General features: G+C 68.1%; 115 protein-coding genes, 1 tRNA gene and 1 pseudogene (2 of these 117 only partly in view). 72 read left to right on the top strand and 45 right to left on the bottom strand.

Annotation, left to right across the window (positions count from 1 at the left end):
- The 9 genes from gcvPA to NO878_RS10325 all read left to right on the top strand — a co-directional run.
- Positions 1–877: the 3' portion of an aminomethyl-transferring glycine dehydrogenase subunit GcvPA gene (gene gcvPA / locus NO878_RS10365; RefSeq protein WP_256405911.1), read on the top strand. Its footprint begins 452 nt before the window's first position; the window shows 877 of its 1329 coding nt (coding positions 453–1329); its start codon lies off the left edge, out of view; the stop codon is at positions 875–877.
- Complete coding sequence (gcvPB, locus tag NO878_RS10360; RefSeq protein WP_256405910.1) at positions 874–2349, top strand: aminomethyl-transferring glycine dehydrogenase subunit GcvPB; 1476 nt, start codon at positions 874–876, stop codon at positions 2347–2349. Before gcvPA ends, gcvPB begins: the two co-directional genes overlap by 4 nt.
- A gap of 75 nt (positions 2350–2424) precedes the next feature.
- A complete protein-coding gene (gene glyA, locus NO878_RS10355; protein ID WP_256405945.1) occupies positions 2425–3672 on the top strand; it encodes a serine hydroxymethyltransferase in 1248 nt (415 codons plus the stop codon).
- An 81-nt stretch (positions 3673–3753) separates the two neighbouring features.
- On the top strand, positions 3754–4077 hold the full coding sequence (locus NO878_RS10350; RefSeq protein ID WP_256405909.1) for a hypothetical protein: 324 nt from the start codon (positions 3754–3756) through the stop codon (positions 4075–4077).
- 114 nt (positions 4078–4191) lie between these two features.
- Positions 4192–5616 (top strand): dihydrolipoyl dehydrogenase, encoded by a 1425-nt coding sequence (gene lpdA, locus NO878_RS10345; RefSeq protein WP_256405908.1) that lies wholly within the window; start codon positions 4192–4194, stop codon positions 5614–5616.
- Between the two features lie 167 nt (positions 5617–5783).
- A complete protein-coding gene (fer, locus tag NO878_RS10340) occupies positions 5784–6173 on the top strand; it encodes a ferredoxin Fer (RefSeq protein ID WP_157689913.1) in 390 nt (129 codons plus the stop codon).
- 90 nt (positions 6174–6263) lie between these two features.
- Complete coding sequence (locus NO878_RS10335; protein WP_256405907.1) at positions 6264–7262, top strand: A24 family peptidase; 999 nt, start codon at positions 6264–6266, stop codon at positions 7260–7262.
- 40 nt (positions 7263–7302) lie between these two features.
- Complete coding sequence (hisI, locus tag NO878_RS10330; RefSeq protein WP_256405906.1) at positions 7303–7695, top strand: phosphoribosyl-AMP cyclohydrolase; 393 nt, start codon at positions 7303–7305, stop codon at positions 7693–7695.
- Positions 7692–8810, top strand: a complete 1119-nt coding sequence (locus NO878_RS10325; protein WP_256405905.1) for a DUF7118 family protein — start codon at positions 7692–7694, stop codon at positions 8808–8810. Before hisI ends, NO878_RS10325 begins: the two co-directional genes overlap by 4 nt.
- On the opposite strand, the gene glmM is transcribed toward NO878_RS10325, so the two are convergent.
- Positions 8807–10168: a phosphoglucosamine mutase gene (gene glmM / locus NO878_RS10320; RefSeq protein WP_256405904.1), complete on the bottom strand. Its 1362-nt coding sequence runs from the start codon at positions 10166–10168 to the stop codon at positions 8807–8809. The genes NO878_RS10325 and glmM overlap by 4 nt on opposite strands.
- Positions 10169–10303: 135 nt before the next feature.
- Here glmM and hisA point away from each other — a divergent pair, with 135 nt between their 5' ends.
- From hisA to NO878_RS10305, 3 genes are all read left to right on the top strand, one after another.
- Positions 10304–11026, top strand: coding sequence for a 1-(5-phosphoribosyl)-5-[(5-phosphoribosylamino)methylideneamino]imidazole-4-carboxamide isomerase (gene hisA, locus NO878_RS10315; protein ID WP_256405944.1), 723 nt, complete (start codon positions 10304–10306; stop codon positions 11024–11026).
- 67 nt (positions 11027–11093) lie between these two features.
- A complete protein-coding gene (hisB, locus tag NO878_RS10310) occupies positions 11094–11678 on the top strand; it encodes an imidazoleglycerol-phosphate dehydratase HisB (protein WP_256405903.1) in 585 nt (194 codons plus the stop codon).
- A gap of 76 nt (positions 11679–11754) precedes the next feature.
- Positions 11755–11988 (top strand): phenylalanine--tRNA ligase subunit alpha, encoded by a 234-nt coding sequence (locus NO878_RS10305; RefSeq protein WP_256405902.1) that lies wholly within the window; start codon positions 11755–11757, stop codon positions 11986–11988.
- Positions 11989–12017: 29 nt separating this feature from the next.
- Here NO878_RS10305 and NO878_RS10300 read toward each other — a convergent pair whose 3' ends face one another.
- Together NO878_RS10300 and NO878_RS10295 are read right to left on the bottom strand one after the other, a co-directional pair.
- On the bottom strand, positions 12018–13634 hold the full coding sequence (locus NO878_RS10300; protein ID WP_256405901.1) for a methyl-accepting chemotaxis protein: 1617 nt from the start codon (positions 13632–13634) through the stop codon (positions 12018–12020).
- Between the two features lie 2 nt (positions 13635–13636).
- Complete coding sequence (locus NO878_RS10295; RefSeq protein WP_256405900.1) at positions 13637–13951, bottom strand: hypothetical protein; 315 nt, start codon at positions 13949–13951, stop codon at positions 13637–13639.
- Positions 13952–14094: 143 nt separating this feature from the next.
- On the opposite strand from NO878_RS10295, the gene trpY reads away from it, so the two are divergent.
- Both trpY and NO878_RS10285 read left to right on the top strand, forming a co-directional pair.
- Positions 14095–14595, top strand: a complete 501-nt coding sequence (gene trpY, locus NO878_RS10290; protein WP_256405899.1) for a TrpY family transcription regulator — start codon at positions 14095–14097, stop codon at positions 14593–14595.
- A complete protein-coding gene (locus tag NO878_RS10285; RefSeq protein WP_256405898.1) occupies positions 14595–15200 on the top strand; it encodes an IMPACT family protein in 606 nt (201 codons plus the stop codon). The genes trpY and NO878_RS10285 overlap by 1 nt, the downstream gene beginning before the upstream one ends.
- Positions 15201–15332: 132 nt before the next feature.
- Here NO878_RS10285 and upp read toward each other — a convergent pair whose 3' ends face one another.
- Both upp and NO878_RS10275 read right to left on the bottom strand, forming a co-directional pair.
- The gene (upp, locus tag NO878_RS10280) at positions 15333–16010 is read right to left on the bottom strand and encodes a uracil phosphoribosyltransferase (protein WP_256405897.1); all 678 of its coding nucleotides are present in this window, start codon (positions 16008–16010) and stop codon (positions 15333–15335) included.
- A 39-nt stretch (positions 16011–16049) separates the two neighbouring features.
- Positions 16050–16265 carry a DUF8107 family protein gene (locus tag NO878_RS10275; protein ID WP_256405896.1) on the bottom strand — a complete coding sequence of 72 codons (216 nt, stop codon included), beginning with the start codon at positions 16263–16265 and terminating at the stop codon, positions 16050–16052.
- 58 nt (positions 16266–16323) lie between these two features.
- Here NO878_RS10275 and NO878_RS10270 point away from each other — a divergent pair, with 58 nt between their 5' ends.
- From NO878_RS10270 to NO878_RS10260, 3 genes are all read left to right on the top strand, one after another.
- Positions 16324–16638 carry a hypothetical protein gene (locus tag NO878_RS10270; RefSeq protein WP_256405895.1) on the top strand — a complete coding sequence of 105 codons (315 nt, stop codon included), beginning with the start codon at positions 16324–16326 and terminating at the stop codon, positions 16636–16638.
- A 55-nt stretch (positions 16639–16693) separates the two neighbouring features.
- Positions 16694–17095, top strand: coding sequence for an SRPBCC family protein (locus NO878_RS10265; protein ID WP_256405894.1), 402 nt, complete (start codon positions 16694–16696; stop codon positions 17093–17095).
- A 64-nt stretch (positions 17096–17159) separates the two neighbouring features.
- On the top strand, positions 17160–17399 hold the full coding sequence (locus tag NO878_RS10260) for a hypothetical protein (protein ID WP_256405893.1): 240 nt from the start codon (positions 17160–17162) through the stop codon (positions 17397–17399).
- On the opposite strand, the gene NO878_RS10255 is transcribed toward NO878_RS10260, so the two are convergent.
- Positions 17400–18593 carry a CobW family GTP-binding protein gene (locus tag NO878_RS10255; RefSeq protein WP_256405892.1) on the bottom strand — a complete coding sequence of 398 codons (1194 nt, stop codon included), beginning with the start codon at positions 18591–18593 and terminating at the stop codon, positions 17400–17402.
- 102 nt (positions 18594–18695) lie between these two features.
- Here NO878_RS10255 and NO878_RS10250 point away from each other — a divergent pair, with 102 nt between their 5' ends.
- From NO878_RS10250 to NO878_RS10240, 3 genes are all read left to right on the top strand, one after another.
- Positions 18696–18992: a DUF7990 family protein gene (locus NO878_RS10250; RefSeq protein ID WP_256405891.1), complete on the top strand. Its 297-nt coding sequence runs from the start codon at positions 18696–18698 to the stop codon at positions 18990–18992.
- Position 18993: 1 nt separating this feature from the next.
- Positions 18994–19980: an ArsA family ATPase gene (locus NO878_RS10245; RefSeq protein WP_256405890.1), complete on the top strand. Its 987-nt coding sequence runs from the start codon at positions 18994–18996 to the stop codon at positions 19978–19980.
- Between the two features lie 68 nt (positions 19981–20048).
- Entirely contained in the window at positions 20049–21899 is a 1851-nt protein-coding gene (locus NO878_RS10240; RefSeq protein WP_256405889.1) for a carbon starvation CstA family protein, read from the top strand.
- A gap of 37 nt (positions 21900–21936) precedes the next feature.
- Here NO878_RS10240 and NO878_RS10235 read toward each other — a convergent pair whose 3' ends face one another.
- The gene (locus NO878_RS10235; protein WP_256405888.1) at positions 21937–22554 is read right to left on the bottom strand and encodes a DUF6517 family protein; all 618 of its coding nucleotides are present in this window, start codon (positions 22552–22554) and stop codon (positions 21937–21939) included.
- 1 nt (position 22555) lies between these two features.
- Positions 22556–23269: a DUF8052 family protein gene (locus NO878_RS10230; RefSeq protein ID WP_256405887.1), complete on the bottom strand. Its 714-nt coding sequence runs from the start codon at positions 23267–23269 to the stop codon at positions 22556–22558.
- Between the two features lie 123 nt (positions 23270–23392).
- On the opposite strand from NO878_RS10230, the gene NO878_RS10225 reads away from it, so the two are divergent.
- Entirely contained in the window at positions 23393–23596 is a 204-nt protein-coding gene (locus tag NO878_RS10225; protein WP_256405886.1) for a DUF8007 family protein, read from the top strand.
- Here NO878_RS10225 and NO878_RS10220 read toward each other — a convergent pair whose 3' ends face one another.
- Positions 23597–23968, bottom strand: coding sequence for a cupin domain-containing protein (locus tag NO878_RS10220; protein WP_256405885.1), 372 nt, complete (start codon positions 23966–23968; stop codon positions 23597–23599). It lies immediately after the preceding gene.
- Between the two features lie 105 nt (positions 23969–24073).
- Here NO878_RS10220 and NO878_RS10215 point away from each other — a divergent pair, with 105 nt between their 5' ends.
- The 3 genes from NO878_RS10215 to NO878_RS10205 all read left to right on the top strand — a co-directional run bounded on the left by NO878_RS10215 (position 24074) and on the right by NO878_RS10205 (position 27574).
- On the top strand, positions 24074–24760 hold the full coding sequence (locus NO878_RS10215; RefSeq protein WP_256405884.1) for a DUF5828 family protein: 687 nt from the start codon (positions 24074–24076) through the stop codon (positions 24758–24760).
- 64 nt (positions 24761–24824) lie between these two features.
- Complete coding sequence (locus NO878_RS10210; RefSeq protein ID WP_256405883.1) at positions 24825–25067, top strand: ferredoxin; 243 nt, start codon at positions 24825–24827, stop codon at positions 25065–25067.
- An 86-nt stretch (positions 25068–25153) separates the two neighbouring features.
- Positions 25154–27574 (top strand): DEAD/DEAH box helicase, encoded by a 2421-nt coding sequence (locus NO878_RS10205; protein WP_256405882.1) that lies wholly within the window; start codon positions 25154–25156, stop codon positions 27572–27574.
- Here the strand turns inward: NO878_RS10205 and NO878_RS10200 are convergent.
- Positions 27571–28209, bottom strand: coding sequence for an Sjogren's syndrome/scleroderma autoantigen 1 family protein (locus tag NO878_RS10200; RefSeq protein ID WP_256405881.1), 639 nt, complete (start codon positions 28207–28209; stop codon positions 27571–27573). The genes NO878_RS10205 and NO878_RS10200 overlap by 4 nt on opposite strands.
- 124 nt (positions 28210–28333) lie before the next feature.
- On the opposite strand from NO878_RS10200, the gene mdh reads away from it, so the two are divergent.
- Positions 28334–29248: a malate dehydrogenase gene (mdh, locus tag NO878_RS10195; RefSeq protein ID WP_256405880.1), complete on the top strand. Its 915-nt coding sequence runs from the start codon at positions 28334–28336 to the stop codon at positions 29246–29248.
- A gap of 97 nt (positions 29249–29345) precedes the next feature.
- On the opposite strand, the gene NO878_RS10190 is transcribed toward mdh, so the two are convergent.
- On the bottom strand, positions 29346–31082 hold the full coding sequence (locus tag NO878_RS10190) for an excinuclease ABC subunit C (protein WP_256405879.1): 1737 nt from the start codon (positions 31080–31082) through the stop codon (positions 29346–29348).
- A 109-nt stretch (positions 31083–31191) separates the two neighbouring features.
- On the opposite strand from NO878_RS10190, the gene NO878_RS10185 reads away from it, so the two are divergent.
- From NO878_RS10185 to NO878_RS10170, 4 genes are read left to right on the top strand one after another with little or no spacing between them, the layout of a single operon-like run.
- Positions 31192–32820: a methyl-accepting chemotaxis protein gene (locus tag NO878_RS10185; RefSeq protein WP_256405878.1), complete on the top strand. Its 1629-nt coding sequence runs from the start codon at positions 31192–31194 to the stop codon at positions 32818–32820.
- A 48-nt stretch (positions 32821–32868) separates the two neighbouring features.
- A complete protein-coding gene (locus tag NO878_RS10180) occupies positions 32869–33141 on the top strand; it encodes a DUF7967 family protein (RefSeq protein ID WP_256405877.1) in 273 nt (90 codons plus the stop codon).
- A 44-nt stretch (positions 33142–33185) separates the two neighbouring features.
- Positions 33186–34109 (top strand): ABC transporter ATP-binding protein, encoded by a 924-nt coding sequence (locus NO878_RS10175; protein WP_256405876.1) that lies wholly within the window; start codon positions 33186–33188, stop codon positions 34107–34109.
- Positions 34106–34930, top strand: coding sequence for an ABC transporter permease subunit (locus NO878_RS10170; protein ID WP_256405875.1), 825 nt, complete (start codon positions 34106–34108; stop codon positions 34928–34930). Before NO878_RS10175 ends, NO878_RS10170 begins: the two co-directional genes overlap by 4 nt.
- Here NO878_RS10170 and NO878_RS10165 read toward each other — a convergent pair.
- Entirely contained in the window at positions 34925–36034 is a 1110-nt protein-coding gene (locus tag NO878_RS10165) for a pyridoxal-phosphate-dependent aminotransferase family protein (protein WP_256405943.1), read from the bottom strand. The two genes, NO878_RS10170 and NO878_RS10165, sit on opposite strands and share 6 nt — an antisense overlap.
- A 132-nt stretch (positions 36035–36166) precedes the next feature.
- Here NO878_RS10165 and NO878_RS10160 point away from each other — a divergent pair, with 132 nt between their 5' ends.
- The 3 genes from NO878_RS10160 (at position 36167) to NO878_RS10150 (ending at position 40032) form a co-directional block, all read left to right on the top strand.
- Positions 36167–37432: an O-acetylhomoserine aminocarboxypropyltransferase/cysteine synthase family protein gene (locus tag NO878_RS10160; protein WP_256405874.1), complete on the top strand. Its 1266-nt coding sequence runs from the start codon at positions 36167–36169 to the stop codon at positions 37430–37432.
- Positions 37429–38655, top strand: a complete 1227-nt coding sequence (gene metX, locus NO878_RS10155; RefSeq protein ID WP_256405873.1) for a homoserine O-acetyltransferase MetX — start codon at positions 37429–37431, stop codon at positions 38653–38655. The genes NO878_RS10160 and metX overlap by 4 nt, the downstream gene beginning before the upstream one ends.
- Before the next feature lie 81 nt (positions 38656–38736).
- Positions 38737–40032: an O-acetylhomoserine aminocarboxypropyltransferase/cysteine synthase family protein gene (locus NO878_RS10150; protein WP_256405872.1), complete on the top strand. Its 1296-nt coding sequence runs from the start codon at positions 38737–38739 to the stop codon at positions 40030–40032.
- 6 nt (positions 40033–40038) lie between these two features.
- Here NO878_RS10150 and NO878_RS10145 read toward each other — a convergent pair whose 3' ends face one another.
- Both NO878_RS10145 and serB read right to left on the bottom strand, forming a co-directional pair.
- On the bottom strand, positions 40039–40998 hold the full coding sequence (locus NO878_RS10145) for an asparaginase (RefSeq protein WP_256405871.1): 960 nt from the start codon (positions 40996–40998) through the stop codon (positions 40039–40041).
- The gene (gene serB / locus NO878_RS10140) at positions 40995–41639 is read right to left on the bottom strand and encodes a phosphoserine phosphatase SerB (RefSeq protein ID WP_256405870.1); all 645 of its coding nucleotides are present in this window, start codon (positions 41637–41639) and stop codon (positions 40995–40997) included. The genes NO878_RS10145 and serB overlap by 4 nt, the downstream gene beginning before the upstream one ends.
- A gap of 95 nt (positions 41640–41734) precedes the next feature.
- Between serB and NO878_RS10135 the strand changes: the two genes are divergently transcribed.
- Entirely contained in the window at positions 41735–42769 is a 1035-nt protein-coding gene (locus NO878_RS10135) for an ATP-binding protein (protein WP_256405869.1), read from the top strand.
- A gap of 25 nt (positions 42770–42794) precedes the next feature.
- Positions 42795–44411 (top strand): phosphoglycerate dehydrogenase, encoded by a 1617-nt coding sequence (gene serA / locus NO878_RS10130; protein ID WP_256405868.1) that lies wholly within the window; start codon positions 42795–42797, stop codon positions 44409–44411.
- Here the strand turns inward: serA and NO878_RS10125 are convergent.
- Positions 44408–44716, bottom strand: coding sequence for a mediator of RNA polymerase II transcription subunit 21 (locus tag NO878_RS10125; protein WP_256405867.1), 309 nt, complete (start codon positions 44714–44716; stop codon positions 44408–44410). The genes serA and NO878_RS10125 overlap by 4 nt on opposite strands.
- A 101-nt stretch (positions 44717–44817) precedes the next feature.
- On the opposite strand from NO878_RS10125, the gene NO878_RS10120 reads away from it, so the two are divergent.
- Positions 44818–45129, top strand: coding sequence for a hypothetical protein (locus NO878_RS10120; RefSeq protein WP_256405866.1), 312 nt, complete (start codon positions 44818–44820; stop codon positions 45127–45129).
- A 33-nt stretch (positions 45130–45162) separates the two neighbouring features.
- On the opposite strand, the gene thrC is transcribed toward NO878_RS10120, so the two are convergent.
- Genes thrC through NO878_RS10100 form a run of 4 tightly spaced genes read right to left on the bottom strand, consistent with a single transcriptional unit; the run spans position 45163 to position 49039 of the window.
- Positions 45163–46422 (bottom strand): threonine synthase, encoded by a 1260-nt coding sequence (gene thrC, locus NO878_RS10115; RefSeq protein WP_256405865.1) that lies wholly within the window; start codon positions 46420–46422, stop codon positions 45163–45165.
- 40 nt (positions 46423–46462) lie between these two features.
- The gene (locus NO878_RS10110) at positions 46463–46840 is read right to left on the bottom strand and encodes a helix-turn-helix domain-containing protein (RefSeq protein WP_256405864.1); all 378 of its coding nucleotides are present in this window, start codon (positions 46838–46840) and stop codon (positions 46463–46465) included.
- Positions 46841–46900: 60 nt separating this feature from the next.
- Positions 46901–47134 (bottom strand): DUF8001 family protein, encoded by a 234-nt coding sequence (locus tag NO878_RS10105; protein WP_256405863.1) that lies wholly within the window; start codon positions 47132–47134, stop codon positions 46901–46903.
- A gap of 48 nt (positions 47135–47182) precedes the next feature.
- Positions 47183–49039 (bottom strand): hypothetical protein, encoded by a 1857-nt coding sequence (locus tag NO878_RS10100; protein WP_256405862.1) that lies wholly within the window; start codon positions 49037–49039, stop codon positions 47183–47185.
- A gap of 161 nt (positions 49040–49200) precedes the next feature.
- On the opposite strand from NO878_RS10100, the gene NO878_RS10095 reads away from it, so the two are divergent.
- From NO878_RS10095 to NO878_RS10075, 5 genes are all read left to right on the top strand, one after another.
- Positions 49201–49773: a halocyanin domain-containing protein gene (locus NO878_RS10095; RefSeq protein WP_256405861.1), complete on the top strand. Its 573-nt coding sequence runs from the start codon at positions 49201–49203 to the stop codon at positions 49771–49773.
- Positions 49774–49842: 69 nt separating this feature from the next.
- A complete protein-coding gene (locus NO878_RS10090; protein WP_256405860.1) occupies positions 49843–52101 on the top strand; it encodes an ATP-dependent DNA helicase in 2259 nt (752 codons plus the stop codon).
- Positions 52098–52613: a KEOPS complex subunit Cgi121 gene (gene cgi121 / locus NO878_RS10085; protein ID WP_256405859.1), complete on the top strand. Its 516-nt coding sequence runs from the start codon at positions 52098–52100 to the stop codon at positions 52611–52613. Before NO878_RS10090 ends, cgi121 begins: the two co-directional genes overlap by 4 nt.
- 89 nt (positions 52614–52702) lie before the next feature.
- Positions 52703–54418: a formate--tetrahydrofolate ligase gene (locus NO878_RS10080; RefSeq protein ID WP_256405858.1), complete on the top strand. Its 1716-nt coding sequence runs from the start codon at positions 52703–52705 to the stop codon at positions 54416–54418.
- 152 nt (positions 54419–54570) lie between these two features.
- Positions 54571–54894, top strand: a complete 324-nt coding sequence (locus NO878_RS10075) for a DUF8062 family protein (RefSeq protein WP_256405857.1) — start codon at positions 54571–54573, stop codon at positions 54892–54894.
- A 60-nt stretch (positions 54895–54954) separates the two neighbouring features.
- Here the strand turns inward: NO878_RS10075 and NO878_RS10070 are convergent, their stop codons facing one another.
- On the bottom strand, positions 54955–55311 hold the full coding sequence (locus NO878_RS10070; protein WP_256405856.1) for a hypothetical protein: 357 nt from the start codon (positions 55309–55311) through the stop codon (positions 54955–54957).
- A 79-nt stretch (positions 55312–55390) separates the two neighbouring features.
- On the opposite strand from NO878_RS10070, the gene NO878_RS10065 reads away from it, so the two are divergent.
- Positions 55391–56032: a precorrin-2 dehydrogenase/sirohydrochlorin ferrochelatase family protein gene (locus tag NO878_RS10065; RefSeq protein WP_256405855.1), complete on the top strand. Its 642-nt coding sequence runs from the start codon at positions 55391–55393 to the stop codon at positions 56030–56032.
- Here the strand turns inward: NO878_RS10065 and NO878_RS10060 are convergent, their stop codons facing one another.
- From NO878_RS10060 to NO878_RS10035, 6 genes are all read right to left on the bottom strand, one after another.
- Entirely contained in the window at positions 56033–56377 is a 345-nt protein-coding gene (locus NO878_RS10060; protein WP_256405854.1) for a ferredoxin, read from the bottom strand.
- 34 nt (positions 56378–56411) lie between these two features.
- Positions 56412–57428 carry an anthranilate phosphoribosyltransferase gene (locus tag NO878_RS10055; RefSeq protein WP_256405942.1) on the bottom strand — a complete coding sequence of 339 codons (1017 nt, stop codon included), beginning with the start codon at positions 57426–57428 and terminating at the stop codon, positions 56412–56414.
- Between the two features lie 31 nt (positions 57429–57459).
- The gene (cobA, locus tag NO878_RS10050) at positions 57460–58299 is read right to left on the bottom strand and encodes a uroporphyrinogen-III C-methyltransferase (protein ID WP_256405853.1); all 840 of its coding nucleotides are present in this window, start codon (positions 58297–58299) and stop codon (positions 57460–57462) included.
- A gap of 85 nt (positions 58300–58384) precedes the next feature.
- Positions 58385–58669, bottom strand: a complete 285-nt coding sequence (locus NO878_RS10045) for a DUF6360 family protein (protein ID WP_256405852.1) — start codon at positions 58667–58669, stop codon at positions 58385–58387.
- Position 58670: 1 nt separating this feature from the next.
- Complete coding sequence (locus tag NO878_RS10040) at positions 58671–60449, bottom strand: nitrite/sulfite reductase (RefSeq protein WP_256405851.1); 1779 nt, start codon at positions 60447–60449, stop codon at positions 58671–58673.
- Positions 60450–60564: 115 nt separating this feature from the next.
- Positions 60565–60900, bottom strand: coding sequence for a DUF8134 family protein (locus tag NO878_RS10035; RefSeq protein ID WP_256405850.1), 336 nt, complete (start codon positions 60898–60900; stop codon positions 60565–60567).
- A 217-nt stretch (positions 60901–61117) separates the two neighbouring features.
- Here NO878_RS10035 and NO878_RS10030 point away from each other — a divergent pair, with 217 nt between their 5' ends.
- Positions 61118–61282 carry a hypothetical protein gene (locus tag NO878_RS10030; protein ID WP_256405849.1) on the top strand — a complete coding sequence of 55 codons (165 nt, stop codon included), beginning with the start codon at positions 61118–61120 and terminating at the stop codon, positions 61280–61282.
- Positions 61283–61401: 119 nt separating this feature from the next.
- Here the strand turns inward: NO878_RS10030 and NO878_RS10025 are convergent, their stop codons facing one another.
- On the bottom strand, positions 61402–62505 hold the full coding sequence (locus NO878_RS10025) for a glycosyltransferase (protein WP_256405848.1): 1104 nt from the start codon (positions 62503–62505) through the stop codon (positions 61402–61404).
- 71 nt (positions 62506–62576) lie between these two features.
- Here NO878_RS10025 and NO878_RS10020 point away from each other — a divergent pair, with 71 nt between their 5' ends.
- From NO878_RS10020 to NO878_RS10000, 5 genes are read left to right on the top strand one after another with little or no spacing between them, the layout of a single operon-like run.
- A complete protein-coding gene (locus NO878_RS10020; protein WP_256405847.1) occupies positions 62577–64562 on the top strand; it encodes an aldo/keto reductase in 1986 nt (661 codons plus the stop codon).
- Entirely contained in the window at positions 64559–65401 is an 843-nt protein-coding gene (locus tag NO878_RS10015) for a CDP-alcohol phosphatidyltransferase family protein (protein WP_256405846.1), read from the top strand. The genes NO878_RS10020 and NO878_RS10015 overlap by 4 nt, the downstream gene beginning before the upstream one ends.
- Before the next feature lie 30 nt (positions 65402–65431).
- Positions 65432–66511, top strand: coding sequence for a zinc-dependent alcohol dehydrogenase (locus NO878_RS10010; RefSeq protein ID WP_256405845.1), 1080 nt, complete (start codon positions 65432–65434; stop codon positions 66509–66511).
- Between the two features lie 37 nt (positions 66512–66548).
- Complete coding sequence (locus NO878_RS10005; RefSeq protein ID WP_256405844.1) at positions 66549–66926, top strand: 6-pyruvoyl trahydropterin synthase family protein; 378 nt, start codon at positions 66549–66551, stop codon at positions 66924–66926.
- Positions 66926–67753, top strand: a complete 828-nt coding sequence (locus NO878_RS10000; RefSeq protein WP_256405843.1) for a methyltransferase domain-containing protein — start codon at positions 66926–66928, stop codon at positions 67751–67753. Before NO878_RS10005 ends, NO878_RS10000 begins: the two co-directional genes overlap by 1 nt.
- Position 67754: 1 nt before the next feature.
- On the opposite strand, the gene NO878_RS09995 is transcribed toward NO878_RS10000, so the two are convergent.
- Both NO878_RS09995 and NO878_RS09990 read right to left on the bottom strand, forming a co-directional pair.
- A complete protein-coding gene (locus NO878_RS09995) occupies positions 67755–68006 on the bottom strand; it encodes a hypothetical protein (protein ID WP_256405842.1) in 252 nt (83 codons plus the stop codon).
- A gap of 128 nt (positions 68007–68134) precedes the next feature.
- Positions 68135–68344 carry a hypothetical protein gene (locus NO878_RS09990; protein ID WP_256405841.1) on the bottom strand — a complete coding sequence of 70 codons (210 nt, stop codon included), beginning with the start codon at positions 68342–68344 and terminating at the stop codon, positions 68135–68137.
- 119 nt (positions 68345–68463) lie between these two features.
- Between NO878_RS09990 and NO878_RS09985 the strand changes: the two genes are divergently transcribed.
- From NO878_RS09985 to NO878_RS09960, 6 genes and pseudogenes are all read left to right on the top strand, one after another.
- Positions 68464–69456: a type II glyceraldehyde-3-phosphate dehydrogenase gene (locus NO878_RS09985; RefSeq protein ID WP_256405840.1), complete on the top strand. Its 993-nt coding sequence runs from the start codon at positions 68464–68466 to the stop codon at positions 69454–69456.
- A 39-nt stretch (positions 69457–69495) separates the two neighbouring features.
- Positions 69496–70830 (top strand): annotated as a pseudogene (locus NO878_RS09980) (putative PEP-binding protein); the annotation flags it as partial.
- A gap of 82 nt (positions 70831–70912) precedes the next feature.
- Positions 70913–73075 (top strand): ATP-dependent DNA helicase, encoded by a 2163-nt coding sequence (locus tag NO878_RS09975; protein ID WP_343218058.1) that lies wholly within the window; start codon positions 70913–70915, stop codon positions 73073–73075.
- A 42-nt stretch (positions 73076–73117) separates the two neighbouring features.
- On the top strand, positions 73118–73732 hold the full coding sequence (locus tag NO878_RS09970; RefSeq protein WP_256405839.1) for a hypothetical protein: 615 nt from the start codon (positions 73118–73120) through the stop codon (positions 73730–73732).
- Positions 73733–73770: 38 nt separating this feature from the next.
- Positions 73771–75129: a cytochrome P450 gene (locus NO878_RS09965; RefSeq protein WP_256405838.1), complete on the top strand. Its 1359-nt coding sequence runs from the start codon at positions 73771–73773 to the stop codon at positions 75127–75129.
- 76 nt (positions 75130–75205) lie between these two features.
- A complete protein-coding gene (locus NO878_RS09960) occupies positions 75206–75562 on the top strand; it encodes a hypothetical protein (protein WP_256405837.1) in 357 nt (118 codons plus the stop codon).
- A gap of 46 nt (positions 75563–75608) precedes the next feature.
- On the opposite strand, the gene NO878_RS09955 is transcribed toward NO878_RS09960, so the two are convergent.
- The 3 genes from NO878_RS09955 to uvrB form a co-directional block, all read right to left on the bottom strand.
- Positions 75609–76118, bottom strand: a complete 510-nt coding sequence (locus tag NO878_RS09955) for a 2'-5' RNA ligase family protein (RefSeq protein ID WP_256405836.1) — start codon at positions 76116–76118, stop codon at positions 75609–75611.
- 1 nt (position 76119) lies between these two features.
- On the bottom strand, positions 76120–76308 hold the full coding sequence (locus NO878_RS09950) for a DUF7554 family protein (RefSeq protein ID WP_256405835.1): 189 nt from the start codon (positions 76306–76308) through the stop codon (positions 76120–76122).
- Positions 76309–76400: 92 nt separating this feature from the next.
- Complete coding sequence (uvrB, locus tag NO878_RS09945; RefSeq protein ID WP_256405834.1) at positions 76401–78461, bottom strand: excinuclease ABC subunit UvrB; 2061 nt, start codon at positions 78459–78461, stop codon at positions 76401–76403.
- 263 nt (positions 78462–78724) lie between these two features.
- Between uvrB and NO878_RS09940 the strand changes: the two genes are divergently transcribed.
- Positions 78725–79366, top strand: a complete 642-nt coding sequence (locus NO878_RS09940; protein ID WP_256405833.1) for a hypothetical protein — start codon at positions 78725–78727, stop codon at positions 79364–79366.
- Here NO878_RS09940 and NO878_RS09935 read toward each other — a convergent pair whose 3' ends face one another.
- Positions 79367–79633, bottom strand: a complete 267-nt coding sequence (locus tag NO878_RS09935) for a hypothetical protein (RefSeq protein WP_256405832.1) — start codon at positions 79631–79633, stop codon at positions 79367–79369.
- A gap of 176 nt (positions 79634–79809) precedes the next feature.
- On the opposite strand from NO878_RS09935, the gene NO878_RS09930 reads away from it, so the two are divergent.
- Positions 79810–80073: a DUF7553 family protein gene (locus NO878_RS09930; protein ID WP_256405831.1), complete on the top strand. Its 264-nt coding sequence runs from the start codon at positions 79810–79812 to the stop codon at positions 80071–80073.
- Between the two features lie 74 nt (positions 80074–80147).
- On the opposite strand, the gene NO878_RS09925 is transcribed toward NO878_RS09930, so the two are convergent.
- Complete coding sequence (locus NO878_RS09925; protein ID WP_256405830.1) at positions 80148–80753, bottom strand: transcription antitermination protein; 606 nt, start codon at positions 80751–80753, stop codon at positions 80148–80150.
- Between the two features lie 206 nt (positions 80754–80959).
- The gene (locus tag NO878_RS09920) at positions 80960–81829 is read right to left on the bottom strand and encodes a sulfurtransferase (RefSeq protein WP_256405829.1); all 870 of its coding nucleotides are present in this window, start codon (positions 81827–81829) and stop codon (positions 80960–80962) included.
- 230 nt (positions 81830–82059) lie between these two features.
- On the opposite strand from NO878_RS09920, the gene NO878_RS09915 reads away from it, so the two are divergent.
- Positions 82060–82842, top strand: a complete 783-nt coding sequence (locus NO878_RS09915; protein ID WP_256405828.1) for a sulfurtransferase — start codon at positions 82060–82062, stop codon at positions 82840–82842.
- A gap of 69 nt (positions 82843–82911) precedes the next feature.
- Here NO878_RS09915 and NO878_RS09910 read toward each other — a convergent pair whose 3' ends face one another.
- Positions 82912–83913: an AI-2E family transporter gene (locus NO878_RS09910; protein ID WP_256405827.1), complete on the bottom strand. Its 1002-nt coding sequence runs from the start codon at positions 83911–83913 to the stop codon at positions 82912–82914.
- 140 nt (positions 83914–84053) lie between these two features.
- Here NO878_RS09910 and NO878_RS09905 point away from each other — a divergent pair, with 140 nt between their 5' ends.
- Positions 84054–84509 (top strand): DUF2391 family protein, encoded by a 456-nt coding sequence (locus NO878_RS09905; RefSeq protein WP_256405826.1) that lies wholly within the window; start codon positions 84054–84056, stop codon positions 84507–84509.
- A gap of 52 nt (positions 84510–84561) precedes the next feature.
- Complete coding sequence (locus NO878_RS09900; protein WP_256405825.1) at positions 84562–85146, top strand: DUF7090 family protein; 585 nt, start codon at positions 84562–84564, stop codon at positions 85144–85146.
- A gap of 4 nt (positions 85147–85150) precedes the next feature.
- On the opposite strand, the gene NO878_RS09895 is transcribed toward NO878_RS09900, so the two are convergent.
- From NO878_RS09895 to NO878_RS09880, 4 genes are all read right to left on the bottom strand, one after another.
- Positions 85151–85951 carry a DUF7089 family protein gene (locus NO878_RS09895; protein WP_256405824.1) on the bottom strand — a complete coding sequence of 267 codons (801 nt, stop codon included), beginning with the start codon at positions 85949–85951 and terminating at the stop codon, positions 85151–85153.
- A gap of 371 nt (positions 85952–86322) precedes the next feature.
- Positions 86323–86985, bottom strand: a complete 663-nt coding sequence (locus tag NO878_RS09890) for an OapC/ArvC family zinc-ribbon domain-containing protein (protein ID WP_256405823.1) — start codon at positions 86983–86985, stop codon at positions 86323–86325.
- A complete protein-coding gene (locus tag NO878_RS09885; protein WP_256405822.1) occupies positions 86985–87371 on the bottom strand; it encodes a DUF2073 domain-containing protein in 387 nt (128 codons plus the stop codon). The genes NO878_RS09890 and NO878_RS09885 overlap by 1 nt, the downstream gene beginning before the upstream one ends.
- Positions 87372–87377: 6 nt before the next feature.
- On the bottom strand, positions 87378–88019 hold the full coding sequence (locus tag NO878_RS09880; RefSeq protein ID WP_256405821.1) for an Era-like GTP-binding protein: 642 nt from the start codon (positions 88017–88019) through the stop codon (positions 87378–87380).
- Between the two features lie 697 nt (positions 88020–88716).
- On the opposite strand from NO878_RS09880, the gene NO878_RS09875 reads away from it, so the two are divergent.
- Positions 88717–90276, top strand: a complete 1560-nt coding sequence (locus NO878_RS09875) for a Cdc6/Cdc18 family protein (RefSeq protein ID WP_379823462.1) — start codon at positions 88717–88719, stop codon at positions 90274–90276.
- Positions 90277–90477: 201 nt separating this feature from the next.
- On the opposite strand, the gene NO878_RS09870 is transcribed toward NO878_RS09875, so the two are convergent.
- Positions 90478–91350, bottom strand: coding sequence for a S26 family signal peptidase (locus NO878_RS09870; protein WP_256405819.1), 873 nt, complete (start codon positions 91348–91350; stop codon positions 90478–90480).
- 88 nt (positions 91351–91438) lie between these two features.
- Here NO878_RS09870 and NO878_RS09865 point away from each other — a divergent pair, with 88 nt between their 5' ends.
- The gene (locus NO878_RS09865) at positions 91439–93094 is read left to right on the top strand and encodes a DNA-directed DNA polymerase II small subunit (protein ID WP_256405818.1); all 1656 of its coding nucleotides are present in this window, start codon (positions 91439–91441) and stop codon (positions 93092–93094) included.
- A 16-nt stretch (positions 93095–93110) separates the two neighbouring features.
- On the opposite strand, the gene NO878_RS09860 is transcribed toward NO878_RS09865, so the two are convergent.
- Entirely contained in the window at positions 93111–93542 is a 432-nt protein-coding gene (locus tag NO878_RS09860) for a hypothetical protein (RefSeq protein ID WP_256405817.1), read from the bottom strand.
- A gap of 203 nt (positions 93543–93745) precedes the next feature.
- Here NO878_RS09860 and NO878_RS09855 point away from each other — a divergent pair, with 203 nt between their 5' ends.
- Complete coding sequence (locus NO878_RS09855; RefSeq protein ID WP_256405816.1) at positions 93746–94927, top strand: aspartate kinase; 1182 nt, start codon at positions 93746–93748, stop codon at positions 94925–94927.
- A gap of 9 nt (positions 94928–94936) precedes the next feature.
- Here the strand turns inward: NO878_RS09855 and NO878_RS09850 are convergent, their stop codons facing one another.
- Positions 94937–95614, bottom strand: coding sequence for a metallophosphoesterase family protein (locus tag NO878_RS09850; RefSeq protein WP_256405815.1), 678 nt, complete (start codon positions 95612–95614; stop codon positions 94937–94939).
- A 254-nt stretch (positions 95615–95868) separates the two neighbouring features.
- Between NO878_RS09850 and NO878_RS09845 the strand changes: the two genes are divergently transcribed.
- Positions 95869–96117 carry a hypothetical protein gene (locus NO878_RS09845; protein ID WP_256405814.1) on the top strand — a complete coding sequence of 83 codons (249 nt, stop codon included), beginning with the start codon at positions 95869–95871 and terminating at the stop codon, positions 96115–96117.
- A gap of 222 nt (positions 96118–96339) precedes the next feature.
- Positions 96340–98016 carry a thiamine pyrophosphate-binding protein gene (locus tag NO878_RS09840; RefSeq protein WP_256405813.1) on the top strand — a complete coding sequence of 559 codons (1677 nt, stop codon included), beginning with the start codon at positions 96340–96342 and terminating at the stop codon, positions 98014–98016.
- Here the strand turns inward: NO878_RS09840 and NO878_RS09835 are convergent.
- Positions 98003–98575, bottom strand: coding sequence for an IMP cyclohydrolase (locus NO878_RS09835; protein WP_256405812.1), 573 nt, complete (start codon positions 98573–98575; stop codon positions 98003–98005). The two genes, NO878_RS09840 and NO878_RS09835, sit on opposite strands and share 14 nt — an antisense overlap.
- Before the next feature lie 148 nt (positions 98576–98723).
- On the opposite strand from NO878_RS09835, the gene NO878_RS09830 reads away from it, so the two are divergent.
- From NO878_RS09830 to katG, 9 genes are all read left to right on the top strand, one after another.
- The gene (locus NO878_RS09830; protein WP_256405811.1) at positions 98724–99173 is read left to right on the top strand and encodes a pyridoxamine 5'-phosphate oxidase family protein; all 450 of its coding nucleotides are present in this window, start codon (positions 98724–98726) and stop codon (positions 99171–99173) included.
- Between the two features lie 80 nt (positions 99174–99253).
- On the top strand, positions 99254–100969 hold the full coding sequence (locus NO878_RS09825) for a sensor histidine kinase (RefSeq protein ID WP_256405810.1): 1716 nt from the start codon (positions 99254–99256) through the stop codon (positions 100967–100969).
- Positions 100970–101061: 92 nt separating this feature from the next.
- Positions 101062–101529, top strand: a complete 468-nt coding sequence (locus tag NO878_RS09820; protein WP_256405809.1) for a FlaD/FlaE family flagellar protein — start codon at positions 101062–101064, stop codon at positions 101527–101529.
- A gap of 164 nt (positions 101530–101693) precedes the next feature.
- Positions 101694–101766: transfer RNA gene (locus NO878_RS09815), tRNA-Gln, on the top strand.
- 180 nt (positions 101767–101946) lie between these two features.
- On the top strand, positions 101947–103608 hold the full coding sequence (locus NO878_RS09810; RefSeq protein WP_256405808.1) for a methyl-accepting chemotaxis protein: 1662 nt from the start codon (positions 101947–101949) through the stop codon (positions 103606–103608).
- 54 nt (positions 103609–103662) lie between these two features.
- Complete coding sequence (locus NO878_RS09805) at positions 103663–104907, top strand: outer membrane protein assembly factor BamB family protein (RefSeq protein WP_256405807.1); 1245 nt, start codon at positions 103663–103665, stop codon at positions 104905–104907.
- Between the two features lie 69 nt (positions 104908–104976).
- Positions 104977–105840 (top strand): CbiX/SirB N-terminal domain-containing protein, encoded by an 864-nt coding sequence (locus NO878_RS09800; RefSeq protein ID WP_256405806.1) that lies wholly within the window; start codon positions 104977–104979, stop codon positions 105838–105840.
- A gap of 1 nt (position 105841) precedes the next feature.
- A complete protein-coding gene (locus NO878_RS09795; RefSeq protein WP_256405805.1) occupies positions 105842–107011 on the top strand; it encodes a DR2241 family protein in 1170 nt (389 codons plus the stop codon).
- A gap of 87 nt (positions 107012–107098) precedes the next feature.
- Positions 107099–109378 (top strand): catalase/peroxidase HPI, encoded by a 2280-nt coding sequence (gene katG / locus NO878_RS09790; RefSeq protein ID WP_256405804.1) that lies wholly within the window; start codon positions 107099–107101, stop codon positions 109376–109378.
- A 145-nt stretch (positions 109379–109523) separates the two neighbouring features.
- Here the strand turns inward: katG and NO878_RS09785 are convergent, their stop codons facing one another.
- Positions 109524–111651, bottom strand: partial view of a hybrid sensor histidine kinase/response regulator gene (locus NO878_RS09785; protein WP_256405803.1) — the 3' portion only. It continues 11 nt past the right edge of the window; only the last 2128 of its 2139 coding nucleotides appear in the window; the start codon falls outside the window, past its right edge — the gene reads right to left on this strand; the stop codon is at positions 109524–109526.

The raw sequence follows: 111651 nt of genomic DNA, 5'->3' as shown, positions 1-111651 counted from the left end.
CACCGTATTGATCCCGGCGGACCTCCCCGACCGGGTTCGGTCGGTGCTCGATAACTACACCGACGGCCCGGAGATCACGGTCGAGACCTACCCGACGAGCGGGGGAACGGTCGACGTGGACGGCCTCGCCGATCAGATCGGCGCGGACACCTCGCTGGTGTACGCCGCGACGCCGAACGCGCGGGGCGTCCTCGAACCTGACCTGGCCGCGGTCGGTGACCTTGCCGACGACAACGACGCGCTGTTCTGTGTGGGGTCCGACGCCGTCGCCCTCGCACTGCTCGAATCGCCGGCGGCGTACGGCGCCGACGTGGTGGTGGGCGACGCGGGCGTCCTCGGCCTGCCGACCACCTACGGCATGGGACTGGGCCTGTTCGCGTGTCGTGAGGATTTCCTCCGGCAGGTACCGGGGCGACTCGTGGGCGCGGGCGAGGACGACGCGGGCAACCGAGCGTACACGCTGACCCTACAGACACGCGAACAGCACATCCGGCGGGAGCGGGCCACCTCGAACATCTGTACCAACCAGGCGTGGCTGGCGCTTCGAGCAGCCATCCACGCGGCGTGGCTGGGGCCGGACGGTCTCGTCGACCTGGCCGAGGAGTGCGTGACGGGAATCGCGGCGGCGTGTGAGCGGATCGACGCCCTCGACGGCTTCACGGCGCCGGTCTACGACGGCCACCACTTCCGGGAGGCGCTGATCGACACGGCGGCGCCCGCGGCGGACGTGGTCGACCACTGCCGGCACGCCGGCCTCGCCGTCCGGGCCGTCGAGGACGCTGGCGAGGAGCGACTCGCGGTCTGTGTGACCGACACCAATCAAGAGAGCGTGGACGACCTGGTCGACGCCCTCGCGGGCTACGGGGGTGGCGCATGAGCCAAAAACGGCACGAACGGCGGACTGAGGAAGCGGCCGAGGGCGACGACGAAGGCGATGCGCCACACCAGCAGGCGCGGTGGTACGACGGCGACCGGTACGAACCGCTGTTGGACGAGAAGAGCACGGACACCGTCACGGTGGAGTCGTCGCTGCCGGACGACCTGACGCGCGAGGAGTTGACCCTGCCGGATCTCTCCGAACCGGAGGTGACCCGCCACTACACCCGGCTCTCACAGATGAACTACGGCATCGACTCGGGGCCGATCCCGCTGGGATCGTGTACGATGAAGTACAATCCCGCGTTCACCGAGGACGTGGCGGCCCACCCGGGCAACCGGGTGCATCCCCTCCGGACGGACGAGGACAAACAGGGGATCTTGGGCCTGCTGTACGAACTGCAGGAGACGCTGGCGACGGTCGGCGGGATGGACGCGGTGACACTCCAGCCGCCAGCGGGCGCCGCAGGCGAGTTCACGGGTATCCAGGTGGCGAAAGCCTACCACGAGGCCAACGGCGAGGGTGAGCGAAGCGAGGTGATCGTCCCCGAGTCGGCCCACGGGACCAACTTCGCGAGCGCGGCGATGGCCGGCTACGACGTGGTGGAGTTGCCGTCCAACGAGGACGGGCGGGTCGCGGTCGACGCCTTGGAAGCGGCCGCGGGCGAGGACACGGCGTTGTTGATGCTCACCAACCCCAACACGCTGGGGCTGTTCGAGCGCGACATCACGGAGATTGCGGACATCGTCCACGAGGCCGGTGGCCTGCTCTACTACGACGGCGCGAATCTCAACTCCCTGCTCGGGAAGGCCCGGCCCGGTGACATGGGCTTCGACGTTATGCACTTCAACCTGCACAAGACGTTCGCGACGCCCCACGGCGGCGGCGGGCCGGGACAGGGCCCCATCGGCGTGAGCGCCGACCTCGCGCCCTTCCTCCCCACGCCGCAGGTACGAGAGGCCGACGGCGGCTACGAGACCTACGAACCCGACCACAGCATCGGGCGGGTCCACGAGTTCATGGGCAACTGGCTGGTGTTGGTGAAGGCGTACGCGTACATCCTCCGGCACGGCGACGTGGGACTGGAGCGGATCAGCGAGACGGCGGTCCTGAACGCCAACTACCTCGCCGAGCGGATCGAGTACGAGGTGCCCTACGGTCCCTTCCACCACGAGTTCGTCGCCAGCGCGGACGAGGACGCCGCCGACGTGGCGAAGGCGATGCTCGATCACGGCGTCCACCCGCCGACGACAAAGTGGCCCGAAATCGTCGACGAGGCGCTGATGACGGAGCCGACAGAGACCGAATCGAAGGCGCGGTTGGACGACCTCGCGGCGGCGTTCAACGCCGTCGCGGCGACCGACCCCGAGGACCTGGCGGCGGCGCCGAACGAGACGACCGCCCGTCGGATCGATCAGGCGGACGCGGCCCGGAACCCGCGACTGTCGTGGCACGCACTCGACGACACGTAGGCCGTCGGACGGTGTGAACGATTGGAGCGGACCACGCTACTTATTTTTCTGTTTTCCGTGCTCTAGCCCGTGACTGTGAACCACTCGCATCTTCGGGAGACCGACCCGGCAGTCGCGGAGGCCATCGCCGGCGAGGAGCGCAGACAGGAAGAGAACCTCGAAATGATCGCATCGGAGAACCACGTCTCCGAGGCGGTGATGGAGGCCCAGGGGAGCGTCATGACGAACAAGTACGCGGAGGGCTACCCAGGTGAGCGCTACTACGGCGGCTGCGAGCATATGGACACCGTCGAGAATCTCGCCATCGAGCGGGCGAAAGAGCTCTACGGCGCCGAACACGTCAACGTCCAGCCCCACAGCGGGACGCAGGCGAACATGGGCGTCTACTTCGCGGCCCTGGAGCCTGGCGACCGCATCCTCTCGCTGGACCTGAACCACGGGGGCCACCTCAGCCACGGTCACCACGTCAACTTCTCGGGACAGCTCTACGAGGTGGAACAGTACGGCGTCGACCCGGAGACGGGCTACATCGACTACGAGGCCGTCGCGGAACAGGCCGCCGAGTTCGATCCCGACATGATCGTCAGCGGCTCCTCGGCGTACCCCCGCGAGTTCGACTTCGAGCGATTGGGCGCCATCGCCGACGACGTCGGTGCCTACCACCTCGCGGACATCGCTCACATCACGGGGCTGGTGGCAGCGGGCGTCCACGTCAGTCCCGTCGGCGCCGCCGACTTCGTCACCGGCAGCACGCACAAGACCATCCGCGCCGGCCGCGGTGGGATGATCATGACGACCGAGGAACACGCCGAGGCGGTGGACAAGGCCATCTTCCCCGGTGGTCAGGGCGGGCCGCTGATGCACAACATCGCGGGCAAGGCCGTCGGCTTCGGCGAGGCACTCGAACCGGCGTTCACCGAGTACGCCGAGCAGGTGGTCGCGAACGCGAAGACGCTCGCAGACGTGTTCACCGACGCGGGGGTCCAACCCGTCTCGGGCGGCACGGACAAACACCTCCTGCTCCTCGATTTGCGGGAGTCACATCCGGATCTCACGGGCGAGGACGCGGAGGACGCCCTCGAGGACGTCGGCATCACGGTGAACAAGAACACCGTTCCGGGCGAGACGCGGTCACCCTTCGTCACCAGCGGGGTCCGGGTCGGCACGCCGGCGCTCACCTCCCGTGGCATGGGCACGGACGCGATGGAGACGGTTGGCGAACTCATCGTCGAGCGTCTGAACCACCCCGACGACGCGGGCGTGGCGAGCGAGGTGCGCGACGAGGTCGACCGACTCTGTGCGGAGTTCCCGGTGTACGAGTAGGCCATCCGTCACAGCGTCGTCTGGACCGATAGCTGGACGACCTGTGGGAGAATCACGCTGGCGAGGATCTGTGCCCACATCGTGAACGTCGTCGGATCGGTCCCCGTCGTCGCGCTGCCGTTCCCCGAGACGTCGGAGTCCCTCGGTCACTCCCTCGTTCATGTATCGGATGCCGACGGCCGCGAGAACGTGGCCGACCGGAATCGTCACCGCGAAGGGATTGCGGAGGAATCACAGCGCCGACCCCGTGAGCAACTGCCGAACGGTATTGCCGATCCCAAAGTTGGCGCAGAGAACGATTCCCACGAGGGGATACGGTGGATGCGAGCCGTTGCTGGGGAAGCGGCCGGCGAGCGCCTCGACCCCGAACCACGTGGCGAGCCGTTCGACCAGCAGTTGTCTTGATCCCACCCGGTCGGCTGATTCGAGCACGCCCCATGGAGCCGCCGCGGCCGTTTTCAACTTGCCTGTCGGCCGGCCCCGCCAGCTTTTATATTGCGGCCGTCGCGACGTTCACCAATGGTCGTCGGAGACGTGACTACCGGAACGGAGGTACTGGTCATCGGCGCGGGACCGGGCGGCTACGTCGCCGCCATCCGCGCCGCCCAGCGCGACCTGAACGTCACGCTGGTAGAACGCGACGCGTACGGCGGCGTCTGTCTCAACCGCGGCTGCATCCCCTCGAAGGCGTACATCACGGCGACCGACATCGCCCACGACGCCGCGACGGCCGAGGAGATGGGAATCCACGCCGACCCGGCGGTCGACCTCGGGGGAATGCACGAGTGGAAGGAGGGGGTCGTCGACCGCCTCACCGGTGGGGTCGAGAAGCTCTGTAAGGCAAACGGCGTGAACCTGCTGGAGGGGACGGCCACGTTCGTCGACGACGAGACTGTCCGCGTCGAACACGAGGGCGAGGGGCAGGGCTCGGAAACCGTCGCCTTCGACCACTGCATTGTCTCGACGGGGAGCCGACCCGTCTCGCTTCCGGGGTTCGACTTCGCGGACGAGCCGGTCCTCGATTCGGCCGGCCTGCTCTCGCTCACGACGGTGCCGGACCGGCTGGTGGTCGTCGGCGCCGGCTACATCGGGATGGAGCTCTCCACGGTGTTCGCCAAACTCGGGAGCGACGTGACCGTGGTGGAGATGCTCGATGACGCCCTCCCGGGGTACGAGGACGACATCGCGCGAATCGTCCGGAAGCGCGCCGAATCGCTGGGCGTCGACTTCCACTTCGGCGAGGGGGCGAGCGGGTGGCGCGACGCCGCCGACGGCGGTATCGTCGTCACCACCGAAACCGAGGACGGCGCGGAGTCGACCTACGGCGCCGACCGGGTGCTCGTCGCCGTCGGGCGAGAGCCGGTGCTCGACCCGCTCGATCCGGCGGCGGCGGGGCTGGAGCCGACCGCGGAGGGCTTTCTGCCGACCGACGAGCGGTGCGAGACGGGCGTGGAGGGAATCTACGCCGTCGGCGACGTGGCGGGAGAGCCGATGCTCGCCCACGCGGCCTCGGCGGAAGGGGTCGTCGCGGCGGAGGCTATCGCGGGCGAGTCGGCAGCCTTCGACGCGCGGGCGATTCCGGCGGCGGTGTTCACCGATCCCGAGATTGCGACAGTCGGCCTGACCGAGGCGGCGGCGGCAGAGGAGGGGTACGATCCGGTGGTCGGTGAGATGCCGTTCAACGCCAGCGGGCGGGCGCTGACGACCGGTGAGACCGAGGGGTTCGTCCGAGTGGTCGCGAGCGCCGACGGCTTCCTGCTCGGCGCACAGATCGTCGGCCCCGAGGCCTCGGAGTTGATCGCCGAACCGACGCTGGCCATCGAGATGGGCGCCCGTCTGGAGGACGTGGCGGCGACGGTACACACCCACCCGACGCTCTCGGAGGCGACGATGGAGGCCGTCGAGAACGCCCTCGGGCAGGCGATCCACACCCTAAATCGGTAGTCGGTTCGGCGACGGTGGGAATTCCGGCGCCCAATAACATACGTCACGTGTCACGAACGGAGAGAGGAGGGCGTCGCTCACCAATACGGACCCACTCGTCGGGGGCGACGCTGCGACGCTCTGCCGAACAGCAAGGTCTAATTGGGTGGCCACGCTAGTATCACCTGATGCCCACGGTAGAATACCTCAACTACGAAGTACTGGACGATCACGGCTGGGAAATGGACGACGACGACCTCTTCGAGAAGGCCGCTGACGCCGACCTCGAAGACGTCGACTACGGCAGCCTCGAAGTCAACGAGGGCGAGTACGTCCTCGAAGCCGCCGAGGCCCAGGGCTACGACTGGCCCTTCTCGTGCCGTGCCGGCGCCTGTGCGAACTGTGCGGCCATCGTGCAGGAGGGCGATCTGGACATGGACATGCAGCAGATCCTCTCCGACGAGGAAGTCGAGGAGAAGGACGTCCGGCTGACCTGCATCGGCAGCCCGGCGGCCGACGAAGTGAAACTGGTCTACAACGCCAAGCACCTCGACTACCTCCAGAACCGCGTCATCTGAGGCCACACGGTTCCGATCTTCCATTTTTTCACACCGGGTAGCGGCGGCGCCGTCGAAAATACTAATTCCTCCGCGCCTCGGGGTTGGGTAATGCTCGCGGCGAAAACGGACCTGCTGCGGTTGATCGCGGTGCCGGCGCTGGGATGGGCGGCGTGGCGCGACGTGCAGACCCGTCGCCTCCCGAACCGCCTCTGGTATCCGTTGCTGGCGGTCGGCCTCCTGACGCTCGTGTGGGACAGCCTCGGACACCTCCCCGTCGCGGGCGTCGAAGACCGACTCTTTCTCGTCCGGGTGGGGATCAGCCTCCTCGTCGTCGTCCCGCTGGCCTACGGGCTCTGGTGGATCGGGGGGTTCGGCGGCGCCGACGCAAAGGCGCTGATGACCCTCGCTATCCTCTTTCCGACCTATCCGGTCTTTTATCTCGCCAGCGGCGCCTATCCGCCGGTAGCCACGGACGTCGGCGTCTTCTCGATGACGATTCTGACGAACGCGGTGCTGGTCGGGCTGGCCTACCCGGTCTATCTCGGCGTCCGGAACGGTCTGCAGGGTGACCGATCTTCGGTCATGTTCCTCGGTCGCCGCACCGATGTGGCCGCGCTTCCGACGGAACACGGCCGCCTGTTCGAGACGACCGAGGGGTTCACCCGACACGGCCTCGATATCGACGCGTTGCGGATGTACCTGCGGTGGCGGGGCACCTCGCTCGAAGCGCTCCGGGCGGCGCCGGCGGCCCACCGCGACCCGTCGAGCGTGGGGGCGACCAACGATCCGACCGACGGGGCCGTCGGCGCGGGCGGGGAAAGCGCCGCCGACGCCAGCGGCGTCCCCGACACCGACACCGACACCGATCCGGACGCCGACCACGACGATCCCTGGGCCGCGGAGCGCTTCCTCGACGAGATCGAAGGGAGCGCCTACGGGACGACCCCGGAGACGCTCCGCGAGGGGCTGACGGTGGTGACGACCCGCGATGCGGTGTGGCTCTCACCTGGAGTCCCCTTCATTGTCCCCCTCTTTCTGGGGCTCTGCATCGCCCTGACCTACGGGGATGTCCTCTTTGGCCTGCTGGGTGCGCTCGGCGTCGTGTGACGACACAAGACCTATCGGGTGGAGGCGCCCAGAAACGGACATGACTGCCGACGCCGACGCGACTGCGGACGTGGACGTTGACTTCGGTGCCGACGGCCTCGTCCCCGCCGTCGCACAGGACGCCGACTCGGGCGAGGTGTTGATGCTCGCGTACGCCTCGCCGGCGGCGCTCGACCGCACCCGCGAGACGGGACGGGCACACTACTACTCGCGGAGCCGTGACGAACTCTGGGAGAAGGGTGCGACCAGCGGACACGTCCAGCGCGTCGAGGAGGTGCGGGTGGACTGTGACGCCGACGCCTTGCTCTATCTCGTCGACCAGGAGGGCGGCGCCTGTCACACCGGTCACCGCTCCTGTTTCCACCGGACCGTCGAGGGCGAGACGGTCGGCGAGCGAGTGTTCGACCCCGACGACGTCTACGACGACGGATGAGCGGGGACGACGACGTAGCCGCGGCGCTGCGGGCGGCGCGGGCGGACCGCGACGACGCCCGGGCGGCCGTCGCGGACCACGGTGAGACGCGACTGCGGGCGGTCCAAGAGGCTTACCGCGAGGCGACGGGGTTGCTGGAGCGATACGAAGGGCGAGCGACCGGCACCGGCGACTTCAAGGCGTTCGTCGAGTTTCAGGAGTCGTTCGTCGAGTTGACAGAGGGCCTCGACGACGACCTGCCGGCCCGGTCAGCCTTCGAGGCGGCGAACGACTTGCTCGATCAGCGACGCCTCGGCGAGGATGACTTCGAACAGGCACGCGAGGCGCTGGAGCCGGCAGCCGACCTGGCCGCCATGCTCGACGAGCGCGATGCCGCCGCGGAGACCTTCGAGGCAGCCCGCCGTGACGCGCGGCGACGCCTCCGAGACCTGGGCGAGCGCATCGAGTCGTTGGAGCGCCTGCAACGACTGGGCGAGGCGGACTTGGAGGCGCCGGTCGAGCGGTTGCGGGAGCCGATCACCGACTACAACGACGCGGTGTCGGAGGCCTGGAGCGAGTTCCGACGCGAGGCGAGCGCCCGCGAGGTGTTCCGCGTCGTCGAGGCGAGTCAGGCCTACCCGCTCGCGGCCTTCCCCGAGATTCCGCCGGACCTCCGTGAGTACGTGACGACGGCACCCGCGGGCGAGGAGTCGGTCCCGACGCTTCTGGAGTACGCGGACTACTCGAGCTCGAAGCTCTCACACTACGTGGACAACCCGACGGCCCTGCGGACGCGGGTCGGCACCCACCGGACTTACCTCGAACGGCTCGATGCCGCGCCGCTGACGGTATCGTGGCCGCCGCCGGACGCCGAGTCGCTCCGCTACCGGGCGTCGGAACTCGTCTCGGTCGTCGCTCGCTTTGCCCCCGAGGCGGTCGTCGCCGCGGCGCGACGGCTTCGCGAACTGCCCAACCGGGCGGAGTACGACCGTCTCCGGGAGTCGGCGCTCGCGCGCGACGAACTGGACGAACGGGAGCGCGACCGGCTAGAGCGGGGGGCCGTCGCGGAGGAGTTGGCGGCCGCCCGCGAGGAGCGCGACCGGATCGAGGCGGCGCTCGCGGAGACGGCGGACTAACGCGTCGCGTCGAGGTGTCGGCGCAGGTCGGCCACGAGCGTCGACGCTCGGTCGGTGTCGCCGGCCTCGGCGTAGATACGGATCTTCGGTTCGGTGCCGCTGGGGCGGACGAGCACCCACGCGTCGCCGTAATCGAGGCGGTAACCGTCGGTCGTATCGAGGTCGACGTCGGCCTCACGGGCGTAGCGCTCGGCGGCGTCGAGCAACGCCGCTCGCTCGGCGGCGTCGTCGTAGGTGAGGCCCTCGCGGACGAGATGGTAGTCGGTGAAGGGCGCGACGACGTCGCTCGCGGAGGTGTCGGCGCGAGCGAGGAGTTCGAGGAACTTCGCGGCGACGTAGGCGCCGTCGCGGGTGAGGCGGTACTCCGGGTAGAAGACGCCGCCGTTGCCCTCGCCGGCGATGGGGACGTGATCACCCGCGCGGCGGCGTTCGCGCACCCGCGTGACGATATGTGTCGCGCCGATGGGGGTCACGTCGAGTTCGGCGTCGGCGTCGGCCACGACGTCGACGAGTCGCTGGGAGACGTTGACCGCGGAGACGACCACATCGTCGGGGGTGAGTTCCGCGGCCGCGAGCGCCGCGAAGGAGGCGTCGCCGTCGACGAAGGTTCCCGTCTCGTCGACGAAGATGGCCCGGTCGGCGTCGCCGTCGTGAGCGATTCCCACGTCGGCGTCGGTCGTGCGGACGAGTCGCCGGAGGGCAGAGAGATTCGCGGCGACGGGTTCGGCGTCGCGCCCGGGGAAGTGGCCGTCCGGGTCGGCGTTGACGGTGCGGACGGCACAGCCGAGTTCGCGGAGGAAGGGCGGCGAGACAAGCGCCCCGGCACCGTGACCGGGGTCGACGGCGACGGTGAGGTCCGCCGCGGCAATAGCCTCGCGGTCGACGCTGCGGAGCAGATCCGCGCGGTAGTCGTCGTTCACGCCGTCGACCCGTCGGGCGTGGCCCACGCCGTCCCACGAGGCGAGGGTGGCGTCGTCGGCGTCGACCCGGTTTTCGACCGCGTCGTAGCCGTCGACGGAGAGTTCCGTCCCGTCGGCCCCGAGGAGTTTGATGCCGTTGTACGCCGGCGGGTTGTGGGAGGCGGTGAGGTGGACGGCCGGGACGCCCTCGCGGGCGCAGTAGTAGGCGGCCCCGGGCGTGGGGACGACGCCCAGACGGTCGACGTCGGCACCGGCGGCCGCGAGGGTGCCGGCGGCCACGTCCGCGAGTGGCCCCCCGGAGAGGCGGGTGTCGCGGGCGACGGCGACGCGGTCGGCGTCCCAGACGGCGGCCGCGGCGCTCGCGACCCGTCGGACTAGGTCGGGCGTGAACTCCTCGCCGACCACCCCGCGCGTGCCGCTGGAGCCGAACAGTTGCATTCAGAGAGAGGTGGACGCCCGGTCCACAAATCCGTTGCGACCGCTCGCCGAGAACGACCCGGGATGACGTCCGACCCGGCCGCCTGCCCCCACCGACCGGTCGGCATTTACGCCGCCGCCCCGTCCGGTGCCGACATGACGGAGTTCCCAGCGTTCGAGGTGATCCCGGCGGTGGACATGCAGGACGGCGAAGTGGTCCAGTTGGTCCAGGGAGAGCGCGGCACCGAGACGCAGTACGGCGATCCCGTCGCGGCAGCGCAGCGGTGGGTCGACGCCGGCGCGCGGACGCTCCACCTCGTCGACCTAGACGGTGCGTTCGAGGGCGACCGCGCGAACGCGGCGGCGGTCGAAGCGGTCGTCGACGCGGTGGACGTGCCGATCCAACTGGGCGGCGGTATCCGCACCGTCGCGGACGCGACGACCCTGCTCGACCGGGGCGTCGACCGCGTGATCCTCGGGACGGCGGCCGTCGAGGATCCGGACATCGTCGCCGAGATCAGCGAGCACTACCCCGGGAGCGTGGTAGTGAGTCTCGACGCGAAAGGCGACGAGGTGGTCGTCTCGGGGTGGACCGAGGGGACGGGCCTCGACCCGGTCGAGGCCGCGGGCCGGTACGAGGCGCTGGGTGCGGGTGCGATCCTCTACACCGACGTGGACGTCGAGGGGAAGCTGTCGGGGGTTCGGGCCGAGCGAATCGAGCGGCTGACCGACGCAGTAGACATCCCGGTGATCGCCAGCGGAGGCGTCGCCTCCCTCGATGACGTGCGGGCGTGTCGGGCGGCGGGTGCCGCGGCGGTGGTCGTCGGCACCGCGCTCTACGAGGGGGCGTTCACGCTCGACGCGGCGATGGACGCGTGAGAGACGGCGACGACGCCGGGCCGGACGCGCCCAAAACCGACTTACGCACGCCCCGAGAGGGGCGTGTATGGACCGCACCGCCGCTCGAAGCCGCGAAACCGCCGAGACGACGGTCGAGGTGACACTCGACGTGGACGGCGACGGCGACGCCCGCGTCGACACCGGGATCGGCTTTTTCGATCACATGCTCGAATCGTTCGCCAAGCACGGCCTGTTCGACCTCACCGTCGACTGTGACGGCGACCTCGAAATCGACGACCACCACACCGTCGAGGACGTGGCACTCGTCCTCGGCGCCGCCTTCGCGGACGCACTCGGTGACAAGCGCGGAATCCGCCGGTTTGCCGACCGCCGCGTCCCGCTCGACGAGGCGGTGGCGAGTGTCGTCATCGACGTGAGCGGGCGCCCCCTCTTTCGCTTCGACGGCGCGTTCTCCGAAGAGCGGGTCGGAGAGTTCACGAGCGTCATGGCGCGCCACTTCGTCCGCTCGCTGTCGACGGCGGCCGACCTCACCTGCCACGCCGAGGTGACGGGCGAGAACGCGCACCACGAGGTCGAGGCGCTGTTCAAGGCACTCGCGCGCACCCTCGACGATGCGACCCGGATCGACGAGCGCCGGTCGGACACACCGAGTACGAAAGGCGAACTGTAAAGCGATACGACCGCTGTCGTACTCGGTTTCGACATGCGTCGTTAGTTATTTGTCGGTGGCCGCGAAGGAGTCGCGTATGCAGGCGTTGGAGAGGCTCGACAGCGACACCTCGAAACTCGTCGTGTTGTACCTGCAACGCGTCGGCGACGCGACGCCCGGGCGGATCGCAGAGCGACTGCGACTCCCGCTGTTGACCGTGCTAGCGACGATCAGTTACCTCGACGAGGCGGGGCTGATCCGCCGACTCGAGGGGTCGGATCGGATCGTCCTGACCGAACGGGACGAGCGTCGGACGCCGGAACCGGCGTAGTCGCCGCGTTCAGTTGGGTGTGGGTGGGGTCACCGCCCACCGCCCGACGAGTCGCGGTTCGTGGTCCGCTCTTTGGCCCCGCCATCTGCCGTCGCCGTTCGAGAGGCCGTCGTGGCCGCGCCAGCGGTGGCAGTCTCGTCGATGTCGAACTGTGAGAGCCGGTGCTGGAGTTCGTCGGCCTGGTCGGAGAGGGTCCGAGTGTTCTGTGCGACCTGCGTGAGCGACGACGTTTGCTCTTCGGCCGCGGCCGAGACGTTCTCGGACTCGGTGTTCACCTGGTCGGCCTTCTCGGCGACGTCGTCGATCATCCCGGCCACGGACTCGGTCGAGGTCGCCTGGTCGTCCGTGGCGGCGCTAATCTCCTGGATGCTCCGGTTGGACTCCTCGACCTTCGACGCGATTTCGTCGAGGGAGTCGAGGGCGACGTCGATTGTCTCGGTCCCCGAGGCGACGCGGTCGCCCATCTCACGGATGTCCGCGACCGCCGTATCCGTCGAGGTCTGGATCTCCGTGATGAGCGTTTCGACGTCGTCGGTTGCGTCCGCGACTTCCCCGGCGAGTTGTTTGATCTCGTCGGCGACGACGCCGAACCCGTCGCCGGCCTCGCCGGCACGAACCGCCTCAATCGAGGCGTTCAGCGCCAGCATGTTCGTCTGCTCCGCGATGTCGTTGATGACGTCGACGATCTCTCCGATCTCGTCGATCTCGTCGGCGAGCGATTCGATCTCGTCGATCGTCTCCTGAGATTTCGTTTCAATGGCAGTCATCTCGTCCATCGCCTCGGTGGCCGCGTCTTGCCCGTCCCGGCCGGTTTCGGCGGCCTGCCGTGACATCGTTGCCACCTCGTCGGCCGACGAGGCGACCTCCTCGACGGTCCCCGAGAGACTCTGCATCTCGGCGGCGACCTCGCGGAGTTGCTCCGATTGGGCCTCGGCATCGGCGGAGATTGTCTGGATGGAGTCACTCACCTGCTCGCTGGCACGCTGACTCTCCTCGGCTCCCGTGGTGACCTCCCGCGAGGAGTCGGCGACGCGGTCGGCGAACGAGCGAATCCGTGCGACCGTCGCTTCGATTTCGTCCATCATGCCGTTGAACGACTCGGCGATTTCGGTCATGGCGGCGTTGTGACTTTCGGGGTCCATCCGCTGGGTGAAATCCCCCTCTGCCGCCTGGTCCATCACCGCGCTGAACGACGTGGCCTTCGTCTCGATGTGGTCGTTGAGCGTTTCGGCCTCCTCGCGGGCCGTCTCTGCCTCCTCACGGGCCGTCTCTGCTTCCTCCTTCGAACGCTCGGCCTCGGTGCGTGCCTGTTCCGCTTCCGCCCGTCGCCGCTCCGTCTCGGCCTGTGACTCCTTGAGGTCCGCGACGACGGCCATGGTCCCAATCGACCCGACGGAGAACACGCCGAGAACGATGGCTTGGAGCGAGGTGCTGAGTGTGTCCATCAACTCGCCGCTGATACCGAGCCACTCGACGGTCACGAGCCCCATCCAGAGGGCCCCGGTGACCGAGACGAGCACGAAGCTCGCCCAAAACGTCCGCTCTAACTCGGTGTCTTGGTAGTTCCGGACCCCGATACCGGCAGCCGCGACGAATCCGAGGGTAGCAGTCGCGTCGACGAACGGGATGATCTGGTCACCCACCATCGTCAGGCCTCCCCTCCGGTTCCCTCGGTGTCGATGTGCTGCCGTCTGTACGTGTACGCAGCGACGGCGAAGGCAACCCCGGCCCCGAGGTTCCCAACGAAGTGTTCCGTCAGATTCAGCGCGGTTGGCAAAAGGACGTTCTCGAAGTTCGTCGCGAACGCGGCGACAAACAGGAAGCCGTATGCCAGAACGAACCAGCGCGGCGTCTTCTGACGGTACAGTATCACCGGGATGAGACCGATGAGTGCGACGATCAGAACGACGGTCGTCTGCGCACCGAACGTTTCGAATACGGTTGACAAGGTCTGTTCCTCCATCAGTTCGTGATAGGTGGGATATATACAGCGTTCCGGCCAAATTTTCATAAAGAATAATTATAGGGTCGAACCTGGAGGGCCAGCCACGAGGGCACCCCAATGGCCGCAGGTATATCAACCGCCCCGGACAAGTCGTCGGACGAATGTTCGACGAGATCATGGAAAAGTTCGAGGGCAGCCCGAGCCAACAGGAGGTGATCCGCCTCCTGCTCGAACGGGGCTTCTCCGTCAACGACGAGGGGCGGGTCGTCTCCGGCGGCATCGAGATTCCCAACACGGGGATCGCCCGCGAGATTGGCGTCGACCGACGGGTGGTCGACTCGACGACCGACGCCATCCTCGACGATCCGGAGCTTCGCCGTATCTTCCAGAACATCACGGCCATCCCCAGTCTGATGGATCTGGCGCCGGTACTCGATCTCTCGGTGCTGACAGTCTGGGTCGACGACGAGACCGAGTCGGGCATCGTCGCCGAGGTGACGACGGCCATCGCCGCCCACGAAATCTCCATCCGGCAGGTCATCAGCGAGGACCCGGAGTTCGTCGACGACGCAAAACTGTACGTCATCACCGACGCGGCGCTCCCCGGGGAGCTACTGGTCGAGATCCGTGAGTTGCCGTACGTTCGCCGGGTCGAGTTCTAATGTCCGAGCCCTATTGCACGGTGGCCGAGCGCGCGGACGCCGAGTTCGAGGTGAAAGGCTCGGAGTTTCTCGGCCACGTCGCCCCCGCGGAGTCGGTCGCCGAGGCCGAGGCGTTCGTCGACGAGGTGCGAGCCGCGTACGACGACGCCACACACAACGTGCCGGCCTACCGCGTGCCCGCCGAGGGTGGAGCGATGCTCCGCGAGTGGGCGAGCGACGACGGCGAGCCGACGGGATCGGCGGGCAAACCCGCGCTGAACGTCCTCGTCCAGCGTGACCTGCGGAACGTCGTCGCGGTGGTGACCCGCTACTACGGCGGCGTCAATCTCGGTGTCGGGGGGCTGGCTCGGGCGTATGCCCGCGGTGTGAGCGACGCGGTCGACGCCGCGGGCGTGGTCGAAGAGCGACCCCACGAACGCGTGTCGGCCGTCGTCGACTACGACGATTCGGGGACCGTCCGCGGAATCCTCGAAAGCGAGGGCGTCGACTTCGAGGCGGCCTACGAGGAACGGGTCGCCTTCGAGGTGCGAGTGCCCGTCGCCGAGGCCGAGAGCCTCCGGGACCGCCTGCGCTCCGCGACCGGCGGCCGGGTCGAACTGGGCTGAGTTTCAGAGTGCTCCGGAGCGGTAGGGAGCGCTCGACGGGTCCGTTTCGGTGGAGATTCGTTCGCGGTCGTCGGGCCGCCGTCTGGCGGTGTTCGACCTGAAGCGAAGGGGTTCGCTGGTGGGGCGGCAGTCTCAGGCCGTCCGGAACGCCCGGTCGCCGGCGTCGCCGAGGCCCGGGACGATGAAGCCGTTTTCGTCGAGGCGATCGTCGATGGCGACGGTCAGGAGGTCCGCCTCGGGGACGGCCTCGGAGACGCGAAGCAGGCCATCCGGGGCGCTGACCGCCGAGAGGACAAAGAGGTTCTCTGGGGTCGTCTGGCCGTCGAGGACGTAATCGAGGACGGCCGACATCGTCGAGCCGGTGGCGAGCATCGGGTCGGCGACGATGACGGTGTCGTCCTCGCTGATCTCGGGGAGTTTGACGTAGTCGACCGTGATGGGGAACTCGCCGTCCTCGTTCATGCCGGCTTCCTCGTCACGACCGGCGCTGATGACGCCCTGTTTGGCGCGCGGGAAGGCCTTCAACAGCCCTTCGACGAACGGCGTCGCCGCCCGCAGGACGTTGATGATGACCACGTCGTCGAGTCCTTTCACGCGCTCACCGGTCGTCTCCGCGAGCGGCGTCTCGATGGCGACGTACTCCGTCTCCATCGCGCCGTCGATGATCTCGTAGCCACAGATCCGCCCGAGTTTCACGAGGCCCTTGCGGAAGGCGACCTGTTCGGTGTCGGCGTCACGGATCTTCGAGAGCGTGTCCTTCGCGAGTGCGTGCGTGATGAGATACGCGTCGTCGCGGTCTTCGATGGTCATCGTCGGGGAACCGGCCGCAGCGGACTTAAAACGCCTGCCTTAGCGCTGCGTAATCAGATAGGTCACGCCGACGAGGACGGCCGCCAGAGTGACGACGTTGACGGCGCCGTAGGCGACGATATCGATCATCGAGAGTCCCCAGACGACGACCCACGCGAACAGCGAGGACAACACCAGGTTCAGGGCGAGGATGACCCGGGGGTCACCCTCGGTGTCTGCCACCGCGTCGTCGAACCCCTCGGCGTCGTCGGCCATGCGTGTGGAGCGGTGCGAGCGCCACTTACCTCTTGTCCCTGGCGTCCAACCGGCGAGCATGGACCGGCGCCCCCGAAACCGGGACGGCCGGCCGGTCGATCCCGTCCCGTTCGTCGTCGTCGCGGGCATCGGCGCGATGCTCGCGTTCTCGCTCGGCCCGCTCTACGGGTTGGCGTACGGCCTCTCCCTCCGGACGGCGTTGACGGTATCGGCCGCCGCCGCTGTCGCAATCGTCGGGGGCGCGTACCAACAGTTCGTCCGCCACGGGACGCCCGCGGCCGCCGACGTCCGGCGGGCCGACGCCGACCGCTTGTGCTATCTCGCGCTGGCACTTGGAGCCATCCTCCTCGGGCTATCGATCCCGTTGCTCTGATCGTTCCGGCGCGACTCCGGCGGCGCTTATAGGCTCCCGTCCCCCATGGGCGTTCGTGCGCGAAGTCGAACGCGACCGGTTCGTCGCCGCGAGCCCCCGTGAGATCGAACGACGGCTCTCGCCGCGGGCGTTGCTGGCGTGGGAGGGGAGCTTCGAGGTGGGGGACGTGACCGAAGACGGCGAGGCGACGCTCGTCACCGCCACCGGGCCGGGAATGTCCTTCCAGCTCCGGTTCGAGGAACTGCCGGACGGCTACCGATACGAGGGGACGGGCAACGGCCCCTTCGAGCAGATGGAGACGCGAATCACGGTGACCCCCGAGGACGAGGGGTCGCGAGTTCGGGTCCGGTCGCGGGTGTCGCTCTCTCTGTCCCTGCCGCTGGCCGACCGCCTCGGGGCCTGGAAGCGGGGCGGCGAACTCGACCGGTTGCTCGACGGATTAGCGGCGGCCGTCTGAACGGTCGTGCGTGTCTTTCACACGAACGCGGCGGATTTAGCCCGGTGGATAGGAAGTCTCAGGTATGGGACTCATCGACACGGTGTCGGCGGTGCTCTCGGCCTCGACGAGTCGCGCGCCCGACGACGCCGGCGACGACGGCTCCGCCGGTGCCTTCTGGTGTGACGACTGTGGCGTCCGCGTCCGCGACGTGGCCGTCGACGACGAGGGCCTCGACCGGACCGCGGACGGAACACCGCGGTGTCCCGACTGCGGCGATCCGATGCGCTTCGAGCGGGCGGCCGGGTCGGGGTGTGCCTGCTGATCAGGGTTCACGGAGGACGGCCGTCTCGCCGTCAGTCGTGGGAAACGGGGCGGCGTCGACGGCGACGTCTCCGCCGTCGCCCCACTCCTCGTCGGTGAGGAGCGCGTCGTCGAGTCGGGCACGAAGCGTCGCCTCGTCGAGGTCGGTGCCGATGACGACGAACTCCGTCCGGCGGTCGCCGTAGGTGTCGTGCCAGTCGAGGTCCGGCCGGTTCGCGCGGTAGGTTTTCTGTTCGATGTCGGGGAGCGACGCGATCCAGGGACCCTGTGCGGTCACCCGAATCGACGATCCGGCCTGACTCACGGACTGCCGGCGGTCGGTGCCGGCGACCCAGAGCGTGCCCTTCGAGCGGACGACAGCCGGGGGGAGGTTCCGAAGGACCGACGCGATCCGCTCGGGGTGAAACGGGCGGCGACGGCGGTAGGTGAACGAGGTGACGCCGTACACCTCGTCGGGGTGGGCGTGTGCGTGGTCAGCGTGGTCGTCGTCGGCCTCGATGGCTCGCTTCCAGCCAGGGAGGGTGGCGAGGGCATCGGCGTCGACGCCCCCGGCGTCGAGGAGACGGGCGGGGTCGACCGCCGAGAACTCCGTCCGGACCGTCTCGGCACCGGGGCGAAGGGCCGCGACCAACGACTCGGCCCGGTCGAGTTCGACGTCGGTACAGAGGTCGCCCTTGTTGAGCAAGACGCGTGTCGACACCTCGACCTGTTCGACGAGGAGGTCCGACAGAGGGCGGTCGTCCGCGCTTCCGCGGCGTTCGGGGACCGTGTCGTCGTCGAAGGTGTCGAGAAAGCGCCGGGTGTCGAGGACGGTCACGAGCGCGTTCAGGCGATAGCGGGCGGCGGCGGCGGAGTCGGTGGTGAACAGGCGCGCGACCGGCGCGGGTTCGGAGATGCCCGAAGACTCCACCACCAGCGCGTCGAAGTCGCGCTCGCGGGCGAGACGGACCACTGCGGTCTCCAAGTCGTCGCGGAGTTCACAACAGATACAGCCGTTCGAGAGTTCGGCAACCGCCCCGCCCAGATCCGACCCCTCGGCGAGGAGTTCGGCGTCGACGTTCACCTCGCCCATATCATTGACGAGGACCGCGACGTCGCGGTCGGCGTTGGCCAGCAGGTGGTTCAACAGCGTCGTCTTGCCCGCGCCGAGGCTCCCGGACAGGACGGTCACGGGGATGCGATCCGTGTCGGTCATGGGAGGAGGTGAGGCCTGCGGCGGCTTCAAGCCCGTCGTCTCGGCACCACCGTCGCGGACGGCACGGGGTTTATGTCTCGGCGAGCGGTTGGATGAGAAACGATGACAGTCGCCGACCGCATCGCGGCCTACCGCGAGATCCTGCGGGAGTGGCTCCAGGGGCTGTACCATGGCATTATTTCACATCCAGCCTACGAGAAAATCGAGAAGGAGGCCGAGGACAGCGAGGACGCGTTCTTGCTGGCTTGCTTCCCGGACGCGTTCGGCATCCCCTCACCGGTCTCCTATTACACCGCCGAACTGCTCCCCTACCTCGAAGACGAGTTCGAGGCGTGGGAGCGGCGCCTGTGGGATCGGGACTCGTATCTCGAACGCAAGGGCCAGCAGTACCACTTCTGAGATGGAACCGTTCGTCTTCTTCGGCGGGAAAGGTGGCGTCGGGAAAACCACCGTCTCCTGTGGGTACGCCCGGCGGTGTGCAACCGCGGGCGTGGAGACGCTGGTCGTCTCGACCGACCCCGCGCACTCGGTGTCGGACGTGTTCGATCAGTCGTTCGACGACACTCCGGGGTCGGTCGAGGGGATCGACGGGCTGTCGGCGATGGAGATCGACCCCGAACGGGAGGTGGCGAACCACCTCGACGGCATCCGGCGACAGCTCTCCGAACAGGTGTCGGCGTCGATGGTCAACGAGATCAACCGACAACTGGAGATGGCTCACCAGACGCCCGGCGCGTACGAGGCCGCACTGTTCGACCGGTTCGTCGAGGTGATGCGGGAGCGCGACGACTACGACCGGGTGGTGTTCGACACGGCGCCCACGGGGGCGACGCTCCGACTGCTCGGGCTCCCGGATTTCCTGCGCGACTGGATCGACCGGCTAACGCACAAGCGCCGGCAGAGCATCGACCTCTTCGAGAAGGCCGCCATCGGCAACAACGAACCCCGGCGGGTGATGGCGGGCGACCCAGTCCTCGAACGCCTGGAAGAGCGCCGGGACTTCTTCGAGTTCGCCGGCGGTGCGCTCCGGAACGACGCGGCCTTCTTTCTCGTACTCAACCCGGATCAGCTGTCGGTCAACGAAACCGGGCGGGCAATCGAGGGGATGGCAGAGCGAGAGCTATCGGTTCGCGGACTGGTCGCGAATCGGCTGACACCCTCACCGGACGAGGACGAGAACGGCCGCGGCGCCCGCTATCTTCGGGATCGAATCGAGACGGAGCGCGAGCGACTGGCGCAGGTCCGCGAGCGGTTCGACCCCCCGCTCGTCGCGGAAATCGAGTCCCGATCACGCGAGGTGCGGGGCGACCTGCTGGCCGCGGTAGCCGAGGAACTTGCCATCGACCCGAGCGCCGAGGCGCCGACGTTCGTCGACCGCGACGGCTAACCGGCACGCGCGCACGGGACGCCAACGCTTAAGTCCGACTTTCATCATCTTTGTGACCGAGGCGACACATGACACAAGTAATCTGGATCGTACTCGCGGTGCTGGTGACGTTCACCTTCGGCTACGTCGGATACTCGCGCTACCTCGCGCAGTTCGTGGGGCTGGAAGAGGACGCCGAGACACCAGCACACAAATACGAGGATGGACAGGAGTACGTGCCGTCGAAGAAACCGGTGCTGTTGGGGCATCACTACTCGAGCATCGCCGGCGGTGCACCCATCGTCGGTCCGATCACCGCCGGGGCCGTGTGGGGGTGGCTCCCGGCGCTTCTGTGGATCGCCGTCGGTAACCCCCTGATGGGCGCGGTCCACGACTTCGTCTCGCTGTCCGGGTCACTCCGGCACGAGGGGAAGTCGATTGGCTACATCATCGGCCAGTACGTCGGGCGGAAAGGCAAGAACATGCTACTGTGGTTTGCCTTTCTCACCATCGTCCTCGTCGTGGCGGTGTTCGCCCTCGTGGTGGCGATTGTGTTCAACGCGTTCCCGCAGGTAGCGACCGCGAGTTTCGTCTACGTCGCGCTCGCGCTCGTGTTCGGCGTCTATCTGTATCAACTCGACGGGCCGTTCATCCCGGGAACGATCCTGTTTGTCGCCGGCGTCTTCGCCGGCGTCTGGGTCGGACTGCAGTATCCGTTCGCACTGTTCTCGCTGGCGGAAGGCTCCCACCCCGCCGGGACGTTCGTGTTGCTCTCTGGAGCGGGCAACTGGGTGCCCGCCGCCGGATCGCTCGGTGCCAACACCGCGGCCTGGATCCCGGTCGTGCTGGTGTATGCCGGAATCGCCAGCGCGCTGCCGGTGTGGGTGTTGCTCCAGCCGCGTGACTACCTCTCGTCGTTCCTCCTGTATACTGGCGTCGGGGGTGCCTTGCTCGCCGTCATCGTCGGTACAATCTTCGGAACCAGTAGTCAGCCGCTCACCGTCGACCCTTCCATCGGGATGTTCAACGGCTTCTGGGGGGTCGAGGGGGTCTTCCTCCCGCTGTTCCCGTTGCTGTTTATCACCATCGCCTGCGGGACGATCAGCGGGTTCCACTCGCTGGTGTCCTCGGGAACGACCGCGAAACAACTGGACAAAGAGACCGACGCCCGCCTCATCGGCTACGGCGGGATGCTCGGTGAGGGGCTACTCGCAGCCGTCGCGCTCTCGACGCTCGCAGTCGCAGGGTTCGCGGGTGACGCTGCCGCCGGCGGCATCGGCGGCGCGCTCCCCAACTTCGCCTCCGGTGGTGGCATCATCCTCACCAGCTTCGGCCTGCCCGAGACGCCCGCCAGCGTCTTCATGGCGCTCGTACTGGTGAGTTTCCTCCTCACTTCGACGGACACCGCCGTCCGTCTCGGCCGATACATGATGGAGGAAATCGTCGGCATGCCTGCGGGACAGACCGCGACCGGGCTGGAGAGCTTCGGCCTCGGAAACCTCGCCCGCGGCCGCTACACCAACCCAGTCATCCAGACCCTCGCCGCCTACGCGCTCGTCGCGTCCGGCGAGTGGGTCGTGCTGTGGGGGCTGTTCGGTGGCGCGAACCAGTTGCTCGCCGCGCTCGCGCTCCTGACCGCGACCGTGTGGCTCGCCAACTGGGACGACTCCAAACAGCTCATCTCCACCGGCGTCCCGATGGCCGTCATGACGGTCATCACGATTCTGGGGCTGCTGTGGCTGGCCGTCTACGAGAACATCTACATCAACATCCTGCAAGGCGGCGCCGAGTCGACGTCCGCGATGATCTCCAGTGCCGTCCAAGCGGGACTCGCGTTCGTGCTCATCTACCTCGCGCTGTCGCTCGTCCGCATCGGCTACGCGAACATCCGGAGCGTCCGGAGCGAAGGCGGCGCGGCAGGCGCCCCGAGCGACGACTGACGCGCGGCGCGGACCTCTGTCGCAGTTTTTTCGGTCGCTACGGCTCGCGAGCGACGGCGTCGAAGGGCGCGCGAACGGCGTCGGCCGTCGGAGCGAGCGCGACGGCGGTGATGGCGTCGCCGCCAGCACGGACCCGTGCCCGGACGAGTGCGAGGTCGGCGCCCCCGTCACTCGCCGTCGCCGTCTCGCGGGGCGTCTCCGTCCCGAGGAGCGTGACCGACCCCGACGCGCCCGGATCACGCACGGCGTCGACCGACCGGTCGGTCGCGAGGGCGACGACGCGAGCGGGGTCGAGCGACGGGATGGGGTCGTAGCGTGACTCCGAGTTCTCGATGATCCGGACCGTCGGCGCAGTGGCCAGTCCGAACCGTCGCCCGCCGTCGCCGCGGTAGGCTCGTCGGAACAGCGTGATCACCGCGTCACGGCTAGCGCTCAGTTCGACGTCGCCGCTGAGGTCGGCGTCGAGCGTCGTCTCGACCGTGGCCGTCTCCGCGACGGTTCGCTCGTAGCCCGCGTCGGCGGCGGCGGCCGCGGGGAGCGTCGCGGGTGCCGTGGCGCTCGCCTCGACCGGATCGCTCTCCTCGGGGACCAGTCCACAGCCGGCCACACCGGTGAGGCCGGCCAGTCCGCCAGCGAGGAGGTCGCGTCGGCGCACGCTACGACCAGAACCGGCGGGCGATCCGGTCGAGCAGTCCGGGGTCGGGGTCGGCGAGGTCCTCCCAGAGGGCGAACGCTTGGACGGCGTCAGCGACCTCACTGGCGGCGGCGGTACGCCGCGCCGGCGCGACGACGATCAGGTTCACCTCGTAGTGGCCGTAGTAGCCGAACTTCAGCAGCGTGCGGTCCCGGAACCCGACGACGAACTCGCGAACGTCGTCGGGAATCTCGTCGGCGACGAGGACGAAGGTGACGTCGGTACGGTAATGTTCCTCGTGGCCGGTCACACGCTCGTCGGCCACGTCGTGTCCGAGGTCAACCAGCCGTTCGAGGTCGGCAACGGTCGGGCGACCAACCCGGCGGGCAAACAGATACTCCTCGGACTCGTGGTCGGCGTAGGAGAGCGCGGGGTGGACGAACTGTTTTTGATTCACCACCCGCAGTTCGCCGTAGAGGTCCCAGCGTTCGCCCGCGACGTGGGCGTCCTTGTCGAGGTCGTAGCTGTGCATCAGCCGGTCGCTCACGCGGTCGAGATACGGGTCGTCGGGCCAGTCGGGGACCGCCTCGACTACCTCCTCGGGCAGGTCGGCGGCCCGAACCTCCTCGGGTGCCCCCCAGTCGTCGTCGGGCGCCCGGTCGGCCGGTCCTTCGGGCGGGTCCGCCGCGCCGGACGCAGGCCCGGACTCCGTGGTCGCGGCCGGATCGTCGCTCATCGGCGTCGACGGCCGCGTGGCGGTATCGGCGTCGCGAGTCGATGCATGGGGTGGCGTACTCCGGCGACAGTAAAAAGCGCATCGCGGCCGGGATTTAAGCCGCTGGCGGCCCAACAGCGGGTGATGGCGAAGGATACGGAAGCGTGCGGCCGCTGTTCGATGAGCGTCGTCGTCGACGCCGCCGACGGAGACGACCGCGACCCGTTCGGCGACGAACGGATCGAGGTCGACCGCAAGTCCATGGAGCGGGCGTCGCCGGAGGCGTGGCTCGGACGAGTCTCGGCACGGATCGACGACGCGGTGACGCGGTTCGTCTGGAACCGCTAGCTACGGCTCGTAGGCGTGAACGTCGTCCGCGGACGGCGGCGCGCCGACAGCGACGACGTCGACGGCCTCGGTCGCGCTCTCGGGGTTGTACGCAAACTGGGGGCTGCCAGGCTCGACCGTGAGCAACGTGTCTGGCCCCGCCTCCAGAGTCCCCTCGGGCGTGTCGACGTGAAGCGTCCCCGAGAGGACGTAGAAGGCCTCCTCCTGATCGTCGTGGTAGTGGTAGGCGAGCGGCAGTTCCTCGCCGGGGTCGGCCGTGTAGCGGTTGATCGCCATCTCCGAGAGGCCGGCCGGGTCGGACAGCGACCGACGGGTACAGGGGCGGTCCGGATCGGGGTCGACTGCGTCCGTATCGACGACGTGATAGCCCATACCCCCACGGAGTCGGGGCGGGGCAAAAAGGCCGTCGTCGCGGGTCACGACCCGCCGTGGCACGGAACGGTTTTGTGCGCTGACGCCATGAGAGCCTGACGAGCGATGGAAGAGAGCGTGTCCGGATTCAAACGCCGGGGGACGTGGTCGGAGATCGTCGAACACGGCGAACGTATCACGCGTGCGCTCCGCGAGGCCGGCGCCGACGGGCCGGCGTTCGCGGAGTGGGACGAGTGGCGGCCCAAGTCTCACGAGCGTCTCGGCGAGGACGTCAACGAGAAGACGGCCGAGCAGGCAAGCGTCGCGGAAGGGGAAGGCGAGAAGGCCGGAAAAAACCCGGACGAGGACCTCCGTACGGCCGGCGAGAAGCTCTCCGAGTCCTACGAGCGCGTCGAGGAGGGCGACAACGAGGGCGCGGTCGAACAGTGGCAGGACTCGATCAACTACGTCGCCCGCGCCGCCGACTCGGCGGGTCGAAAGGCCCTCCGGGCGGTCGAGGACACCGTCTACCGGAAGGTGATGACACAGCTCGCCCCCTACTACTTCGACAACGAACTCGTAAGCGCCAACGTCCAGAAGACGGCTCGCGGCGGCGACGAAGACCAGTTCGTCTTCGAGGTGAACGTCAACGACGACGACCTCAAGACGGCGGTGAGCGAGCGGCTGGCGACCTACGAGGACAGCGTCGACCGCTGGCACGTCGACACGGAGAAGGAGACGGAGGTTGCGGAGGTCGTCGAGGGCGTCGAACCGCCGGAGAACGGCGGCGAGTCGAAGTCGACGACGAACTGACCGCGACCGGCGTGTGACACGGCGCGGGCACCACACCTATGCCCGGGAACGCACTAGGGGGCGTATGCACGTCGAGTTCGACCGTGACACCTGCATCGGGATGTTCCAGTGCGTCGAGGAGTGGGCGGCGTTCGAGGAGAACCGCGACGACGGGAAGGCAGACCTCGCGGAAAGCGAGGAGACGGAGTCGGACGTGTTCGTCCGCGAGGTGCCCGAAGCGGCCGAACTCGACGCGGAGTTCGCGGCGCGCACCTGCCCGGTCGACGCCATCGAACTGTACGACGACGACGGCGAGCAGGTCGTCTGAGACGGGCGACGCCGGCTGTCCGGCGACGCGATCACTTTCACCACGGTTCGCCAACGCTTAACCCCGCCGCCGACCACGTTCGGACGATGGCGGCCACCGACGACGGCGACCAGGCGTACGTCGACCACCCCCTGTTGGTCTCCGAGGTCATCGAGCGACGGGAGTACCAGCGGCAACTCGCGGACACCGCGAGCGAGGATCACACCCTCGTCTGTCTGCCGACGGGGCTGGGCAAGACGACGGTGAGTCTGCTCGTGACCGCCGACCGCCTCCACGAGAGTGGCGGGACGGCGCTCTTTCTCGCCCCGACCAAGCCCCTTGTTCAGCAACACGCCGCGTTCTACCGCGAGGCGCTCACGGTTCCGGACGACGAGATTACGGTCTTCACCGGGGAGGTACGCCCGGAGGACCGGGCCGACCTGTGGACCGAGAGCCGGATCGTCATCGCGACGCCACAGGTCGTCGAGAACGATCTGATCGGCGGCCGTATCTCGCTTGCCGACGTAACACATCTGACCTTCGACGAGTGTCACCGCGCGACCGGCGACTACGCCTACGTTTACATCGCGGAGCGGTACCACACGGACGCCGAGGCGCCGCTGGTGACGGGAATGAGCGCCTCGCCCGGCGGCGACGAGGAGGCGATCATGACCGTCTGTGAGAACCTCGGCCTGCACGAGGTGGCGGTGATGACCGAGGACGACGCCGACGTGGCCGAGTACACCCACGACACGGACGTGGAGTGGGAGCGGGTCACCCTCCCCGACCGGATCCTGACGATCAGGGACGCACTCAACGAGGTGATCGTCGACCGTCTGGAGACGCTGAAGGAACTCGGTGTCACGAACACGACGAGTCCGGACCTCTCACAGCGGGACCTCAACCGGATGCGCGGGGAGTTGCAGGACCTCATCGACGCCGACCAGTCCGAGGGGTACGAGGGGATGTCCGTCCACGCCGAGGTGATGAAGCTCCGACGGGCGGTCGAACTCGCGGAGACACAGTCGGTGGAGTCGCTTCGCAGGTACTTCGAGCGCCAGCGCAACGCCGCCCGCGCCTCCGGTGCGTCGAAGGCGAGCCAGCGGCTGGTCGCGGAGCCGAAGGTGCGAGAGGCGATGCGGACGGCCGAGGAGTTCGACGACCTCCACCCAAAGTTCCGGCAGACGCGAGTGTTGCTGGCACAGACACTCGGTATCGGCGGCGGGGAGCGAGTCATCGTCTTCACGGAGTCACGGGACACCGCCGAGGCGCTCACCGAGTTCCTGAGCGAGAGCTTCGACGTGCGGCGGTTCGTCGGCCAGGGCGACAAGGACGGCTCCGACGGCATGACACAGAAAGAGCAAGGCGAGACGCTCGATGCCTTCCGGGGCGGCGAGTTCGAGGTGCTGGTCTCCACCTCCGTCGCCGAGGAGGGCCTCGACGTCCCCGAGGTCGACCTCGTGCTCTTTTATGAACCCGTTCCGACGGCGATTCGGTCGATCCAGCGGAAGGGGCGAACCGGCCGCCAGGAGGAGGGCCGCGTCGTCGTCCTCATGGCCGAGGACACCCGCGACGAGGCGTTTTTCTGGATCTCCCGCCGGCGAGAACAGGAGATGGAAGACGAGTTGGCGAAGCTGAAAGGCGTCGCCGACGAGATGGCGGCGGAACTCGACGACGGCCAGACCGCACTCGACGCGTTCGACGACGGGACGGCGACCGACGACCCGGCCGGGGACGCCGACGGGAGCGCCACGGAGGCCGACGGCGGCGCGAGCACACAGCCAGGGCTGACCGAATTCGGAGCCGACGAGGACGGCGGCGACTCGGCGTCGGAGACAGCGGACGACGCCGTCGTCGCGACGGCCGAGGGCGACGAGGAAACGGTCGAAGTCGTCGTCGACCAGCGGGAACTCGACGCGACCATCGCGCGTGACCTCTCGACGCGCGAGGGAATCGAGACGCGACTGGAGACGCTGGCGGTCGGTGACTACGTCGTCTCGGACCGCGTGGCCGTCGAGCGCAAGACGGTCGCGGACTTCCTCGATACGCTCACCGGCGGCGACCGCTCGCTGTTCGATCAGGTGGGCGACCTCTCGCGTCACTACGCCCGCCCGGTCGTCCTACTAGAGGGCAAGGACCTCTACGAGGAGCGAAATGTCCACCCTGACGCCATCCGCGGGGCGCTGGCGTCGCTCTCGGTGGACTTCGGCGTGAGCGTCCTGCGGACCACGGGGGAGGCGGACACGGCCGATCTGCTGGCGGTGCTCGCGAAACGGGAGCAGACGACCCGCGACCGCGCTGTCAGCGTTCACGGCGAGAAAAGCGCGAAGACACTCGACGAGCAACAGGAGTACGTCGTGGGCGCCATCGCGGACATCGGCCCCGTGACCGCCCGCTCGCTCTTGGAACACTTCGGGAGTGTCGAGGCGGTGATGACCGCCCGCGAGGAGGATCTGCTGGAGGTCGACGGCGTGGGCGAGGTGACCGCCGACCGGGTTCGGACCGTCATCGGGAGCGACTACGACTAACGTCGACCGCGACTGTCGAGCGCCGCGAGCGTCTCGGCGGCCTCGCGGGCGGCGGCCAACAGGTCCCGGGCGCGACGCGGGTCGTCCGTCTCCTCGGCCGCCCGCGCGAACCGGTCGAGCGTCCGCGAGAGCGAGGCACGGGTGTCGTCGAGCGCCGGCGCGGACCGCGGGCTGGACACGCTCGCATCGTCGGCGCCGGCGTCACGGGAGTGGACGGGGGTCGACGGGTCGGCCCCGTCGGCGGGGGCCGGCTGGCGGTCCCGGGCGACGGCCGGCGTCCGGGGGCGTGCCGCGTCCGTCGTCTCGTCCGGGGCCGTCTCCGCGTCGGCGGTCGTGTCGGTCGCCGCCGCATCGGCGGGGTCGGCATCCGAGGGGTCCGCGGCGCTCGTCTCCGCTTCCGGGGGTGACGCCGCCTCGGCGTCCGGGTCCGCATCCGGCGCCTGACACGTCGGGCAGAACTCCTCGCCGTCGTAGCGGAAGATGGGGTCGCCACACGAATCGCAGTGGCTGTTTGTCATCGTCGCCCCCTTCAGGAGGAGTTCGCTCATGCGCTGTGTCGCCGCGCGCTTCTCCCGGTCACGTTCGTACTTCTCCCGGAGTCGCTCGCGCTCGGCCTCTTTGTCGAACTCGCTCATGGACGATGAGAGACGGCCAAGGTCGAAAAACCCCACGGGACGGCGGTCACGGGGCCGTCGTCGCGGTCGAACGGTCGGGTGTTCCGAAGCGTTTAATCTGGGTCCCGGGCCAAGAGTAGGTGACATGACGAAAGTGAGCGTCATCGGCGCGGCGGGCACCGTCGGGGCCGCGACGGCGTACAACATCGCGCTCCGCGATATCGCGGACGAACTCGTTTTGGTCGACATCCCGGACATGGAGGCGAAGACGGTTGGCCAGGCGGCCGACGTGAACCACGGCATCGCCTACGACTCGAACACGGTCGTCCGGCAGGGCGACTACGCGGCGACCGAGGGATCGGACGTGGTCGTCATCACGGCGGGCATCCCACGCAAGCCGGGACAGACCCGGATCGACCTCGCTGGCGATAACGCGCCCATCATGGAGGACATCGGTGCGTCCGTCGCCGAGTACAACGACGACTTCGTCTCGGTCACCACCTCGAACCCGGTCGACCTTCTCAACCGCCACCTCTACGAAACAGGCGACCGCGACCGGCACAAGGTGATCGGCTTCGGCGGCCGCCTCGACTCCGCTCGCTTTCGGTACGTCCTCGCCCAGCGGTTCGACACGCCCGTTCGGAACGTCGAGGGGACGATTCTCGGCGAACACGGCGACGCGCAGGTTCCCGTCTTCTCGAAGGTCCGGGTCGACGGCCGCGACCCCTCCTTTTCGCCCGACGAACGCGAGGAGATACTCGGCAACCTCCAAGAGTCCGCGATGGACGTCATCGAACGCAAGGGCGCCACCGAGTGGGGACCCGCGACGGGTGTCGCCCACACGGTCGAGTCGATCCTTCGGGACACCGGCGCGGTCCTCCCCGGGAGCATCGCCCTCGACGGCGAGTACGGCTACGAGGACACCGCGTTCGGCGTCCCCCTCAGACTCGGGTCGGACGGCGTCGAGGAGGTCGTCGAATGGGATCTGGCCGACTACGAGACCGACCTGATGGACGAGGCCGCCGAGAAACTCGCCGACCAGTACGAGAAGATCGCCTGAGTCGGGCCGCTCCCCCGTCCTAACGGGGGCCACGAAACGTTCACAGAAGTGTGACGCCGTGTCCCGCGCCGACGGCCGGCGGGGCGTCACCTGTACGCTACAGGCGTCGGACGAGCGCCTCCGCCGTCTTCTCCCCGACCCCCTCGACGTCCCGTAGATCCGCTGTCGATGCCGCCCGGACGTTCTCGACGCTCCCGAAGCGCCGGAGGAGGCGCCGGCGCGTCTCGGGGCCGACGCCCGGCACCTCGTCCAGTGCGGTCGACACCTCGTCGCGGACGGTGCCGTGATACTGGACGGCGAAGCGATGGGCCTCGTCGCGGACGCGCTGGAGAAGGTGGAGATGTGGCGCGTCGTCGTCCCAGTCGTGGACGCTGTCGGGCGTGATCACCCGTTCTTCGGCTTTCGCCAGCGCGACGGCGGGCACGTCCCACCCCGTCTCGGAGAGGGCATCGCGCGCGGCTGCCAGTTGTCCCTCGCCGCCGTCGATCAGGAGGAGGTCCGGATCGGGGCGGTCGTCGCGTCCGTCGACGGCGCGGCCGGCCCGCCAGCGGACGAGTTCGCGCATGTTCGCGTAGTCGTCGTTCCGGTCGGTGAGTTTCTTCCGGCGGTAGGCCGACTTCGCCGCGCTTCCGTCGACGAAACAGACGTCGCTGCCGACGGCGGCCCGGCCGCCCGTGTGACTTACGTCGAACCCCTCAACCCGCTCGACGCGGCTGCCGAGGCCGAGTGCCTCGGCGAGGCGGGCGCCACCGTCGTCGCGGCCGGCCCGACTACGGGCGTTCTTGAGCGCGAGGTCGACCAGTTTCGCCTCGCGGCCGGCGCCGGGGACCCGCAGGGCGACGCCCGCGGCGTCCAGCCACGCGCCCACCTCGTCGTCGTCGAGGCGTTCGGGGAGGAGGATGGCATCGGGGAGGTCGCGGTCGGCGTAATACTGTGGGATGAAGGCCGCGAGGAGGGCCGCGGTTCGGTCCTCGCCGTCGGGGGCGTCGAGGTGATGTCGCGAGCGGTCGACGAGTTGTCCCCGGTCGCTGTGGAGGCGAGCGACCGTCGCCCGGTCGCCCTCGACGGCCGCGCCCAGGACGTCGACCGTCCGCTCGTCGGCGGGGGCGGTCACCGCTTCGCCACCCGCGCCGTGGAAGGACTCGATGACGTCGAGGCGGTCCCGGAGGTTGGCGGCGCGCTCGAAGGACTGAGACTCCGCGGCGGCCGTCATCTGCCGGCGGAGGGGGTCGGCCAGCGCGCCCGTCTCACCCTCGAAAAATCGAACCGCGGCTTGCACGTCCTCGGCGTACGATGCCGGGTCGATCTCGTCGGTGCAAGGGGCGCTACACAGCCCCATCTCGTAGTCGAGACAGGGACGGTCCCGGCCGCGGTACTTGTGATCGGAGCACCCTCGGAGGCCGTATACCTCTCGGATCGACTTCAGCACCGTCTCGACGCGGCCCTTCTCGGTGAAGGGACCGAACACGGTCGCTCCCTCGTCGGGGTCTCGGGTCACCTCGATCCGGGGGATCGGGTGGTCGGTGAACTGGACCAGCGGGTAGGACTTGTCGTCCTTCAGGCGGACGTTGTACCGCGGCTGGTGGCGTTTGATGAGGTTCGCCTCCAGCAGGAGCGCCTGGGTCTCGGTGTCGGTGACGGCCACGTCGATCCGGTCGGCGCGGTCGACCATCCGCCGGATGCGGTCGCTCCGCGGATCGGCGTAGGCGCGGACGCGGTCCCGAAGATCGACCGCCTTGCCGACGTACTGGACGGCTTCGTCCGCGTAGAAGAGGTAGACGCCCGGGTCGGTCGGGAGGTCGGCGGCGTGTTCGCGAACCGCACTTGCGTCCATCACCGATTTTGTAGCGAGTCCGCACCCATGAGCCTGACGCGTCGGGCGCGAGTTTCAGCGCTGAGAATCGTCGGAAAATGTTAAGCAGTGCCCTGGTGTCGCCTGTCACATGAATCACGCTCCCGACTCACACGGATCGGAGCCGGCGGCGGCCGACACCCGTTCCGAACGGGGTCGGACCGACGGCGGTCGAGACGACGCCGTCACGATCGAATCGAGGGACGCCGAGGTCGAAGCGGACGAGACGGGAGCGACGAACGGAACCCACGAGGCAGAGGGGGCAGTCGAGGTCGAACTCAACGTCGACGACGACGTCCTGATCGACGGCGTGGGGATGCCGGTGTTCATCCTCGACCGTGACGGCGCTATCGCGGCGTGGAACCACAGCATCGAGGAGTTGACCGGCAACGGGGACGACGCCGCCATCGGATCGACGGCGCCGAGCACCGTGTTCTATCCGGACGGACGAACGCGGGAAATGCTGGCCGAGACCGTACTCGACAGCCCGGAGTCGGCCGACGAGCGCGAGGGCATCGAACTCGAAGACGAGACGCTGTCGCTGTACGCAACCGACGAGACGCTGACCGACCGCTGGGGGAACACCCGCCACGTCCGACACACCTCGATGCCGCTGTACGAGGATGGGGCGTTCGTGGCCGTCATCCAGGCGATTCGCGACCGGACACAGGAAGTGAAACGCCAGGAGGCGGTCGCGGACTTGGTCGATGAGGTGCGGGGCACACTCCACGACTTGGCCGACGGCCACCTCGATTCCCGGGCGGCCTTCGACGCCGACGGACGGGCGGTCGACGACCGCCTCGCGGATGTCATCACGGAGTTGAACCGGACGGCCGAGGAGTTCGAGAGCCTCGCCAGCGAAGTCGACGGCGAGACACGGTCGCTGGCCGACGCCATCGACCGGACGGCGACGGCGGCGGTCGACATCGCGGAGAACGTCGACGACCAGAACGGGCTACTCCAGGAGGGCGCCGAGGAGATGCAGTCGTTCAGCGCGAGCATCGAGGAGGTAGCGGCGACGACCGACGAGGTGGAGTCGGCGGCCGACGAGGCACGGGACGCCGCGACCGACGGACTGGACGCGAGCGAGGACGCCCGCGAGGCGACTGAGAGCGTCGTCGACGTGGGCGAGGAACTCGTCGGGGACGTGACGGCCCTCGGCGACCGGATGGACGAAATCGAGGAGGTCGTCGAGGTGATCTCGGAGGTCGCCGACCGGACGAACCTGCTGGCGCTCAACGCCAACATCGAGGCGGCGCGAGCGGGCGAGGACGGCGACGGGTTCGCTGTGGTCGCGGAGGAGGTAAAGAGCCTCGCCGAGCAGACCCACGACCACACCGAGGAGATCACCGACGACATTCGACTGCTCCAGACACAGACAGACGAGACGGTCGACGCCGCCACCCGGTCCGTCGAACGGATCGGGACGGCGAGCGAGCAGATCGACGAGGTACTGGAGACCTTCGAGGAGATTGCCGAAACCATCGACCGGGTCGCAGACGGCGTCGCGGAAGTCTCTCGGACGGCCGACGACCAAGCGGCGACCGGCGAGGAACTGACCGCGACCATCGAGACACTCCGGGATCGGGCGACGGAGACGGCCGAGGCCGCCGACCGGATCGTCGCGGCTGCCGACGAGGCCGACGCGGCGGTCGACGAACTCACGCGGAGCGTAAACGAACTGCGGGCAGGCGAGGCGCGAGGCGACGGCGGCTGGTAGGTCGGGGCGATCCGGACGACTATAACCCGCGGGCGACGATGCCGGACTATGAGCGACGACGCAACGACGCGGCTGTGGCTGGTCGAGCGAACCTACGACGACAAGGGGCTGATCGCGCTGGTGTACGCGACGACCGACGGCGAGGCGGTCCGGCGGATCGAGCGGGCACCGATCGCCGTCGAGCGGTCGGGCGGCGTCACCGCAGCCGTCGAGGCCGAACGGGACGGACTCGCCCCCGTCGAGGAGGCGTCGTTGCGGGAGCGGTACGCGGCGGAGGCCCGGCGGATGGCCGAGAATCACGACCCCGACGAGACGGTGTGAACGACACCTAAACTCTTTAACCGGGACTGGACCAAGGGGTTCCCATGGCCGCAATCGAACTCGACGGCGTGACCAAGCGCTTCGGCGACGTCACCGCCGTCTCGAACCTCGACCTCACGGTCCCCGAGGGCGAGGTGTTCGGCTTTCTCGGGCCGAATGGCGCGGGAAAGTCGACGACCATCAATATGTTGCTCGATTTCGTCCGCCCGACGGCCGGTGAGGTGCGCGTGCTAGGCCTCGATGCGGGTCGTGACAGCGTCGCGGTGCGCCGTCGGACGGGCGTCCTCCCCGAGGGATACGACGTGTACGAGCGTCTCACCGGGCGAAAACACATCGAGTTCGCCATGCGCTCGAAGGAGGTCGACGACGACGCCAGCGCGGTGCTCGAACGAGTGGGTATCGCCGACGCCGCCGACCGCAAGGCTGGCGGCTACTCCAAGGGGATGCGCCAGCGACTCGTCCTCGGGATGGCACTGGTCGGCGAACCCGACCTGCTGATCCTCGACGAACCCTCCTCCGGATTGGACCCGGGTGGCGCCCGCGAGATGCGCGAAATCGTCCGATCAGAGGCCGACCGCGGGACGACCGTTTTCTTCTCCAGTCACGTGCTGGGACAGGTCGAGGCGGTGTGTGACCGCGTGGGCATCATGCGCGGGGGCAACCTCGTCGCGGAGGACAGCATCGAGGGGCTACGCGGCGCCGTCGACGAGGGCGAGACGCTGACGGTTACCGTCGACGCCGCGAGCGAGGACGACCTGACGGCGGTGCGGGCGCTCGACGGTGTCAGCTCGGCGGCGACCGACGGTGGCACCGTCACCGTCTCCTGTGACGCCGACGCAAAGACGGGGGTCATCGGCGCGCTGGAAGAGGCCGGGGTGACGGTCAAGGACTTCCAGACCGAGGAAACGTCGCTGGAAGACCTGTTTCTCGCGTACACCGAGGGCGAGGAAGGGGAGGTGTCGGCATGACGTGGACCGCCGTGGCGCGCAAGGACTTCCAGGACGCCATCCGGTCGCGGTGGGTCGCGGGGCTGTCGGTACTGTTCATCCTGCTCGTGTCGGCGGCGGCGTATCTCGTCCGCCCGGCGCCGGGTGAGACGATCAGTTCGAACGCGGTGCTCAACTCGTTGGTCGTCCGTGACGCCCTGGTGACGACGCTGGTGCCGTTGCTCGCCCTCGTCGTCGCGTACAAGGCCGTCGTCGGCGAGCGGGAGTCCGGGTCGCTGAAACTCCTGCTTTCGCTTCCGCACTCGCGGGCGGACGTGGTGTTCGGGAAGGTAGCTGGACGGGCCGCGGCCATCGCCGCGCCAATCTCGGCCGGCTTTCTCCTGCCCGCGGTAGTGTTGCTCGTCGCACCGCCCGTGAATTTCGACGTCGTGTCCTACGTCGGCTACACGCTGTTGACGGCGATTCTCGCGGTGGCGTTCGTCGGCATCGCCGTGGGCTTTTCGGCGGCCGCGTCGTCGAGTCGGCGGGCAGTCGCCGGCGCTATCGGGATCTACTTCCTGTTCGTGCCGCTGTGGGGTGCGGTGCGGTTCCCGCTCCAACTCTACCTCGGCATGGGCGGTGGTCCGTCGTGGCTTCCGCTCACGGGTCAGCAGGTGTTGCGGATGCTCCGCTTGCTCAATCCCACCGGCTCGTTCAAAATCGTCTCGAACGCGTTCCTCCAAGGGTCGCTCTACACGGGCGGGCAGGTGAGCATGCAGGTGTCCGCGACGCTGATGTTGGTGTTGTGGATCCTCGTGCCGCCGCTGCTTGGCCTGCTGTGGTTCCGCGAAGCCGACTTATAGGTCGGCGACGTCCTCGATGGCGTCGGTGAGCGCCTCGATGCTCTCGACGGTGTGTTCACCCATGTGGCCGATTCGGAACGTCTCCTCGCCGAGGTCGCCGTAGCCGTTCGAGAAGACCATATCCTCCCGCTCGGAGACGGCGTCGATGGTCGCGGCGACGTCGATGTCCTGCGTGTTCTCGATACAACTCACCGTCAGCGACTCGTACCCCGACTCGGGGAAGAGATCGAAGTGGTCGCGGGCCCACTCGCGGGTGTACTCGGCCATCTCGCGGTGGCGGTGGGCTCGCGATGTGTGTCCCTCCTCGAGCATGTGTTTCATCTGTTCACGGTAGGCCAGCATGACCGGGATGGCGGGCGTGGAGTGGGTCTGTCCCTTTCGGTCGTAGTAGTCGAGACAGCGCTGGAAGCCGCCGTACCACGACGCGGAATCGGCGTCGAGTTCCCGCTCGTAGGCGTCGTCGCTGACGACACAGACGGCGAGGCCGGGGGGCATGGCGAAGGCCTTCTGTGTCGACGCGAAGATCACGTCGATGCCGTGGGCGTCGATGTCGACGTAGTCGCCGCCCAGTGCCGACACCGCGTCGACGACGAAGTAGGTGTCCGGGTAGTCGGCGACCACGTCGCCAATCTCCTCGATTGGATTCCGGACGCCGGTCGAACTCTCGTTCATCACGCAGGTGACGACGTCGTAGTCGGCGTCGCTCTGTTCGAGTCGTCGACGCACGTCACCGGGCTTGACGGCCTGTCCCCACTCGTACGCGAGGCGGTCGACCGTCTTCCCTACGCGCTCGGCCACGTTGGCGTGACGCTCGCCGAAGGCGCCACAGGTCGTACAGAGGATGTGTTCGTCGACGAGGTTGAGGGTCGACGCCTCCCAGAACTCGGTGCCCGACGCCGTGAGCACGATGACCTCCTTGTCCGTGCCGAGAAAGTCCTTCGTATCCTCGACGATGGTCGTATAGAGGTCGGTCATGCGGTCCATCCGGTGGCCGAACATCGGCTGGGCCATCGCATCGATGACCTCCTCGCGCACCTCGGTGGGACCGGGAATGTACAGCGTCTTGTCGGGGTAGTCGTCCGTGTATTCGCGTTGCTCGGTCATGCCACTACTGACCGAAATGGAGGCGCGCGGCGTCATGGTCCTTTTGATACCGCCCCCGTTGGCGGCCGCCGACCCCCCGTTCCGCACCGGATCTGACGGTTATAAGTTGCTCCGGAAATATGCACTGTACACATGACCGACGGCTTTCACACCCGAAGCCTCCACGCCGGGCAGGAACCGGACCCGGCGACGGGTGCCCGTGCCCCGCCCATCTACCAGACCACGTCGTACGTCTTCGACGACGCCGACGACGCGGCCGAGCGGTTCAGCCTGAACGTCGAGGACAACATCTACTCACGGTTCTCGAACCCGACGACCCGGACCCTCGAACGCCGACTGGCGGCGCTGTCGGGGGGAACCGACGCCGTCGCCACCGGCGCGGGCATGGCGGCACTCGACGCCGCCACGAGCATCCTCGCACAGGCCGGCGACAACGTCGTCGCCGCCTCCGATATGTACGGTGGGACCAGCACGTACTTCTCGAAGATGGCCTCGCGCCGGGGAATCGAATTTCGCACCGTCGACACCCTCGCGTACGACGCCTACGCCGACGCCATCGACGACGACACCGCCTTCGTTCACGTCGAGACGCTGTCGAACCCGTCGCTGCTGACGCCGGACTTCGAACGACTCGCCGCGGTGGCCCACGAGCGTGGGGTGCCGCTGTTCGTCGACAACACCTTCGCCACGCCGTATCTGTGTCGGCCACTCGAACACGGCGCGGACATCGTCTGGGAGTCGACGACCAAGTGGATCCACGGCTCCGGCACCACGCTCGGGGGCGTCCTCGTCGACGGCGGCACCTTCCCCTGGGACCACTCGGCGGTCGACTACCCCGAACTCGCCGGGGAGAATCCGGCCTACGGCTTCGATTTCACCGAGCGGTTCGGTGACCGCGCCTTCGCGGCCGCCGCGCGGTACCGCTCGCTCCGGAGTCTCGGCAGCGGCCAGTCGCCGTTCGACGCCTGGGTCACCCTCCAAGGCCTAGAGACGCTCCCGCTGCGGATGGAGCGCCACTGCGAGAACGCCGCCGCCGTCGCCGAGTTCCTGGCGGATCACCCGGCGGTCGGCTGGGTGACCTACCCCGGGCTGGAGTCCCACGAGAGCCACGAGACGGCGAGCGAGTACCTCGACGGCGGCGGCGGCATGGTCACCTTCGGCCTCGCGGACGGCTTCGACGCCGCCAAGGAGTTGTGTGAGACCGTCGAGATGGCGAGTTTCCTCGCCAACATCGGCGACGCCAAGACGCTGGTGATCCATCCCGCCTCCACCACCCACTCACAGTTGAGCGAGGCCGAACAGCGCGCCGCGGGCGTCACGCCCGATATGGTCCGCCTCTCGGTCGGACTGGAGGACGTCGAGGATATCGTCGCCGACCTGGAGCGTGGGTTGCGATGACCGCCGTCGAGAGCGGCACGCGGCGTCTGGGCGAGTTCACCTTCGAGTGTGGCGAGTCCATCGACGACCTGCAGGTGGCCTACGAATCCTACGGCGACTTCGAGGCCACGGAGGAGGGGAGCAACGCCGTCCTGGTCTGTCACGCGCTCACCGGGAGTCAGAACGTCGCCAGCGCCGGCCTCGCGGAGACGGCGGGGCAGGCGCGGGCGTGGTGGAACGACATCGTCGGCCCGGGGAAGGCCATCGACACCACCGAGTACTACGTCGTCTGTGCGAACGTCCCCGGGTCCTGTTACGGAAGCTCCGGCCCGCCCGCCGAGAATCCCGAGACAGGCGAGCCGTGGGGGACCGACTTCCCGCCGGTGACCGTCGGCGACTGGACGCGAGCCCAGCGACGCCTGCTCGACGATCTGGGCGTCGGCCGCCTCCACGCCGTCGTCGGCGGGAGCGCGGGCGGCATGAACGTGCTCGACTGGGCGGTCCAGTATCCCGACGACGTGGCGCGCATCGTCCCCGTCGCGGCCGCCGCACGCCTCGACGCACAGTGTCTCGCTCTCGATGCCATCGCCCGCCGCGCCATCACCACCGACGACGCCTGGCAGGGCGGGGACTACTACGGCGACGAGCGACCGACCGAGGGCCTCGCACTCGCCCGACAGATCGGCCACGTGATGTACCTCTCGAAGACGTCGATGGGCGAGAAGTTCGGCCGCCGGGCGGCCGGCCGGGACGCCGTGCGATCCTTCCCCGCCGACCGCGCCGCCGCCTACTTCCCCTACCGCGAGGTGGAGTCGTACCTCGACTACCAGGCCGAGAAGTTCGTCGACCGCTTCGATCCCAACACCTATCTCTACCTCACCCGCGCGATGGACGACTACGACCTCAGCGAGGGGTACGAGGGCGACGCCGACGCCCTGGCCGCCTTCGAGGGCGAGACCCTGCTCATGTCCTTTACCGGCGACTGGCATTTCACCGTCGAACAGTCCGAGTCGCTCGCCGACGCCTGCCGGACGGCGGGCGTCCCCGTCGCCCACCACGTCGTCGAGTCGGACCACGGTCACGACGCCTTCCTCGTCGAACCCGAGAAGGTGGGGCCGCCGCTGCGGGACTTCCTCGCCGACGGTCTCGACGGCCGCGCGATTCACGACACCGTGAGCGAGGACGACGAGGACGAGGGGGAGGCGGACTTCGCCCCCGTCCACAACTCGCTTTTCAGCGGGTGAGCGCCGCGTCGGTGGACCCGCCATCGGCCGTCGCGCCCGTTCGCCGGCGGTTTTACGAGGGTCGATTTCGAAGGTCACGCCATGGCAGACGAAGACGACGCACCCGGATTCCACACGCGAAGCCTGCACGCCGGCCAGTCATCCGACCCGTCGACGGGGGCGCGGGCGCCGCCCATCTACCAGACCACCTCCTATGTCTTCGACGACGCCGACGACGCCGCGGGGCAGTTCGCCCTCGAGAAGGAGGGCCACATCTACTCGCGGCTGATGAACCCCACCGTCGGCACCCTGCAGGAGCGTCTGGCCTCGCTGGAGGGGGGCGTCGGCGCCGCCGCTACCGCCTCGGGCATGGCCTCGCTGGACCTCGCGACGTTTCTCCTCGCGGAGGCAGGAGACAACATCGTCACCGCCTCGGCGCTGTACGGCGGGACCTACACCTACTTCACTCACACCGTCGAACGCCGGGGGATCAGTACCCGCTTCGTCGATACGCTCGATTACGACGCCTACGCCGAGGCCATCGACGACGACACCGCCTACGTCCACCTCGAAACCATCGGCAACCCCGCGCTCGTCACCCCCGACATCGAGCGGGTCGCCGACATCGCCCACGAGCACGGAGTGCCGCTGTTCGTCGACAACACCTTCGCGACGCCGTATCTCTGCCGGCCGCTGGAACACGGTGCGGACCTCGTCTGGGACTCGACGACCAAGTGGCTCCACGGATCGGGATCGACCGTCGGGGGCGTCCTCGTCGACGGCGGTACCTTCGACTGGGGCACGCACGCCGACGACTACCCCGAAATCGGCCAGGACAACCCCGCCTACCACGGCGTCAACTTCCACGAGACGTTCGCTCCCGCGGGGTTCACCTACGCCGCCATCGCCCGCGGCCTGCGTGACCTCGGCAACACCCAGTCGCCGTTCGACGCCTGGGTCACCCTCCAGAACCTCGAGTCGTTCCCGATGCGGATGGAGCGCCACTGCGAGAACGCGATGGCCGTCGCGGAACATCTGGCGGACCACCCCGAAGTCGCGTGGGTGAACTACCCCGGCCTCGACTCTCACGAGACCCACGAGATGGCGAGTGAGTATCTCGACGGCGGCTACGGCGGCATGATCACCTTCGGCCTCGCCGAGGGCTACGAGGCCGCGAAAGGGACCGTGAACAACGTCGAACTCGCCTCGCTGCTGGCGAACGTCGGCGACGCGAAGACGCTGGTGATCCACCCCGCCTCCACCACCCACCAGCAGTTGACCGACGAGGAGCAGGCGGCGGCCGGCGTCACGCCCGACATGGTCCGTCTCTCGGTCGGCCTAGAGGACATCGAGGATATCGTCGCCGACCTGGATCAGGCCATCGACGCGGCCACCTGATACGTCTCAGCCGCCGTCGAACGCCTCGTCCAGTCGACCGGCCGCGTGGGCGACCATCGCTCTGATCCGCGTCTTCTGGAGGTTCAAATCCGAGATCAAGCAGCCGGCCTCCCGTAGCGTCCGCTCACTCCCCCGGTATCCGTAGGTACTGCGCGCGAGGCGCCCTTCGGGACAGCGGGTGGTGGCGATCACCGGCACACCGGCCGCGCGGAGGTCGGTGAGCGGATCGACGAGTCGTTCGGTGACGTGTCCGGCGCCGGTCGTCGCGAGACAGACGGCGGTCGCGTCCGCGTGAGCGGCGAGATGGGAGGGCGGGGCGTCGACGGTGACGTACACCGCTGCGACGTCGTTCGTGAGACGGTCGGGGTCGGGATCGAACGTTTGGTCGGGGTTCTCCGCCTGCCGTCGCCACGTGACCGACCCTTCGTCGATGGCCCCCACGGGACCGAACTCGGGACACCGGAACGTATCGACCGCCTGGGAGTGGGTCTTGGTCGCCTCGCGTGCGGGCATGACGCGGCCGGCGAAGGCAACGAGGACCCCTCGGTCGCGTGCGCCCGGATCGAGCGCCGTTCGGACGGACGCAAGCAGGTTCGCGGGACCGTCGGGGCTGGGGAGCGACGGGTTTCGCATCGCCCCCGTCACGACCACGGGCGTCGACCCACCGTGACAGAGGTCCAAGAAGTACGCCGTCTCCTCGAGGACGTCCGTCCCCTGTGTGACGACCACGCCGTCCACGTCGGGGTCGGTGTCGAGCGTCTCGACAAGCGCCGCGAGGTCGAACAGTTGGTCGACGGTGAAATGTGGGCTGGGGACGGTCGAGAACTCCTCGACGCGTAAGTCGACGTCGTCGAGGGCAGGCACGGCGGACACGAGTTCCGCGCCGCCGAGGTCGGGCGCCGCGTCGCCGCCCGTGTCGTCGGTCGATGCGATGGTGCCGCCAGTAGAGACGACGGCGACGGTCATCGGGCGTCGAGCAGGCCGCGCTCCTCGAACACCCGTCCCAGCCGATCCATCGACGCCACCACGGTGTCACAGGCGGGCCGGACGGCGGGTTTGGGGAGAAAGCCGACGGCCAGTCCCGCCACCTCTAGCATCGGGAGGTCGTTTGCGCCGTCGCCGACGGCGACGGTTCGCGACAGCGGCAGGTCGTGCTCGGCGGTGAGCGACTCCAGGGCCTCGTCTTTGGTGCCCTCGATCAGCGGCCCCTCGACGGCGCCGGTCAGGTGGCCGTCGCTGGCGGGGAGGCGGTTGGCGACCACGGTGTCGACGGCGACCCCCTCGCGGTCGAGGGCGCGTTCGACGCCGCGCTCGAACCCGCCGGTGAGGACAGCCGTGTGGTGGCCGGCGTCGTTCAGACGGGCGATCAGGTCGGCCGCGCCCTCACGGAGTCGGACCCGGTCGAAGGCGTCGTCGGCGTCGTCGAGAGAGAGTCCCTCCAGTAACGCCGCGCGCTCGCGGAGGCTCTCGGCGTAGCTGAGTTCGTCGTTCATCGCCCGTTCCGTGATCGAAGCCATGCGGTCGGCGACGCCGCGCTGGCCCCCGAGCAGGACCGTCATCTCGGAGTCCGACAGCGTGCCGTCGAAGTCGAAGGCGACGAGTCGCATATCGGCCCCTCGCCGGCCGGGGGTTTGAATCCCTCGCCGCGGCAACGTTTATGTCGGTCCCGTGAGGGACGTGACGTGCACCTGGTCCCCGAGCGATGGTCGACGCTCCCCACCCGCTGAAACGCTGGTCGCTCGCGATCACGGGGGTGGCTCTCGCCACCGTCCCCGGGACGCGACTACTCGTCGATACGGACCGCGTAGCGGCGCTCCTCGAAGGCGTGGTGCCGCTCTTGCTGCTCGGTGGCGTGACCTACGCTGGGGTGGCGTACGCCCGCCGGCGGTCGCCGGGGTTCACCGCCGTCGTGACGGCGTGGACCCTCTCGGTCGTCGCCGGGATGGTCGTGGTCGCACTCTGGATCACGACCCTGAGCCGCCTCCTCGCCACGGGGCTTCCGTTCGCGGCACTCACCCCGGTCGTCACCTCGGTCGGGGCCGTCGCCGGGCTGTGGGTGGGGACGAACAACGCCCGCTGGCGGGAACGCAAGCGGGCGCTCCGCCGGGAACGCGAGCGAATCGACTTCCTGAACGAACTACTCAGACACTACGTGCTGAACGCCGCGCAGGTGATCGTCGGCCGGGCGGAACTGGTGGCCGAGCGCACCGACGAAACCGACGCGACGGTCGTCGCCGACACCGGCCGCCGGATGGCCCGACACGTCGAGCAGATGCGGGCGCTGGTGCCGAGCGACGGTGCGTGCTGGCCCGTCGACCTCGCGGCGTCGGTGACGGCGGCGAGCGAGGGGTTCGGCACCGAGGTCCGCGTCGTCGATCAGGTTCCCGAGCCGTGTTCGGTACTTGCCGACGACGCCCTCGACGTGTTGGTGGAGGCGCTCCTGAACCAGGCAGTCGACCGGGCGAGTGGGACGGTCACGGTCCGCATCAGCGCGACCCGGACGGGCGGGGACGTGGTCCTCACCGTCGACGACGACGCCGCGGATCCGGCCGTCGGAACGGTCGACCCCGAGGCCATCGACACCGACGGGGGCGTCCTTCAGTTCCAGCGGTATCTGGTGGTGACGCTGGTCGAACGGTACGATGGCGAGATGACGGTGACGAACCGCGAGACGGGCGCCCGGATCGAGATTTGCCTCCGGGCAGCCCCGACCGACGACGCGTTTGGAAACCCTTAACAGCCGTCCTCGGATCGATTCGGGTATGAAGGTACTCGTCACGGATCCCATCGCCGACGCAGGGTTGGACCGCCTTCGCGACGCGGGCCACGACGTCGAAACCGCGTACGATATCGAGGGGGCGGCGCTGCGCGACGCCGTCGCCGACGCCAACGCGCTCGTGGTGCGGTCGGGGACGAACGTGACCGAGGACGTGTTCGAAGCCGCGTCCGACCTGGTGATCGTCGGCCGGGCGGGGATCGGCGTCGACAACATCGACATCGACGCGGCGACCGATCACGGCGTCATCGTCGCCAACGCCCCCGAGGGGAACGTCCGCGCGGCGGCGGAACACACCGTTGCGATGTCGTTCGCGGCCGCTCGTTCCATCCCACAGGCCCATACCCGCCTGCGGGCCGGCGAGTGGGCGAAAAGCGACTACCTCGGGACGGAACTCAACGCCAAGACCCTCGGGGTCGTCGGCCTCGGCCGCGTCGGACAGGAGGTGGCGAAACGCCTCGGCTCACTCGGGATGGAGCTAGTCGCGTACGACCCCTACATCGGACAGGAACGGGCCGATCAACTCGGCGCCGAACTCGTCGACTTCGAGGCGTGTCTGGAGCGGGCCGACTTCCTGACGGTCCATACGCCACTGACCCCGGAGACGGAGGGCATGATCGCCGAGGACGAACTCGAACTGCTGGCAGGGGGGTATCTCATCAACTGTGCGCGCGGTGGCGTCGTCGACGAGACGGCCCTCGCGGCGGCCGTCGAGGACGGCACGCTCGCCGGCGCCGCCGTCGACGTGTTCGCTGACGAACCCGTCTCGCCGGACAGTCCACTGCTGGCCCTCGACGACGTCGTCGTCACGCCGCACCTCGGGGCGTCGACGGAGGCCGCACAGGAACACGTCGCGACGAGCATCGCCGACCAGATTCTCGCGGCGTTCGCGGACGAGCCGGTCGCGAACGCGCTGAACGCCCCCTCCATCGACGAGAGCGCGTTCCCCCGGGTCCAGCCGTACGTCGAACTCGCGGAGACGGCCGGGAAGGTCGCCGCCCAGATGTTCGATGGCCGGATCTCGGAGGTCCGCGTGCGCTACGAGGGCGACATCGCCGACGAGGACATCGAGTTCGTCACCGCGAGCGGCCTCAAGGGTGTCTTCGAGCCGCTGGAGTGGCAGGTAAACGCCGTCAACGCGCCGAAGATTGCCGAGGAGCGTGGCATCGAGGTGACCGAGGAAAAGACCCGACGGAGCGAGGACTTCCAGAGCCTCGTCACCGTCACCGTCGGCGACGGCGAGGACGAAGTCGGCGTCTGTGGCACGCTCTTTACCGGTGACGATCCCCGGATCGTCCGGATCGACGGCTACCGGGTCGACGCCGTCCCCCACGGCCAGATGCTCGTCGTACGCAACTACGACCGCCCCGGCGTCCTCGGCCTGATCGGGACCGTCCTCGGCGACAGCGACGTCAACATCGCGGGGATGTTCAACGGCCGCGAGACCCTCGGCGGCGAGGCGATGACCGTCTACAATCTCGACTCGTCGGTGCCCGAGGACGCCGCCGGAGAGATCCGAGCCGACGAGCGTATCATCGAGGTGAAACAGATCACGCTCGGGAACGGCGAGGACGAGGACACCGACGCGACGGCGGACGACTAGCGCCGAAGGAGGCCGGCGAGGCGTTCGAGGGGGCCGTCGTCGTCACCGGCGTCGTCGGCGTGGCTCTCGGCGGCCGGCCGTCCGTTCGACGCCGTCTGCTGTCGGTCGAGCAACTGCTCGTATCGCTCGACGATCCGCTCGTTCTCGCGGCGCTGTTTCTCGACTGCGGCACGGAGCGCCTCGTTTTCCCGCTCCAGTTCGGCGATACGTGCCCGAGCGTCGGGGGTGTCACCGCCGTCGCGCGTGGCGTCGGAGCCGTCGCGACCGCTACTGACCGTCCCCGTCGGGAGCCCGCTCGGAACCATGTGTCACACGTTGGCACACGCGATCAAAAAGCCCCGTCAGACGACCGTCCGACGGCGGCGAACTCGCAACGTATAGGTGGCGGGCGGTCCTGGCTTCGTCTATGAGTAAGGACGACGAGACGTTTCGATCCACGGTCGCAGCGGGCTTCCAGTCACAGTTCGACGCCGACGCCGAGACGGCCGACGCGGCGGCGTCGAAGGCGGCGGCGTTCCGGTCGGAGGTAGCCGAGGATCTGACCGCCGAGGAACTGCTCGACGCCGTCGCCGACGCGGACGACTACGAGGACGTCGCCCACCGGTACGATCTGGTGATCGGCACCCTGGCGGCCGAGCACGAGGACTGCACCGACTCGCGACCCTACCGACTCGCCGGGTTCGACGACCTGGCGGCCGACCCCGAGATCGGGGCGTAAAAACTGACCGCGGAGAGACACCGCGGACGGCAATTACTCCGCGATGTGCTCGAGGACAGCCTCGGCGTCGTTCGGGACGGGTTCGGGATCATTGCCCGCCTCGAAGGCGGCGTCAGGATCTTTCAGGAGGTGGCCGGTGGTGAGACAGACCACCTGCTCGTCGGCGTCGACGACGCCCTGGTCGCGGAGTTTCCGCAAGCCAGCGATAGAGGCCGCCGAGGCGGGTTCGACGCCGACACCCTCGCCGGCGAGCGCCCGTTGGGCGTCGGTGATCGCCTCGTCGGAGACCGCAACGGCGGTGCCGCCGGTCGCCCGGATTCCCGGGAGCGCCTTCGGTGCGTTCACCGGGTTGCCGATGCGGATGGCGGTCGCGACCGTCTCGACGTCGGGCCAGCGGCGGATTCCGTCGTTGCCTTCCTCGACCGCTTCGACCAGCGGCGCGGCGCCCTCAGCCTGGACACCGGTGAGTTTCGGCACGTCCGCGGGGTCGAGCGCCCCGCTCTGGACGAGTTCCCGGAAGCACTTGTACAGCGCCGAGGTGTTGCCCGCGTTGCCCACCGGGAGGACGATCCGGTCGGGGTAGGTGTCGTGGTCCGCGCGGAACTCCTCGAGGATCTCCAAGCCGATGGTCTTCTGTCCCTCCAAGCGGAAGGGGTTGAGCGAGTTGAGCAGGTACACCTCGCCGCGGGCCGCGAGTTCTTGGACGATGTCGAGACAGTCGTCGAAGTTGCCGTCGACTTCGAGGATCCGGGCGTCGTGGAGGGCGGCCTGTGCGATCTTGCCGGCGGCTACCTTGCCCGCCGGGAGGAGCACGAGCGTCGCCATCCCGCCACGGGCGCCGTAGGCGGCGAGCGCGGCGCTAGTGTTGCCCGTCGAGGCACAGGCCAGGCGGCCGACGCCGAGTTCCTTCGCGACGCGGACGCCGACGGTCATGCCTCGGTCCTTGAAGCTTCCCGTCGGGTTCATCCCCTCGTGTTTGACGCGGAGACGCTCGACGCCAACCTCCGATTCCAGCCGAGGGACGTGATGGAGGGGCGTCGACCCCTCGGGGAGTGAGACGCCCTCCTCGAAGGGGAGCGCGGCCGCGTAGCGCCAGACGCCGTCGCCCGCGAAGTCCTCGAAGGTTGGCGGGTCGGCGTAGCGCACCTCTAGCAGGCCGTCGCAGTGATCGCAGGTGTACCGGATCGACGAGAAGGGGGCGAAGGTCTCGCCACACTCGATGCAAGCGAGCCAGACGCCGTCGTCGGCGGTGGTCGGTGCCGCCGGGGCCGCCGCGGTCAGGTCGAGACTCATTGGCGGAAGGATGGGCCGCGGAGGCAAAAACAGGGCGGGTTCATTCCACGTCCGTGCCGAAGTCGTCGATGGCGACGTGGACCTGGTCGACCCACTCGTCGAGAGTGCGGTGCATCAGTTCCTTGGCCTCCGGAAGCGGCGTCGCGGTGTACTGATAGACGTACCCGCCCGGATCGAGCAGGCGTCGCTCCCGTTCGACCAACCCCTTCTCCAGGAGTGTCGTCAGCGACCGGTTGACGTTGCTCCGGTCGCGGTCGAGTTCCTCCGCGAGTTCCGCGACCGTACTACCGGGGTTGTCGAGCAGGGTCAGATACGTCCGGCTCTCGTGGGTCTGGACGCCGAAGACACAGGAGAGGACGTGCTGGAAGCTTGGCTCCTCGACGCCGACGAGTTCGTCGAGTTCAGGAGCATCGGACATACCCGCTGTTTGCCGCGCGCGACGTTAAAACTGCGGCAGGGTCGCATTGCTTGCCGCCGTTCAGTCTCGCCCGTAGCCCATCTTCTCGATGCAGGTCCGCATCTCGTCGGCCGAGTCGTGCTTGTGAAGCGTCGTCGGCGTATCACAGTAGTAGGTCGTGCCGTCGTGCCGGAGCGTCACCTCGTGGACGCCGCCGAGCATCTCGAGACGGACGACGACCCGTGTCCCCTCCTCCAAGGCGTCGATGATCTCGGCGACGGTCAGTTCGCCGGCGTCGACGGTGAGCGTTGACATGGGCGAGTGTGGGAGCGCGACGCGTAAAATTCCCGCCGAGAGTATCGGTCAGTACCCCGAGAGGTGGAACTCGCCAAGCGCCGTGAACGTCGAGATGCCGGATGGGTGGGGAACCTCGTGGATCGGCGCCTCGAAGATGAGCCACGCGATGACCGGTTGCTCTTGGATACGGTCGCCGTCGACGTACTGTGCTGGGTGATAGAAGTCGAGTTCGGCGTCGGCGTCGAGCACCCGGGTTGCCTCCCCGATCTCGTCTTCGTCCGGCCTGACGATCACCATCTCCGTGTAGTCATCGAGCGGGATGTCGATGCGCTGGGAGAACGTCCGGTGGGAGAACCGGACGATGGTGCGGTCGTCGCCCTCGATATACACCTCCTCTTCCGGCTGTCGCCACTCGTCGCCGTCGAAGACGTGCGTCTCGACGCCCCCACCCCCACCGGGCGTCGGCCGGAACGCCCAGAGCGAGAGGTAGTACTGGACGGGACCCTCGTTGTCGCGGCGGTCCGGATCGAAGAGATACTCCGTGATGTAGCCCGGCCCCTGGCGCTGCCAGGAGGGCATGAACACCCCATCCTCGTAGAAGTCGAAGTTGATGTAGTAGTTGTACGGCCCGAAGCGGTGCCCCGAGTGGAAGTCCCTGGCGTTGGGCAAGGCGCCGGTATGGAAGTGGGTCCGGAGCCGGAAGCCCGCCGGGTGGTCGCCGGTTTCGGGGTGGTCGGTGGTTCCCAGGACGCCCGGTCCGCCGAAGGTCGGACTGTGGATGTCCCAGTAGAGGAGGTTACCGCTGAAGACGGGCGAGTCGTCGGGGAAGAACCACTCCCGCGTGTTGCGCCCGTTACGTTCGGGGAGGTCGTAGCCGGTCGGAGTGGCCATCGCGCCGAGGTTCTCGAACACCGGCGTCCCGTCGTAGCTGGCGTCGACGACGGCACCCTCCGTCTCCGGAGGTTGCCAAGTGATCTCCCAACTCGACTGCTCGATGGTGTTTGGCGGCGTCTCGATGTTGTGAAAGCCCTGTGGCCCGGTGATCTGGGGCCGCTGGGTCATCGGCGGTACCGGCAGGGAGCCAAGCGCCGTCTCGCCCGTCGGCTCGACGGCTCGCGCCATCTCCATCGGTGACGTCCGAACGAACCGGTCGACCCGCGTCACATCGAGCAGTTCGAACTCCTCACCGGAGACGTCGACGAAGGTGCTCAAAAGTGAGAGGCCACTGTCCTCGTTTTTGAAGTAGTACGCAATGGGTGTCACCTCGCCATGGGGGTAGTCGTCGTAGGCCGTGATGACCTCCGCAACCTTCACGAAGGGGTACCACTCCCGCCCTTCGAGGTGTTGCCAGACCTCGTCGTGTCCGAGGACGAACTCGTGACGGCGGCGACGGGACGGGGCCGTATAGCCTCGCTCCCACTCGATGTTCATCGGGTCCGTGATCTCCAGTCCGACCAGTTCGTCGGTGGTCCGATCCACCAGCCCGTAGGCCACCTGCCGGTCAACCGCAGTGACGTCGAAGGCGCCGCCGTCCCGTGTCCCCTCGACCGAGAGGTCCGTCGTTCCCTGGACGCTGATGGCGTCAAGCCCGTTCGTCAGCGGGTCGTACGCCTCGAAGGAAGCGATCCAGTCGCTCGCGAGGTCGTTGACCGCCGGGTCCTGCAACAGCGTCTCGACCGACTGGCGCTTCCGGTAGGCCCACAGCGTGTGATACTGCTCCGCCCCCACGTCACGCGGTCCGATCCGGCGGGCGCTCGTGATCCGCTCACCGGGGTCCGGGGTACCTTCCTGGGCTGCAACACGGGTGACCGCCGACTCGGCCCCAAGGGTCGCACTCCCCGCGCCGAGCATGACGCCGCCCAGCGACGAGAGAAACCGCCGTCGCCCCTCGTCTATCAACCGTTCCGTACCGTTGTTCGACATGTGTGTGAAAGAACAGGTGCTCAGAGAGATAATATATCTTTGTATTAATATCCTCTTATTCGGCATTTAGACAATCATTCGTCCGCTTTTCCTAGTATTGTACCCGGATTAAGGAATTTTGACCGAACGACTTAACAGGGCGTCGCCGAAACGTCGGCCCGATGAGACGCGAACGACGGCGATTCGTGCGAGCGCTGGGTGCCGCCGTCGGTCTCGCCCTCGCCGGCTGTTCTGGGGGCGACACCGAAGCGAACAGCACATCGACGGCGACCGGGACGGCAACCGACACGCCAGCGCCGACCGGAACACCCAGCCCGACGGCGACGACGGCCGCGACCGACACGCCAACGCCGACCGAGAAAGGGTCGGCGACGGAGGGAGAGAGCGGGATCGACGACTACCTCTCGGGGACGAGCAACTACGACGGGACGGTTGTCGACCGCACCGGCCGGGACGAGGTGACCGTCGCCGTCGGCGCCGAGGGAAACGGCGGCGGGTTCGCCTTCGATCCGGCCGCCGTCCGCGTCGACCCGGGGACGACGGTCGTCTGGGAGTGGACCGGGAGCGGCGGCCTCCACAACATCGTCGCGGCAACCGGCGACTTCGACAGCGGAGAGCCGGTGTCGGGCGGCGCCGCGACGTTCGAGTACACTGTCCCGGAGGCGGGAACGTGGCGGTACTACTGTACGCCCCACCGGGCGTTAGGGATGAAAGGCGTCCTCGTGAGCCGCTGAGACGACCGTCGTGGGGCCGTCGCCGACCCGAAAGCGTAAACGCGGGGCCGCGCCAAGGGCCACCGACCGATGAACCCCACCGACGTGCCCGGCCTCCCGTCGGGCGTTCCCGAGTTTCTCCGCGACTCGGGGATCGAGGAACTCTACCCGCCACAGGCCGCGGCCGTCGAGGCCGGCGTCACCCGGGGCGATAGCCTCGTCGCGAGCGTCCCGACCGCGAGCGGCAAGACCCTGATCGCGGAACTCGCCATGCTGTCGAGCGTCGAACGAGGCGGCAAGGCGCTGTACGTCGTCCCGCTCCGCGCGCTCGCCAGCGAGAAGAAGGCCGAGTTCGAGCGCTGGGCCGACTTCGATGTCGAGGTGGGTATCTCGACGGGTAACTACGAGTCGAGCGAGGAGTGGCTCTCCTCCCGCGACATCGTCGTCGCGACGAGCGAGAAGGTGGACTCACTGGTGCGCAACGGCGCGCCGTGGATCGAGAACCTCACCTGCGTCGTCGCCGACGAGGTCCACCTCGTCGACGATCCGAACCGGGGGCCGACCCTGGAGGTGACGCTGGCGAAACTCCGGCGGATCAACCCGGACCTGCAGGTCGTCGCGCTCTCGGCGACCGTCGACAACGCCGACGAGGTGGCCGACTGGCTGGACGCCGAACTCGTCGCGTCGGACTGGCGGCCGGTCGACCTCCGGACCGGCGTCCACTACGGCGACGCCATCACCTTTGGCGACGACAGCAGGCGGAAGGTGCCCGTGGGCCGGGGCGAGCGGCCGACCGCCGCACTCGTCGACGACGCCCTCGGGGAGGGTGGCTCGTCGCTCGTGTTCGTCAACTCCCGGCGGAACGCCGAGGCGGCGGCCCGCCGACAGGCCGACGTGACCGAGAGACATCTCACCGACGACGAACGGGACGAACTGGCCGCCTTGGCCGACGAGGTGGCGGGCGTCTCGGACACCGAGACGAGCGACGACCTCGCCGCAGTGGTGCGAACGGGCGCCGCCTTCCACCACGCCGGCCTCTCGGCCGAACACCGGTCGCTCGTCGAGGACGCCTTCCGCGACCGCCTGCTGAAGGCCATCTGTGCGACGCCGACGCTGGCGGCGGGGGTCAACACCCCCAGTCGACGGGTGATCGTCCGCGACTGGCGGCGATACGACGGCGAATTCGGGGGCATGAAACCCCTCGACGTCCTCGAGGTCCACCAGATGTTCGGCCGCGCCGGGCGGCCGGGACTCGACCCCTACGGCGAGGCGATCTTGCTGGCGAAAGATCACGACACCATGGACGAGTTGTTCGAGCGATACGTCCACGCCGACCCGGAGCCGGTGCAGTCGAAACTGGCCCGGGAGCCGGCGATGCGGACCCACCTGCTGGCGACGGTCGCCTCCGGGTTCGCCCGGAGTCGCGACGGCCTCCTCGAGTTCCTCGACCGAACGCTGTACGCGGCCCAGAGCGACACGACCGAGCGCTTGGAGTCGGTCGTCGACAGCGTGATCGAGTATCTCGTCGCCAACGACTTCGTCGAGCGGTCGGACGGTGACCTCGCGGCGACAAACTTGGGCCACACCGTCTCCCGGCTCTACCTAGATCCGATGAGCGCAGCTGAAATCGTCGACGGCCTGCGGGCGAGCGAGGAGCCGACCGCTCTCGGCCTCTATCACCTCGTCTGTCGGACGCCCGATATGTACCAGCTCTACCTGAAGTCGGGGGACCGGGAGACCTACACCGAACTGTGTTACGAACGCGAGACGGAACTGCTCGGCCGCGTCCCCTCCGAGTTCGAGGACGTGCGCTTCGAGGAGTGGCTGTCGGCGCTGAAGACGGCCAAACTGCTGGAGGATTGGGCGAGCGAAGTCGACGAGGACCGGGTTACCGAGCGATACGGCGTCGGTCCCGGCGACGTTCGCGGCAAGGTCGACACCGCGGAGTGGTTGCTGGGCGCCGCCGAGCGTCTGGCGGTCGAACTCGAACTCGACTCGGCCGTCGCGGTGCGCGAGGCGAAAAAGCGGGTCGCCGACGGCGTCCGCGAGGAGTTGCTCGACCTCACGGGCGTCCGCGGGGTGGGCCGCAAGCGCGCGCGGCGGCTCTACGAGGCCGGTGTCGAGTCCCGGGCGGACCTCCGGGAGGCCGAGAAGTCAGTCGTCCTCGGGGCATTGCGGGGGCGTGAGCGCACCGCCGAGCGAGTCCTAGAGAACGCCGGCCGGCAGGACCCCTCGATGGACGGCGTGAGCGCCGCCGAGGGGACGGCCGTCGACGACGACACGAACGACTCGACGACCGACCGACCGGCCGACGCCGACGGCCAGGCCAACCTGGGTGATTTCGGATGATCGTCGTCGAGGGGGTCGCCGACATCGACGACCTCGACGGAACGCTGTCGACGCTCGATACCGTCGCCGACGAGTACGGCGTCACGGTCCAAGCGTTCGACGCGCGCTATCTCGTCGACCGAAGGCACCTGGAGCGGGCGGTTGCGTTGGCCGACCGCGCGTTCGACCGCGGGGAGAACGTCGCACGCGAGCGGAGCGTCGAGATACTGCTGTACGCCGCGGGCCGCCGACAGATCGACGACGCCCTCGAGATGGGTGTCGGCGAGGGGCGGATGCCGGTCGCGGCTGTCGTCGACGACGCGGGCACGACGGGTGAGAGCGACGCCGAATCGGCCGCGGCGACCGCCCTGCGTGACCGACTCGCGCTCGATCCGACGCCGACGCTCGACGCGGTCGACGCCGAGCGCGTACGAGCCTTCTTCGACGTGCCGGCGGCGGAACTCGACGCTGTCGACGGCGACCTGACCGATCTGGTTCACGAACGCGTCGCCCTGCTCGACGTGGAGAAGTGACGGGCTACGAGGGGCGTCGTCGGCAAAAGATGATGTGAAAATCGCCCGGGTCGCGGCTTACATATGTGGCGGTGGTCTATCTCGAACGGATGACTTCGGACGACACAGGCGGCGACGACGCACCGACGGACATGGAGATCGCACGGGCGACGGAGACACGCCCGATAGCCGACGTTGCCGGCGACCTCGGACTCTCGCAGTCGGATCTCGATCCACAGGGCAAAGGCATCGCGAAGATCGAACAGGACGCGATCCAGCGGACGCTGTCGGACGCCGACGAGGGGAAACTGATCCTCGTAACGGGGACGACAGCGACGCCCAAGGGGGCGGGCAAGACCGTCACGACGGTCGGTCTCGGGCAGGGACTCAACCACATCGGCGAGCGTGGCGTCGTCGCGGTACGCGAACCGTCGCTCGGACCCGTCTTCGGGATCAAGGGTGGCGCGGCGGGCGGCGGTCACTCCCAGGTGCTTCCCATGGAGGACATCAACCTCCACTTCACGGGTGATCTCCACGCGCTGACGACGGCCCACAACCTCGTTTCGGCGACGCTCGATACCAAGGTCCACTACGGCAACGACCTCGACGTGGACGTCGACGAGGTGAGTTGGAAGCGGGCGCTGGACATGAACGACCGCGCGCTTCGCGAGGTGGTCGTCGGTCTCGGCGGGTCAACCAACGGCCCGCCCCGCGAGGAGGGGTTCCAGATCACGGCCGCCTCCGAGGTGATGGCGGTGCTCTGTCTGGCCGACTCACTGTCGGACCTGAAAGCGCGTCTCGCACGGACCATCGTCGCCTACGACTCGGCGGGCGACCCCGTCACCGTCGACGACCTGGGCATCCAAGGCGCGATGGCCATGCTCCTGAAAGACGCCCTGCGCCCGAACCTCGTCCAGACCATCGAGGGGACGCCCGCCTTCGTCCACGGCGGTCCCTTCGCCAACATCGCCCACGGGACGAACTCGCTCGTGGCGGACAAACTCGGTCTCGCTCTCGGAGACTATCTCGTCACCGAGGCGGGCTTCGCCGCGGATCTCGGCTTCGAGAAGTTCGGCAACATCGTCTCGCGGCGGGGCGTCGCGCCCGACGCCGCCGTCCTGACGACCGCCGTTCGGTCGATGAAGTATCACGGCCTCGAGATGTGGCCGGTGGACTACGACCGCCTGAAGGAACCCGACGCCGAGGCGGTCCAGGCCGGGATGACGAACCTCGATCACCACGCGGGCATCATCGAACAGTTCGGCGTCCCCTTCGTCGTCGCGATCAACCGCTTCCCGACGGACACCGACGCGGAGATTCAGGCCATCATCGACCACTGCGAGCGAGAGGGCTACCCGGTCGTCGTCTCGAACGCCTTCGCCGACGGGGGCGCGGGCGCCGCCGACCTGGCCGAGACGGCGAAAGACCTCGCGGACAGCGAGCAAGGCGACTTCGAACCCCTGTACGGCATCGAGGAAGACCTCACAGAGAAGATCCGGACGGTCGCCACCGAGGTGTACGGTGCCTCGGACGTCCACTTCACCGAGGACGCCCGCGAGGACCTCGAACGCCTCGAAGAACAGGGGTACGGCGACATGCCGGTCTGTCTCTCGAAGACCCAGCACTCGACCACCGACGATCCGAGTCGGAAGGGCGCACCGGCGCTCGACTGGACGCTCACAGTGCGCGAGTGTTACCCCGACGCCGGAGCGGGCTTCGTCGTCGTCCTCACCGGTGACGTGTTGACGATGCCGGGCCTGCCAGCCGAACCCGCCGCCGAGGGGATGGACGTCGACGCCGACGGGAACGTCAGCGGCCTGTTTTAGGCCACAATCGGCGGGAGTATTATTTCAGTCCGGCCACGATATTATCACGTCCGTCGGATATCCTCCGGCGGACGACGACGGACCGCGGCGGGTGTCCCCCCACCGCCGCCTCCGTCCAATCGTTCAATAGCGTTGGCGACGTACACGCCGCCGTGTCAGACCGGATCGACGACCTCCCGACGGTTACCTGCGAGCGCTGTGGACGGGAGTGGGACCTCTCGTACGAACTCGACGAACTGATGGCAGGAAATCGTGCCGTCGAACAGTTCGCGCTCGACCACGAGCGCCACACGGGGCATTACCCCGACGACGTGGCGACGTGGCGGGCGGCCTGCCGGCACTGTCCCAGCGGCGTCGAACGGCTCTCGGAGTCGGCCGCGCGGCGCTGGGCGCAGACGCACGCCCGTCACACTCGCCACGAGGTGACGTTACAGGGCGCGGACGGCGGGACGGAGACGGTGAGCGGGGCCGAGTGAACGGGGCAAGCGGGGCCGCGGGCGAAGCGGTGGCCGTCCACCGAAGAGCGACGGGAGGCGTTACCGCGGATCGCTCTCCCAGCGGTAGCCACACGCCCCGCAGTCGGCGAACTCGGTGTCCTGCCGCGTCTCGGGGAAGAACTCGGCGTCGTCGATCCGCGACTCGCAGTCCGGGCAGACCGCGTGATCGGGCACGAGGACGCCTTTGAACACCGTCCCGCAGTCCGCACAGGTCACCTGTCGGTCGGGGCCAAAGCCCTCGATGGGAGCGTCACACTCGGCGCACGTGTACCGCCGCAGCGGTCCGTCGCCGCCGTACTCGACGTTCGGATCGACCCAATCGAGGTCGGTGTCGGTGCCGGCGTCCTCGCCGCCGCCGTCACCTACCCCAAGCCAGCCCAGTACCCGTCCGAGCATAGGACAGGATACGCAGTCGGCGTCATAACGGTTCGGACTGCGGGGGACGACTTTTCACCGACGGCCGCGAGGTGTCACCGTGATCCCGCTCGTCCACGACTTCCACGACGAGGTAGTGCTGGTGTTCGGCGGCGGCGCCGTCGGCGCCCGGAAGGCGCGCCGGTTCGCCCGCGAGGCACGCGTCGTCGTCGTCAGCCCGGCGTTTGCCGACGCCGACTTCGGCGCCAGCGAGTTCGTCCGCGCGGCGCCCACCCCCGCTGACGTGCCCGCGTGGCTCGACACTGCCGCTCCCGCCCTGGTCATCGCGGCGACGGACGACGGCGCGCTCAACGCCGCAATCGAACGTCACGCCCGTGAGGCGGGCGTCCTCGTCAACCGCGCCGACCGGAGCGGGGACCGCGAGACGGGAAGCGTCGTCGTCCCCGCCACCGTCGCTGACGGTCCCGTCACCGTCGCGGTCACGACGAGCGGGACCAGTCCGGCGGTGAGCCGGCACCTGCGCCGGGAACTGGAGTCGACAGTGGCCGGCGCGGGGGCAGTAGCGACAGTCGTCGGCGATCTGCGGACGGAGTTACAGGAACGGGACGTCTCTCCGGACGCCCGCCGTGCGGCGATCCGGGCGGTCCCCGAGTCGTCGGCCGTGTGGGCGGCCGCGCGGGACGGCGAGGCGGAGGTGCGGGCCGTGGCCGAGCGGGTGGTCGAGGCGGCGTTGGAGAACTGATTACCAGTCGACGCTCAGCGTCCCGTCACCCGCAGGATCGGGGGCAATCTCCTCGTCGGTGCGGCGGTCGATCACGTGAATGACTCCTCGCCCTTTCTTCGCCGGACAGACCTCGGCGGCGCGGACGTTGTGCCCGAGGTCGGCCTCGTCGACGTAGTAGGTCTTCGGCCGTGCCAGCCCGGTGTCGAGATCGAGGTCCCAGTTGTCAGACACCTCGGCGCACTTCCCGGTGCCGATACACTTGTTCGCCTCGAAGATGACCTTGTAGGGCTTCGCCTCGACGGGAGGTGCGTCGGCGTCGCCGACGTCGCTCGGACGCCGGACTTCGTCGGTGTCGTCGCTCATAATCGTGGATGGTTGGGTAGGGAGTTAAACCCCGTCAGAAGGCCCGAAGGTCGTCGAGGACGGCCGCGGCCGAGCCGTCGTCGATGGCGTCGCGGGCGGCGTCGAGACCGTCCGCGAGCGAGTCGGCGCCGTCGCCGGCGTAAACCCGAACCGCCGCGTTGAGCGCGACGGCGTCGTACCAGTGGTCGGTGCGGTCGCCGTCGAGCACCTCGCGGGTGAGACGGGCGCTGTCGGCGGCCACGTCCGCAACGCCCAGATCCTCGGTTTCGAAGTCCATACCGTACTCGGCGGTCTCGATCTCGTAGTCGTCGAACTCGCCGTCGGCCCGCCAGTCCGCGACCTTCGTGTAGCCGGGGCGGATGTCGTCGTACCCTTCCATGCCCTGGAACATGACGACCCGGTCGAGGTCGTGGAACGCACTCTGCTGGAAGGTCTCGACCACCTTCTTCGCGAAGGCGAGGTGATAGAAGGAGCCGAGGTGGACGCTCGCGCCGGCGGGGTTGGCGAGCGTCTCGACGGTGTTGACGAACGTGCGGACGCCCATCCGGTCGCGGCGGTCGAACAGGTCGGCGACGACAGGGTTGAACGACGGCTGGTAGTAGAAGCCAAAGCCCACGTCGTCGACCATGGCCGCGGAGTCCCCGGGCGTGAGTTCGGTCGCGACCCCGAGTTCGTCGAGGACGTGCTTGTAGGCGTCCTGTTTCTGCGTGGGCACCCGGTCGCCGGAGTGGACGACGACGGGCGTGCCGGCGGCAGCGGCGACGACACCGGCGGCGACGCCGAGAACGGCCGACCGTCCCTTGCCGTCGTAGTTCGCGCCGCAGTCGACGGGGTCGGCGTCGGGGGTGACGTACTCGACCCGGTCACACATCGTGTCGGTAAACGCCGCGAGTTCGGTCGGGGTGTTGTGCTTCCAGCGGTTAGCGAGCCAGAAGGCGCCGAGCGTCGTCGGATCGGGGTCGCCGTCGAGGATGCGCCGCATGGCTTCGGCGGCCTGCGTGCGGGTCATGTCCTCGGCGGACTTGGTGCCGGAGCCGACAACCTCGGTCATGAGGCGCTTGAGCGGCCAGTCGCCGTCAGATTCAGTCACTGTCGGTCACCCCCACGACTCGCTCGGGGACGGCGAGCGTCGACCCCTCGACGGCCGCGTCGGTACCACCGAGGCAGTGGGCGACCGTCTCGCGGACACCCACCACCTCGCCGACGACGGTGACGGCGGGGGGTTCGACGGCCGCCTCGTCGGCCCGGTCGACGACGGTGTCGAGCGTCCCGGCGACGACGCGTTCGTCGTCGAGGGTGGCGCGTTCGACCATGGCGACGGGCGTGTCGGGCGCGACGCCGTTGGCGCGGAGCGCCGCCACGTTGTCCGGGAGCCGGCCGACGCCCATGAGGATTACCAGCGTGCCGCCGGCGGCGACGAGACCGGAGAGTGCCCCCCAGTCGAGGGCGCTATCGGCCTTGGTCGGGTCCTCGTGGCCGGTGACGACCGCGAGCGCCGAGGCGTGGTCCCGGTGAGTCGTTGGGACGCCAGCGACCCCTGGGGCGGCGATGGCGCTTGTGACCCCCGGCACCACCTCGAAGGGGACGCCGTGGCGCGCGAGGTGTTCGGCCTCCTCGCCGCCGCGGGCGAAGATGGTCGGATCGCCGCCTTTCAGACGGACGACGTCCCGGCCGGCCTGTGCCTCGCGAATCAGGCGGTCGTTGATCTCGGCCTGGGGGGTTCGCTCGCCGCCGGCGCGCTTGCCGACGTTCTCGACCCGCGTGGGGTCGGGGATCGATTCGATCACGCCGTCGCCCACGAGCGAGTCGTGGAGGACGACGTCCGCTTCGTCGAGGAGTCGGCGGGCCTTCACCGTCATGAGTTCGGGGTCGCCCGGGCCGGCCCCGACGAGATACACCGTGCCGGTGGTCGTCGTGCTCATCGTTGGGGTGTGTCGTGGTAATTCGTTGCCTGTGGGGGTGCCCACGTGCCCGCGTCCGTCGTCACGAGGGTCGGGAGACGGCGGATCATGCGTCCCCGGCCTCGTCGACGCGCTCGGCCGCCTGTTGGAGTTCGGCCGCGAGGGTCCGGGCCTCCGCGGCCGAGAGGCTGACCCGGTCGGCGTGGGCGGGCACGCTGTCGAGTTGGGTGTTGTCGAGTTCGAGGTCGAGCGATACCTCCTCGGGGTCGTTCCGGGCCGTCCGCACGTTGAGCGTGGCGAAGGCCTCCTCCTCGAATCCGTGGCCCTCGATACGGGCGTCGAGGAGGTCGAACGTCGTGAAGGCGTTGACCTTCAGCACGCGGTCGGCCATCTCAGTCGTCCGAGGGGAGCGGCTGGTCGTTGGGGTCGGTCGGCGCCGGCGAGGCGTCCATGCTGGTGTCCTCGGCGTAGGGGTACCACGTCAGCTTCGTGTTGCCGAGATAGGGGTCCTCGTAGCTCGTCTCCGCGGACTCCGCGAGGTTGGCGAGTTCGTCCTCGTCGCGTTCGGCGACGAAGTCACGGAAGGACTGCTCTGGGCTCTCCCGCTCCGCCTCGAAGGCCTCGAGCAGGTTGGCGATGTAGCCCGGAACCTCGTCGGCAGGGACGCGCATCTTCACCCAGTCGGCGAAGGTCGGGTTCTCGCCGAGGCCGCCGCCGAGGCCGACGTCGAACGCCTCCACGGCGTCGCCGTCCTTTCGCGTTTTCATGCCACGAAGGCTGATATCCGCAATCTGTGGCTGAGCACACGACGCGGTACAGCCCGAGAGGTGGATGTGGAAGTCGTTGACGCCCTCGGGGAGGTCGACGTTGTCCCGGAGCCAGCGCCCGTACCGCACCATCCGATTTTTCGTCTCGACGATAGAGAGCGAGCAGTACTCGGTGCCCGTACAGGCGATGGAGCCGCGCATGAACGGGTGGGGGTCAGGCGAGTGCTCCTCCAACAGATCCTCGTCGAGGAAGTCGTCCAGGTCCTCATCGGCGATGTCGCCAACGATGAGGTTCTGTCGCTGGGTGAGGCCGATCATCTCGGAGCCGTACGCCTCGGCGCGGTCAGCGAGTTCGATCACGTCGTCGGCGCTCATCCGACCGACGAGCACCGAGAGGCCGACGAAGTTCTGCCCGTCGCTCTGGTCGTGGACGCCAATGTAGTCGCCGTGGGCGTCCGTGCGGCCGGCGTTGTAGTCGTACTCGTCGCGGAGTCCCTGGCCGGCGGTCGGGAGTTCGTAGTCCATATACTCCTCTTGCAGGACCGAGCGCATCTTCTCGGGACCCCACTCGTCGATGAGGAATTTGATGCGGGCGTTGAAGCGGTCGTCACGGTCGCCGTAGTCACGGAAGAGCGAGGACATGCCGGCGGCGACGTCCGCGGCGTTCTCGGGGCGACAGAAGACGTCGATGTCGCGGGCGAACCGCGGTTCCTTGCGGGAGAGGCCACCGCCGACGTTGACGTTGAATCCCTCGACCTCCTCGCCGTCGAGTTCCTTGATCGCGGGCTCGAAGGCGAGGTCGTTGATGTCGCCCTGGCCGGAGCCACGGCGGTCGCCAGTCATGGCGACCTTCCACTTCCGGGGCAGGTTTGCGTAGAGGTCGTTGCCCTTGAATTTCTCGTGGAGTTCCTGGACGATGGGCCAGACGTCGACGAGTTCGTCGGCGTCGCGGCCGGCGACGGGCGAGCCGACGATGTTGCGCCACGAGTCACCACAGGCCTGGATCGTCGAGAGCCCGACGGATTCGAGTTCGTCCCAGATGTCGGGGATGTCCTCGACTTTGATCCAGTGAAGTTGGATCGACTGCCGGGTCGTGAAGTCGGCGTAGGCGTCACCGAACTCGGGGTTCTCGACCGGGCCGGTGGCGTAGTCGCGGGCCACCTCGCCGACGGTGCGGAGCTGTTCCGGCGTCATGCGGCCCATCGGCGTCCCGATGCGCATCATGAAGTAGCTCTCTTGGCCCTTCCGCTGGTGGTACAGCCCCCACCACTTGAACCGCTCGAACCAGGCGTCGTGTTCGTCTTCCGGAATGGCGTCCCAGCCCTCCTCCGCGAACCGGAGAAGATGCTCCCGGATCTCCATTCCGTAGGTTTCGTCTTTCCAGCGCTCGACCTTTGACGGCATTATGGCGGGCTAGAATAGACCCAAACGTATATACCGTCGGTCCCACCGCCAACCTTCCCGCCTCTCCGGGGACGAGGAGATTGTTGCCGCTATATGCGAGTCACGCGGCGAGCGGTCAGCGCGGCGCGGCGGGGCGACGGCGGCGGCCAGGAAGGTGGACGCTCTCGGGGACGACAGGCCGGAACTCGCCGGTGTCCGGATCGACGCGGCCGAGCGTCAGCCAGTCGGTCACGCCCTCGGCGCCACACTGGATACAGCGACCGGCGATCCGTCCCTCGACGTTCGCGCCGTCGGCGCTCACCTCGACGAACCCCTCGGCGAGGAAGTCGGCGAGCGCACACGCACAGAAATCGTGGGCTGCGAGCCGCCAGAGGTCGCTTACGTTCACCTCGCGGGAGTCGTTGACACTGACCCAGGCACCGTCGTCGAGCTGGTGAACGTCGGTCGTCATAGCCGCAGCTTACAGCCCGACGGCGGTAAGCCCGTCGGCGTCCGTGACGATTGCCGGTCGTCACGCTCCGACGTACGCCCCGAATCGACCGACAGCGGCCGATTTTCGGCGTATCACCCCGTCACGGATACCGGAAAGGACCGCCTCCATGCGGGAGAACGGGTAGCGATTACGCGGGGGCACGGCCTTATGGTACCGTATCGCCTAGAACGTATCGATGACCGAGAAAAGCGAGACCGTGACGGGCTCGACGGAGGCCGACGCCGAGCGAGACGACGGCGCCGAAGAGCGAAATCATCTCTCCGACGTCGAAGCCGGCGCGGGCTGTACGGAAATCTGGGAACATCTGAGTGAGACGCGCGACGGCGCCGGGCAGGACTGAGCGTTCTTCTGCGGTTCGACCGGGGTGCCGAGATTCGTCGACACGCCGACGCTGACGGCCGCGGGGCGATGTACGCCGTCCACACCGGCGCGGTGTGACGATCTAGCTCCGAGCGACGGCTACAGGATTGCCGCGACGTGGTCCCGGACGGCGGCGTGAAACCGCTCGCTCGCGTAGCGGTCGCGGGGGAGCGTCGGACGGGCGTCGGCCGCGACGGCGGCGGCAACGGTTTCGACGGCGTCGGCCGTCGACTCGAACAGTCGGTCGGAGCGGCCGTCCAGTACCTCTCGTTGCCCTCCCGCATCGGGGGCGAACGCCACCATCCCAGCGGCGACGTACTCCGCGACCGCCATCCCGAAGTGTTCTCGCGGCTTGCAGTTGAGACCGTAGCGGTGCGTTTCGAGGAGCGTGTCGATCCGCTCACGGGGCGCGTCGCGGTCGAGGTTGACGTACGGTCGGGCGGCCGCGGCGGCGGCGACGCGGTCGGCGTAGTCGGGGTACATGGACGACGACCCAACGAGGTGGAGGTGGAGGTCGTGACCCCGGTCGCGGACGCCGTCGACGATCCGGATCGCCCGGAGCGGCCGCTTGTCCGGCGCCAGCCGTCCCACGACCACGACGCCGTCCTCGCGGTCGTCCCAGGGGCGCGGGGTCGGCGGCGGATCGACCGGCGGATGGCAAACCGTCGGCCGCCGGTCGTAGATGTCCTCGACGGCGTCGGCCGTCCACCCCGAGTTGGCGAGAAGGCGGGCGTCAGCCGGAAGTTGGCGGTCGCCGAGACCGGCCAGCCGACTCCAGAGTGGGTCGAGGCGACCCCCCTCGCCGACCGGCGTCCACCGCCGGTTGAACTGCGGGAAGTGGACGTACTGGACCGACGGGAGCGACAGCGCGAACTCGTTGGCGGTGCTGACGGCCGCGTCGAACCGGGAGGCGTGACGGGCGAAGGCACGGTCGAGGAGGACGCTCCGCGGAGCGAGCGCCGGACCGACCCGTTCGGGCAGGGCGTCGAACGCCCGGGAGACCAGCGCGGTGCCCGGCGGGCGGTGGACGGGCACGGCCGCGTCGGTGTCGAACAGGCGGTTCAGCGTCGACAGTGACGACCGCGAGAGGGTAACCAGCGTCACGTCGTGGATGTCCTGCAGGGCCGCACAGACGTGAAGGCAAACGGCGTCGGCGCCGCCGCGACCGTCGAGGGTGTTGTGGAGGACCGCGATCCGGGCCATCGTCCTCCCTGCGGGCGGGACGGGCTTAAGCCGGGCGGGAGGCTTTTCACCGCCGCCGCCCGCCGAGGGGTATGGAGTGTGCGTTCGTGGGCTGCGGGGCCGTGGCGGAGAAGTACGCCGCCGACCTCGACTCGTCGCCGCTCTCGCCGGTCGCAGTGTGTGATCTCGACGCCGACCGGGCGGCGTCGTTCGCGGCCGCCACCGACGCGACAGCGTACACCGATCTCGACACTCTCCTCGACACCACAGACGCGCCGCTCGTGGTGAATCTGACCAGCCACGGCGCTCACGCCGCGGTGACCGAGCGGGCGCTTCGCGCGGGGCGACACGTCTGGAGCGAGAAGCCCCTCGCGCTGGGCGCCGAACGGGCGCGCGACCTCGTCGCGTTCGCGGCCCGGCACGACCGCGCGCTCGGCTGTGCGCCGCTCACCCCGGGCTGTGAGGGGCAGCGGCTCGCCCGCCGGGCGCTCGACGACGGGCGACTCGGTCCGGTGCGTCTGGCCTACGCCCACGCCCACGTCGGCCGGGTGACTGAGTGGCACGACGCTCCCGACTCCTTCCTCCAAGTCGGCCCGCTGTACGACGGCGCGGTGTACCCCCTGAGCCTTCTCGTGTCGTGGTTCGGCCCGGCGCGCCGGGTGCGGGTCGCGGACGCCATCGACCCCTGGCCCGACCGCGAATCGCGCGCGCCGGAGCGCCCGAGCCACGTCGAGGCGACAGTCGCGTTCGCGGACGGCCCGCTCGTCCGCCTCACCGCGAGCCTCTATGCGCCCCACCGGAGCCGGGAGTTCTATAGCCTCGAATGCCACGGCGACGACGGGTCGCTATATCTCGCTGACGCGGGAGGACTCGGCGGCGACGACCACACCCCCGTCTCGGTGGGCCGTGTTGGGCGGGCGTACACCCCGAACCCACTCACGACGCCGCCACAGCGGACGCGATACCTGGCCGGGCCGGAGCGACTCGCGGCGAGCGTTCGCCAGGGGCGTCCGGACCGCTCGACCGCGCGACGGGCCGCTCACGTCGTCGGGATCTGTAATGCCATCGAGCGGGCGTCTGATCTCGGCGAGTCGGTGGCTGTCGACGGGAGCGTCGTGGACGACGCCGCCCGCCGGCCGGTGGTGTGGAGCGTCGGTGGTGACGAGACCGGCGGCACGGCCCCACCGACCCCCCCAACCGCCGCGCTCCGCCTGCCACCCGTCGGGTTCGGCTGTTCGCGCTACCGTGACGACACCTACGTCGACCGCCGGGCGTCCATCGAGCGGGCGCTGGACGCGGGCTATCGTCTCCTCGACGCCGCGGAACTCTACGGCAACGAGGCCCGGATCGGCGAGATCATCGCCGCCCCGGGGAGTCCGGACCGCGAGGCCCTCTTCGTCGTGAGCAAGGTATGGAACACCAACCACGGCCACGTTGCGGAAGCCTGCGAGACGACACTCGCCGACCTCGGTCTCGATACCCTCGATTGTTACATGATCCACTGGCCGGAGTCGTGGGCGTACACCGGGCCACTCCGTCGTCTCGCCGAACTGCCGGTCGAGAAACAGGAGGCGCTCACCTTCCCCGAGACAGCGGACGGCGAGCGTGACCGGGTGGACGTGAGCCTCGAATCGACCTGGCGGCGGATGGAGGCGGTGTACGACCGGGGGCTGGCGGCGACCCTCGGGATCTGTAACGTCGACCTGTCGACGCTCGCGGACCTCGTCGAGTTCGCTCGCGTCCCCCCAGCGGTCGTCCAGGTGGCCCGTCATCCGTATCGGCCGCGCGACGACCTGGTGGCGTGGTGTCACGAGCGTGGAATCCGGGTGATCGCCCACTCGCCGCTCTCGGTGCCGGGCCTCCTCGACGACCCAGTGGTGACGGACGTGGCCGCCGAGATGGGCGTGTCGCCCGCGACGGCCGTCTTGGCGTGGCACGTTGGGGACGGCGTGGTTCCCATCCCGTCCAGCACCGACTCCGACCACGTGGTCGAGAACCTCGCCGCGGCGGGATACCGTCTGCCGCCGGAGGGTCGCGAGCGGTTCGCGGCGCTCGAAGACCCCACGTTCGAGCGATGAGCGACAGTGAAAGCGGGGCTGGCGGGTGCAGAGCCGGAGGGGGCGAAGGCGGCGGGACCGTCCGCCGACGGCGGCGTGGAATCGCGGCGGTGGCGGGAACCGCCGTCGCCGCCGCGGGCGTCGCGGCCGGTGGCCGGGCGGTCGTCGCCGCGGCGACGACCCCGCGTGTCGCGAACCGCTGGACGCTCGTGACGGGGGTGGTGCTGTGTTACGTGGTCGGCTTTCTCGCCTACCACGTCGACGCCAACCGACTGGCCGCGGCCGCCGCGCCGCCGAACCTCGTGACGACGATTCGGGGGGTGCTGTACGCCGCGACGGCAGGGTTTCTGGCCGTCCCGCCGTCGTCGGTGGCGGGCGTCCTCGGGGTCACAGGAGTCGGCGCGCCGCCCGCCGCGATTCGCTGGGCACCCGCCCTCTGTTACGGCGCCGGGGTCGCCCTCGATTTCGCCGACGGCCGCCTCGCGCGGAGGACCGACCGAACGACGCCGCTCGGGACGAAACTCGATCACGCCTTCGATACGCTCGGGTTCCTGGTCGCGCCGCTGGTGGGCGTCGCCTGGGGCCGACTCCCCGTCGCCTACCTCGCGCTGTCGGCCGCGCGCTACGTGTACCGCGCGGCGACGACGTGGCGTCGGTGGCGGGGGCGTCCCGTCGGCGACCTGCCCGAGAGCCGGGTCCGGCGGCCGCTGGCGGCGCTGCAGATGGCGTTCATCGCGGTTGCGCTAACGCCACTCTTCCCGGCGGTAACGGTCCACGCGGCGGCGCTGATCGCTGTCGTGCCGTCGCTCGCGACGTTCGGCCGGGACTATCTGGTCGTCACGGGCCGACTCGGGGCCTAGAGCCTCCGTCGGGACGGGCGGCAGTATGAAGTGAGCAGCGTGGTTAAGGAGGGCGTGACAGGGAGTGTCGAGGACGCGGACGAGTCGGAGACGGCCGTCCCCGCGACCGGGCGGGCGCTGTACTTCACCGGGCCCCGAACGGTCAGCGTCGAACACGAACCGGTGACCGAACCAGAGGCCGACGAGGTACTCGTCGAAGCACGCGTCGCGGCGGTGAGTTCGGGCACCGAACTCCTGATCTACCGAGGGGAGATGCCGCGTGACTTGGCCGCCGACGCGACCATCGACGCACTGGGTGACGATCTGACGTACCCGCTGAAATACGGCTACGCCACCGTCGGCGACGTGGTGGCGACGGGGGCGGACGTCGACGAGGCGTGGCGCGGCCGCCGTGTCTTCGCGTTCAACCCCCACGAGAGTCACTTCGCGGCGTCGCCGGCGGACCTCGTGACCGTCCCCGAGGACGTCTCGACGGAGACGGCGGCGCTCCTGCCGACCGCCGAGACGGCGACGACGCTGTGCATGGACAGCAACCCCCGTGTGGGCGAACGGGTCGTCGTCTTCGGCGCCGGGATGGTTGGTCTCGTGACGACACACGTCCTCTCGGCGTTCCCGCTGGAGCGACTGACGGTGGTCGAACCCGTCCCGGAGCGCCGCGAGATGGCCGCGAACCTGGGCGCCGACGAGACGCTCCGGCCCGACGCGGCAGCGCAGGTCGGTGAGCGGGGCGACCCTGCGGGTGCCGACCTGGTGTACGAACTCTCGGGGTCGCCCGAGACGCTCGACGACGCCGTCGACGCCGTGGGTTACGACGGCCGGATTATCGTCGGCTCGTGGTACGGGCGCAAGCGCGCCGAGACGGATCTCGGGGGGTTTTTCCACCGCAACCGGATCGACGTGTCGTCGAGCCAGGTGAGCACGCTCGCGCCCGAACTCCGCGGCCGGTGGACGAAGGAGCGCCGGATGGAGACGGCGTGGGATCGACTCCGCGAACTGCCGACCGAGCGTCTCATCACCCACCGAATCGGCGTCGAGAACGCCACGGAGGCGTACCAGTTGCTCGACGACGGCCCCGAGAACGCGCTGCAGGTGTTGCTCACCTTCGAGTAGGCCCAGCGCATAAGACGCTCGCGACCCACCGCTAGGTATGTATCGGCTCTCCGTGTCGCGGGACTTCGTGGCCCAACACTTCCTCACGGTCCCCGACCCCGGCCCCGAGGGCGAGGTCCACAGCCACCACTTCGAGGTGGCGGTGCAGTTTGCCGGCCCCGACCTGAACGAGTACGGCTATCTTGTCGACATCGACGCCGTCGACGCGGCGCTCGACGAACTCGAATCTCGGTACCGCGACGCACTCTTGAACGACCTGCCGGAGTTCGCCGACGCGAACCCGAGCGTCGAGCGCTTCGCACGGGTCTTCGGCGACCGGTTCGTCGAAGCCGTCCCGACGGGGACGCCGACTGGCCTGACCGTCCGGATGTGGGAAGACGAGGACGCGTGGGCCAGCCACGAGCGAGCGCTCTGATGGACCACGCCGACGAGCGGTATCTGGAGGCGAAACGGACGGTCGACGAACGGGCGTTCGACCGGCGGGTCCGGGACCGCCTCCTCGCGGAACTCCCGACAGCCCCGCGGGTGTTGGAGGCGGGAGCCGGCACGGGCGTTACGGTCCCCCGACTCCTCGACTGGGGGGTGCGTGCGGGGTCGTACCGCGGCGTCGACAGCGATCCGGGAATCGTCGAACGCGCCCAGGCCCTCCGGACGGCCGAACTCGACGCCGAGCGCACCGACGCCGGGTTCCGCGTCGGCGACCTGACGGGGCGGTTCGAGGCGGGCGACGCGCTGACGGCGTTCGACGACGAGCGGGCTGATCTCGTGGTTGCGGGAGCGTTCGTGGATCTGGTGCCGGTCGAGGCGGCGCTCGACGCCTTTGCGGCCGCACTTGGCCCCGACGGATTGGTGTACGCTCCGATCACCTTCGACGGCGTGACGATGTTTCAGCCCGACCACCCGGCCGACGATGCCGTGATCGACGCGTACCACCAAGCCATCGACGACGAACCGGGACGGGACACACGGGCGGGCCGGCACCTGCTCGACCGCTGTCGGGCACGCGACGGAGACCTACTGGCGGCCGGGGCGTCGGACTGGGTGGTCCACCCACGAGACGGCAGCTACCCGGCCGACGAGCGGTACTTCCTCGAACGAATCCTCTCGTTCGTCGCGGACGCCGCCGAGGGCGAGGTGCCGGCGGCGGAGTCGTGGCTGACGAGTCGGCGTCGGCAGCTAGAAGCGGGAAGCTTGACCTACGTTGCCCACGGGTACGACGTGCTCTATCGCCCTGAGCAGTAGTTCAGCGGCGCCGAGCGAGCGAGACGTACGCCGAATGGTCGGCGAGCGAGGTGCGAAGGGAGGTGGCGACCAGAAGCGGGAGCATCACCACAGCCGTTTGGGCCGCGGCGGTCGCGTCGAAAATGTAGCCAGCGGCGGCGACGGCGAGAACCGTCGCGAGCATTACGGTCCCAAGTACTACCTGTGCGTCGGGGGTCCGTCCCCCGGACGCGGGACCAAATTGTTCGTCGTGGGAGTCTGAGACGGCGGCCATTGTTCTCCTAGCAATTTATGATTGGACCCAAATATACTTACCGAGGTAATTATCAACCGTGATTAAAACGTTCGTTCCTGAGGAATTCTGCCGAGGAAGTAAATGAACGTCCGTGATAGAATGGGCGACTACGGATCGAAGTCGGCCATGAAGTTGGTGTGGAGTCGGTAGAATAGGAACATTCCGCCGGCCCAACTGAGGACCCCGTAGGCGACGTAGGCGAGCGTCGGAAGGTCCAGGTAGAAGTACAGATACGAGCCGACCAGCAGATACGCGAGGACGAAGACTCCGAGGACGCGGATACCGCGACTGGAGACCTGTTGTTTCGGATTGGCCATGGTGAAGCGTCGTCGAGCGTCGACATCTGAGATGGGAGTCCCCCAAGGTTAAGCACGAAAGTTAATGCAAAACCTGCGAGATACGTCGACACTATATGCGGGTGTAGCCAACGGAGCGTATGATTCGCGTAGGCGTCAACGGGTACGGTACCATCGGCAAGCGGGTTGCTGACGCAGTGGATGCGATGCCCGACATGGAGTTGGTCGGCATCGGGAAGGCGAGTCCGAACCACACGGCGGACGCGGCCGCCGACCGCGGGTACGACATCTACGTGCCCGAGGGTCGCGAGGACCGGTGGGACGAGGTGGGGATGGCCGTCGCCGGCGACGTCGAGGACCTCATCGAAGCGAGCGACATCGTCGCCGACGCGACGCCGGCCGGGATGGGTGCCGAGTACCGTCCGATCTACGAGGAGTACGACACGCCCGCCCTGTTCCAGGGCGGCGAGGAGGCAGACGTGGCCGAGGCGAGTTTCACCGCTCGCGCCAACTACTCCGAGGCCACCGACAAGGACTACGTCCGGATCGTCTCCTGTAACACGACGGGCCTGAACCGGATGTTCGCACCGCTCCACGAGGAGTACGGCGTCGAACGGGCGAGCATCACGCTGGTCCGCTGCCGGGGCGAACACGCCGTCATCTCGGCCGATCCCGTGACCCTGCCGTCCCACCACGGCCCGGATGCCCTCGAGGTCATCCCGGACATGGGCCCGGTCACGACGATGGGGATGAAGGTGCCGACGGTACGCCACCACTTCCACGGGATCAACGTGGAACTCGGCGAGACGCCGAGCGCCGCGGCGGTTCGCGATCTGTTGGCCTCGCAGTCGCGGATTCACGTCGTCGACGGCGACCTCGGCGTCGACTCGGGGTGGGAACTCCAGGAGTTCGCCCTCGACCGTGGCCGCGACCGGATGAACCTCTACGAGAACCAGATCTTCGAGGACTCCATCACCATGGATGGGTCACAGCTTCACCTGTTCCAGTCGATCCACCGCGAGAGCGACGTGGTGCCGGAGAACGTGGACGCCATCCGCGCGATGATGGGCGAGGCCGACGCGGCAGAGAGCATCGAACTGACGAACGACGTGATGGAGATCGGCGACATCTAAATGACGGCAAACGAGACCGAAGCGGTCGACGAGACGCAGGAACCGGGGACAGAACTGGTCAGCGGCTACGGATCGAGCCCCGGGGTCGCGACGGGGCCGGTGCGAATCGTCGAGGACATCGACGAAGCCGACCGGATCGACGAGGGGGATGTGATCGTCACGGAGATGACCGCCCCCGACATGGTCCCGGCGATGAAACGCTCCGCGGGCATCGTCACCGACGAGGGAGGGATGACCTCCCACGCGGCCATCGTCTCCCGCGAACTCGGCGTCCCGGCCATCGTGGGCTGTGGCGAGGCGACGGCGGTCCTAGCCGACGGCCAGCGGATCACGCTCGACGGCCAGAAGGGGACCGTCGTGGTTCCGGACGCGGACGCGGCGTCAACGGCTGAGGAGGCCGTCGCGGACGCCGATCCGGCGGGCGAGAGCCCCGACCCGACGGCGGGCGGGGCGCCCACGACGGCGACTGAGGTGAAGGTGAACGTCTCGATTCCCGACGCGGCCCAGCGCGCCGCGGATACGGGCGCCGACGGCGTCGGCCTACTCCGACTGGAGCATATCCTGCTCTCGACGAGCAAAACCCCCGAGAAGTACGTCGCGGACCACGGCGAGGACGCCTTTGTCGAGGAAATCTCCGAGGAGATCCGGAAGGTTGCGGACGCCTTCTACCCGCGGCCGGTCCGCGCCCGGACGCTCGACGCGCCGACGGACGAACTCGCGGAGTTGGAAGGCGGTGAGGACGAACCCCATGAACACAACCCGATGCTCGGCTACCGGGGCATCCGCCGGAGTCTCAAGGAGCCAGAGATGGTCAAACTCGAACTGCGGGCGTTCAAGCGCCTGCACGACATGGGCTACGACAACGTCGAGGTCATGTTCCCGCTGCCCAACGACGCCGAGGACGTGCGGCGGGCACGAGAGTTGATGGACGAGGTGGGCATCGACCGCGAGGAACACGACTGGGGCGCGATGATCGAGACGCCGGCCAGTATCCGTGCCATCGACGAGATCATCGAGGAAGGGATCGACTTCGTCGCGCTCGGGACGAACGATATCGTCCAGTTCATGCTCGCAGTCGACCGCAACAACGCGATGGTGGCGGATCGCTTCGACGACTTCCATCCGACCATCCTAGAGGCGATGGCGGAGGTCATCGAGGCGTGCAACGAACACGACGTCGACACCACCATCACGGGCCAGTCGGGATCACATCCGGACATGGCGAAGTTCCTCGTCGAGAAGGGGATCAGTTCGCTGTCCTCGAACATCGACGCCGTGGACGAGGTGCGCCGGGTGGTCGCCCGCGCCGAGCGGAAGCTCCTGCTCGATGCCGCCCGCGAGAGCCTCGACGACGTCGAACCGCGGATCGACTGACACCGGCGTCCTCGTTTCGCGCCGAACGGCTCGTGGCGGGGGTCACCGAGGGTTTTAATCCCGGCACGCGCAAGCCCGAACCGTGGCAGACACGGCGGGACACGAGCGGTTCTTTCCGTACGAGTCGCCGTACCCGAACCAGCGCGAGGCGATGGACCGCATCGCCAACTCGCTGGCCCGCGGCCAGGACGTGTTGCTAGAGGGCGCCCCCGGCACCGGCAAGACGCTGTCGGCGCTGGTGCCCGCACTCGCACACGCCCGTGCGGAAGACCGAACGGTGGTCATCACGACGAACGTCCACCAGCAGATGCGCCAGTTCGTCGAGGACGCCCGCGCCATCGCGGGCGAGGAGCCGATCCGGGCGGTCGTATTCAAGGGCAAGGCCTCGATGTGCCACCTCGACGTCGGCTACGAGGAGTGTCGGAGCCTCAAGGAGACCACGCGGTCGCTGGTCGAGGCGGAGGCGGACCGCCAGGACCTCGCCAAGCGAAGCGAGGCGCTCTTGGACGACGTACGCGCCGGGGAGGAGGAAGCCGCGGAGGCCCGGGCAGCGGTTGTCGACGAACTCGAAGCCGTCGAGGAGGATATCGAGGAGTTGGAGTCGGCGAACGTCTGTGAGCACTACCGCGCGAACCTGACGCGGGACACCGAGGAGTTCGAGGGGTGGCTGTTCGACGACGTTCGCACGCCCGAGGAAATCTACGCCTACGCCGACGAACGCGGACTCTGTGGGTACGAACTCCTCAAGGAGGGGATGGAGGGGGTCGACCTCGCGGTATGTAACTACCACCATCTGCTCGATCCGACCATCCGCGAGCACTTCTTCCGGTGGCTGGGCCGCGATCCCTCGGAGGTCGTCACCGTTTTCGACGAGGCACACAACGTCGAGTCGGCGGCCCGAGACCACGCGACGCGGACGCTCTCGGCGCGAACGCTGGAGGGCGCGCTGGCCGAACTCGACGAGGCCGACGACTCGCGGGCCGGCCGCGCACGCAACGTGATCGAGGCGTTTCTGACGGGGCTGGAGACGGCCGTCGATGACGCTCTGGGGTTCGGCGAGCGCGAACAGGTCGGCGAGAACTGGCACGACCTCGACATCGCCAACGACGACCGTCGGAACGACCTCACGCTCGCCTTTCTTGACGCCTACGAGGGGAGCGGGATCGGCGCCGAGGTCGACCTCGCCTTGCAGGTGGGCGAGGCGCTCGACGAAGCCTACGAGGAGGCCTACCGACGCGGCGAGACGACGACCCGCCAGGAGTCGCCGACCCTCCAAGCGGCCGGGTTCGTCGCCGACTGGATGTCAGAGGGGAGCGACCTCGGCCGGCATCCGATGGCCGCGGTTCGTCGCGACGCGGGCACCGACGAGGTGTACGGGCGGGCGGAGCTCTACACCGCGATCCCACGAGAGGTGACCGAAGGACTGTTCGACGAGGTGGCCGCGAGCGTGCTGATGAGCGCGACGCTCCGCCCCTTTGACGTACTCGCGGACGTCCTCGGCCTGTCGGACCCGGCGACGCTCACCTACGGCCTGGCGTACCCCGAGGACCGCCGACGGACCTTCGCCGTCGAGGGGCCAGCGCTGTTCGCCAGCGACCGGGAGGACCCAGAGACCCAAGCGACCGTCGCGGAGGCACTCGCGGACGTGATCCGGATGACACCCGGAAACACGCTCTGCTTTTTCCCGTCTTACGCCGAGGCCGAGCGGTATCACGACCTGCTCGGCGCGTCGAACACCTACCTCGACGAGGCGGGGACGCCCACGGAAACCCTCCGCCAACGGTTCGTCGACGACGACGATGCGGCCCTGTTTACGTCGCTGTGGGGGACCCTGGGCGAGGGGGTGAGCTTCGACGGCGACGACGCCCGCGCGGTGGTCGTCGTCGGCGTTCCGTATCCGAACCTCTCGGAGCGCCTGGAGGCGGTGCAGGCTGCCTACGACCGGGTCTACGACGACCGACTCGACGCGGGATGGCGTTACGCCGTCGAGATTCCAACGATCCGCAAGACCAGACAGGCGCTCGGGCGGGTCATCCGCTCGCCCGACGACTACGGGGTGCGGGTCCTCCTCGATAAGCGCTACACGCGCGCCGGCCGGGACATGGGGAAATACGGCGTCCGCGACTCGTTCCCGCCGGAGGAACGGGACGAACTCATCGACGTCGCCCCCGAGAAACTCGAGTTCGCGCTCCTGAACTTCTTCGCCGACCTCGACGCCTACGAGGGCGACCCGCCGACGCCGTGACCGTCCGCAAACGATTTTGTGAGCGAACCGCTGGTGTCGGATATGCGACGACTGGTCCCCCTACTCGTCGCACTCGTCGTCGCACTGGCCGGGTGTGTGAGCGCACCCGGTGTGTCGACGACGGCGACGACATCGACCGACGCGACAGCGGAAGCGCCAACGACAGTGGAGACAGCGACGCCAGCCCCAGTCGGCGTCGAGTACGTCGTACAGGCCGGCTCGGTCCCCGACGACATCGGATCGGTGACCGCGACACTGCAGGTGGTCTTCGTCGAACGGAGCGCGGACGCAGGCCCGTGCTGGCGGGAGACGTTCGCCGGGCCGTTCAAGCCGACGGTGACGCCCATCGCGCCACCGGACGGCGAATGTCACCGGTCGGCGACGGTGACCCTCGACCTGACCGACCTCGACGGTGACCGGTCGCTCGCGCGACTCACTGCGCCCGGCCGGTTCGACGCCGGCCACGCCCTCGTGGTCACGAACGTGACGGTGACCTACCGAAACGGCACCGCAGTCGACGATGTGCGGGTCGACGAGCGCGCCGCGGTGGTGGACGGCGAGCCTGCGGGACCGTACCGCGTGACCCTCTCGCTCGAATCGTACCGGGGCGAGGACCGGCCGTACGACTTCTGGTTCGTCGCCGAACGCGACGGCTAGGCCACGCGCTTATGTCGATCCCCGCCTAACAGAGTCCGATGCGTCAGCAGTCACGGCCACCTGGTCCCCGTGGAGAGCCCGTCTTCGGTAACAGTAGACAGTACGCCCGGGACCCATTCGAGTTCCTGTCGGCGTGTGAGTCGGCCTACGGCGACGTGGTGGCTGCCGACCTCGGACCGATGGAAACCTACATCGCGACGAACCCGGACGACATCGAACGGGTGCTGGTCGGCGACCACGAGAAGTACCGGAAGCCGGCGTTCCAGGACGACGCGCTCGGCCGCCTCCTCGGCGACGGACTCCTGCTGAGCGAGGGCGACCGGTGGGAGAAGCAACGTGACCTCGCCAATCCCGCGTTCAACATGTCACGGATCGCCGACATCGCGGACGTGATGACCCAAGACGCGGTCGAAGCCGTGGAGTCGTGGTCGGCGGGCGACGAACTGGACCTCGAACTGGAGATGGCGCGCCTGACGGTGCGGATCATCGCCAACGCCATGCTGGGGGTCGACCTCGGCGAGGAGCGGGTGCGGACGATCCAAGAGAACCTCGAACCACTGGGTGCGCGGTTCGAGCCTGACCCGATTCGGTTCGTCACACCCGACTGGCTACCCACCCAGGAGAACCGCGAGTACGAGGCCGCGGTCCAGCGCCTGGAGGACGTGGTCGCCGACGTAATCGCCGAGCGCCGCGGCACCGAGGGCCACGAGGACGACGACGACCCGCCGATGGACCTGCTTTCGATCCTCCTGCGGGCCCAGAAGCGCGGCGAGCAAGGCGACGAACAGCTCCGCGACGAAGTGGTGACGATGCTGCTCGCGGGCCACGACACGACGGCGCTGACCCTTACCTACGCCTGCTACCTGCTCTCGGAGAACCCCGACGCAGAGCGGCAGGTCCACGCGGAACTCGACGACGTCCTCGACGGCCCGCCGACGTTCGCGGACACCCGGAATCTGACCTATCTGAATCGGGTGCTTCAGGAGACAATGCGCCTGTATCCGCCGGTCTACGTGATGTTCCGGGAGCCCGTGGTGGACGTGAAACTCGGGGGCTACCGGGTGCCCGAAGGCGCCGCGATCATGCTGCCACAGTGGGCGGTCCACCGCTCGCCACGGTGGTGGACGGAGCCCGATCAGTTCGACCCCGACCGCTGGACCCGGGAGCGGCGGGCCGACCGCCCGCGATTCGCGCACTTCCCGTTCGGCGGCGGGCCACGGGCCTGTATCGGCAAGCAGTTCTCGCTCCTGGAGGCGAAGATCATCCTCGCCGTCATCGGCCAAGAGTACCGACTCGACTACGGCCGGGACGAGCCGTTCGACCTCCGGGGATCGCTGACCATGCACCCCGAGAACGGGATGCCGATGCGGGTGCGAGAGCGAGCGGACGGCGGGTAGCGACCCCGACGCCGTCACCCGTTCGCGGGCCGGCATCGCCGCGTGGGTTTATCACCGTCGGAGAGCTACCGGAAATATGGAACGACGCCGGTGGCGACGGACGGTCGTCGGTATCGCCACGCTCAACGTCGTCTGGTCGCTCGCTGGCGTGCTCTCGGGCGAGCGGTTCACCGTTGGCCCGGCGAGCGGGTGGGTGCTGTTCGGCGGCGCGTTACTCCTGCTCACGCCGGTGTTTTACTACGCGCTGTACCGGCTGACTGGGGCGGTTCGGGCGGCCGACGGCCCCTGGCGTCCGAACCCGCGAGTCTGGGCCGCAGGCGGGGTAGTCGTCTCGCTGCTCGGCAGCGTGGCGTTTCTGAACCCGATGACGCACTACGTCGCCGGACTCTATCTCGTCCAGCGGGCCCGGAAGTCGACGGGGGCGCCACCTTAGGCCCGCCCGGATAGTGGCGCGTAAGCCGACAGAATCGGCCGTTCGCTCAGGGCTGGGGCAACGAGACACGCCACGCCGTCGCCCGCCGGGCACGACTCCAGAGGTGGAGTTCCGGGACCGTCCACGTGACGGGGTCGATATCCGTCGCCAACAGTCGGTCGACGGCCTCGGGCGGGCCGTCGCGGGCGAGGGTGACGTGGGGGACGTAGGCCGGTCCCTCCAACTCGTCGTCAACGGCGCCGAAGGTGTCGACTAAGCGCCGATGAAGGTCGTAGAGTCCCGGACTCTCGACGGCGAGGTAGACCACGGGACCGAGGCCGTGGGTCGGCGTCTCGAAGGCGTCGATACCCGTCACCGTCGCCTCGAACGCGGGCGTCGGCGAGAGCGACGAGCGGAGGCGTTCGCGCAGGCGGTGGTACTCGTCCTCCGCGGCCGCGAACCGCTTGCAGACGACGGCGTGGCGGTCGCGGACCTGGTCGAACCCCGTCAGTTTCGGGTGGAGATCGTTCGCCAGACGCTCGACAGCGCCGGGAACGGGGACGTTGAGGCTGTACACGTCAGATGCGGTCGAGGAGCCAGAGGACGATCAGGACCACGACGACGAGGCCGAGCAGGTCGGGAAGGAAGCCGAGCAAGCCGAAGAAGATGTCGAACGCCTCGCCGATCACCCTGAGGACGAGCCAGACGAGGACGAGGACGAGGACGAGTTTGAGCAGGTCCTCGACGTCGAGTAGCGCACGATTCATGCCCGAGTCTGGGAGCGGCGCGTCCAAAAGGGTAGCGGCGGCAGCCGACGCCGACACGGGAGTCACACCAATGGCTGGAGGACGGCCCGAGATCAGAACTCGGAGTCGACCTCGGGGGCGACGCCGTCGTCGGCGTCGTCGAACTCGAACTCGGCGCGGAGTTCGCGGATACGGTCGCGGATGTCCGCGGCGAGTTCGAACTCCAAGTTGTCGGCGGCGGTCGCCATCCGGTCTTCGAGCGCCTCGATTCGGGCGCGGGCCTCCGCGTCGGTGTCGGGGGCGTCGCCCGTCACACCCGAGGTGTCCGTCTCGCTTCCCGGCAGGTTGGTCTCGCCGACTGCCTTCTCGATGGTCGTCGGGTCGTGGCCGTGCTCCTCGTTGAATTCGCGCTGGATACGGCGGCGGCGGCGGGTCTCGTCGATGGCCGATTCCATGGCGTCGGTGACCTCGTCGGCGTACAACACCACCTCGCCGTTGACGTTGCGGGCCGCCCGCCCCATCGTCTGGACGAGCGTGGTCTCCGAGCGGAGAAAGCCCTCCTGGTCGGCGTCGAGGATGGCCACCAGCGACACCTCGGGGATGTCGAGGCCCTCTCGGAGGAGGTTGATGCCGACGAGGACATCGAACTCGCCGAGGCGAAGCCCTCGGATGAGTTCGTGGCGCTCCAGGGTGTCCGTCTCGTCGTGCATATACTCGACCGCCACTCCACCCTCTGAGAGGTATTCGGTGAGATCCTCGGCCATGCGCTTGGTGAGCGTCGTGACGAGGACGCGTTCGTCGCGGTCGATCCGTTCGTCGATGCGGTCCATGAGGTCCTCGACCTGACCGGTGGCGTCGGCAACCTCGACTGCGGGGTCGACCAGATACGTGGGTCGAACGATCTGTTCGACCACCTGCTCGGAGTGTTCGCGCTCGTAGTCGCCGGGCGTTGCCGAGACATAGAGAGTGCGGCTGGTCTTCTCGACGAACTCGTCGAAGGTGAGTGGGCGGTTGTCGTAGGCGGTTGGGAGACGAAAGCCGTTCTCGACCAGCGAGTCCTTGCGCGATTTGTCGCCCTCGTACTGGCCTTTGATCTGTGGGAGGGTCTGGTGGGACTCGTCGATGACGGTGAGGAAGTCGTCGGGGAAGTAATCGAGGAGGGTGTAGGGCGCCTCGCCGGAGTCGCGATCCGAGAGGTGGACGGAGTAGTTCTCGATGCCCGAACAGTAGCCCGTCTCGCGGAGCATCTCGATATCGAAGGTGGTGCGCTCTTCGATCCGCTGGGCGGCGACGAGGTCGCCCTGGCGCTCGAAGTACGCCACCCGGTCTTCCATCAGCGCCTCGATCTCCTCGATGGCGTCCTCGAGGCGTTGCTCGGGGATGGAGTAGTGTTCGGCCGGGTGGATCAAGGCGGCGGGTTCCCGGCTCTTTACCTCGCCTTCCAGCGGGTCGAGTTTCGTCAGGCGGTCGATCTCGTCGCCCCAGAACTCCACCCGGAGGGCGTAGCGGCCGTACATCGGGAACACCTCGACGGTGTCGCCACGGACCCGGAAGGTGCCCTGGGTGAAGTCCACGTCGTTGCGGTCGTAGTTGAGGTCGACCAGGCGGGCCAGCAGGTCGTCGCGGCCGAGTTCCTGTCCCGCCTCCAGTCGCATGGCCATGTCGACGTAGTTCGCGGGGTCGCCCAGCCCGTAGATGGCCGACACCGACGCGACGACGATGACGTCGTTCCGGGTGAGCAACGACCGGGTCGCGGAGTGGCGCAGGCGGTCGATTTCGTCGTTGATCGAGGCGTCCTTGTCGATGAAGGTGTCAGTCTGCTCGACGTAGGCCTCGGGCTGGTAGTAGTCGTAGTAGGAGACGAAGTATTCGACGGCGTTGTCGGGGAAGAGGTTCCGAAACTCCTCGTAGAGCTGTGCGGCCAGCGTCTTGTTGTGGGCGATGACGAGTGTCGGCTGCTGGAGCGCTTCGGTCACCCACGAGACGGTGTTGGTCTTGCCCGACCCCGTCACACCGAGAAGCGTCTGTTCGTCCATGCCGGCCTCGTAGCCGGCGACGAGTTCCTCGATAGCGTCGGGCTGGTCGCCCGCGGGGTCGAAGGGTGCGTCGACCCGGAAGGGTCGGTCGGCGTCGGGCCGGTCCGGCTGGAGCGGACCGGAGTTCGCGTCGCTCACGGTACCAGACACTGGTCGCTCGATAGACTTGACGGATTCGCTTGGCTCGGTTTCGGCGTACTAGCGGAGAGGTCGTCGCTCCGGTCACGCCGGCCGAGGATTCGACTTCGGCTGGCGGGGACTGACGACCGACGGGGCAGAGACGGGCGTAGCTGGGGCCGAACGCATATTCGCGTGGGTCACTAACCGAGCCGTATGGACGGCACGGGCGAGAGTCGCCGGCGATTCGTCGGGGGCAAACACGACGGGTGCCGGGGGCGAGGATGAGCGAGATAGCAGTCGACGCCAGAGAGTACGTTCCGGTGGACCGTTGGCGGCAGGAAGGGCAGATCGGCGCGATTCGAAAACGGGTCAGACGGCTCGCGGTTGCCGCCGGTGTCGTCTTCTTCACCCTGACGCTCGCGTCGCCCGAAGGGGGGCTATCGCTGCTCGTCGGGGCGGTGCGCCTACTTTCGCTCGTCACGGGTATCTCCGCGTGGTCGATGACGGAGGCGCTCGGGGACGCGGATGACGACGAGGACGGGTCGGTCCTCGCGGCGGTGGGAGTCGTCGTCCTCGTCGGACTCTGGTGGGGCGCCGAGCGCTCCGCTGCGGGAGCGTTGCTCCGGCGGCTGGTGCTTGGGGAGGTAGCGTCCGCGGCGGGCGTCGACGCGACGTCGACGGGGCAGGTGATCACGGAGGGCGATTCGACGGCGACGGTGGCTGATCGGGACGTGAGCGCGGAGTCAGAGTCCGCCGGCACCTACCTCGGGGTGGTTGCCACCCTCCTCGTCGGCGGCTCGGTGGTCCTGTCGGCGCTCCCCCAAGCGGGCGGGGTCGATGCCGGAAGCCTCGGCGTGTTCCTGCTCCTGACGGCCATCGTCGGGGGCGTCGTCGGACTGTTCGCCGGAGTCTCGATCCGGTGATCACGGGAGGACGGCGGTGCCGAACACGAGGAGAATAAAGGAGAGCCAGGGAACTCGGTTGGGCCGCGAGTCGAATCCCGACAGCGAGATGGGTTCATAGAGCCGCGGGAGAAGGACCAGACCGGCGACGGCGTAGAGTGCGCCACCCCAGAGAAATCGGAGGCCAGCCGCCACAGTCCACCCGAAGGCCACCACTACGGGTCCGGCGACGGCGACGACGACGCCGACGGCGATTAGAAGTTTGCCGACCGTTTCGAGTATCGACATGCGCGGAGTACGTGTCGGTGGCGTGGTATGTGTTGTGCTAGCTGACCTTGTGGGCGTAGTCGGTGTCTCTCTCCTCTATCGACGGCAGACGCCGGCGCACGACGGCGTGACGTCGGGGCACCGGCAACGCGACGGGTCCGAAAGGATTTGAACCCCGGACGGAGTACGCCTCTCGTATGGCCCACGAACAACTCGAACGGGCGAGCGAGGAACTGGAGGCCGCGGCCGAGGCGGCCAACGGCGAGGAACGCGAGCGTCTCGCGGACCAGGCCGAGGCGTTCGCGGAACTGGCAGAGCGTGGAACCGACCACGGCCGCCTCGCCCGACACGAGAACACGCTGCGAGAGGTCAACGCCGCGACGGGCGAGGACGTGGGGGCACGGATCGAGGCGGCGATGGATGCGATCACCGCTTACCGCGAGACACTCGACGGCGTGTAGCCGGGGTGTGAGTGTGTCCCGAACCCCTTCGCTTCGGGTGGAGATTACTCCAGAAATCGAGACGCTGCGTCGGCTCAGCAGACGTTTTTCGGCTTGACGCCCATCGACTCCAGCGTTTCGACGTAGTCGTCGTAGGTCGCCTCGACGACGGCCGTCGCGGCGTCGGCGGCGTGGTCCCAGTCGTCCTCCGAGTCACAGCGGTCGTCGAGAGCCGCGACGATCCGGTCGCGGTCGGCATCGGCGTCGTCCCGGAGGTCACGAAAGGTGCCAGCCGTCGAGGGGTCTGCGTCGCCGACGAAGAAGCCGACCATCTGTCCGACGGTCCGGTCGAGGACGAGCGAGTGCCCGAGGGCACCGCCGAGGCGGGCGACGGAATCCTCGAAGTCCCCGAGAGTTTCGTAGGTCCGGCGGTCGGTAGGGTCGGCGTCGGCGGTTTCGGCCCGGTCGGTGGCCGTGTCCGCGAGGGCTGTGAAGACGTCCGGGGTCCCGCCGTCGGCGTCGGCCGCCCACGCCTCGAAGCACTCGGCCGCCGCCGCCGCGTCCGCCGCCGCCGCGGTGCGAACCGCCGAGCCGGTCATCTCTCCGTCCGTCAGTGCGTACAGCCACTTCGAGGATCCGAGCCGCGAAAGCTCCGTCTCCAAGTCGTCGGTCAGCGTCTCGACGAGTGTCGTGCCGTCCATGAAGCGCGGTACGAGAGGCCCCGGTTTGTATGCATCGCCAGCGGCTCGGCTCCCGAGTTCGGCGGCGACCGCTGTCGCGAGTGCTCGGCGGGTCGGCGGTCAAAAAAACGTGAGAGTGATCACGCGGCCCCGCTCGATTCGAGACCGACTAGTCGTCGGCCTCGCCTTTCTCACGGGTCGTTCCTCCCCGCTCGATTCGAGACCGACTAGTCGTCGGCCTCGCCTTTCTCGACCGGGGCGCCAACGAGGTTGCCCCACTCGGTCCAGGAGCCGTCGTAGTTGATGGTGTCCTCGTAGCCGAGGAGTTCGTGGAGCGCGAACCAGGCGACCGAGGATCGCTCGCCGATCCGGCAGTAGGCGACGGTCGTCCCCTCGCCGTCGATACCTTCCTCGGCGTAGAGCTCCTGAATCTCCTCTTGGGTCTTGAACGTGCCATCGTCGTTCGTGACGGCAGCCCACGAGATGTTTCGTGCTCCGGGGATGTGGCCGCCACGCTGGGCGGTTTCCTGCAGTCCCGGGGGCGCGAGAATCTCGCCACTGAACTCCTCGGGGCTTCGGACGTCCACGAGCGGTAGACTGCGCTCGATGGCGTTCTCGACGTCCTCGCGGTAGGCACGGATGCTCTCGCGCGGGCCGGCGGCCTCGTAGTCGACCGCGGAGAACTCGGGAGTCTCCTCGGTCAGCGGATAGTCGTGTTCGAGCCAGTAGTCGCGGCCCCCGTCCATCAGGCGGACGTCGTCGTGGCCGTAGTACTTGAACTGCCAGTAGGTGTAGGCCGCAAACCAGTTGGAGTTGTCACCGTACAGCACGACGGTGGAGTCCGCGGAGATGCCGTGACTCCCCAGCAGGTCCTCGAAGTCCTCCTTCGAGAGAATGTCGCGGGTCGTCTGGTCCTGAAGCTGCGTCTCCCAGTTGAATCCGATGGCGCCGGGCGCGTGGCCCTCGTCGTAGGCCTCGGTGTCCACGTCGACCTCCACGAGCCGATGGTCCGAGTCGTCGCTCTGGAAGTCGTCCAGGTGGTCTTCCACCCAGTCCGCCGACACCAGAACGTCTTTCGCGTACGCTGAGTCTGACATAGCAACAGTCGATACGGCACCCTCCCCTATAATCCCCACACTGACGGCAGAGGCGGCCATTCCTCCACTGAACCGGAAAATATTGCGACATCCACCGTGACCGAACGCGGCAGGACGCCGCCAGTTCCGACTGACGGGCGCAGGGTGCGGACAAAAGCGGCAAATATTGTCTCGGTGTGGGACGGCGCCGAAGCGCCGTCACTAAATCCAGCGGGCCTGTATCGGCAGGTATGAACGAGGACATCGTCGTCTCGTCGGAGTGGCTCGCGGCCCACCGCGACGAGGTGTGCGTGGTCGACGTGCGCGACGCCTGGGAGTTCGATGGCATCGGTCACGTGCCCGGCGCGGTCAACATCCCCTTCGACCGGTTTCGGAGTGAGGCGGGTGACGAGGGGATGCTCCCCGGGGCGGAACACTGGACGGCGTTGATGACGGAAGCGGGACTCGGCACGGACGACCGACTGGTCGCGTACGACGACGAACACGGTGTCTTCGCCGCCCGGTTCGTGGTGACGGCATTACTGTACGGCCACCGGAAGTGCCACCTACTCGACGGCGACTTCAGCGCGTGGAACCGGGAGTACGAGACGACGACGGACGCCACCGAGGTGTCGCCATCGAGCTACGAGGTGCGGGAGCCGGACTCCTCGCCGCTGGTGGACTTCGAGGCGGTGCAGGCGGCACTCGACACCGAGGCCGTCATCGTCGACACGCGCGAGGAGTGGGAGTACGCGGAGGGGCATCTCCCGGGCGCGGTGCAACTCGATTGGCGGGAACTCGTCGACGAGGAGAGCCGCGGGCTGAAGCCCCGCGCCGAACTGGAGTCGCTGCTGGCCGACCGGGGAATCACGCCGGACCGACGGATCGTCCTCTACTGCAACACCGCCCGGCGCATCAGTCACACGTACGTCGTCCTCAACCAGTTGGGGTACGAGCAGGTCGACTTCTACGAGGGGAGCCTCACGGAGTGGACCCAGCGGGGCGGGCCGCTGGAGGGGAGCGAGGTCGAGTGACTGTAACGAGACCCCGTACCGAACGACGAGCGGACGCGAGCCGTGAAGACGGCGAGACCGAGTGACGAGTCACTCCTCCGAGACGCCGACGTCGTTGAGCTCCGCCGAGAGGAGTTCGGCCGTCTCGACGACGAGGCCGACGACGAGCGGCCCGGCGATGACCCCGACGGTACCGACCGTCAGGAGGCCGCCGACGAACCCGACGAAATAGAGGCTCCCGGGCAGATCGGCCGTCTCCCGCGACAGCCGGGGGCGGATCACCACGTCGGGAAGCCAGGCCACGAAGAGCAATCCGACGGTGAACACCAGCATCGCCCGGGTGGGGTCGCCGGCCGCCAGATGGGCAACGGCGAGGACCGCGATCAGGATCGACGGACCGATCACCGGGAGAAACTGTAGAATGGCGGCGAGCACGGCGAGGGTGAGGAAGTAGGGGTAGCCGAGCACGAAAAAGAGCACGAGCGCGACGGCGAAGGTGCCCGCAGCCGTCGCCGCCTGCAGGACGTAGATGCCAAAGAGCGTGGCTCGGGTCCGTCGGCTCAGCGCCTGAACCACGTCCCGATAGCCGGCGGGAACGACCGCGAGGCTCCCCCGGTGGGAGTCTGCCGGGCGAGAGAGGAGGGCAAAGAGGACCATCCCGAACACCGTCAGCTTGAGCGCGAGGACAGGAGCGACGACGGCAAAGGAGCGGGCGAGCTGTCGGCCGAACGAGACGACCATCGTTCGGGCCTGTGAGAGGGTGACACTCGCCGAGTAGCCGTAGAGTTCCACAGAGAGCGTCGGCGGAAGGGACGCGAGGAAGGCGACGATGGCGTCGACTCGCGCGACGACCACCAACACCAGCGGGGCGGCGAGAACGAGCACGGCGAGGGCGGCGAGAAGCGTCGTGAGGAAGCTGGCTCGCCACAGCGAGAGTCCCCGCCGGGTCAGCTCCTCGCGGAGGGGAAAGAGGAGGTAGGCGACGGTGATGGCGAAAAAGACCGTCGCGAGGACGTCCGCGAGGAGGGCGCCGGCGAGGAGAGCGAGGACGGCCAGAAGCCCACCCAGGACGTATCGACGTTGGCGAGTCACGGCGTCACCTGCGGCGGGCGCGGGCAAAGTCGTTTCCCAGGCGTCGGTCACCGGAGAGGTCTGTTCGGGTGTCGTAGAGTCGGCGGCGCCCGCGACCACCGAAACACCGCGCCTTTATGATCGGCAGGTGAGAGAACGGTATGGTCGGCGCGACTCGACGGTTCAAACTGGCGGACACCGCCCAACAGATCGTCGGTGGCTTTCTGCTCGCGGGACCGTTCGTCGTCACGGAGGAGGTGTGGACCCTGGCCGCCGACATGACGTGGGTGCAGGCGCTGGCGACCGTCGGTATCGTCCTCGGAATCGGGTACGGGACACTCTACAAGGCCGACGACCGCGACCCGGACAGCGAGTCCGAGGTGGGCGGCGTGCCGCTCCGATTCGTCTCGCTCGTCCTCGTCTCGTACTGTTCGGTGCTCGTCCTGGCACTGGCGTTCGGGGCCCCGGGAACCTTCCTCGACGGCGGGACGGGGACGACGGTCGGCGTCGGCGGCTTCGGCGTCGCGGTCGAGACCATCGAGGTGACGCTCAAGGCAGTCAGCGTCGGCGCGGTGTTCAGCGTCATCGGCGCCGCGACGGCCGATTCGCTGTTCTGACCGGGCCGTCGCTCACCCGCAGTCTTAAGTCTGTTCGGTCGGAGAGACGGGTATGGATTACACGCTCGCCATCGACGGCGCGCCGGAGACAGTTCCCGGCGGGACGGGAGTCCTCCTATTGCACCCGAGCATCGGCGAGACCGACCGGATCGACACCGACTTTCTGAAGACCGACACCGACAACTTCCTCGTCGTCTCGACCCGGACCACCGCCCGCGAAGTCGAACAGAAACTCGAACACTACGACGTCGACGAGTCCCGCGCGGACATCCTGGACACACTCTCCGTCGAGCGGGGCTACTCCCGGCGCCCGTCAGAGCGTGTCCACTACGTCGCCTCGCCCGATGACCTCGACGGCGTCGTCGCCAAGACGGAAGCGTTTCTCGAGAGTCACGGCGGGAAACGACGGGTGAGCGTCGACTCACTCACCGAGATGGCGTACTACGCGGACGAGGACCGAGTGTACGAGGCGACCCGAGCGCTCCTCGACCTGCTGGCGGAGTACGACGCTGTCGGACTGTTCCACCTCTCGAAGGAGGTCCACGACGAGGCGACGCTGAACCGGTTCCGCGAACTGTTCGACGGCGTCCTCGATTTGGGTATCGACGGCGACGTCACCGCGACGTTCGACACCTGACGGCTCAGTCGACGGTGTCCTGATCCTCGGCCAGTTTCTCGAACGTCGTCGACGCCCACCGGACGGCGTACTCGGGGCCGTAGTCCACGTAGGCCGTCGTATCGAGGGCGGCGAAGGGCGCGGGCAGATCCAGTCCGTGTTTGATCGCCGAGCAGGCGAGTTCCGTCGCGTCGGCAAACTCCGTCTCGCCGCGGGCGACCGCTCCGGGGAGATCCGCGACGCGGTCCCGGAGGCTGTCGCCGGCGTCGGCCCACGCCTCGTGGAGACGGGGGTGGTCGTCCTCCCACTCGGCGAAGATCTGTCGGGTCCGGAGGCCAAGCCACCCCTCGTAGAGGGCCGCCGCGATCTGGTAGACTGCTGCCGGGCCGAGCGGGATCGCCACGTCGAGGTCGGGATACGCCTCCCCGAAGAAGGGAAGAAACGACTCGGGGGCGTCGAGGCCGATCTGGACGAACGCTTCCGCGAGCAGAAAGTCGAGGAAGGCGTCGGGTGTCCCCGTCGCCCGGGCTTTCACGAGGACGGTCGGCGGGACGGTCTGACGGGTCCACATCACCGTCCCGTCGCCCGGAAGGCCGACGGTGAAATCGGAACCCGCGTACCGATGGAGCGGGCGGGGCGCGTCCGCGGGGACCCACGACTCGGGATACGTCGCGGGATCGAGAGCGTCGACCAGCAACCCGAGATCCTCCGCGGTCGCCGGCGGCAGCGTCTCGAAGTCGGTGTCGACATCGAGCACAATCGAATCCTTGGCGTGTCGCTCGCGGACGGCCGCGAGGTGGTCGGGGAGCGCCCGGCGCTCGAACATCACCCGAGCAGGGTGCCGACGACGAGAACCGCTGCGATGATCGCCGATACGCCGACCGTCGCCACCACGATCTTGCTTGCCTGACTCATACCGGTGGGTGGTCGCGGTCCCGCATAAACGTTGTAGTCTTCGGCGTCGCGCACCGACAGCCGGAGTATCGTCGGCGATTCACCCACGTACTACCCCTATTTCTATTCCACGCTAATCACTCCCGTAACGCGCGCCGAACCGGGAGAAAGGATGTACTGCAAGTGAAACGAAGGGGTGTGAAACGGTGACGCAGGGGGAGGGTGAAACGGTGACGCAAGGGGAGGGACAACAGCGTTGCTGTGGAGAGAATGGAACGGGAGTGTATGAATCCGGCGGAACGGTCACGCGTCGTCGCGCCAGGTGTCGGCCACCTCGATGACGTAGTGGCCGTCCTCTTGGAGGGAGATGATACACTCCTGGCGGTCGTACAGTTCCATCAGATTGAGTTCGTACTGTCCGGGTTCGAGGATCTTGATGCTCTCGAACTGGTCGTTGAGCTCCGCCCGGAGATCATCGATGCCCGGCGACTCGTCGGAGGTCGGCGGGACGGCGCGGGCGGCGTCGTCGGCCGACGGTGGGGGGGAGGCGGCGTCGTCGAGTTCGTCGGCCGAAACCACGTCGCTCCGAGCGTCCGCCTGGGCGGTGTCCTCGGTGAGGACGCTCGGGTCGGACTCGGCCTCGATGACGTCGTCGCCGGGGGTGGCGTCCGCCGCGGTGGACGGCTCCGGAGTTGGCGTGGGGTCGGGGTCGCCTGCGGCCGCCGCGTCGGCGGAGGGCGTCCGGGGTGTCGATTCCCTCGTCGGGGACGACGTCGCGTCGGCGGACGGGTCGGGTGTCGTTTCGGCGTCGTCGCCACCTCCCGAGTCGTCGCCGAGCGTCGGCGTCTCGGTCGCCGAGTCGGGTTTGAACTGGAACTTGTTCCCGCCGCAGTCGGGACAGCCGGAGAGCATCTCCTTGGATCCGTCCGCGAACACCCGTTCACAGTTCGTACACTGGTGGGGCATTACTTACGTGAGACGAGCGCACTGATGAGGTTCTCGTCCTTGTGGAGCGTCTGGATCTGGTTCGCCGGTCCGATGACGGTGAGTTTCTTCGTCGACTCGCGCCCCATCAGACGGTCGAGGAAGCTCCGATCCGCAGTCTCGGAGCGGGGGTAAGTCTCGATTTCGATCCCGTTGAACTCGTCGGGGCTGATCTCGGTCATCGTCACCTCGATGAGTTTCGACTCCTCGTCGGGGGAGAGGCCTTCCTCGAGGATGACGATGTTGCCCTCGCGGACGCCGTCGAGGATGAGCCGAATCTTCTCCATCCCCGTGAGATTCTCCATTCGCGCGCCGCTGATGAGGTCGATCTGGACGCCGTCGACGTCGGGTGGAGTTGCTTCAGGCATGGTCCGTCACCCGAAGTACTCCGCGATCATGTCGTACACTTCGTCCATGTTGTCGCCTTCCAGCGCCGAAAGTGGGATTGTCTGGTGCTGCGGGAAGGCGTTCTCGATCTGCTTGATGTTCGATCCCTCGAGGTCCGTCTTGTTCGCGAGGATGAGCACCGGGAGATCCTGACTCTCGATGATCCCGATGAGCATCGTATTTACCTGCGTGAACGGGTCCTCGGTGCTATCGAGGACGTAGATAACGCCGTCGACGTCCTCGCGGAGCCAGTGCATCGCCTCCGCGACCCCCTCGGTCGCCTCGCGGGAGCGACGGACCGCGTCCTCCTCGTCGATGTCGTGTTCGAGAAACTCCTTGTAGTCGACCTTCGTCGTGACACCAGGGGTGTCGACGATGTCGATGGTGACGGTGCTGCCGTTCCGTTCGATTTCGACGTTCTCTTTCCGGCGTGCCCGCCGGGTTTCGTGAGGGACGTGGCTCTCCGGGCCGACGGCGTCCCCCGTCCAGTCGCGTGCGATCCGGTTCGCGAGCGTTGTCTTCCCGGCGTTGGGCGGGCCGTAGATCCCGATGCGCTTGGGATCACTCGCCGAGAACAGTCGTTCCGTAACGCGTGATATGCTGTCTCTGAGTCCTGTGAGCAGTCCCATCCTATCCTCCCGCACCTCCCGTCTACCGCCGCGAGAGGGCGTATGCGGGATGAAGGTCGCCGCGTTCACTTAAGTGTGCGTCAGACAACCATAACCGACCTGTCAGTAGCGGGCGGCGTACGACGGCCGAACGCGGACGGAGAGAGGCCGTTCGCCGATGCGACGGACCGGCAGGCCGTCGCCCACCCACACGAGACTGGGACGGGAGCTGGGCTTCCCCCCCACCCCTTCGTTTCGGGTGGAGACGGTCCACCCCGCGACCCACGCAGCCTCGGCGGTGACGGAGCAGTGACACGAAGCGGGGGCGATCCCTAGAATCCACACAACTCCCCGTTGAAAACAGGTGTGCTATTGCAATACGGGTACCGTTTCTTGTCTTTGTTATTATAGCTTGCTCTTTGATCTAGACCCGACTCTCACCCCCCACCCCCTCTCTGCACGTTCCACCTGAAACGAAGGGGTGGGGGGCGCCGGCGAACCAGCCGGTTCGTGTTCACCTGACTGGCGTGTCGACACAGACAAGAACCGCCTAAACCACCCGTAGCGATCCGTGAACGGGCGTTTGTGTCGTCGTGACTGTTTGGAGCGCTCAGGGGGAAGGTTTTTCTACCGTCTGTTCCTCTATTTCCTCTGGATCATTTGGACGCGCCGGGAGGACACAGGAAGCGGAATCACTCCCGTCTCGGCGCGTCTTCCAGTGGAAACGGCGGGGTTACACCGAATGGACGCGAACGACTCACCTTCCGACGAGCGCCCCGATATCGACGCCGAAGAGCGTGACCTAGATGCGCCCGCCCGCGACCGGGCGACCGACATCTCCGGCGATGTCGACATCGACGACGTTCTCGACGACGAGGGCGAGGACGCAGACGAAAACCAGGGATTGTTCGACGACCTCCTCTCCGGGGAGCCGATCTTCGAGAACAAGGAGGTGCTCCGCCCGTCGTACACGCCACACGAACTCCCGCACCGGAACGAGCAGATCAACCAGATGGCGACCATCCTCGTCTCGGCGCTGCGCGGGGACACGCCCTCGAACATCCTCATCTACGGAAAGACCGGGACGGGTAAGACCGCGAGCGCGAAGTTCGTCAGCAAGGAACTCGAGTCGACCTCCCAGAAATACGACGTTCCCTGCGAGGTCGAGTATATCAACTGCGAGGTGACCGACACGCAGTATCGCGTGCTGGCACAGCTCGCCAACAAGTTCATCGAGAAAAATCGGGACGTCATCGACGGACGACTCGACGACCTCGCGGCGCTGCGGTCGGCGGTCGTCGACGGCGACGGCACGCTCGGGGACACTCGTTTCGACTCCGTCGACGGGATCGACGAGCGGATCGAGGCGCTCGAAGCGGACCGCGAGGGGATGGCGTCCGTCCCGATGACGGGCTGGCCGACGGATCGCGTATACAGTTCCTTCTTCGAGGCGGTCGACTACCACGAGCGCGTCGTCGTCATCATGCTCGACGAAATCGACAAGCTCGTCGAGAAGTCGGGCGATGACACGCTCTATAACCTCTCGCGGATGAACTCCGAACTCGACAACTCCCGCATCTCGATTATGGGCATCTCGAACGACCTGAAGTTCACCGACTTTCTCGATCCCCGCGTCAAGTCGAGCCTCGGGGAGGAGGAAATCGTCTTCCCGCCCTACGACGCCAACCAGTTGCGGGACATCCTCCAACACCGTGCCGATGTGGCCTTCGTGGACGACTCGCTCACCGAGGACGTCATCCCTCTCTGTGCGGCGTTCGCGGCCCAGGAACACGGCGACGCCCGCCGCGCCCTCGACTTGCTCCGGACGGCCGGCGAACTCGCCGAACGCGGGCAGGCAGACACCGTCGAGGAGCGACACGTCCGGCAGGCCCAAGACAAGATCGAACTCGACCGGGTCATCGAGGTGGTGCGAACCCTCCCTACGCAGTCGAAGATCGTTCTATTTGCGATCATCCTCCTCGAAAAGAATGGTGTCCACAACATCAACACGGGCGAGGTCTACAACATCTACAAGCGACTCTGTGAGGAGATCGACGCCGACGTACTCACCCAGCGACGCGTCACCGACCTCATCTCGGAACTCGACATGCTCGGCATCGTCAACGCCGTCGTGGTAAGCAAGGGCCGTTACGGGCGGACAAAGGAGATCAGCCTCTCGGTGCCGGTCGAGGAGACCGAGGCGGTGTTGCTCTCCGATTCCCGACTCGGCGACATCGAGAACGCCCAGCCGTTCGTACAAGCCCGGTTCGACAACTGAGGCCGGTGACCGCCGGCTGTCCACCCAGCGACGCACCGACACTACTACCATCTCCGTGGTCACAACGCCGACGATGCCCTCCGACGACACGCCACCCTCACGCACTGCGTTCCGGGCGCTTCCTTACGCGCTCCCAGTTGCCGCCGGCATCGCCTGTCTCGCCTGGAGTCTGACCGCGTTCGTCGCGACGGTCACCGACAGCTACTGGGTCGCCACCGAACTCCTCCCCACTCTCGTCGGCGTGACCGTCGGTGCCGGCTTCCTGATCTTCGGCGGGGTCGGTGCGCTCGCCTGCGTCGAACGCGCCGCCTGACCCGTGCCCGGGCCTTCTGGTGTCGGTGCCCGCGTTACTGCCGTCGGGTCCGCCGCTGCTCCCGGCGTTGTTCCGAGGACGGTCCCGGAGACGCCGAGTCGCACCCAGCCGAGATACGGGATTCTGACCCGGGCGGTCCCGACGATCCAGCTTGGTTTGACCGGTCCACTCCGACTGATACCGTTCACCTGATCGTAGCGGCGGTTGGCGTCTCCCTTCGTCACGAACCCGGCGTGTGGCGCCGGGCAGTTGGGCGTCTCGACGCAGTTGTCTCCGACGACGTAGTCGGGGTTCGCGCGGTCGTACCAGTTCTCGCCCTCGTCGACCCAGAACTGCGCCCGGTGGATCACCGGCGGTCCCGCGCCCCCGGGTTCGTCGTAGACGATCACCGAGCCGTGGGCGCCGAACTTCCAGTAGCCGACCTCACGGCCCGCCGACCGGGGGACGACGCCCGACCCCTCGTGGGCGGCGTCGGGTGTGAACCGCCCGGTGTCGGTGATAAACACCAGGTCGCCCTTGTGCATGTGCGGCTCCATGCTCCCGCTCTCGACGGCGACCATCGGCGGCCACACGCCGCTGAGGGCAAAGAGTAACAGCCCGATGGCGACGACGGCACCGACGCTCAGTGCCGTTTCACGGACGACCAGGCGGAGCCCGTCGTTTCTCGACAGCCGATCGAGCGTCCCTCCGGGACCCCGACGCTGCTCGGAGTCGTGGTCCGTCTCCCGGTCGGGCGGTCGCGGACCGTCGTCGGCACTCATCGGTGGGCGTTTACCGTCACCGGAGTTGAAGCTTCTGGACGGCGGGGCCTTCCAGCATGCTTTTGCCGGCGCTCCCCGTGCCTCCCGTGTGCCCCTCGAGACGCCAGCCCGGATCGTCCGGGAACTCGCCCGCCGTGGCTACAACGCCGAACGCGAAGCGGTGACGCTCCTGGCGGGCGCCGCCGACCCTGCGACGGCCGTCGACGCCGCCGTCGAGACGGCTCCCGACGACGCACTCCGTCTCACGACCGACCACGTCCGCTCGGCGCTGTCGGTCGCCAACGACGAGCCGTCCCCGGAAGCGGCCGCCGGAACAGGGACTCCCGACGCCACGTCCCCCGACACTGCCCCCCCCGACGCCACGTCCCCCGACACTGCCCCCCCCGACGCCACGTCCCCCGATTCCGCACGTACCGCCCCCACCTCCGACGACACCACCGCTTCAACTCCGAACAAAAATACAGATATTTCCACGACAAAAAGCGGTACTCCACCTGAAACAAAGGGGTCTCCGGACTCGGCAACCCCGGCTCGCCAGCCCGAACCACCGGCGGTCGTCGGTGACATCACCGGCCGGAGCACCGGTACCGGCGAGTACGGCGACTTCGTCTCCGTGTTTCGCGACCGCTACGAGAAGCTTTCGGGACAGCTCAGGGGGCGAGTGAACCACCGCCCGGCGTCGGCTATCGACGACATGCCCGGCGGGAGCGACGTGGCGATGATCGGGCTGGTGAACGACATTCGCTCGTCGGCCAACGGCCACTGGATCGTCGAACTCGAAGATACGACCGGGACCTTCCCCTGTCTGGTCACGAAGGATCGGGATATCGCCGACCTGGTCGACGAACTTCTCCTCGACGAGTGTGTCGCCGTCGAGGGCACGCTCTCGGACGACGCGGGCATCGTCTTCGTGGACGCGCTCTACTTCCCCGACGTGCCCCGGACGTATCGGCCGAACACGGCCGACCGCCACGTGCAGGCGGCGCTGATATCCGACGTCCACGTCGGCAGCCAGGAGTTCATGGCCGACGCGTGGGAGCGCTTTGCCGACTGGCTCCACACCGAGGAGGCCGCGGCCGTCGAGTACCTGCTGATCGCGGGCGACATGGTCGAGGGGGTCGGCGTCTACCCCGATCAGGACGAGGAACTCGACATCGTCGACATCTACGACCAGTACGAGCGGTTTTCGGAGCATCTCAAGGCGGTTCCCGGCGACATGGAGATCGTGATGATTCCGGGGAACCACGACGCCGTTCGGCTCGCCGAACCTCAGCCGGCCTTCGACGAGGAGCTTCGCGACATCATGACCGCCCACGACGCACGGATCGTCGGGAACCCTTCGACGGTGACCGTCGAGGGCGTCTCGATCCTGATGTACCACGGCGTCTCACTGGACGAGGTGATCGCCGAACTCCCCGAGGCGAAAGCGAGCTACGACGACCCTCACCGCGCGATGTACCACCTGCTGAAGAAACGCCACGTCGCCCCGAAGTACGGGGGACACATGCGTCTGGCCCCCGAGGAGCGGGATTACCTCGTGGTCGAGGACGTTCCCGATGTCTTCCACACCGGTCACGTTCACAAGCTCGGCTACGGGAAGTATCACAACGTCCTCGCGGTCAACAGCGGGTGCTGGCAGGCACAGACGGCCTTCCAGAAGAGCGTCAACATCGACCCCGACGCCGGCTTCGCTCCTATCGTTGACCTGGACACGCTGGATCTGACGGTCCGGAAGTTCGCCTGACGGCGACGAACGGCGCTCAGGTTGGATCGAGCCGGTAGCGCACCGTCGACTTCCCGTCGAAGGTAGGCCCGCGTCCGTCGTGCTCGAAGCCGGCCGCTTCCGCGGCCCTCCGGACGGGGTCGTCGTCACTGATCGCTAGCACTTCGACGGTCATCCCCTCGCTCGTCGCAAAGCGGACGGGTTCGCCGAGCAGTCGCTCGCAGGCCGTCTCGGTCCCCGCCAACTGCGTCACGTGGACAGTCCCGTTTCGGACGTCGAAGCTAACGAACCCGTCTACGTCGCGGGCCTCGTCGTCGTCGGCGTCGGCGTTCGGACCCGCCGCCGTTGGCTCGCGCACCGCGACCCGGACCGTCCGGTCGTGGATCAGGTTCCTGACCACGTCGGCCGGCACGTCCGCGATGGCCGAGAGCGCGTCGGCGTCGGCCTCGACCGCGTCACGCACTTCCATACCCGCTGTAGCGGCGGGAGCCGCTTAAACGCTCGCGTGGGGTTCACGCTTCGCCGGCCCCGAGTTCCCGCTCGCCGGCCGTTCCCCGCCGCTGTCGTCTCCGCGCTCGTTCCTCCCGTAGGCAAGTGAACACAGTTATTACCGTCCACCTCGCTACCCCATGGCATGATTGCGTACCGGTCGGAACCCGCGGAGGCTCCACGATGCGTGTAGTGGCGAAGTTCGGCGGTACCTCGCTGGGCAGCGGCGACCGCATCGAGCGCGCAGCCGACACTGTCGCGAAGGCGGTCACGGAGGGCCACGAGGTCGCCATCGTCGCGAGTGCCATGGGCTCGACGACCGACGAACTCCTCGAAGAGATCACGTTCGAGGCGGAGGACGCCGACCGCGCCGAAATCGTCAGCATGGGCGAGCGGACGAGCGTCCGCATGCTGAAGGCGGCCTTGGCCTCCCGCGGCGTCGAGGCCATGTTCGTCGAACCCGGCACGGAGGCGTGGCCGATCATCACCGACGAGTACGGCGAGGTCGACGCCGAGGAGACGCTCCGACGCGCCCAGTCGCTCGCCGACGACCTCGACCACGTCGTCCCCGTCATCACGGGCTTTCTCGCCCAGACTCTCGACGGCAAGGTGACCACGCTCGGCCGCGGTGGCAGCGACACCACGGCCGTGATGCTCGGCAAGTTCATGGAGGCCGACGAGGTGGTCATCGTCACCGACGTCGAGGGCGTCATGACCGGCGACCCCCGGGTCGTCGAAGGGGCGCGCAACGTCGGCAATATCACCGTCGACGAACTCCGGAATCTCTCCTTTCGGGGGGCCGAGGTGGTCGCTCCCAGCGCGCTCTCCTACAAGGACGAGGAACTGACGGTCAGGGTCGTCCACTACCAGCACGGCAACCTCCTGACTGGCGGCACGAAAATCGAGGGTCAGTTCCAGAATCTCATCGACATGCAGGACGAACCCCTCGCCTGCATCACCGTCGCCGGCCGCGCCCTGCGGAACCGGCCGGGCATCCTCGCCGACCTCGCGGAGGCGCTCCGGAGCGAGAACATCAACATCGACGCCGTCGCCAGCGGCATGGACTCTGTCACCTTCTACGTCAACGAGGATCTGGCCGAGGACGCCGAGTATATCCTCCACGAACAGGTCGTCGAGGACGAGACGCTCTCCTCGGTGACCGTCGAGAGCCGGTTCGCCGTCATCCGGGTCACCGGCGGCGAACTTCCGAACCGCCCCGGGATCATCTTCGACATCGTCCAACCCGTCTCCGAGGCCGGCATCAATATCCACGACTTCATCACCTCGGCCACCTCGGTCGCCATCTTCGTCGACTGGGCGGACCGCGAGGAGACCCTCGAAATCGTGCAGGAACAGACGATCTGAGGGGAACGACTACCCCCCGTCGTACAGACGCGTCCCGATCCGTTCGGGCAATCCTGCCTCCTTCACCGCGTCGACGACGGCGTCGATGTCGTATGCGACGCGGCGTTCCTCGACTGTCACCCCGTCGCTGCCCGCCTCGTCGCCCACCTCGACCACCGCGTATCCCGCCCGCGGATCGCCATCCCGTGGTTGGCCGACGCTCCCCGGGTTCATCACGACTCCCGAGTCGAAGACACGGTGACCCTGGACGTGGGTGTGGCCTGTCACCAGCAGCACCTCCTCGTCGAGCATCGCCGCCGAGAACTCGTCGGGGAAGGTGTATCGGTCGGGGTCGGCAGGGTGGCCGTGGACGAGTTTCACCCGGCCGTCGGCGACGGTCCGCGTCGGGGGGAGGGCGGCCAGCCACGACAGCGCGTCGTCGTCCAGTCGCTCGCGGGCGTAGTCGACGCCCGCCGCCGCCATCGAATTGAACCGAAACGGCGTGTCACCGGCGACCGCCCGGTCGTGATTGCCCATCACCGTCGGAATCGACCGTTCGCGGACCGCCGCGACGCAGTCGGCTGGCCACGGGTTGTAGCCCACTACGTCGCCCGCACAGACCAGTTGGTCCACGTCCGGCAGGTCGTCGAGGACGGCTTCGAGGGCGACTCGGTTGCCGTGGATGTCGGAGATAACGCCGAGGCGCATGGCGTCGCTTGCACACGGCGGCGGTTAGGCCTTGCCGTGACCCCTGCCCTCGGCCCAACGCTTAGAACGGCTGTCGCCGTAACAGACACCGTGTCCGCTCCCGCCACCGAGTCCGTCCCTCCCACCGATCCGGACGACGTTCTCGACCAGCGCATCGTCCGCCTCGAACTCGGCGTCGCCTGTTTGACGTTCGTCACCGCGACGCTGTCTCGACGAGCGGCCTCCCCTCGACTGGCTGGTGGTCCGTCCCTCTCGTGGCACTGGGGTGGAGTCTCCTCACCGCCGCCGCGGACCGCAGCCGTCTCGGTCGCTATCTCCTGTATTCCGCCGCCGTCCTCGCCGTAGTCGGCATCGTCTGGTGGGTGGCGACCGGGTCCGACCCGCTCCCGGCGATTCCACTCCTCCTCTTTGGCCTCGCCATCGGATTCGCCGCCAATCGACTGCTGTTCGGCGTGATTCGCCCGGTTCCTGAGGTACGCCGGGCACGGCAGCGAAATAGTTAAGATCCGGTACGAAGACGTATCACGTATGCGTCGACTCGCTGCGCGGACGGGGTCACCCCTCCGGAGCAGCGGGACCGTCGGCGGCGTCGCTCGCCTCGCCATTATCGGGGCTCCCCAGTAACGCCCCACCTCACTATCCTCTGTTCTCGGCCCGTTCGAATCGCTTCGGAGTGACGCCGTCGGTCTGGCGGTCGTGGCGGTCCAGACCCCCCAATCCACCAGATGTCAAACCAATCGGCACCGGCGCAGCACGCGGACGACGTATCGACAACGACTTCCAGAACCGGCGGCGAGGCGGCCGTCGCGACGCTCGAACGGGCCGGTATCGACCACCTGTTCGGCGTCCAGGGCGGGGCGATCATGCCCGTCTACGACGCCCTCTACGACGCGCCAATGGACCACGTCACCATGGCCCACGAGCGGAGCGCGGTCCACGCGGCCGAGGCGTACGGCGCCGTCTCCGGTTCGCCCGGTGTCTGCCTGGCGACGTCCGGCCCCGGATCGACGAACCTCGTTACGGGACTGGCCGACGCCAGGGCGAACGCCGCTCCCGTCCTCGCCCTGACCGGCCAAGCGCCGTCCCACCTCATCGGGCGGGACGCGTTCCAGGAGGCAGCCACGATTGGCGTGACTCAGCCGGTAACCAAGACGAACTACCTGGTGACCGACGTCGACGCGGCCGGCGACACCGTCGCCGAGGCGTTCGCCCTCGCTCGTGCGGGCCGCCCCGGTCCGACGCTGGTCGACCTCCCCAAGGACGTCACGCTGGCGACGACCGAGCGCTCGCCGGCCTCTCCGACGGAGACCGACGCCCCGACGCGTGTCGATCCGGCGTCGGTGCGGGCGGCCGCCGAGGCCCTCGCATACGCCGAGCGTCCGGTCGTCCTCGCGGGCGGTGGCGTGATCTCGGCCGAGGCTAGCGACGAACTCCAGGCGTTCGCGACCGCACACGGTCTCCCGGTGGCAACGACCCCGTTGGGCCTGGGCTCGTTTCCGGAGGACCACTCGCTCGCCCTCTCGGTTGCGGGGACCGACGGCACCGCGACGGCGAACCTGACGCTTGCCAACGCCGACCTCGTCCTTGCCGTCGGGACGCGCGTTGCCGACCGGCGCCCGGGTAGCGAGTCGATCGCTCCCGCCGCCGAGTTCGTCCACCTCGGTGTCGACGCCACCGCGACGAATGGGGGTGTTCCGGACGATTCGCTGGTCGGCGACATCGGGACGCTCCTCGGCCGACTGTTCGACGCGATGCCCCGATCACCGGCCTTGGCGGCGTGGCGGGCGCAGTTCGAAGCGTGGCGGCGTGAGCACTCGCCTGACGATACGCCTACGGACGGATCGCTGCATCCACGGGCCGTCGTCGAAGGCCTCGACGAACTGACCCCCGACGACACGCTCGTCACGGCCGGCGGCGGTCGACACCGACTGTGGGCGATGCGGTACTGGACCTTCGGGCACCCGCGGACGTGGCTCGCCCCGAATGGACTAGGCACGATGGGCTACGGACTGCCCGCGGCCATCGGTGCCTGCGTGGCCACCGGCGGCGACCGGTCGGTCGTCTGCTTCGAGGGCGACGACTCGTTTCTGACGACACAGCAGGAACTGGCCGTGGCCGTTCGCGAGAAGCTCGATCTGACGGTGGTCGTCCTGAACGACGCCGACCCCGGGTCGGCCTGTCGGTCCGGAGACAACTCGTCCGCGGACTCCCGGACGGCACCGACACGTGCTGGCGTCCCGCAGTTCGACGTCCTCGCCGAGGTGTTCGGTGCTCAAGGCTTTCGTCTCGACGACCCCGACGATGTCGAGCGAACGCTTGACGCGGCGCTGGCCGTCGACGGCCCGTCGGTCGTCGACGTCCACCTCGACCCCACAGTGGCTCCCGACGCTACTCCCCGTTGACGACGGCCGTCTCGATGCCGTCGTCGACGGCGACCCCCGCCGCACAGACCGCATGTTCGAAGTCGAGGTCGTACGCCTCGCGGGCCGCCGCCGTGGCGTCGTCCGCGTCGAAGCCGAACGCCCGCGGCCGATTTTCTTCGTAGGTGGCGACGAGGGTCGGCTCCGTAACCTGTTCGACCACCAGCGCGTTCCGGCGGACGATACCCACCGTCGCCGCATCCGGCCCGACGACCCCGGCGACCCGTGGGGTGTCGTAGTCGTCTTTCTCGTAGTCGAGCGAGAGCAGGGCCGTCGCCAGCGCGTCCCGTGCCGGATAGCCCAGATCGAGTTTCTCCGTCACCGGATCGACGTGCGAGCCGTTACCGAGCACCGCCTGCCCCTCGCTTTCCCGCACGCAGTTGTACGAGACGTACGGGTTGTCTGTTTCGGGTGCATCGGGCGTGGGCGCGACGGTGAGCGCGTCGTCGCGTTCGACGATCCGACGGTTCGGGAACGACCGGGAGGAGACGCGGTAGGCGCCGATTCCCGGGCCGACGACGACGAAGCGGCCAATGTACATGCTCGACCCTTTCGTCACCGGCTACGTGGGTCTTTCTTTTCCCGCGGGAGCCGCAGAGAGTGACACCGCCGCGCCGTCGGACACCCTGTTCCCACCGATTGAAAACGACGCGCCGGTTTTTCCTTTCGCATCGTTGACTATTCTTGGTATGAGTTCGTCGTACCAGACCCTACTCGGCTCGGAGATGGACGAAGCCGAAATCGACGAGTTCCTCACGCGGACCGGTGTGGGGGTGCTCTCGATGACCGCCGACGGCGTGCCCTACGGCGTCCCGCTATCCTTCGGCTACGACGGCGGCCATCTCTACTTCCTGTTCGTCGGCCGCTCCGCGGAGCTCAGAAAGGAAACCTACGCCGAGCGGTCCAACCAGGCGAGTTTCGTCGCCTTCGACGTCGACTCCGGGGGCACCTGGCGGAGCGTCATCGTCGCGGGATCGCTCGACCGGATCACCCCCGGAGAGTGGGACGCCGCACGGGCGGCACTGGCCGACAACGCCTTCGAGTCGGATCTCCTCTCGGCACATAACCTTCAGGAGCATCCCAACGTGTGGGCACTCGATATCGAGGAGCGGTCGGGGCGGGCCGTCGACGCGGAGTGAATCCCACCTGCGCCGGCCCTGCCCGCGTCACCGCCGTCTGACCCACGCCCTCTTTACCCTCGCCATCAATCTCCCCGCGTATGGCACTCGCCGCGACGGTCCCCGCGTGGCCGGCTGTCGGATCGTTCGCGGCCGTCGCCGGGACGCTCGTGCTCGCACGGTACGTCCTCGCCTACCGCGACCGGCCGGGGGCGACGTGGTTTCTCGGCGTTCTCCTCGCCCAGTCGGTGTGGTGTGGCGCCTACGGCGTCGCCCTGCTGACCTTCGACCCAACGCTCCGGGTCGTGCTCGAATCGCTCGTTTGGGCCGGAACCGTCTGGACCGGTCTCGCGTTCCTCGCGTTCGCGCTCGAATACACGGGCCGGGGCGATGTCGTCTCCGGTCCGGCGTTCGGGACCGTCGCCGCCCTCGGCGTCGCCGCGACGGGACTCGCCGTCACGAACCCGCTCCACGGCGCGATGTGGACTGGGTTTCGACTCGATCCCGTTTTCGGCGTCGCGACGGCGGCGTACGCCCTCGAACCTGCCGCCTACCTGACCATCGGCGGGGCGACGCTCGCGGTCACCGTCGGGGTCGTCCTCCTCGTCGACACCTTCCTCAACTACGGCCCGCTCTACCGCCGCGAGACGGCTGCCGTCGCGGTCAGCGCCCTCCCGCCCGGCTTTGCGTTGCTCGCCTGGGCCGGCGGCCTCGGCCCAATCCCCCAGTTGAACCTCGCGCCGGTGATGTTCGTCCCGCACGTCGCCCTCGACGCGTACGCCTTCGGCCGCGCCGAACTGTTCGAGCGCGACCCGACGACACTCCGTGCGGCCGAGCGAACCGCCATCGACGACCTCGCGGACCCGATCATCGTCGTCGACCGGGAACGGCGGGTCGTCAGGTGTAACGCCGCCGCTCGGTCGGCGTTCGTCGACGGGGCCGCCGGCGTCAGCCCCCTCGATAGCCCACTCGACGAGACGGTGGGCGTCGACATCGACGCCGAGGGAGACCCGGACCCGAACGTCATCGAGTCCACCGTCGACGGCGAGCGCCGGACGTACGCGGTGTCGGCGTCGCCGCTCCGCGACCCGGGCGACACCCACGTCGGCTGGACCGTCGTCTGCTCGGACGTCACCGACCGAGAGCGCCGCCGCCAGCAACTCGAAGTGCTCAACCGCGTCCTCCGGCACAACCTCCGGAACGACGCGGGCGCCGTCCACGGCTACGCCGAGATTCTCGTCGACCGACTGGACGACGATGCGACCCGGGATATGGCCGACACCATCGAGCGCCGGTCGGCCGCCCTCGCCGCTCTCGGCGACAAGGCTGGGACCGTCGAACGCCTGATCGACGGCGAACGGCCACAGTCCGTCGACGTCGAGGCGACCCTCGACGACGTCGTCGCCGCGGCCCGCGAGGCCCACCCGGGCGCAGACCTCGCTCTCGACGTCCACACCGGCGTCACCGCGTCCCTGTCGAAGCGCGCGCTCGTCGCCGCCGTCGAGAACCTCGTCGAGAACGCGATCCGCCACCACGACGGCGCAGGTGTCGAACGTCCGGACGGTGGCGCGTGGGCCCGCGTCGTCGTCGACCGGGCCAACGGAACGTTGCTCGTGCGGGTTCTTGACGACGGTCCTGGCATTCCCGACGCCGAACTCGAAGCGGTCGAGGCCGGCGAGGAGACGGCCCTCCGTCACGGCTCCGGTCTCGGCCTGTGGATCGTCCACTGGGCGGCCGGGGCACTCGGGGCCGAGTCGACGTACACCGACCGGGGCCCTCGCGGGACCGTCGCAACCCTGCGGATTCCGGTTGAGTGAGGTTGGCGGCACGAAACGAGCGATACCGCCACCGACACGCCGGTCGCCGGCCGCCCAAAGAGCCTTGAGCGTTCCCGCCCGAATTTGCTCCCGTGTTCGATCCGTCGGAGTACGACGCGAGCGAACTCCGCTCGCTCGCCGGCGACGACGCCGACGCGGACGTCAACCTTCCCCCAGTCGAGGGATCGGGCTACCGGCCGGCCGCACCCGACGAACCCTCCCGCGCCCAGTGCGAACGGCTGGTCGCCATCGGCGGCGTCGATCCGGCCGCCCTCGGGGAGCGGCCCTACCTCTCCGCCTTCCCGAACGCGGCTGCGGCCCGCCGCGTCGGGCGCGACTGGATCGCGTACCTCGTCCGAACCGCGGGCGAGACGGCGACGCGGGACGCTATCGACCGCTACCGCGCGCTCGGCTGGCTCGGCGAGGACGCCGCGGCGACACTCGACGCCCGCGTCGCCGACGCCGTTGCCGCTCTCGACCCCGGTGACGGCGAACTCGACCGTGCGGATCACCTCCTGAGCTTCGCGCACGTGGTTCGGTTGCTTGGCGTCGACGACTGATCGGTCCGGCCCGTCCCGCCACACGACTCACCGCCGCGAGGACGGCACGGAATGGCGGTCCCCCGAGGTTTCGGTCCCCTGCGGTCCGCTCCGACTTCGCAACACTCATATGCGCTTCGCGGGTAGTAGCTGGTGTCCACCGGACATCACCGTCCGGGACTGTCAGTCCCATGGGGTAGCGGCCAATCCTGAAGCCTTCTGGGGGCTTCGACCCAGGTTCGAATCCTGGTGGGACTACTCGACATTCTCACACAACCGGCAGTGACGCGTGTCGCGTCGACCGGGATTCTGTCCCGCCTCGTCGGCTCTAGCGTGTTCGGAATGAACGAGCGCTCACAGTAGTTGTCTCCGATTCGATTTTCGGAACTGAAAACCGGCCACGTGGTTTTTATATCGCCGAACGGCCGAAATTCGTGTATGAACGTTCTTTCGCTGCTCGGTGGAGACAGCCCCTCTGGGGCAGGGGCCGAACCGACGGACGACGACCCGGAACCGAACGCGGACGGGGCGGGGACATTTGACGTCGGATTTCGGGCGATCCTCGATCACATCGACACGCCGATTTTCGTTCTCGACGCCGACGGCGACGTCGTCAAGTGGAACCGTGCGCTGGAGATGCTGACCGGCGAGAATCAAGAGCGGGCACGACAACTCGCCCGCGAACACGGAGTGGTCGGCCCGGCGTTCTACCACGACGGACGCCGAGCGGAGACCCTCGCGGATAAGATTCTCGCGGCCCCCGAGAGCGCGGACGAGGAGTACGGTGTCCCACGGGTCGACGACGTCGGCTACACCCTCTACGCCGACGAGAGCGTGATGAAGGACGCGAACGGTGACGACCGCCACATCGAGTTCAACGCGGCGCCGCTCTACGACGACGACGGGAACGTCGAGGCCGTCGTCGAGATGATTCACGACCGCACCGAGGACGCCCTGAAACAGGCGGAACTCCGCGAACTCGTCGGCGAACTCCAGTCTACCATGGGGGCAATCGAGAACGGTGACCTCGGCGCTCGTGCCTCGCTCGACGACCCGGCGTTCGTCGACGATGATCTGCTGGCGGTGACAGACAGTCTCAACGAGATGGCGGCACACCTCGAGGAGATGATCGGCGGCATCGTGTCCGTCGCCGACGAACTGGTCGACACCAGCGAGGCCCTCAGCAGTACCGCCGAGGAGGTGACCAGTTCCATCCAGGAGATCGACTCGTCGAGTGGTGAAATCGTCGCGGGGACGGACGACCTCGCGACGAAGGCCGAACAGGCCAGCGAGAACATCGCGAACCTCTCGGCGTCGGTCGAGGAGGTGAGCGCCTCGGCCAGCGAGGTGAACGACCAGTCCGAGCGTGCGGCGTCGTTGGCGGCCGCGGGCGCCGACGAAGTGACGGAGGCAATCGACCGGATCCGGAGTGCGGCCGCCGCCGCCGACCGGATCGAGGACGATATCGACGACTTGGAGGATCAGATGGACGAGATCGGTGACATCTCGGCGTTCATCTCCGATATTGCCGACGAGACGAATCTGCTGGCACTGAACGCGAACATCGAGGCCGCCCGCGCCGGGGGCGGTGGCGACTCCGCCGACGGTGACGGGTTCGCGGTCGTCGCGGACGAGATCAAGTCGCTGGCGGAGGACTCACAGAACGCAACCCAAGATATCGCGGAGATTATCGAGGCGACACAGGCACAGACCGCGACCGTCGCCAAACGGGTCGAGGAGACGATGGCGGAAGTGACAGAGGGGGTGGCCGCAGTCGAGGAGGTCGTCGCGGTTCTCGACGACATCGACGCGGCGGCCGAGGAGGCCAGCGAGGGGGTGAGCGAGATCAGCGATGCGGTTCGGTCACAGGCCGAGGAGGCCGAGGCGGTGAACGTGGTCGTCGAGGATACGTCCGCCATGTCCGAGGAAATCGCGAGTTCCGTCAACCAGATCTCGGCGGGCGTCGAACAGCAGTCCTCGGCGATGGAGGAGGTGTCCACGATGGCTCAGCGGGTGAACCGGTCCGGGACGAAACTCCACGAACAGGTGGCGGTGTTCGAGACGGCGGGGGCGCCGGCCGACGGCGTCGGGAGCGGGTGACGGCGACACCACGGCCGACACAGCGTATATCCGTCGGGCGTCGGTCGTGGGCGTATGCGCTCTCGCCGTGCCGTCCTCGGAACCGCCGCGTTCGCCCTGACCGGCGCCGTGACCGGGTGTCTCTCCGCCCCGCGGACCGATCCCGACCCCATCGACGACGACGGCCCCCCGCCGTCGGCGGCCGCCACCGTGCAGTTCCGGGGCGGCCCGCGACGCCAAGGGGTCTTCCCCGACGCGACGGTCCCCGTCGACCCAGCCGTCGAGTGGGTCCACCGAGGCGTGAACACGGGCGATCACACGGCCGCGAAGGCCAGTCCCGTCCCGGCGCCGGACGGGGACGTCGTGGTTCCCGGCGACGACGGTGTCGTCCGCCGGGTCACGCCCGCCGGAGATATCGTCTGGACCGCCGCCGTCGAGGAGACGGCGCGCGGAATTCACGGCACTCCCGCTCTCGCCAACGAGACGGTCTACGTCGGCGCGTACGACGGCGCGCTCTACGCGTTCGACCTAGCGACTGGCGAGCGGTTCTGGCGTCGGAGCCTCGGTGACGCCATCGGATCGAGTCCGGGGTATCACGACGGGGTCGTCCACATCGCCGTCGAGTATTACGAGCCGAGTGGCGCGATGTTTGGCGTCGACGCCGTCACCGGTGAGGTGGTGTGGGACGACCGGCGGCCGACCGACCACCCCCACTCGACGGCCGCCATCGACCCCGCGGCCGGTCGGCTGGTGGTCGGCGCCAACGACGGTCACCTGTACGCCTGGACGTATCCTGACCTGTCGTTCGCGTGGTCGTTCGAGACGGGCGACGCGATCAAAGGACCCGTCGCCATCCACGACGGGAGTGCCTTTTTCGGCTCCTGGGACCGGCGCGTCTACCGTGTCGACCTCGCGGACGGTCGCCACGAATGGGCCGCCGAGACCGACGGGCGCGTGATGTCCGGTCCAGCAGTCGAAGCGGCGACGGACACCGTCTACGTCGGCAGTCACGACTCGCGGTGTTACGCCTTGGATGCCGCGAGCGGTGCCGTCCGGTGGACGTTCGACACCGGCGGCCGGATCACCGGCTGTCCGACCGTCGCCGGCGATCACGTCCTCGTCGGCTCGTACGACCGCTCCTGCTACGCGCTCGACAAGCGGACCGGCGACCGCGTCTGGGCGGTCGACGGCGTCGGCGACGTGACGAGTACGCCGGTAGTCGTCGATGGGGCTGTCTACTTCGCCGACCGCGCCGCCGAGTCGTTCCTCGACGGCGGCGACGGGCGGGCCGGCGGGGTGTACAAGATCGGCGCGGCCTAGGGGTTCCCGGGCGCTCTCACGGCTCCGCGGGACGGAGGGCCTAAGCCTCCGACGAACGTACCCCCGCCAATGAGTGAGGCATTACTGGTCGTCGCGCACGGCTCTCACCTCAACCCCCGGTCGAGCACGCCGGCACAGGACCACGCCGACGCCATCCGGGCCGCAGGCGCGTTCGCCGAGGTTCGGGAGGCCTACTGGAAGGAGGAGCCGTCGTTTCGCAACGCTCTCCGGACGGTGGCCGCCGACGAGGTGTACGTCGTCCCGCTGTTCGTCAGCGAGGGCTACTTCACCGAGGAGGTGATCCCGCGGGAACTCCGCCTCGATTTCGACGTCACGGACTGGGGTTCCGACGGCACGAGCGCCGACTCGGTCACGCTCCGTCCCACGGACGTGGACAAGACCGTCCACTACTGTGGCCCGGTCGGGACCCACGACGCGATGACCGACGTGATCGTTCGCCGGGCCGAGACGGTCACCGGTGACTCGGCGGTCGGTGAGGGCGTCGGACTGGCAGTCGTCGGCCACGGCACCAAGCGCAACGAGAACTCCGCGAAAGCCATCCAGTACCACGCCGACCGGGTGCGTGACCGCGACCGGTTCGCGGAGGTCCGGGCACTGTTCATGGACGAAGCGCCCGAAGTCGACGACGTGACCGACCACTTCGAGAGCGAGGATATCGTCGTCGTCCCACTTTTCGTCGCCGACGGTTACCACACCCAGGAGGACATTCCGGCGGATATGGGTATCGCCGACGACGACGGGTACGCGGTTCCGGCGCGCCTCGACGGACACGACATCTGGTACGCCGGCGCCATCGGGACGGAACCGCTCATGGCCGACGTGATCCTCGAACGCGCGGCCGACGCGGGCGCCGACGTCGACGCCGAGATGCGAATTTCACGCGCGCCGACGGCCGCCGCCGACGGTGACTGAGATGTCGGACGCCGACCCCACGCCCGTCGACGCGCTCCGCGAGGCCGCCGCCGATGGCGTCGACTTCGACGGTCTCACGGTGGCGCGCGACGCCGACGGCTTCCGATTCGCCGTGCCCGACGCCCGCTACGACGGTCTCTCAGCGAGCGAGTTGGCCGACGCCGTCGACCGACACCGCCCGCACGTCGAGAACTGGCTGTTCTGGCACCAGCACGCCCCCCAGCGCCAGGCCGAGTGGGCGTTCCTCCGGTGGGTTGAGCGGGCGGACGACCTATCGGTCCCCGAGCGAGACGCCCGACTCCGCGACGCCGACGGGATCACTCGCGAGTGGGGACAGGTTGCCGTCACCGCCCGCGCGGCCGAGGGTGGCCGTCGTCGCTACGAACTCCGACACGTCGACGACGCCGACGCCGACCGGTCGGCGCTGACCGTCCACGCCGACCCCCACGAGGCGCGCCGACTCCGGAAAACCGACGATGACGGCGACTACCGGCCGCTGTCGACGGCGCCGACGCTCCCCCACGGATGGGTGTTCGTCGACCTCGACCCCGCGGCGGCGGTGCGGGCCGTCGACGGCCTCTATCCGGCGACGGTCGCCAACTGGCACCGCGAGCGCGAGGGGACACTCGATGTCACCCACTGGCACGAGGCCGTCTCGCGCCAGACCGGTATCTACGGCGTCGTGGAGACGTGGGACCGGGGTGACGGCCACGACCACGTGAACTGGGTCGCCGAGGCCTGCTGTGACGACTCCCAGTGTCTCAAGCGCCGCGAGTGGGAGTACGACGACGAGACGCCGCTGGATGTTGACGGCGGGGACCGACGGTCCCCGGGCAGTCGGCCGGAGGCCGACGACAACCGGACGCAGTCCGGTGACGGCGGGACGGGTGTCTTCCCCTGTCGAGAGCCGTGCTCGCTGGTGATCGCCGCCGCACGCAAGTGGACGCGACTGGAGGCCGAACAGTCCCGTACCTACGAGTTCGACCTCACACCGAGCGAGAAAGAACAGGTCGAGGCGATCATCGACGCCGTCGCCGACGGCCGGGCCGGCGAGATTCGTGACGCCGACACGGGCGACGACGCCAACCGCTACCGGGCGCGCTATCTCCGCGCCAAACTGTTCGACGACGCGGGCAATCTCTGTGGCGTGCCGACGGACGCCGACGAGTAACCCCCAACCCGCCGCTCGTCGCTCCGTTCATCATCTGCCAACAACAACGATTAGTACGCTCGTATCCACATCTAGATGTACACAGCAATGACGGACGACACACCCTCCCGCGGTACGGAAGACGCGGACGACGACACCCTCGCTTCCGACGGTGGCGCGACGGCCGATAGTGGCGCGACGGCCGATAGTGGCGCGACAGCCGACAGTGGCGCGACGCCCACCAAGACCGGCCCGAAGTCAAACGAGGACTGGTGGCCGAACCGGCTGAACCTCGATATTCTGGACCGAAACGCCCGAAACCTCGGCCCGTACGGTGACGACTTCGACTACGGTGAGGAGTTCCAGAAACTCGACCTCGAGGAGGTGAAAGCCGACATCGAGGAGGTAATCACGACCCCACAAGAGTGGTGGCCGGCCGACTACGACCACTACGGGCCGTTCATGATCCGGATGGCGTGGCACAGCGCCGGGACGTACCGCGCCGCTGACGGCCGCGGCGGCGCGGCCGGCGGTCGACAGCGCTTCGCGCCGATCAACAGTTGGCCCGACAACGCGAACCTCGACAAGGCGCGCCGACTGCTCGAACCGGTCAAGCAGAAGTACGGCCGCAAGCTCTCGTGGGGCGACCTGATCATCCTCGCGGGGAACGTCGCCGTCGAATCGATGGGCTTCCAGACCTTCGGCTTCGCCGGCGGCCGCGAGGACGACTTCGACGGCGACGACGCCGTCGACTGGGGTCCCGAAGACGAGTGGGAGGCCAGTGACCGGTTCGACGAACCCGGCGAGATTCAGGAGGGCCTCGGCGCGTCCGTGATGGGCCTCATCTACGTGAACCCGGAGGGACCGGACGGCAATCCGGACCCGATGGCCTCCGCGAAGAACATCCGCCAGACGTTCACTCGGATGGCGATGGACGACAAGCAGACGGCCGCTCTCATCGCCGGCGGACACACGTTCGGAAAGGTCCACGGCGCCGAGAACCCGGACGAGGCACACGGTCCCGAGCCGGAGGCGGCCCCGATAGAGAACATGGGCCTCGGCTGGCAGACCGACGACGACGTCAAACGCGGTGGCATGACCACCAGCGGCATCGAGGGTCCCTGGACGTCCGCGCCGACCGAGTGGGACATGGGGTACGTCAACAACCTGCTTGATTACGAGTGGGAACCCGAGAAAGGGCCGGGCGGCGCCTGGCAGTGGAAACCGAAAGACGGGGAAGCAGTCGAGGCGGCACCCGACGCACAGAACCCCGACGAGGAGGCCACGCCCATGATGCTCACGACGGACATCGCGCTGAAGCGCGACCCCGAGTACCGCGAGATCATGGAGACGTTCCAGGAGAACCCGATGGAGTTCGGGATCAGCTTCGCGAAGGCCTGGTACAAGCTGACCCACCGTGACATGGGGCCGCCCGAGCGGTTCCTGGGTCCCGAGGTCCCCGAGGAGACGATGGTCTGGCAGGACCCCGTCCCCGACGCCGACTACGACCTCGTCGACGACGCGGCGGTCGCCGAACTCAAGGAGACGATCCTCGAGTCGGAGCTTTCCACCGCCCAGCTAGTCAAAACCGCCTGGGCGTCCGCGTCGACGTACCGCGATAGCGACAAGCGCGGCGGCGCGAACGGCGCCCGGATCCGCCTCGAACCGCAGCGAAGCTGGGAAGTGAACGAGCCTCAGCAACTGGAGACGGTGCTCGACACCCTCGAGGAGATTCAGGGTGAGTTCAACGACTCCCGGTCGGACGACACGCGCATCTCGCTCGCCGACCTGATCGTTCTCGGTGGCAACGCGGCCATCGAGGAGGCGGCGGCCGAGGCCGGCTACGACGTCGAGGTCCCGTTCGAGCCGGGACGCACGGACGCCTCGGCGGAGCAGACCGACGCCGACTCGTTCGAGGCGCTCAAGCCCAGGGCCGACGGGTTCCGCAACTACCTCCGTGACGATATCGACCGGCCGGCCGAGGAACTGCTGGTCGACAAGGCGGAGCTACTGGATCTGACGGCCTCCGAGATGACGGCGCTGGTCGGCGGCCTGCGCACGCTGGGTGCGACCTACCAGGACTCCGACCTCGGCGTCCTCACCGACCGCCCGGGGACGCTGACAAACGACTTCTTCACGAACCTGCTCGACATGGACACGGAGTGGCAGTCGACCGCTGATGACGACCCCGTGTTCGAGGGCGTCGACCGGGACACCGGCGAGGTCCGGTGGGAGGCGACCCGCTTCGACCTCGTTTTCGGCTCCAACGCCCGGCTTCGCGCCATCGCGGACGTCTACGGCTCCGAGGCCGAAGAGGAGCAGTTCGTCGAGGACTTCGTCGAAAGCTGGAGCAAGGTGATGCGACTCGACCGCTTCGACCTCGACTGATCGCGACCACGACGCCGTCGTTCCCGTCGTAGCCGGACCGGATCGGTGCCGCCTTTTCACGTCTCGCGTTCGACCCCGTAGTGACTCGTGAGGCAGTCAACCCGTTCGACGACCTGTGGTGACCGTCGAGCGCTGTCGGCGCTTGTCACTCGACGATGTCGACACCGCGGATTTCGAAGCGAGCGCCGCCGGCCGCTCCCTCGGTCACGCCGAGTGACCACCCGTGGGCCTCGGTGACCTCCTTGGCGATGGCGAGGCCGAACCCCGTTCCGTCCGTGTCCGTCGAGTAGCCGCTCTCGAAGATTCGCTCGCGTTCGTCGTCGGGGATGCCGGGGCCGTCGTCGGCGACGTAGAACCCCGAACCGTCGGCGAGCGTGCCGACCGTCACCGTCACCGGCCCGTCCGTCGACCCGTGTTCGACCGCGTTTTGGAGGAGGTTCGTCAGCAGATGTCGGAGCCGCCCCGGATCGCCCCGCAGCGTCAGTCGCGTCTCGACAGCGAGGTCCGCGGCCGGTGCCTCGACGTTGTACCAGCAGTCCTCGACGAGGTCCGCCAGCGCGACCGATTCGATTTCGTTCACCCGTTCACCCTCCCGTGCCAGCCTGAGGAGGTCCGTGATCAACTCCTCCATCCGGTCGAGTGCCCGCGCCGCCTCGTCGAGGTGGTCGCTGTCATACGCCTCGCGGGCGATTTCGAGGCGCCCTTCGGCCACGTTCAGTGGGTTCTGGAGGTCGTGGGAGACGACGCCGACGAACTCCTCTAGCTGGTCGTTTTTCCGTTCGAGTTCCGCTTCCCGGCGCCGGCGCTCGGTGATGTCCGTGGCGATCCCGATCACCTCGGAGACGGTGCCGTCGTCGTCGAAGATCGGCTGATACTCCGTCTCGAAGAACCGGTCATCGATCTCCTGTACCATGGTGACCGCCTCGCCGTCGAGGGATCGCTCGATGGCGTCGATCACTTGCGGCTCCCCTGCGTAGCGGTCGAGCGCCGACTCGCCGACCACCTCGCCGGGTTCGAGACCGAGCGTCGACAGTTCGCGCCCCTCCGACAGGGTGAAGACGCCCTCGGCGTCGAGCGCGAACAGCACCACCGGCACGTTCGAGGCCACCGTATCTAGCCGCTCTTTGGTCTCTTTCAGGTCGCGTTCTCGCTTCTTTCGTGCGGAGATGTCGCGGCTGATGGCGACGAACCGCCCTTGCCCCTCCAGGTCGAGGCGCCTGACGTGAACCTCGACCGGAAACGTCGACCCGTCGCGCCGGCGATAGACCACCTCGAAACGGCGCCTGTCGCCGGCGCCCATCCGCTCCCAGACCGTCCGCAACTCCTCCGGGTCGACCGTCTGATCCAGGTCCCACACCTTCATGCCGGTGAGTTCGTTGGCGTCGTATCCAGTCTCCTCGCACAGTCGGGGGTTCGGATCGACGATGTTTCCCTCGGTGTCGTGGACGTTGATCATATCCGGTGATTCTTCGAAGAGGGCCTCCAGCCGAGCCGTACTCCGCCGGAGCCGTTTCTCGCGTTCCTCGCGCTCGGTGACGTCCTGGAACTGTGAGAAGGCGGCGAGCATGTTCCCGTCGTTGTCGGTCACGATCCGATTGTGCCACTCACAGACGATCCGTTCGCCGTCCGGGCGGACGTTCTCGTTGACGCTCCGGTAGCCGCCCCGATTCGCCAACAGGGCATCGACGACGTCGCCGACATGTTCGACCTCGGTGTCGGGGATGATCCACCGCCAGGACTTCCCGCGCAACACCTCGGCGTCGTAGCCGAGAATCTCCACGGCCGCCTCGTTGACGCGGGCGATTTCGAACTCGTCGTTCCACTCGATCACCCCGAGCGGCGACTGCTCGAAGAACAGCGAGAGCCGCTCGCGGCTGGCTTCGAGTTCCCGACGCGAGCGGTACTGCTCCACCGCGTTTCCCACCCTGTTCGCGAGGACGGTGTACTGACTCGGTCCCCCACCTTTCTCGAGGTAGTCGGTGACGCCCGCGGAGATGGCCTCGCTTGCCACCTCCTCGCTTCCCTTCCCGGTGAAGAGAACGAACGGGACGTCGGGGTGGTTCTCCCGGACAGATTCGAGAAATTCGATGCCGTTCTGCCGGGGCATGTCGTAGTCGGAGACGATACAGTCGATCCCACCTGCTCGGACCCGTTCCAGTCCCTCGGCGGCGCTGCCTGCCGTCTGGACGTCGAATCGCTCATCTTCCCGCTCTAGAAACTCGGCCGTCATCTCGGCGAACGCTGAATCGTCGTCGACGTGCAACACCTGGATC

The organism is Haloplanus ruber, assembly GCF_024494725.1.
Lineage (GTDB): Archaea > Halobacteriota > Halobacteria > Halobacteriales > Haloferacaceae > Haloplanus > Haloplanus ruber.
This window is presented reverse-complemented; position numbering and strand designations above follow the sequence as displayed.

Bases quoted from the DNA above. Each gene is read 5' to 3' on its own strand.
- gcvPB (WP_256405910.1), top strand. From the start codon at position 874: ATGAGCCAAAAACGGCACGAACGGCGGACTGAGGAAGCGGCCGAGGGC.
- lpdA (WP_256405908.1), top strand. From the start codon at position 4,192: ATGGTCGTCGGAGACGTGACTACCGGAACGGAGGTACTGGTCATCGGC.
- fer (WP_157689913.1), top strand. From the start codon at position 5,784: ATGCCCACGGTAGAATACCTCAACTACGAAGTACTGGACGATCACGGC.
- NO878_RS10335 (WP_256405907.1), top strand. From the start codon at position 6,264: ATGCTCGCGGCGAAAACGGACCTGCTGCGGTTGATCGCGGTGCCGGCG.
- hisI (WP_256405906.1), top strand. From the start codon at position 7,303: ATGACTGCCGACGCCGACGCGACTGCGGACGTGGACGTTGACTTCGGT.
- NO878_RS10325 (WP_256405905.1), top strand. From the start codon at position 7,692: ATGAGCGGGGACGACGACGTAGCCGCGGCGCTGCGGGCGGCGCGGGCG.
- glmM (WP_256405904.1), bottom strand. From the start codon at position 10,168: ATGCAACTGTTCGGCTCCAGCGGCACGCGCGGGGTGGTCGGCGAGGAG.
- hisA (WP_256405944.1), top strand. From the start codon at position 10,304: ATGACGGAGTTCCCAGCGTTCGAGGTGATCCCGGCGGTGGACATGCAG.
- hisB (WP_256405903.1), top strand. From the start codon at position 11,094: ATGGACCGCACCGCCGCTCGAAGCCGCGAAACCGCCGAGACGACGGTC.
- NO878_RS10305 (WP_256405902.1), top strand. From the start codon at position 11,755: ATGCAGGCGTTGGAGAGGCTCGACAGCGACACCTCGAAACTCGTCGTG.
- NO878_RS10300 (WP_256405901.1), bottom strand. From the start codon at position 13,634: ATGGTGGGTGACCAGATCATCCCGTTCGTCGACGCGACTGCTACCCTC.
- NO878_RS10295 (WP_256405900.1), bottom strand. From the start codon at position 13,951: ATGGAGGAACAGACCTTGTCAACCGTATTCGAAACGTTCGGTGCGCAG.
- trpY (WP_256405899.1), top strand. From the start codon at position 14,095: ATGTTCGACGAGATCATGGAAAAGTTCGAGGGCAGCCCGAGCCAACAG.
- NO878_RS10285 (WP_256405898.1), top strand. From the start codon at position 14,595: ATGTCCGAGCCCTATTGCACGGTGGCCGAGCGCGCGGACGCCGAGTTC.
- upp (WP_256405897.1), bottom strand. From the start codon at position 16,010: ATGACCATCGAAGACCGCGACGACGCGTATCTCATCACGCACGCACTC.
- NO878_RS10275 (WP_256405896.1), bottom strand. From the start codon at position 16,265: ATGGCCGACGACGCCGAGGGGTTCGACGACGCGGTGGCAGACACCGAG.
- NO878_RS10270 (WP_256405895.1), top strand. From the start codon at position 16,324: ATGGACCGGCGCCCCCGAAACCGGGACGGCCGGCCGGTCGATCCCGTC.
- NO878_RS10260 (WP_256405893.1), top strand. From the start codon at position 17,160: ATGGGACTCATCGACACGGTGTCGGCGGTGCTCTCGGCCTCGACGAGT.
- NO878_RS10255 (WP_256405892.1), bottom strand. From the start codon at position 18,593: ATGACCGACACGGATCGCATCCCCGTGACCGTCCTGTCCGGGAGCCTC.
- NO878_RS10250 (WP_256405891.1), top strand. From the start codon at position 18,696: ATGACAGTCGCCGACCGCATCGCGGCCTACCGCGAGATCCTGCGGGAG.
- NO878_RS10245 (WP_256405890.1), top strand. From the start codon at position 18,994: ATGGAACCGTTCGTCTTCTTCGGCGGGAAAGGTGGCGTCGGGAAAACC.
- NO878_RS10240 (WP_256405889.1), top strand. From the start codon at position 20,049: ATGACACAAGTAATCTGGATCGTACTCGCGGTGCTGGTGACGTTCACC.
- NO878_RS10230 (WP_256405887.1), bottom strand. From the start codon at position 23,269: ATGAGCGACGATCCGGCCGCGACCACGGAGTCCGGGCCTGCGTCCGGC.
- NO878_RS10225 (WP_256405886.1), top strand. From the start codon at position 23,393: ATGGCGAAGGATACGGAAGCGTGCGGCCGCTGTTCGATGAGCGTCGTC.
- NO878_RS10220 (WP_256405885.1), bottom strand. From the start codon at position 23,968: ATGGGCTATCACGTCGTCGATACGGACGCAGTCGACCCCGATCCGGAC.
- NO878_RS10215 (WP_256405884.1), top strand. From the start codon at position 24,074: ATGGAAGAGAGCGTGTCCGGATTCAAACGCCGGGGGACGTGGTCGGAG.
- NO878_RS10210 (WP_256405883.1), top strand. From the start codon at position 24,825: ATGCACGTCGAGTTCGACCGTGACACCTGCATCGGGATGTTCCAGTGC.
- NO878_RS10205 (WP_256405882.1), top strand. From the start codon at position 25,154: ATGGCGGCCACCGACGACGGCGACCAGGCGTACGTCGACCACCCCCTG.
- NO878_RS10200 (WP_256405881.1), bottom strand. From the start codon at position 28,209: ATGAGCGAGTTCGACAAAGAGGCCGAGCGCGAGCGACTCCGGGAGAAG.
- mdh (WP_256405880.1), top strand. From the start codon at position 28,334: ATGACGAAAGTGAGCGTCATCGGCGCGGCGGGCACCGTCGGGGCCGCG.
- NO878_RS10190 (WP_256405879.1), bottom strand. From the start codon at position 31,082: ATGGACGCAAGTGCGGTTCGCGAACACGCCGCCGACCTCCCGACCGAC.
- NO878_RS10185 (WP_256405878.1), top strand. From the start codon at position 31,192: ATGAATCACGCTCCCGACTCACACGGATCGGAGCCGGCGGCGGCCGAC.
- NO878_RS10180 (WP_256405877.1), top strand. From the start codon at position 32,869: ATGAGCGACGACGCAACGACGCGGCTGTGGCTGGTCGAGCGAACCTAC.
- NO878_RS10175 (WP_256405876.1), top strand. From the start codon at position 33,186: ATGGCCGCAATCGAACTCGACGGCGTGACCAAGCGCTTCGGCGACGTC.
- NO878_RS10170 (WP_256405875.1), top strand. From the start codon at position 34,106: ATGACGTGGACCGCCGTGGCGCGCAAGGACTTCCAGGACGCCATCCGG.
- NO878_RS10165 (WP_256405943.1), bottom strand. From the start codon at position 36,034: ATGACCGAGCAACGCGAATACACGGACGACTACCCCGACAAGACGCTG.
- NO878_RS10160 (WP_256405874.1), top strand. From the start codon at position 36,167: ATGACCGACGGCTTTCACACCCGAAGCCTCCACGCCGGGCAGGAACCG.
- metX (WP_256405873.1), top strand. From the start codon at position 37,429: ATGACCGCCGTCGAGAGCGGCACGCGGCGTCTGGGCGAGTTCACCTTC.
- NO878_RS10150 (WP_256405872.1), top strand. From the start codon at position 38,737: ATGGCAGACGAAGACGACGCACCCGGATTCCACACGCGAAGCCTGCAC.
- NO878_RS10145 (WP_256405871.1), bottom strand. From the start codon at position 40,998: ATGACCGTCGCCGTCGTCTCTACTGGCGGCACCATCGCATCGACCGAC.
- serB (WP_256405870.1), bottom strand. From the start codon at position 41,639: ATGCGACTCGTCGCCTTCGACTTCGACGGCACGCTGTCGGACTCCGAG.
- NO878_RS10135 (WP_256405869.1), top strand. From the start codon at position 41,735: ATGGTCGACGCTCCCCACCCGCTGAAACGCTGGTCGCTCGCGATCACG.
- serA (WP_256405868.1), top strand. From the start codon at position 42,795: ATGAAGGTACTCGTCACGGATCCCATCGCCGACGCAGGGTTGGACCGC.
- NO878_RS10125 (WP_256405867.1), bottom strand. From the start codon at position 44,716: ATGGTTCCGAGCGGGCTCCCGACGGGGACGGTCAGTAGCGGTCGCGAC.
- NO878_RS10120 (WP_256405866.1), top strand. From the start codon at position 44,818: ATGAGTAAGGACGACGAGACGTTTCGATCCACGGTCGCAGCGGGCTTC.
- thrC (WP_256405865.1), bottom strand. From the start codon at position 46,422: ATGAGTCTCGACCTGACCGCGGCGGCCCCGGCGGCACCGACCACCGCC.
- NO878_RS10110 (WP_256405864.1), bottom strand. From the start codon at position 46,840: ATGTCCGATGCTCCTGAACTCGACGAACTCGTCGGCGTCGAGGAGCCA.
- NO878_RS10105 (WP_256405863.1), bottom strand. From the start codon at position 47,134: ATGTCAACGCTCACCGTCGACGCCGGCGAACTGACCGTCGCCGAGATC.
- NO878_RS10100 (WP_256405862.1), bottom strand. From the start codon at position 49,039: ATGTCGAACAACGGTACGGAACGGTTGATAGACGAGGGGCGACGGCGG.
- NO878_RS10095 (WP_256405861.1), top strand. From the start codon at position 49,201: ATGAGACGCGAACGACGGCGATTCGTGCGAGCGCTGGGTGCCGCCGTC.
- NO878_RS10090 (WP_256405860.1), top strand. From the start codon at position 49,843: ATGAACCCCACCGACGTGCCCGGCCTCCCGTCGGGCGTTCCCGAGTTT.
- cgi121 (WP_256405859.1), top strand. From the start codon at position 52,098: ATGATCGTCGTCGAGGGGGTCGCCGACATCGACGACCTCGACGGAACG.
- NO878_RS10080 (WP_256405858.1), top strand. From the start codon at position 52,703: ATGACTTCGGACGACACAGGCGGCGACGACGCACCGACGGACATGGAG.
- NO878_RS10070 (WP_256405856.1), bottom strand. From the start codon at position 55,311: ATGCTCGGACGGGTACTGGGCTGGCTTGGGGTAGGTGACGGCGGCGGC.
- NO878_RS10060 (WP_256405854.1), bottom strand. From the start codon at position 56,377: ATGAGCGACGACACCGACGAAGTCCGGCGTCCGAGCGACGTCGGCGAC.
- NO878_RS10055 (WP_256405942.1), bottom strand. From the start codon at position 57,428: ATGACCGAGGTTGTCGGCTCCGGCACCAAGTCCGCCGAGGACATGACC.
- cobA (WP_256405853.1), bottom strand. From the start codon at position 58,299: ATGAGCACGACGACCACCGGCACGGTGTATCTCGTCGGGGCCGGCCCG.
- NO878_RS10045 (WP_256405852.1), bottom strand. From the start codon at position 58,669: ATGGCCGACCGCGTGCTGAAGGTCAACGCCTTCACGACGTTCGACCTC.
- NO878_RS10040 (WP_256405851.1), bottom strand. From the start codon at position 60,449: ATGCCGTCAAAGGTCGAGCGCTGGAAAGACGAAACCTACGGAATGGAG.
- NO878_RS10035 (WP_256405850.1), bottom strand. From the start codon at position 60,900: ATGACGACCGACGTTCACCAGCTCGACGACGGTGCCTGGGTCAGTGTC.
- NO878_RS10030 (WP_256405849.1), top strand. From the start codon at position 61,118: ATGACCGAGAAAAGCGAGACCGTGACGGGCTCGACGGAGGCCGACGCC.
- NO878_RS10025 (WP_256405848.1), bottom strand. From the start codon at position 62,505: ATGGCCCGGATCGCGGTCCTCCACAACACCCTCGACGGTCGCGGCGGC.
- NO878_RS10020 (WP_256405847.1), top strand. From the start codon at position 62,577: ATGGAGTGTGCGTTCGTGGGCTGCGGGGCCGTGGCGGAGAAGTACGCC.
- NO878_RS10015 (WP_256405846.1), top strand. From the start codon at position 64,559: ATGAGCGACAGTGAAAGCGGGGCTGGCGGGTGCAGAGCCGGAGGGGGC.
- NO878_RS10005 (WP_256405844.1), top strand. From the start codon at position 66,549: ATGTATCGGCTCTCCGTGTCGCGGGACTTCGTGGCCCAACACTTCCTC.
- NO878_RS10000 (WP_256405843.1), top strand. From the start codon at position 66,926: ATGGACCACGCCGACGAGCGGTATCTGGAGGCGAAACGGACGGTCGAC.
- NO878_RS09995 (WP_256405842.1), bottom strand. From the start codon at position 68,006: ATGGCCGCCGTCTCAGACTCCCACGACGAACAATTTGGTCCCGCGTCC.
- NO878_RS09990 (WP_256405841.1), bottom strand. From the start codon at position 68,344: ATGGCCAATCCGAAACAACAGGTCTCCAGTCGCGGTATCCGCGTCCTC.
- NO878_RS09985 (WP_256405840.1), top strand. From the start codon at position 68,464: ATGATTCGCGTAGGCGTCAACGGGTACGGTACCATCGGCAAGCGGGTT.
- NO878_RS09970 (WP_256405839.1), top strand. From the start codon at position 73,118: ATGCGACGACTGGTCCCCCTACTCGTCGCACTCGTCGTCGCACTGGCC.
- NO878_RS09965 (WP_256405838.1), top strand. From the start codon at position 73,771: ATGCGTCAGCAGTCACGGCCACCTGGTCCCCGTGGAGAGCCCGTCTTC.
- NO878_RS09960 (WP_256405837.1), top strand. From the start codon at position 75,206: ATGGAACGACGCCGGTGGCGACGGACGGTCGTCGGTATCGCCACGCTC.
- NO878_RS09950 (WP_256405835.1), bottom strand. From the start codon at position 76,308: ATGAATCGTGCGCTACTCGACGTCGAGGACCTGCTCAAACTCGTCCTC.
- NO878_RS09940 (WP_256405833.1), top strand. From the start codon at position 78,725: ATGAGCGAGATAGCAGTCGACGCCAGAGAGTACGTTCCGGTGGACCGT.
- NO878_RS09935 (WP_256405832.1), bottom strand. From the start codon at position 79,633: ATGTCGATACTCGAAACGGTCGGCAAACTTCTAATCGCCGTCGGCGTC.
- NO878_RS09930 (WP_256405831.1), top strand. From the start codon at position 79,810: ATGGCCCACGAACAACTCGAACGGGCGAGCGAGGAACTGGAGGCCGCG.
- NO878_RS09925 (WP_256405830.1), bottom strand. From the start codon at position 80,753: ATGGACGGCACGACACTCGTCGAGACGCTGACCGACGACTTGGAGACG.
- NO878_RS09920 (WP_256405829.1), bottom strand. From the start codon at position 81,829: ATGTCAGACTCAGCGTACGCGAAAGACGTTCTGGTGTCGGCGGACTGG.
- NO878_RS09915 (WP_256405828.1), top strand. From the start codon at position 82,060: ATGAACGAGGACATCGTCGTCTCGTCGGAGTGGCTCGCGGCCCACCGC.
- NO878_RS09905 (WP_256405826.1), top strand. From the start codon at position 84,054: ATGGTCGGCGCGACTCGACGGTTCAAACTGGCGGACACCGCCCAACAG.
- NO878_RS09900 (WP_256405825.1), top strand. From the start codon at position 84,562: ATGGATTACACGCTCGCCATCGACGGCGCGCCGGAGACAGTTCCCGGC.
- NO878_RS09895 (WP_256405824.1), bottom strand. From the start codon at position 85,951: ATGTTCGAGCGCCGGGCGCTCCCCGACCACCTCGCGGCCGTCCGCGAG.
- NO878_RS09890 (WP_256405823.1), bottom strand. From the start codon at position 86,985: ATGCCCCACCAGTGTACGAACTGTGAACGGGTGTTCGCGGACGGATCC.
- NO878_RS09885 (WP_256405822.1), bottom strand. From the start codon at position 87,371: ATGCCTGAAGCAACTCCACCCGACGTCGACGGCGTCCAGATCGACCTC.
- NO878_RS09880 (WP_256405821.1), bottom strand. From the start codon at position 88,019: ATGGGACTGCTCACAGGACTCAGAGACAGCATATCACGCGTTACGGAA.
- NO878_RS09870 (WP_256405819.1), bottom strand. From the start codon at position 91,350: ATGAGTGCCGACGACGGTCCGCGACCGCCCGACCGGGAGACGGACCAC.
- NO878_RS09860 (WP_256405817.1), bottom strand. From the start codon at position 93,542: ATGGAAGTGCGTGACGCGGTCGAGGCCGACGCCGACGCGCTCTCGGCC.
- NO878_RS09855 (WP_256405816.1), top strand. From the start codon at position 93,746: ATGCGTGTAGTGGCGAAGTTCGGCGGTACCTCGCTGGGCAGCGGCGAC.
- NO878_RS09850 (WP_256405815.1), bottom strand. From the start codon at position 95,614: ATGCGCCTCGGCGTTATCTCCGACATCCACGGCAACCGAGTCGCCCTC.
- NO878_RS09840 (WP_256405813.1), top strand. From the start codon at position 96,340: ATGTCAAACCAATCGGCACCGGCGCAGCACGCGGACGACGTATCGACA.
- NO878_RS09835 (WP_256405812.1), bottom strand. From the start codon at position 98,575: ATGTACATTGGCCGCTTCGTCGTCGTCGGCCCGGGAATCGGCGCCTAC.
- NO878_RS09830 (WP_256405811.1), top strand. From the start codon at position 98,724: ATGAGTTCGTCGTACCAGACCCTACTCGGCTCGGAGATGGACGAAGCC.
- NO878_RS09825 (WP_256405810.1), top strand. From the start codon at position 99,254: ATGGCACTCGCCGCGACGGTCCCCGCGTGGCCGGCTGTCGGATCGTTC.
- NO878_RS09810 (WP_256405808.1), top strand. From the start codon at position 101,947: ATGAACGTTCTTTCGCTGCTCGGTGGAGACAGCCCCTCTGGGGCAGGG.
- NO878_RS09805 (WP_256405807.1), top strand. From the start codon at position 103,663: ATGCGCTCTCGCCGTGCCGTCCTCGGAACCGCCGCGTTCGCCCTGACC.
- NO878_RS09800 (WP_256405806.1), top strand. From the start codon at position 104,977: ATGAGTGAGGCATTACTGGTCGTCGCGCACGGCTCTCACCTCAACCCC.
- NO878_RS09795 (WP_256405805.1), top strand. From the start codon at position 105,842: ATGTCGGACGCCGACCCCACGCCCGTCGACGCGCTCCGCGAGGCCGCC.
- katG (WP_256405804.1), top strand. From the start codon at position 107,099: ATGACGGACGACACACCCTCCCGCGGTACGGAAGACGCGGACGACGAC.